This window comes from Pseudomonas sp. 2995-3 (assembly GCF_002742565.1).
Classification (GTDB): Bacteria; Pseudomonadota; Gammaproteobacteria; order Pseudomonadales; family Pseudomonadaceae; genus Aquipseudomonas; species Aquipseudomonas edaphica.
In genome coordinates, this window is sequence record NZ_LJSB01000315.1 from 1 (window position 1) to 113,057 (window position 113,057).

107 protein-coding genes and 1 pseudogene (1 of these 108 running past the window's edge) are annotated in these 113,057 nt (G+C 61.1%); 54 read left to right on the forward strand and 54 right to left on the reverse strand.

The annotated features are described in order from the left end of the window. From AOA62_RS27060 to tssA, 11 genes are all read right to left on the reverse strand, one after another. Positions 1 to 760: PAAR domain-containing protein (locus AOA62_RS27060; RefSeq protein ID WP_178075663.1), on the reverse strand; the 760-nt coding region annotated here is incomplete at its 3' end. A 12-nt stretch (positions 761 to 772) separates the two neighbouring features. Further along, positions 773 to 1,207 (reverse strand): DcrB-related protein, encoded by a 435-nt coding sequence (locus AOA62_RS27065; RefSeq protein ID WP_017135816.1) that lies wholly within the window; start codon positions 1,205 to 1,207, stop codon positions 773 to 775. A 15-nt stretch (positions 1,208 to 1,222) separates the two neighbouring features. Then, positions 1,223 to 3,163, reverse strand: a complete 1,941-nt coding sequence (locus tag AOA62_RS27070; protein ID WP_099550246.1) for a type VI secretion system tip protein VgrG — start codon at positions 3,161 to 3,163, stop codon at positions 1,223 to 1,225. A 187-nt stretch (positions 3,164 to 3,350) separates the two neighbouring features. After that, a complete protein-coding gene (gene tssH, locus AOA62_RS27075; RefSeq protein WP_017135818.1) occupies positions 3,351 to 6,005 on the reverse strand; it encodes a type VI secretion system ATPase TssH in 2,655 nt (884 codons plus the stop codon). After that, positions 5,998 to 7,041: a type VI secretion system baseplate subunit TssG gene (gene tssG / locus AOA62_RS27080; RefSeq protein ID WP_099550247.1), complete on the reverse strand. Its 1,044-nt coding sequence runs from the start codon at positions 7,039 to 7,041 to the stop codon at positions 5,998 to 6,000. The genes tssH and tssG overlap by 8 nt, the downstream gene beginning before the upstream one ends. Further along, positions 7,005 to 8,864: a type VI secretion system baseplate subunit TssF gene (gene tssF, locus AOA62_RS27085; RefSeq protein ID WP_099550248.1), complete on the reverse strand. Its 1,860-nt coding sequence runs from the start codon at positions 8,862 to 8,864 to the stop codon at positions 7,005 to 7,007. The genes tssG and tssF overlap by 37 nt, the downstream gene beginning before the upstream one ends. Next, on the reverse strand, positions 8,861 to 9,376 hold the full coding sequence (gene tssE / locus AOA62_RS27090; RefSeq protein ID WP_026013585.1) for a type VI secretion system baseplate subunit TssE: 516 nt from the start codon (positions 9,374 to 9,376) through the stop codon (positions 8,861 to 8,863). The genes tssF and tssE overlap by 4 nt, the downstream gene beginning before the upstream one ends. Before the next feature lie 78 nt (positions 9,377 to 9,454). Next, positions 9,455 to 9,943 carry a type VI secretion system tube protein Hcp gene (locus tag AOA62_RS27095; protein WP_005792512.1) on the reverse strand — a complete coding sequence of 163 codons (489 nt, stop codon included), beginning with the start codon at positions 9,941 to 9,943 and terminating at the stop codon, positions 9,455 to 9,457. A gap of 172 nt (positions 9,944 to 10,115) precedes the next feature. After that, positions 10,116 to 11,612: a type VI secretion system contractile sheath large subunit gene (gene tssC / locus AOA62_RS27100; RefSeq protein ID WP_017135822.1), complete on the reverse strand. Its 1,497-nt coding sequence runs from the start codon at positions 11,610 to 11,612 to the stop codon at positions 10,116 to 10,118. Between the two features lie 2 nt (positions 11,613 to 11,614). Continuing rightward, a complete protein-coding gene (gene tssB / locus AOA62_RS27105; protein WP_017135823.1) occupies positions 11,615 to 12,121 on the reverse strand; it encodes a type VI secretion system contractile sheath small subunit in 507 nt (168 codons plus the stop codon). Positions 12,122 to 12,175: 54 nt separating this feature from the next. Continuing rightward, entirely contained in the window at positions 12,176 to 13,195 is a 1,020-nt protein-coding gene (gene tssA / locus AOA62_RS27110) for a type VI secretion system protein TssA (protein ID WP_099550249.1), read from the reverse strand. Positions 13,196 to 13,588: 393 nt separating this feature from the next. Between tssA and tagH the strand changes: the two genes are divergently transcribed. From tagH to AOA62_RS27175, 13 genes are all read left to right on the forward strand, one after another. Next, positions 13,589 to 14,917, forward strand: coding sequence for a type VI secretion system-associated FHA domain protein TagH (tagH, locus tag AOA62_RS27115; protein ID WP_099550250.1), 1,329 nt, complete (start codon positions 13,589 to 13,591; stop codon positions 14,915 to 14,917). A 56-nt stretch (positions 14,918 to 14,973) separates the two neighbouring features. Further along, complete coding sequence (gene tssJ, locus AOA62_RS27120; RefSeq protein ID WP_099550251.1) at positions 14,974 to 15,483, forward strand: type VI secretion system lipoprotein TssJ; 510 nt, start codon at positions 14,974 to 14,976, stop codon at positions 15,481 to 15,483. A gap of 16 nt (positions 15,484 to 15,499) precedes the next feature. Continuing rightward, positions 15,500 to 16,834, forward strand: coding sequence for a type VI secretion system baseplate subunit TssK (gene tssK / locus AOA62_RS27125; protein WP_099550252.1), 1,335 nt, complete (start codon positions 15,500 to 15,502; stop codon positions 16,832 to 16,834). A 6-nt stretch (positions 16,835 to 16,840) separates the two neighbouring features. Further along, positions 16,841 to 18,130, forward strand: a complete 1,290-nt coding sequence (locus tag AOA62_RS27130; RefSeq protein WP_017135828.1) for a DotU family type VI secretion system protein — start codon at positions 16,841 to 16,843, stop codon at positions 18,128 to 18,130. After that, on the forward strand, positions 18,127 to 21,627 hold the full coding sequence (tssM, locus tag AOA62_RS27135; protein WP_017135829.1) for a type VI secretion system membrane subunit TssM: 3,501 nt from the start codon (positions 18,127 to 18,129) through the stop codon (positions 21,625 to 21,627). The genes AOA62_RS27130 and tssM overlap by 4 nt, the downstream gene beginning before the upstream one ends. Continuing rightward, entirely contained in the window at positions 21,624 to 22,277 is a 654-nt protein-coding gene (tagF, locus tag AOA62_RS27140) for a type VI secretion system-associated protein TagF (RefSeq protein ID WP_017135830.1), read from the forward strand. Before tssM ends, tagF begins: the two co-directional genes overlap by 4 nt. After that, a complete protein-coding gene (locus AOA62_RS27145; RefSeq protein ID WP_017135831.1) occupies positions 22,278 to 22,997 on the forward strand; it encodes a PP2C family serine/threonine-protein phosphatase in 720 nt (239 codons plus the stop codon). After that, positions 22,994 to 25,972, forward strand: a complete 2,979-nt coding sequence (locus AOA62_RS27150; protein WP_099550253.1) for a serine/threonine-protein kinase — start codon at positions 22,994 to 22,996, stop codon at positions 25,970 to 25,972. Before AOA62_RS27145 ends, AOA62_RS27150 begins: the two co-directional genes overlap by 4 nt. Then, a complete protein-coding gene (locus tag AOA62_RS27155) occupies positions 25,972 to 26,676 on the forward strand; it encodes an ABC transporter ATP-binding protein (RefSeq protein ID WP_099550254.1) in 705 nt (234 codons plus the stop codon). The genes AOA62_RS27150 and AOA62_RS27155 overlap by 1 nt, the downstream gene beginning before the upstream one ends. Then, positions 26,676 to 27,860 (forward strand): ABC transporter permease, encoded by a 1,185-nt coding sequence (locus AOA62_RS27160; protein WP_099550255.1) that lies wholly within the window; start codon positions 26,676 to 26,678, stop codon positions 27,858 to 27,860. The genes AOA62_RS27155 and AOA62_RS27160 overlap by 1 nt, the downstream gene beginning before the upstream one ends. Then, positions 27,853 to 29,565, forward strand: a complete 1,713-nt coding sequence (locus AOA62_RS27165) for an SUMF1/EgtB/PvdO family nonheme iron enzyme (RefSeq protein WP_099550256.1) — start codon at positions 27,853 to 27,855, stop codon at positions 29,563 to 29,565. The genes AOA62_RS27160 and AOA62_RS27165 overlap by 8 nt, the downstream gene beginning before the upstream one ends. 84 nt (positions 29,566 to 29,649) lie before the next feature. Next, entirely contained in the window at positions 29,650 to 30,576 is a 927-nt protein-coding gene (gene tagQ / locus AOA62_RS27170; protein WP_017135836.1) for a type VI secretion system-associated lipoprotein TagQ, read from the forward strand. Between the two features lie 124 nt (positions 30,577 to 30,700). Continuing rightward, positions 30,701 to 31,081 carry a hypothetical protein gene (locus AOA62_RS27175; protein ID WP_017135837.1) on the forward strand — a complete coding sequence of 127 codons (381 nt, stop codon included), beginning with the start codon at positions 30,701 to 30,703 and terminating at the stop codon, positions 31,079 to 31,081. Positions 31,082 to 31,138: 57 nt separating this feature from the next. On the opposite strand, the gene AOA62_RS27180 is transcribed toward AOA62_RS27175, so the two are convergent. From AOA62_RS27180 to exbB, 7 genes are all read right to left on the reverse strand, one after another. Then, positions 31,139 to 32,029, reverse strand: a complete 891-nt coding sequence (locus AOA62_RS27180; protein WP_099550257.1) for a hypothetical protein — start codon at positions 32,027 to 32,029, stop codon at positions 31,139 to 31,141. A 319-nt stretch (positions 32,030 to 32,348) separates the two neighbouring features. Beyond that, positions 32,349 to 33,749, reverse strand: coding sequence for an aminoacyl-tRNA deacylase and HDOD domain-containing protein (locus AOA62_RS27185; protein ID WP_099550258.1), 1,401 nt, complete (start codon positions 33,747 to 33,749; stop codon positions 32,349 to 32,351). A gap of 77 nt (positions 33,750 to 33,826) precedes the next feature. After that, positions 33,827 to 35,902 carry an ATP-dependent DNA helicase RecG gene (gene recG / locus AOA62_RS27190; protein WP_026013586.1) on the reverse strand — a complete coding sequence of 692 codons (2,076 nt, stop codon included), beginning with the start codon at positions 35,900 to 35,902 and terminating at the stop codon, positions 33,827 to 33,829. 8 nt (positions 35,903 to 35,910) lie between these two features. Further along, positions 35,911 to 36,831 carry a hydrogen peroxide-inducible genes activator gene (locus AOA62_RS27195; protein WP_017135841.1) on the reverse strand — a complete coding sequence of 307 codons (921 nt, stop codon included), beginning with the start codon at positions 36,829 to 36,831 and terminating at the stop codon, positions 35,911 to 35,913. 177 nt (positions 36,832 to 37,008) lie between these two features. After that, entirely contained in the window at positions 37,009 to 37,758 is a 750-nt protein-coding gene (locus AOA62_RS27200) for an energy transducer TonB (RefSeq protein WP_017135842.1), read from the reverse strand. Next, positions 37,755 to 38,180: a TonB system transport protein ExbD gene (gene exbD, locus AOA62_RS27205; RefSeq protein WP_003195519.1), complete on the reverse strand. Its 426-nt coding sequence runs from the start codon at positions 38,178 to 38,180 to the stop codon at positions 37,755 to 37,757. Before exbD ends, AOA62_RS27200 begins: the two co-directional genes overlap by 4 nt. Before the next feature lie 6 nt (positions 38,181 to 38,186). Beyond that, complete coding sequence (gene exbB / locus AOA62_RS27210; RefSeq protein ID WP_017135843.1) at positions 38,187 to 39,170, reverse strand: tonB-system energizer ExbB; 984 nt, start codon at positions 39,168 to 39,170, stop codon at positions 38,187 to 38,189. Positions 39,171 to 39,359: 189 nt separating this feature from the next. On the opposite strand from exbB, the gene AOA62_RS27215 reads away from it, so the two are divergent. Further along, on the forward strand, positions 39,360 to 40,211 hold the full coding sequence (locus AOA62_RS27215) for an SDR family oxidoreductase (protein ID WP_017135844.1): 852 nt from the start codon (positions 39,360 to 39,362) through the stop codon (positions 40,209 to 40,211). A gap of 126 nt (positions 40,212 to 40,337) precedes the next feature. On the opposite strand, the gene AOA62_RS27220 is transcribed toward AOA62_RS27215, so the two are convergent. The 6 genes from AOA62_RS27220 to AOA62_RS27245 form a co-directional block, all read right to left on the reverse strand. Further along, complete coding sequence (locus AOA62_RS27220) at positions 40,338 to 41,081, reverse strand: hypothetical protein (RefSeq protein WP_099550259.1); 744 nt, start codon at positions 41,079 to 41,081, stop codon at positions 40,338 to 40,340. Between the two features lie 56 nt (positions 41,082 to 41,137). Continuing rightward, positions 41,138 to 41,518, reverse strand: coding sequence for a RidA family protein (locus AOA62_RS27225; RefSeq protein ID WP_003176922.1), 381 nt, complete (start codon positions 41,516 to 41,518; stop codon positions 41,138 to 41,140). 24 nt (positions 41,519 to 41,542) lie between these two features. Further along, positions 41,543 to 43,648, reverse strand: a complete 2,106-nt coding sequence (spoT, locus tag AOA62_RS27230; RefSeq protein ID WP_016975931.1) for a bifunctional GTP diphosphokinase/guanosine-3',5'-bis pyrophosphate 3'-pyrophosphohydrolase — start codon at positions 43,646 to 43,648, stop codon at positions 41,543 to 41,545. 60 nt (positions 43,649 to 43,708) lie between these two features. After that, the gene (rpoZ, locus tag AOA62_RS27235) at positions 43,709 to 43,972 is read right to left on the reverse strand and encodes a DNA-directed RNA polymerase subunit omega (protein WP_003176920.1); all 264 of its coding nucleotides are present in this window, start codon (positions 43,970 to 43,972) and stop codon (positions 43,709 to 43,711) included. A 167-nt stretch (positions 43,973 to 44,139) separates the two neighbouring features. Further along, positions 44,140 to 44,760 carry a guanylate kinase gene (gene gmk, locus AOA62_RS27240; RefSeq protein ID WP_010168203.1) on the reverse strand — a complete coding sequence of 207 codons (621 nt, stop codon included), beginning with the start codon at positions 44,758 to 44,760 and terminating at the stop codon, positions 44,140 to 44,142. A gap of 10 nt (positions 44,761 to 44,770) precedes the next feature. Next, a complete protein-coding gene (locus tag AOA62_RS27245) occupies positions 44,771 to 45,634 on the reverse strand; it encodes a YicC/YloC family endoribonuclease (RefSeq protein WP_099550260.1) in 864 nt (287 codons plus the stop codon). Positions 45,635 to 45,853: 219 nt separating this feature from the next. On the opposite strand from AOA62_RS27245, the gene rph reads away from it, so the two are divergent. Then, positions 45,854 to 46,576, forward strand: a complete 723-nt coding sequence (gene rph, locus AOA62_RS27250) for a ribonuclease PH (protein WP_003213280.1) — start codon at positions 45,854 to 45,856, stop codon at positions 46,574 to 46,576. Between the two features lie 22 nt (positions 46,577 to 46,598). Next, the gene (locus AOA62_RS27255) at positions 46,599 to 46,967 is read left to right on the forward strand and encodes a DUF4870 domain-containing protein (RefSeq protein ID WP_017135847.1); all 369 of its coding nucleotides are present in this window, start codon (positions 46,599 to 46,601) and stop codon (positions 46,965 to 46,967) included. Positions 46,968 to 47,025: 58 nt separating this feature from the next. On the opposite strand, the gene AOA62_RS27260 is transcribed toward AOA62_RS27255, so the two are convergent. Next, on the reverse strand, positions 47,026 to 47,805 hold the full coding sequence (locus AOA62_RS27260; protein ID WP_003176915.1) for an exodeoxyribonuclease III: 780 nt from the start codon (positions 47,803 to 47,805) through the stop codon (positions 47,026 to 47,028). A gap of 82 nt (positions 47,806 to 47,887) precedes the next feature. On the opposite strand from AOA62_RS27260, the gene pyrE reads away from it, so the two are divergent. Next, positions 47,888 to 48,532 carry an orotate phosphoribosyltransferase gene (gene pyrE / locus AOA62_RS27265; RefSeq protein ID WP_017135848.1) on the forward strand — a complete coding sequence of 215 codons (645 nt, stop codon included), beginning with the start codon at positions 47,888 to 47,890 and terminating at the stop codon, positions 48,530 to 48,532. A gap of 168 nt (positions 48,533 to 48,700) precedes the next feature. Here pyrE and argB read toward each other — a convergent pair whose 3' ends face one another. From argB to coaBC, 4 genes and pseudogenes are all read right to left on the reverse strand, one after another. After that, on the reverse strand, positions 48,701 to 49,606 hold the full coding sequence (gene argB / locus AOA62_RS27270; RefSeq protein WP_015886532.1) for an acetylglutamate kinase: 906 nt from the start codon (positions 49,604 to 49,606) through the stop codon (positions 48,701 to 48,703). A gap of 20 nt (positions 49,607 to 49,626) precedes the next feature. Continuing rightward, a pseudogene (locus AOA62_RS27275) lies at positions 49,627 to 51,048 on the reverse strand (phosphomannomutase/phosphoglucomutase); the annotation flags it as partial. Positions 51,049 to 51,288: 240 nt separating this feature from the next. Continuing rightward, the gene (dut, locus tag AOA62_RS27285; RefSeq protein ID WP_099550262.1) at positions 51,289 to 51,744 is read right to left on the reverse strand and encodes a dUTP diphosphatase; all 456 of its coding nucleotides are present in this window, start codon (positions 51,742 to 51,744) and stop codon (positions 51,289 to 51,291) included. 5 nt (positions 51,745 to 51,749) lie between these two features. Further along, positions 51,750 to 52,958: a bifunctional phosphopantothenoylcysteine decarboxylase/phosphopantothenate--cysteine ligase CoaBC gene (gene coaBC, locus AOA62_RS27290; protein ID WP_015886530.1), complete on the reverse strand. Its 1,209-nt coding sequence runs from the start codon at positions 52,956 to 52,958 to the stop codon at positions 51,750 to 51,752. A 143-nt stretch (positions 52,959 to 53,101) separates the two neighbouring features. On the opposite strand from coaBC, the gene radC reads away from it, so the two are divergent. After that, complete coding sequence (gene radC, locus AOA62_RS27295) at positions 53,102 to 53,776, forward strand: DNA repair protein RadC (protein ID WP_017135851.1); 675 nt, start codon at positions 53,102 to 53,104, stop codon at positions 53,774 to 53,776. A gap of 57 nt (positions 53,777 to 53,833) precedes the next feature. Here radC and AOA62_RS27300 read toward each other — a convergent pair whose 3' ends face one another. Beyond that, positions 53,834 to 55,426, reverse strand: a complete 1,593-nt coding sequence (locus AOA62_RS27300; RefSeq protein WP_017135852.1) for an ABC transporter substrate-binding protein — start codon at positions 55,424 to 55,426, stop codon at positions 53,834 to 53,836. 458 nt (positions 55,427 to 55,884) lie between these two features. On the opposite strand from AOA62_RS27300, the gene rpmB reads away from it, so the two are divergent. Both rpmB and rpmG read left to right on the forward strand, forming a co-directional pair. Beyond that, positions 55,885 to 56,118: a 50S ribosomal protein L28 gene (gene rpmB / locus AOA62_RS27305; RefSeq protein WP_003176907.1), complete on the forward strand. Its 234-nt coding sequence runs from the start codon at positions 55,885 to 55,887 to the stop codon at positions 56,116 to 56,118. An 11-nt stretch (positions 56,119 to 56,129) separates the two neighbouring features. Further along, the gene (gene rpmG / locus AOA62_RS27310; RefSeq protein ID WP_003176906.1) at positions 56,130 to 56,285 is read left to right on the forward strand and encodes a 50S ribosomal protein L33; all 156 of its coding nucleotides are present in this window, start codon (positions 56,130 to 56,132) and stop codon (positions 56,283 to 56,285) included. A 71-nt stretch (positions 56,286 to 56,356) separates the two neighbouring features. Here the strand turns inward: rpmG and AOA62_RS27315 are convergent, their stop codons facing one another. Beyond that, positions 56,357 to 56,719 carry a cupin domain-containing protein gene (locus AOA62_RS27315; RefSeq protein WP_017135853.1) on the reverse strand — a complete coding sequence of 121 codons (363 nt, stop codon included), beginning with the start codon at positions 56,717 to 56,719 and terminating at the stop codon, positions 56,357 to 56,359. 230 nt (positions 56,720 to 56,949) lie between these two features. Between AOA62_RS27315 and AOA62_RS27320 the strand changes: the two genes are divergently transcribed. After that, positions 56,950 to 58,443 carry an aldehyde dehydrogenase gene (locus tag AOA62_RS27320; protein WP_099550263.1) on the forward strand — a complete coding sequence of 498 codons (1,494 nt, stop codon included), beginning with the start codon at positions 56,950 to 56,952 and terminating at the stop codon, positions 58,441 to 58,443. A gap of 180 nt (positions 58,444 to 58,623) precedes the next feature. Beyond that, entirely contained in the window at positions 58,624 to 59,766 is a 1,143-nt protein-coding gene (locus tag AOA62_RS27325; protein ID WP_017135855.1) for an MFS transporter, read from the forward strand. Between the two features lie 127 nt (positions 59,767 to 59,893). On the opposite strand, the gene AOA62_RS27330 is transcribed toward AOA62_RS27325, so the two are convergent. Together AOA62_RS27330 and AOA62_RS27335 are read right to left on the reverse strand one after the other, a co-directional pair. Next, positions 59,894 to 61,462, reverse strand: coding sequence for a phospholipase D family protein (locus AOA62_RS27330; RefSeq protein ID WP_032865471.1), 1,569 nt, complete (start codon positions 61,460 to 61,462; stop codon positions 59,894 to 59,896). Positions 61,463 to 61,523: 61 nt separating this feature from the next. Further along, entirely contained in the window at positions 61,524 to 62,948 is a 1,425-nt protein-coding gene (locus AOA62_RS27335) for a PLP-dependent aminotransferase family protein (RefSeq protein WP_099550264.1), read from the reverse strand. 165 nt (positions 62,949 to 63,113) lie between these two features. On the opposite strand from AOA62_RS27335, the gene AOA62_RS27340 reads away from it, so the two are divergent. Continuing rightward, a complete protein-coding gene (locus AOA62_RS27340) occupies positions 63,114 to 63,338 on the forward strand; it encodes a DUF1127 domain-containing protein (protein WP_099550265.1) in 225 nt (74 codons plus the stop codon). On the opposite strand, the gene AOA62_RS27345 is transcribed toward AOA62_RS27340, so the two are convergent. Beyond that, positions 63,339 to 64,631, reverse strand: a complete 1,293-nt coding sequence (locus AOA62_RS27345; protein WP_099550266.1) for an FAD-binding oxidoreductase — start codon at positions 64,629 to 64,631, stop codon at positions 63,339 to 63,341. It lies immediately after the preceding gene. Positions 64,632 to 64,746: 115 nt separating this feature from the next. On the opposite strand from AOA62_RS27345, the gene AOA62_RS27350 reads away from it, so the two are divergent. After that, positions 64,747 to 65,100, forward strand: a complete 354-nt coding sequence (locus AOA62_RS27350) for a YkgJ family cysteine cluster protein (protein ID WP_017135860.1) — start codon at positions 64,747 to 64,749, stop codon at positions 65,098 to 65,100. 73 nt (positions 65,101 to 65,173) lie between these two features. Here the strand turns inward: AOA62_RS27350 and AOA62_RS27355 are convergent, their stop codons facing one another. Then, complete coding sequence (locus tag AOA62_RS27355; RefSeq protein WP_003176896.1) at positions 65,174 to 65,662, reverse strand: Lrp/AsnC ligand binding domain-containing protein; 489 nt, start codon at positions 65,660 to 65,662, stop codon at positions 65,174 to 65,176. A 156-nt stretch (positions 65,663 to 65,818) separates the two neighbouring features. Between AOA62_RS27355 and dadA the strand changes: the two genes are divergently transcribed. The 6 genes from dadA to AOA62_RS27385 all read left to right on the forward strand — a co-directional run bounded on the left by dadA (position 65,819) and on the right by AOA62_RS27385 (position 71,920). After that, positions 65,819 to 67,123, forward strand: coding sequence for a D-amino acid dehydrogenase (gene dadA / locus AOA62_RS27360; protein ID WP_017135861.1), 1,305 nt, complete (start codon positions 65,819 to 65,821; stop codon positions 67,121 to 67,123). Beyond that, entirely contained in the window at positions 67,095 to 67,448 is a 354-nt protein-coding gene (locus AOA62_RS27365) for a RidA family protein (protein WP_017135862.1), read from the forward strand. The genes dadA and AOA62_RS27365 overlap by 29 nt, the downstream gene beginning before the upstream one ends. A 79-nt stretch (positions 67,449 to 67,527) precedes the next feature. Further along, positions 67,528 to 68,601, forward strand: a complete 1,074-nt coding sequence (gene alr / locus AOA62_RS27370) for an alanine racemase (RefSeq protein WP_099550267.1) — start codon at positions 67,528 to 67,530, stop codon at positions 68,599 to 68,601. 116 nt (positions 68,602 to 68,717) lie between these two features. Then, positions 68,718 to 69,266, forward strand: a complete 549-nt coding sequence (locus tag AOA62_RS27375; RefSeq protein WP_017135864.1) for a cupin domain-containing protein — start codon at positions 68,718 to 68,720, stop codon at positions 69,264 to 69,266. Between the two features lie 181 nt (positions 69,267 to 69,447). Further along, complete coding sequence (locus tag AOA62_RS27380; RefSeq protein WP_099550268.1) at positions 69,448 to 69,864, forward strand: cytochrome c5 family protein; 417 nt, start codon at positions 69,448 to 69,450, stop codon at positions 69,862 to 69,864. A 133-nt stretch (positions 69,865 to 69,997) separates the two neighbouring features. Continuing rightward, positions 69,998 to 71,920: an acetyl-CoA hydrolase/transferase C-terminal domain-containing protein gene (locus AOA62_RS27385; protein WP_017135870.1), complete on the forward strand. Its 1,923-nt coding sequence runs from the start codon at positions 69,998 to 70,000 to the stop codon at positions 71,918 to 71,920. 132 nt (positions 71,921 to 72,052) lie between these two features. Here AOA62_RS27385 and AOA62_RS27390 read toward each other — a convergent pair whose 3' ends face one another. Continuing rightward, positions 72,053 to 72,625 carry a xanthine phosphoribosyltransferase gene (locus AOA62_RS27390; protein ID WP_010207474.1) on the reverse strand — a complete coding sequence of 191 codons (573 nt, stop codon included), beginning with the start codon at positions 72,623 to 72,625 and terminating at the stop codon, positions 72,053 to 72,055. A 58-nt stretch (positions 72,626 to 72,683) separates the two neighbouring features. Further along, entirely contained in the window at positions 72,684 to 74,693 is a 2,010-nt protein-coding gene (gene rep / locus AOA62_RS27395) for a DNA helicase Rep (RefSeq protein WP_017135871.1), read from the reverse strand. Positions 74,694 to 74,948: 255 nt separating this feature from the next. On the opposite strand from rep, the gene AOA62_RS27400 reads away from it, so the two are divergent. Then, positions 74,949 to 76,613, forward strand: a complete 1,665-nt coding sequence (locus tag AOA62_RS27400; RefSeq protein ID WP_017135872.1) for a bifunctional diguanylate cyclase/phosphodiesterase — start codon at positions 74,949 to 74,951, stop codon at positions 76,611 to 76,613. Between the two features lie 129 nt (positions 76,614 to 76,742). Here the strand turns inward: AOA62_RS27400 and AOA62_RS27405 are convergent, their stop codons facing one another. Then, complete coding sequence (locus tag AOA62_RS27405; RefSeq protein ID WP_017135873.1) at positions 76,743 to 78,146, reverse strand: NorM family multidrug efflux MATE transporter; 1,404 nt, start codon at positions 78,144 to 78,146, stop codon at positions 76,743 to 76,745. 136 nt (positions 78,147 to 78,282) lie between these two features. Between AOA62_RS27405 and AOA62_RS27410 the strand changes: the two genes are divergently transcribed. Continuing rightward, entirely contained in the window at positions 78,283 to 79,203 is a 921-nt protein-coding gene (locus tag AOA62_RS27410) for a LysR substrate-binding domain-containing protein (RefSeq protein WP_099550269.1), read from the forward strand. A gap of 167 nt (positions 79,204 to 79,370) precedes the next feature. Beyond that, positions 79,371 to 81,347, forward strand: a complete 1,977-nt coding sequence (locus AOA62_RS27415) for a methyl-accepting chemotaxis protein (RefSeq protein ID WP_099550270.1) — start codon at positions 79,371 to 79,373, stop codon at positions 81,345 to 81,347. Positions 81,348 to 81,350: 3 nt separating this feature from the next. Here AOA62_RS27415 and AOA62_RS27420 read toward each other — a convergent pair whose 3' ends face one another. Continuing rightward, positions 81,351 to 82,265: an ABC transporter six-transmembrane domain-containing protein gene (locus AOA62_RS27420; protein ID WP_171045864.1), complete on the reverse strand. Its 915-nt coding sequence runs from the start codon at positions 82,263 to 82,265 to the stop codon at positions 81,351 to 81,353. A 112-nt stretch (positions 82,266 to 82,377) separates the two neighbouring features. On the opposite strand from AOA62_RS27420, the gene AOA62_RS27425 reads away from it, so the two are divergent. After that, a complete protein-coding gene (locus tag AOA62_RS27425) occupies positions 82,378 to 82,956 on the forward strand; it encodes a TetR/AcrR family transcriptional regulator (protein WP_017135877.1) in 579 nt (192 codons plus the stop codon). A 182-nt stretch (positions 82,957 to 83,138) separates the two neighbouring features. On the opposite strand, the gene AOA62_RS27435 is transcribed toward AOA62_RS27425, so the two are convergent. After that, on the reverse strand, positions 83,139 to 84,635 hold the full coding sequence (locus AOA62_RS27435) for a YifB family Mg chelatase-like AAA ATPase (RefSeq protein WP_099550272.1): 1,497 nt from the start codon (positions 84,633 to 84,635) through the stop codon (positions 83,139 to 83,141). A gap of 197 nt (positions 84,636 to 84,832) precedes the next feature. After that, the gene (locus tag AOA62_RS27440; RefSeq protein WP_058421153.1) at positions 84,833 to 85,096 is read right to left on the reverse strand and encodes an accessory factor UbiK family protein; all 264 of its coding nucleotides are present in this window, start codon (positions 85,094 to 85,096) and stop codon (positions 84,833 to 84,835) included. 421 nt (positions 85,097 to 85,517) lie between these two features. Here AOA62_RS27440 and glnK point away from each other — a divergent pair, with 421 nt between their 5' ends. The 4 genes from glnK (at position 85,518) to sutA (ending at position 88,295) form a co-directional block, all read left to right on the forward strand. Next, complete coding sequence (gene glnK / locus AOA62_RS27445) at positions 85,518 to 85,856, forward strand: P-II family nitrogen regulator (RefSeq protein WP_002555808.1); 339 nt, start codon at positions 85,518 to 85,520, stop codon at positions 85,854 to 85,856. Between the two features lie 35 nt (positions 85,857 to 85,891). Next, on the forward strand, positions 85,892 to 87,232 hold the full coding sequence (locus AOA62_RS27450; protein WP_017135897.1) for an ammonium transporter: 1,341 nt from the start codon (positions 85,892 to 85,894) through the stop codon (positions 87,230 to 87,232). Between the two features lie 209 nt (positions 87,233 to 87,441). Beyond that, a complete protein-coding gene (locus AOA62_RS27455; RefSeq protein WP_099550273.1) occupies positions 87,442 to 87,867 on the forward strand; it encodes a secondary thiamine-phosphate synthase enzyme YjbQ in 426 nt (141 codons plus the stop codon). 101 nt (positions 87,868 to 87,968) lie between these two features. Further along, complete coding sequence (gene sutA, locus AOA62_RS27460; RefSeq protein WP_017135899.1) at positions 87,969 to 88,295, forward strand: transcriptional regulator SutA; 327 nt, start codon at positions 87,969 to 87,971, stop codon at positions 88,293 to 88,295. 168 nt (positions 88,296 to 88,463) lie between these two features. Here sutA and AOA62_RS27465 read toward each other — a convergent pair whose 3' ends face one another. Genes AOA62_RS27465 through AOA62_RS27490 form a run of 6 tightly spaced genes read right to left on the reverse strand, consistent with a single transcriptional unit; the run spans position 88,464 to position 93,052 of the window. After that, complete coding sequence (locus AOA62_RS27465; protein ID WP_099550274.1) at positions 88,464 to 89,165, reverse strand: HAD family hydrolase; 702 nt, start codon at positions 89,163 to 89,165, stop codon at positions 88,464 to 88,466. Continuing rightward, positions 89,162 to 90,061 (reverse strand): tyrosine recombinase XerC, encoded by a 900-nt coding sequence (gene xerC, locus AOA62_RS27470; protein ID WP_017134991.1) that lies wholly within the window; start codon positions 90,059 to 90,061, stop codon positions 89,162 to 89,164. The genes AOA62_RS27465 and xerC overlap by 4 nt, the downstream gene beginning before the upstream one ends. A gap of 2 nt (positions 90,062 to 90,063) precedes the next feature. Further along, the gene (locus tag AOA62_RS27475; RefSeq protein WP_056860805.1) at positions 90,064 to 90,780 is read right to left on the reverse strand and encodes a DUF484 family protein; all 717 of its coding nucleotides are present in this window, start codon (positions 90,778 to 90,780) and stop codon (positions 90,064 to 90,066) included. A gap of 13 nt (positions 90,781 to 90,793) precedes the next feature. After that, positions 90,794 to 91,624: a diaminopimelate epimerase gene (dapF, locus tag AOA62_RS27480; RefSeq protein ID WP_017134993.1), complete on the reverse strand. Its 831-nt coding sequence runs from the start codon at positions 91,622 to 91,624 to the stop codon at positions 90,794 to 90,796. A gap of 3 nt (positions 91,625 to 91,627) precedes the next feature. Then, the gene (gene lysA, locus AOA62_RS27485; protein ID WP_017134994.1) at positions 91,628 to 92,875 is read right to left on the reverse strand and encodes a diaminopimelate decarboxylase; all 1,248 of its coding nucleotides are present in this window, start codon (positions 92,873 to 92,875) and stop codon (positions 91,628 to 91,630) included. Between the two features lie 9 nt (positions 92,876 to 92,884). Beyond that, on the reverse strand, positions 92,885 to 93,052 hold the full coding sequence (locus tag AOA62_RS27490; protein WP_017134995.1) for a lipoprotein: 168 nt from the start codon (positions 93,050 to 93,052) through the stop codon (positions 92,885 to 92,887). A 239-nt stretch (positions 93,053 to 93,291) separates the two neighbouring features. On the opposite strand from AOA62_RS27490, the gene cyaY reads away from it, so the two are divergent. From cyaY to rnk, 3 genes are all read left to right on the forward strand, one after another. Further along, positions 93,292 to 93,624, forward strand: coding sequence for an iron donor protein CyaY (cyaY, locus tag AOA62_RS27495; RefSeq protein ID WP_099550435.1), 333 nt, complete (start codon positions 93,292 to 93,294; stop codon positions 93,622 to 93,624). Between the two features lie 2 nt (positions 93,625 to 93,626). Then, positions 93,627 to 93,845 carry a DUF1289 domain-containing protein gene (locus AOA62_RS27500; RefSeq protein ID WP_056860802.1) on the forward strand — a complete coding sequence of 73 codons (219 nt, stop codon included), beginning with the start codon at positions 93,627 to 93,629 and terminating at the stop codon, positions 93,843 to 93,845. A gap of 131 nt (positions 93,846 to 93,976) precedes the next feature. Beyond that, a complete protein-coding gene (gene rnk, locus AOA62_RS27505; RefSeq protein WP_017134998.1) occupies positions 93,977 to 94,387 on the forward strand; it encodes a nucleoside diphosphate kinase regulator in 411 nt (136 codons plus the stop codon). On the opposite strand, the gene AOA62_RS27510 is transcribed toward rnk, so the two are convergent. The 3 genes from AOA62_RS27510 to AOA62_RS27520 form a co-directional block, all read right to left on the reverse strand. Next, positions 94,384 to 97,224 (reverse strand): class I adenylate cyclase, encoded by a 2,841-nt coding sequence (locus AOA62_RS27510; protein ID WP_099550275.1) that lies wholly within the window; start codon positions 97,222 to 97,224, stop codon positions 94,384 to 94,386. The two genes, rnk and AOA62_RS27510, sit on opposite strands and share 4 nt — an antisense overlap. Before the next feature lie 171 nt (positions 97,225 to 97,395). Then, entirely contained in the window at positions 97,396 to 97,650 is a 255-nt protein-coding gene (locus tag AOA62_RS27515) for a TIGR02647 family protein (RefSeq protein ID WP_010207442.1), read from the reverse strand. Positions 97,651 to 97,745: 95 nt separating this feature from the next. Next, complete coding sequence (locus tag AOA62_RS27520; protein ID WP_017135000.1) at positions 97,746 to 98,030, reverse strand: hypothetical protein; 285 nt, start codon at positions 98,028 to 98,030, stop codon at positions 97,746 to 97,748. 126 nt (positions 98,031 to 98,156) lie between these two features. On the opposite strand from AOA62_RS27520, the gene AOA62_RS27525 reads away from it, so the two are divergent. Further along, complete coding sequence (locus AOA62_RS27525; protein WP_099550276.1) at positions 98,157 to 98,816, forward strand: glutathione S-transferase family protein; 660 nt, start codon at positions 98,157 to 98,159, stop codon at positions 98,814 to 98,816. A 100-nt stretch (positions 98,817 to 98,916) separates the two neighbouring features. Here the strand turns inward: AOA62_RS27525 and argH are convergent, their stop codons facing one another. Beyond that, positions 98,917 to 100,311: an argininosuccinate lyase gene (gene argH / locus AOA62_RS27530; RefSeq protein WP_099550277.1), complete on the reverse strand. Its 1,395-nt coding sequence runs from the start codon at positions 100,309 to 100,311 to the stop codon at positions 98,917 to 98,919. A gap of 504 nt (positions 100,312 to 100,815) precedes the next feature. On the opposite strand from argH, the gene AOA62_RS27535 reads away from it, so the two are divergent. The 8 genes from AOA62_RS27535 (at position 100,816) to AOA62_RS27570 (ending at position 107,214) form a co-directional block, all read left to right on the forward strand. Continuing rightward, complete coding sequence (locus tag AOA62_RS27535) at positions 100,816 to 101,562, forward strand: LytTR family DNA-binding domain-containing protein (RefSeq protein ID WP_099550278.1); 747 nt, start codon at positions 100,816 to 100,818, stop codon at positions 101,560 to 101,562. A 139-nt stretch (positions 101,563 to 101,701) separates the two neighbouring features. After that, the gene (gene hemC / locus AOA62_RS27540) at positions 101,702 to 102,643 is read left to right on the forward strand and encodes a hydroxymethylbilane synthase (protein WP_017135003.1); all 942 of its coding nucleotides are present in this window, start codon (positions 101,702 to 101,704) and stop codon (positions 102,641 to 102,643) included. Continuing rightward, on the forward strand, positions 102,640 to 103,389 hold the full coding sequence (locus AOA62_RS27545; protein WP_017135004.1) for a uroporphyrinogen-III synthase: 750 nt from the start codon (positions 102,640 to 102,642) through the stop codon (positions 103,387 to 103,389). Before hemC ends, AOA62_RS27545 begins: the two co-directional genes overlap by 4 nt. 41 nt (positions 103,390 to 103,430) lie before the next feature. Further along, the gene (locus AOA62_RS27550) at positions 103,431 to 104,546 is read left to right on the forward strand and encodes a uroporphyrinogen-III C-methyltransferase (RefSeq protein WP_099550279.1); all 1,116 of its coding nucleotides are present in this window, start codon (positions 103,431 to 103,433) and stop codon (positions 104,544 to 104,546) included. A gap of 5 nt (positions 104,547 to 104,551) precedes the next feature. After that, positions 104,552 to 105,793, forward strand: a complete 1,242-nt coding sequence (locus AOA62_RS27555; RefSeq protein ID WP_017135005.1) for a heme biosynthesis protein HemY — start codon at positions 104,552 to 104,554, stop codon at positions 105,791 to 105,793. 2 nt (positions 105,794 to 105,795) lie between these two features. After that, positions 105,796 to 105,996 (forward strand): hypothetical protein, encoded by a 201-nt coding sequence (locus tag AOA62_RS27560; protein WP_032865418.1) that lies wholly within the window; start codon positions 105,796 to 105,798, stop codon positions 105,994 to 105,996. Between the two features lie 28 nt (positions 105,997 to 106,024). After that, positions 106,025 to 106,546, forward strand: a complete 522-nt coding sequence (locus AOA62_RS27565) for a disulfide bond formation protein B (RefSeq protein WP_017135006.1) — start codon at positions 106,025 to 106,027, stop codon at positions 106,544 to 106,546. A gap of 209 nt (positions 106,547 to 106,755) precedes the next feature. Next, positions 106,756 to 107,214 carry an Rsd/AlgQ family anti-sigma factor gene (locus AOA62_RS27570; protein WP_017135007.1) on the forward strand — a complete coding sequence of 153 codons (459 nt, stop codon included), beginning with the start codon at positions 106,756 to 106,758 and terminating at the stop codon, positions 107,212 to 107,214. A 52-nt stretch (positions 107,215 to 107,266) separates the two neighbouring features. Here AOA62_RS27570 and AOA62_RS27575 read toward each other — a convergent pair whose 3' ends face one another. Next, positions 107,267 to 107,944, reverse strand: a complete 678-nt coding sequence (locus tag AOA62_RS27575; protein WP_017135008.1) for an FKBP-type peptidyl-prolyl cis-trans isomerase — start codon at positions 107,942 to 107,944, stop codon at positions 107,267 to 107,269. Positions 107,945 to 108,136: 192 nt separating this feature from the next. On the opposite strand from AOA62_RS27575, the gene AOA62_RS32295 reads away from it, so the two are divergent. Further along, positions 108,137 to 109,123: an AlgP family protein gene (locus AOA62_RS32295; protein WP_099550280.1), complete on the forward strand. Its 987-nt coding sequence runs from the start codon at positions 108,137 to 108,139 to the stop codon at positions 109,121 to 109,123. Here AOA62_RS32295 and AOA62_RS27585 read toward each other — a convergent pair. Continuing rightward, positions 109,120 to 109,581 carry a TIGR02444 family protein gene (locus AOA62_RS27585; RefSeq protein WP_099550281.1) on the reverse strand — a complete coding sequence of 154 codons (462 nt, stop codon included), beginning with the start codon at positions 109,579 to 109,581 and terminating at the stop codon, positions 109,120 to 109,122. The two genes, AOA62_RS32295 and AOA62_RS27585, sit on opposite strands and share 4 nt — an antisense overlap. A 50-nt stretch (positions 109,582 to 109,631) precedes the next feature. Here AOA62_RS27585 and AOA62_RS27590 point away from each other — a divergent pair, with 50 nt between their 5' ends. The 3 genes from AOA62_RS27590 to AOA62_RS27600 all read left to right on the forward strand — a co-directional run bounded on the left by AOA62_RS27590 (position 109,632) and on the right by AOA62_RS27600 (position 112,835). Beyond that, positions 109,632 to 111,542, forward strand: coding sequence for an ATP-binding cassette domain-containing protein (locus AOA62_RS27590; protein ID WP_056860786.1), 1,911 nt, complete (start codon positions 109,632 to 109,634; stop codon positions 111,540 to 111,542). Continuing rightward, entirely contained in the window at positions 111,542 to 112,114 is a 573-nt protein-coding gene (locus AOA62_RS27595; protein WP_017135231.1) for a mechanosensitive ion channel family protein, read from the forward strand. The genes AOA62_RS27590 and AOA62_RS27595 overlap by 1 nt, the downstream gene beginning before the upstream one ends. An 88-nt stretch (positions 112,115 to 112,202) precedes the next feature. Then, the gene (locus AOA62_RS27600; protein WP_017135232.1) at positions 112,203 to 112,835 is read left to right on the forward strand and encodes a LysE family transporter; all 633 of its coding nucleotides are present in this window, start codon (positions 112,203 to 112,205) and stop codon (positions 112,833 to 112,835) included. Between the two features lie 153 nt (positions 112,836 to 112,988). Here the strand turns inward: AOA62_RS27600 and AOA62_RS27605 are convergent, their stop codons facing one another. Further along, positions 112,989 to 113,057, reverse strand: the final stretch of a protein-coding gene (locus tag AOA62_RS27605) for a penicillin-binding protein activator LpoB (protein ID WP_099550282.1). Its footprint extends 672 nt past the window's final position; the window shows 69 of its 741 coding nt (coding positions 673–741); the start codon falls outside the window, past its right edge; the stop codon is at positions 112,989 to 112,991.

Genomic DNA, 113,057 nt, shown 5'->3' on the forward strand with positions numbered 1-113,057 from the left:
GCGCTGTAACCGCCAACCCGACGCCAGGCGTCTTGCCGCTGCGAATCTCACGCACCACCACCGAACCGCCACCAATGGTCACGTTGGAGGAAATCAGCCCGGACGACACCACCGTCGCATCGCAGGTACTGCGATCACCACTGCGCACGGCGGGTTGGCCGTTGACCGTGACCTTTTCCGAGCCTTCGGCCAGAAACTGCGGCGGCATGGGCGGGTGCTTCATACACACCACCAGGTCCAGCGGCTTGGGCACAGCGCCCGGTGCAGGTGTGGCAACGGTAGGGCGCCACATCTGCGAAAAGAAACCTGCGGCCATGTCCAGATAACTGGCTTCGGGTTCCGGTTCGGGCGCTTCCAGCTCAGTACCGGCCGGTGTGACATGGGAACTGATCGCCCCGGCCGCACGAGCCGCAGGCATGTTATTGGTCAGGGTGTCGGTGGAACCGGTGAGAATGTTCGCCTGCACCGTGGGCGGAAACAGGGCGTTACTGAAGGCATCGCATATCTTGGTCAGCCCTTTGTCCGCGCCACTTTTGCTCATGGCTAGGCCAACAATCGTGCCCACCACCGCACCCAGCAGGAAACAGCCGAGGCCACCGGTGACCACGGTAATGCCGGTGGCCGCAACCGCGGCCGCCGTCGCCACCGCCGTGATCGCGATATTGGCCGCCACTTCCAGCACACCGCCGAGGATGTCCGCCATCATCGAGGTGTGGGAAAGCGCATCGCCCATCCGGGCTGCCCATAACGCGTCAGACATGCAGGCGGCTCATCAAGAAATAGCGTCGAACGACAACGAGTTTTTGATCAATGCCCAGTGCGCAGCCTCGGCATCGCCTAGCTTTTCGGCCTTCACATAACTCAAGGCGAGCATCTTGCGCGTACCCGGCAACACCAGCGCCAGCTGATACTGGAACACCTTGTCATTGCCCTTGTTGAACTGGCTGCGCAACTCGATACCTTCCACCTCTTGAGCGGCGCCCAGGCTCACGGTAACGCTGGGTTGGCAGCGCAAATCCTGCACCTGTTTTTCCAGGCGCTTGAGTTGGTCGTCGAAGTTGCTGTGCAACGTTTCGCCTTCGGCCAGCAAGCTGCGGCTGACGATCAAAGAAGTGCCCAGCTCGGGAAACTTGAGAATATTGATCGTCGCGTCCTGCAACTCTGCGGCCGGCAGCTGGAACTGAAATTCGTTGATTCGGTACGTCATGGCAAACAGGTCTCGTCAGGAGCTTTTAGGCGTGGGGAACGCGGCTTTGATATTGGCGTCGATGCTGGCTTTGACGCCTTGGCCATCGGGCGTGGCGCCAGCGCCGCCGCCGTTGTTGAGGTGCAGAAGGCCACCGGTATTAAACTCGGCATCGCCGCTGGCATAGAAGCTGATGTTCACACCCGTGAGGTTGATCTGGCCGCTGGCATTCAACTCCAGAATGCTTTCGCCGCAGACCAGCCGCAGGTTCTCGCCCACTTCAATCACGTAGCTCTGGCTGATGCTGTCGGTCTTCCTTTGGCCCACCGAGAGAATGTCCTCCTGCTTGACGATGCGCAGGCGGTTATTACCAATCATCACCGTCTCGTTATGCCCAATGCTCTTGTTGCGGTCATGCCCCACCGAGTGGCTTTCATCCACCTCCACCACGATGTCCTGATTGCGCTCGGCGTGGATATACAGCTGCTCCAGCCCCTTCTTGTCCTCCATACGGATTTCATTGAAGTTGGCCGGCGTGCCGCCTTTGCTGGAGCGGCTTTTCATGCCGCTCTGGGTGGCGTTTTCCGGCAGGTCGTAAGGCACGGTCTGTTCGGCGTTGTAGACACGGCCGGTGATGATCGGGCGGTCCGGGTCGCCTTCCAGAAAGCTCACGATCACTTCCTGGCCGATCCGTGGGATCTGCATCGAGCCCCAGTTCTTGCCGGCCCAGGACTGCGACACACGAATCCAGCATGAGCTGTTTTCGTTGGATTGGTCGTGACGGTCCCAGTAGAAGTGCACCTTCACGCGGCCGTACTGGTCGGTCCAGATTTCCTCGCCCTTGGGACCGACCACCAGCGCAGTCTGCGGGCCTTTGACGATGGGCCGATAGGTGCTGGCCAGCGGTCGGAAGCTTTGTTGGGCGTCAATACAGGTGAGGCTGCTTTCGAACTGCGCCGACCCCGAGCCGCCGCCGGTTTCCAGGCTTTCCTGGACGATGGCATAGCGGCAACCGACGATCAGGTACTCGCGGTTCTGGTCCTGGCGGCTGAAACCGGTGAGGCTGAACAAATGGCCCGAGCCCAGGCCCCGCGCATTACCGTTGAACTCGATCTGCTCATGCAGGGTTTGCAGGGCTTCGATGCGGGTGCGCGCATAGTGCTCACCGTCGGCGCTTTGCACGTAGGTGCCGGGGTAGTCGTACAGCGGGTAGTCGCCGGCGGTGTGCGGGCGCGGCATGGCCGAGCGCACGTCGATACTGGCGCTGGGGCGCTGGAAGTCGTAGTCGTTAAGCTCCAGCGACCCAGGCTGCACTTCCTGCGCCAGGTGCCAGTTGTGCATATGGTCGCGTTCGCGCTGCTGCTCGTCCTTGGGGTAGTACGGGATCGACGCATAGCCCGGCACCGTGGTGTGGGCGCCATAAGCATCGGCCAACACCAGCACATGACGGTCCTGTTCATGGCGGAAGAAGTAGTAGATACCTTCCTGTTCCATCAAGCGGCTGACGAAATCGAAGCTGGTCTCGCGGTACTGCACGCAGTATTCCCACTCGCGATAAGGGCGGCTCAGCGCGTCTTCGAAGTCGGAGAAGCCCAGGTCGCGGAACACTTGCTTGATGATCTGCGGGATGCTCAGGTTCTGGAAAATCCGGCAGTCCGAGGTGCGGCTGAGCAGCCAGAACCATGGGCGCAGGGTCACCTGATAACTGGCGAACTGGCCTTGGTCGATATTCTGGCTGCAACGCGCAACGATGCCGTGGAAGTGCCGCTCGCCACCGTCCGCCAGCTGCACGCCAACGCTCATCGGCTTGCCCAGCAACTGGTTAAGGTCGATGTTGGCGTCCAGAGAGGTCAGTCGCAGCTCATAGTTGAACAACCTGCCCAGCTCTTCGCCGCCGCCCATTTCATTGAGCAGCAGCACATCCGGCCCGAGCGGGCTGGTGATCTTGGCCAGGCGTGAGGCTTGGTTGAATAGCATCGGTAGTCCCGTAAATACCTAAATAACTGAAGAAACCGAATCCAACTGTGGGAGCTGGCTTGTGTGGGAGCCGGGCTTGCCCGCGATGCAGGCACCTCGGTGTGGCAGGCGCACTGAGGTGATGCTATCGCAGGCAAGCCAGCTCCCACACAAGCCCACTCCCACAGTTGAATTGCGTTTCGTCAGGTCAATCGCTGAAGTCGTAGTGCAATTCATTATCCCGGCTGCTGATACGCACACCCGCCAGTGCCTTGCCTTCGAGCATGCGCGTAAGAAACTCACGGCTCATGTCCGGCAGCAGGCTGTTGGTGAGAATGGTGTCGATCATGCGCCCGCCACTTTCGGTTTCGGTGCAGCGCGAGACGATCAAATCGACCACAGCGTCGTCGTAATCGAAGGCGACTTTGTGGGTGTTCTCCACGCGCTTTTTGATGCGGCCCAGTTGCAGGCGGGTAATCGCCTTGAGCATTTCGTCGCTCAGCGGGTAATACGGAATCGTCACCAAACGGCCCAGCAGTGCCGGCGGGAAAATCTCCAGCAGCGGTTGGCGCAGGGCCTTGGCGATTTCTTCCGGCTCCGGGATGTTCGCCGGGTCTTTGCACACCTGGGAAATCAGTTCAGTGCCGGCGTTGGTGGTCAGCAGGATCAGGGTGTTCTTGAAGTCGATCACCCGGCCTTCGCCGTCCTCCATCACGCCCTTGTCGAACACCTGGAAGAAGATCTCGTGCACGTCCGGGTGGGCTTTTTCCACCTCATCCAGCAGCACCACGCTGTAGGGTTTGCGCCGCACCGCTTCGGTCAGCACGCCGCCTTCGCCGTAGCCGATATAACCCGGTGGCGCGCCCTTGAGTGTGGACACGGTGTGGGCTTCCTGGAACTCGCTCATGTTGATGGTGATGACGTTCTGCTCACCGCCGTACATGGCTTCGGCCAGGGCCAGGGCGGTTTCGGTCTTGCCCACACCCGAGGTGCCGGCGAGCATGAACACGCCAATCGGCTTGCTTGGGTTATCGAGCCCGGCGCGGGAGGTCTGGATGCGCTTGGCGATCATCTGCAAGGCATGGTCCTGGCCGATGATGCGTTTCTTCAGGTGCTGGTCGAGGTTGAGCACTGTCTCCAACTCGTTGCGCGCCATGCGGCCCACCGGGATGCCGGTCCAGTCGGCGACCACCGAGGCCACGGCCTGGTAATCCACGGTCGGCAAGATCAGCGGGGTTTCGCCTTGCAGCGCAGTGAGGCGTTGTTGCAGGTCGAGCAGTTGGGCGCGCAACTCATCGTTGCCGCTGTCTACCACGCCAGCTTTTTCGCGCAAGGTCGCGCGAGTTGCCAATAGCTCATCAACCAGGGTTTTTTCTTCGGCCCAGCGGCTTTCCAGAGTCGCCAGGCGCTCACGTTCGGCGCTCAGCAAGGTTTCGCTATTGGTTTGACGCGCACCAATGGCGATACCGATGGCATGCTCGCGGGCGATGATTTGCAGCTCGGTTTCCAGCGCTTCGATGCGACGGCGGCTGTCGTCCACTTCGGCTGGTACGGCGTGCAAGCTGATGGCGACGCGTGCGCAGGCAGTGTCCAGCAAGCTGACGGACTTGTCTGGCAACTGACGTGCGGGGATGTAGCGGTGGGACAACTTCACCGAGGCTTCCAGGGCTTCATCAAGGATCTGCACCTGATGGTGTTTCTCCATGGTCGAGGCCACGCCGCGCATCATCAGCAGCGCTTTGTCTTCCGACGGCTCGGCCACCTGTACCACCTGGAAGCGGCGGGTCAGCGCGGGGTCTTTCTCGATGTGTTTTTTGTACTCGGCCCAGGTCGTGGCGGCCACGGTACGCAAGGTGCCACGGGCCAGCGCAGGCTTGAGCAGGTTGGCGGCGTCGCCAGTTCCGGCGGCGCCACCGGCACCTACCAGGGTGTGGGCTTCGTCGATAAACAGAATGATCGGCTTGGGCGAAGCCTGCACGTCTTCGATGACCTGGCGCAGGCGCTGTTCGAACTCGCCCTTCATGCTGGCACCGGCTTGCAGCAGGCCCACGTCGAGGCTGCGCAGTTCCACATCCTTGAGCGCAGGCGGCACGTCACCGGCGACGATGCGCAGGGCGAACCCTTCGACTACAGCGGTCTTGCCCACGCCGGCTTCGCCAGTGAGGATCGGATTGTTCTGACGTCGACGCATCAGGATGTCCACCAGTTGGCGGATCTCTTCATCACGCCCCACGATCGGGTCGAGTTTGCCACTGCGCGCTTGTTCGGTCAGGTCGACGGTGAAGCGCTTGAGCGCTTCCTGCTTGCCCATCGCACTCGGCGCCATGGCACCGCTGGCTTCGCCAGGTACGCCGGCGTTGAAGCCATCGCTGGCGCTCAACGCATTCTCCGGTGAGTCGCCGACGTATTCGTCAAAACGCTCGCTCAAGGCTTCGGGTTTGATCTTGTCGAACTCGGCGGACAAGCCCAGCAGCGCATGGCGCAGGCTCGGCGTCTTCAGGATACCCAGCACCAGGTAGCCGGTACGCACCTGGCTTTCGCCGAACATCAGGCTGCCGTAGACCCAGCCGCGCTCTACGGCTTCTTCCACATGCGACGACAAGTCGGTGATCGACGTCGAACCACGCGGCAAGCGGTCCAGCGCTTCGGTCAGGTCACGGGCCAGGCGCGCCGGCTCCACGTTGAACTGGCGGATGATGCGGTGCAGGTCCGAGTCCTGCAGTTGCAGCAACTGGTGAAACCAGTGGGCCAGTTCCACATACGGGTTGCCCCGCAGTTTGCAGAACACGGTGGCGGCTTCGATGGCCTTGTAGGCCACGCTGTTGAGTTTGCCGAACAGTGCGGCGCGACTGATTTCACCCATGCTCTGGATTCCTTGAGGTAGTGGCGTGATCGGCGTAATGCCGGGCCAGGATTAGGTCGTTGGCGTCATGCTCGGGTTGGCCGAGCCAAGTGTTGAAGCCCAGGCGGAAGTGGCCATTAAGTTGCAGCTTTGGGACTTCGGGTTGTTGCAAAACCAGGTTCAAGTCCCAGTCCAGTTCATGGCCCAGGTACTCGGCCACCCACGCCACCAGCTCGTTGAACGGCTGGCTGCCGGGCAGCATGCCCATGTAATCGTCCAGCTTGAGCGGGCCGAGGCGGATGCGGAATTTATGCTGGCGATCCCACACATGGCTGCCCAGGCAAAAGTCCACGCCCAACTGGTTGGCGCTGACACTCACGCGGCTGCGCTCTGGCAGTTCCAGCCACTGGCCGACGTATTCTTCAATCTCTACCGGCAGGCCGAAGTACTCGCTGAGAATGGCCTTCAAGCCGTCCGGGTAGCGGGTTTGCGCCGACAGGTGACCGCTGTAGTGCAGCTTCGCGGTATCCGGAATCAACCCCTGATTCAGCAGGCTCGGCATGCCTCGACCACACAGCGCTGCGAGGCGCGCGGACCAGTAGTCATCATCCGGGCGGTCGTGGCTGACGGTCGGTCGCGCCTCGGCCCAGGCCCGGTAAAACAGGCTGAGCAGGCGATGGTGGAACACATCCAAAAACTGTTTGCTGGTGCTGTCGGCGTTGTTGCGCTGGCGTTCGCGCACGTACTCGGTGATATGCAGCGGCAACGGGCCGTTGGGGCCGCCGAGGCCGAAAAAGAATTGCTCCAGCCGCGCTGGTTTGCCATCGCCGCCAGGGTCGACCGAGGCCAATGTGGCCGGTGCGAAGGTGCAGTCCGCCTGCTGCCCCAGGCGCAGCGGGTCATCGGCCAGGCGCAGGGAATGGCCCAGGCGCGGCAGCGCTGGCGATTCGCACTCGATACGTCGCAGCGCCTGGAAGAAATCGTATTCCCAGGGCTCCTGATGCATCGCATCCAGTGTGTTCACAGGGTCGGACGTCGACCGGGCTTGGCTTTCCATCGCATGATCTCGCCGCGTTCGGTGGTACGGATCACCGTCTCGGTAAAGCTGTTGATCGACACATAACGTGCCAGGAAGCGTTCCAGCACCGCACCGAGCAGGAACACGCCGGTGCCGCGAAACGCGTTTTCATCGAATTCCAGGGTGATTTCCAGACCGCGCCCAAACACGATCGGGCCGGGCATCGGCAGGCGCCGGGTCACCGCTTTGCTGCTGACCTCACGCAAACCTTCGATCTGTAATTGCAGCGCCGCGTCGTTGCTGTCGCCATACAAGCGCAACAGTTCGCGCAAGGCGCCGGCGCCCTGGCCCTGCTCGCTCAGCGACAGGTAGTTGAGCGACAGCTGGCTGATCAGGCGCCAGGCCTTGGCGTCATGGGCATGGCTGGCACGCGGACGACTCGGCCCGGCCACGCAGCGCACCGACAACACCGGCGCGCTGTCGGCCAAGGTGAAGTCGGTCTTGCCGTTGCCCACGCTCATGAACAGCGGCAAATCGCGGTTGGTACACAGCGCGGTCACGCCGAGCTGGCGCAAATCATGGCGGTACGGCGCTTGCTGGCTGTCGACCAGGCTGACAAAGGTTTCGCTGCCCACATAGGTAGAGCGCGGGCCGTTACGGCGTTGGTCGCTGGACAACACGCGAGGTTCACGGCGCAGGGTGTAGTACGCCTGGTCGCGGCCATAACGCGATGGATCACGCACCGCATAGAACGGCAGGAACGGCTGCTCCGGCCCAGTGCCATGGCCGGTGATGCCGCTCAACGAGTGAATTTCGAAATCCATCGGCCGCGTGCGGTCGGCGATGACATGGTGTTCGTTGACACGGTCCGACAGGTGAATGCGGTCCACGCGTTTGGGAAACAAGTTGATCGCCGGCGTGCAGAACGGCATGAACTGCGCCGCGCCGACGCTGCCTTCCAGGCTCGGCTCGTGACGGTCGAACAGCACGATCAGCTCCAACTCCTGGCCGTCGCAGCGTTTCACCGCACGGCTCAGCTGCGCGAATTCAACGAACAGGAAGCGGTGGGGCAGGGCGAAGTATTCCTGCAGTAGCCGATAACCCTGAAACGCGCGCGCCACCACCGGCATGGCCGCATCGGCATCGTCAAAACCACGGGAGCGCAGCGCGTCTTGCGGCAGGCGCTCGACCCAATCACCACCGGGTTTGCGAGCAAACACGGCGCAGGCGTTGCCGAGTAACTGTTCGTAGAGCCGAAACGGCTGCTCATCGGCACCGCTGAGGTACAGCGGCAGGTTATCGAGGTCGAGGCTGTTGAAGGGTAATTCGGCGCCGGTGCGCAGAGTCAGGCGCAGGCCGGCTTTGGCTTTGGGCTCGCTGGCGGCCAGGCGTCCCAACACAGCGGCGGGGTTGCCGAAGTACTCAGCATTACTGACTTGCAACGGCCACAGCGTCACCGGGTGCGCGGTGCGGTACTCGCAGCAGGTCTGGGTTTCGCGGCCCAAGGCGGCGCGCAACACTGTGTCGCGCGGCAATAGGAAACCACTGGCCAGCGAGCCTTCGTCGGGGTCGGTCTGCATTTGCACCACGGTCATCGACGGCGTGGGCGCGAGGTAGTGCGGGTAAGCGATTTCCAGCAGGTTATGGGTGAAGGTCGGGTACTCGGCGTCGAGCTTGAGCTGCACCCGGGCAGTCAGGTAGGCAAAGCCTTCGAGCAAGCGTTCGACGTACGGGTCGGCGCAGTCCATGCCGGACAACGTCAGCCGACTGGCGATCTTCGGGTATTCCTTGGCGAACTCGGCGGCGCTTTCGCGCACGTGGTGCAGTTCCTGGTTGTACAGCTCCAGCAGGCGCGGGTTCATGGGCGCCTCCGCTGGTCGGCATTGACCACACGCACATGCCCGGATTCCAGATCGAGGTCGGTTTGCAGCAGCAGGCGCAACGGCACCGGCTGCGCCCACAGGTCGCCTTCGATCTCGAAACTCAATGCGTTGTGGTTCATCTCGCCATGGCCCACGCGGGCTTTTACGCGCAGCGTGTGGCGCAAAATACGTGGTTCAAAAGTGGCAATCGCCTGGTAGATCAAGGCTTCCAGGGCTTTGATATCCACACTGGAAACGCTGTTGCCGGCCAGCGCAGGCAGGCCGTAATTGACCACCGATGTGCCAGCCGGGGTGTGCAACGTGGCATCGGCGTCGAGGAGCGACGTGGTGTTAAGCAACCACGCCAGGTCACGCAGCACCGAGGCTTTTAATTGGGTCAGGGACAGCACGCGTTTGTCGGCGCTTTCCTTGAGGTTGGTTGGGTCATCGTCGGTCAGCCGGTCCAGCAGGGACGGTTGCAGACGGTCGCGGGAAGCGATTTCAGTTACCACCAAAGCAGCTCCACGGACGGGCTAAGAGAGGGACAAGGTGCCAGGGGCCGCAGCGAGGTGCTGCGGCCGCCAGGGCTATCAGCGCTTGGTGTTGGAACGGATGTTCCAGCCAAACTTGATCGCGCCGCCGTCTTTGGTGCCGTCGGCTTTCTGCGGCTGGTAGTCGACCATCACCTGGGCGAAGTTCAGGGTGACGTTTTCGGTCAGGCGATCATCGGTGCCCGAGCCGCCGGTGCTCAGGGACGTGACCAGCACTTCTTCCAGGTTGATCACCATGTACTCGACCTGGCTTTCGCCGCCGGCCTTGCGCACGGTCAGCTTGACCTTGTCGATGTGCTTGCCGCTGGCGCAGTGCATCATCAGGTTGGGCGAAGCCTTGTCGACGTACTTGGTCAGCGACAGGTCCTGGATATTCACCTTGCCCGCGCCGCCACCGCCGCCCACATGCATGTTGCCGGACTGGGCCATGCCCCAGCTCCAGTTCAGCACGTCGATTTCGTCCTTGTGGGCCTTGTCCATGGACTCGCCCTTGATGTCGCCGATCTTGATGAAAATATCAACAGCCATGTTTTCTCCCTGTGTGGCACGGGCCACTGAATTTGGTGATGCCCAAAGGGGCAATGCTGTTCTGTGGGAGCTGGCTTGCCTGCGATTGCATCACCGCGGTCTGACTGAAAAACCGAGGTGCCTGCATCGCGTGCAAGCCCGACTCCCACAGAAGAGCCGGTCCTACCATTAGTTATGCGCTTTTTGCCGAAGGCAGTTTCGATACCAGGCGCAACGACACGGTCAGCCCTTCGAGCTGGTAGTGCGGGCGCAGGTAGAACTTGGAGTTGTAGTAACCCGGGTTGCCTTCGACGTCTTCCACGATCACCTCGGCGGCGGCCAACGGGTGCTGGGCCTTGGTGGTTTCGGTTGAGTGCGCAGGGTCGCCGTCGACGTAGTTGAGGATCCAGTCCTGCAACCAACGCTGCATCTCGTCCTTCTCTTTGAAGGAACCGATCTTGTCGCGCACGATGCACTTCAAGTAGTGGGCGAAGCGGCAGGTGGCGAACAGGTACGGCAGGCGCGCGGCCAGGTTGGCGTTGGCGGTGGCGTCCGGGTCGTCGTATTCGGCCGGTTTCTGCAACGACTGGGCGCCGATGAACGCGGCGAAGTCGGTGTTTTTCTTGTGCAGCAGCGGCATGAAACCGTTCTTCGCCAGCTCCGCTTCACGGCGGTCGCTGATGGCGATTTCGGTCGGGCACTTCATGTCCACGCCACCGTCATCGGTAGGGAACGTATGGGCCGGGAGGTTTTCCACTTCACCGCCGGATTCCACGCCACGGATGCGCGAGCACCAGCCGTAGTGTTTGAACGAGCGGTTGATGTTCACCGCCATCGCGTAGGCGGCGTTGGCCCAGGTGTACTTGGAGCTGTCGGCGCCGTCGGTGTTTTCTTCGAAGGCGAAGGCTTCCACCGGGTCGGTCTTGGCGCCATACGGCAGGCGCGCCAGGAAGCGCGGCATGGTCAGGCCGATGTAGCGCGAGTCTTCCGATTCACGCAGCGAGCGCCAGCCAGCGTATTCCGGGGTGGTGAAAATCTTGGTCAGGTCGCGCGGGTTCGACAGTTCCTGCCACGAACCCATGCCCATCACGGTGGGCGAAGCAGCGGCAATGAATGGCGCGTGCATGGCGGCGCAGACCTTCGACAACTCACCCAGCAGCTCGACGTCCGGTGGAGACTGGTCGAAGTAGTAATCGCCCACCAGGCAACCGTACGGTTCGCCGCCGAACTGGCCGTATTCTTCTTCGTACATCTTCTTGAAGATCGGGCTCTGGTCCCACGCCGTGCCCTTGAATTTCTTCAGGGTCTTGTGCAGTTCAGGTTTGGCGATATTGAGCACGCGAATCTTCAGTTGCTCGTCGCTTTCGGTGTTGTTGACCAGGTAGTGCAGGCCACGCCAGGCGCTTTCCAGCTGCTGGAAATCCGGGTGGTGGATGATCTGGTTGACCTGGGCGGTGAGCTTGGCGTCGATGGCGGCGATGATCGATTCGATCGACTTGATCGCGTCATTGGAGACCAGGTCCGTCTGCGCCAGGGCTTGTTCGGCCAGGGTGCGCACAGCGGTTTCCACGGCTTCGCGGGCACGCTCGGTCTTGGGTTTGAATTCTTGCAGCAGCAGGTTGGCGAACTCGCTGGCTTCTTCGGTAGCACCCAGGATCTGGCTGCCTTCGCGGGCGGTATTGTCGGTCATGATTACTGGTCCCCTGCTGGCTTAGGCGCGCTGGCAAGTGCCTGAAGCAGTGCCGGGTCCTTGATCGCCTTCATGATGATTTCTTCAGCGCCGGTCTTGCCGTCCATGTAGGTCAGCAGGTTGGCCAACTGGGTGCGGGCTTCGAGCAGTTGCTTGAGGGAATCGACTTTGCGGGCCACGGCGGCCGGGCTGAAGTCGTCCATGCTTTCGAAGGTGATGTCCAGGCTCAGGTTGCCTTCGCCGGTCAGCTCATTCGGTACGTGGAAGGCTACGCGTGGCTGCATGGCCTTGAGGCGCGAGTCGAAGTTGTCGACGTCTACTTCAAGGAACTTGCGATCAGCCACAGGCGCCAGCGGCTCGGCAGGCTTGCCGGCGAGGTCGGCCATCACGCCCATCACGAAGGGCAACTGGACCTTTTTCTCGGCGCCGTAAAGCTCGACGTCGTACTCGATCTGCACTCGAGGCGCACGGTTGCGCGCGATGAATTTCTGAGAACTTTGCTTCGCCACGTTGCTGCTCCTGGTCGCTTGAGCGACGGTGTTGTTACTGCACAGTCCGGCGGCTTATTCGCTTTCCGGGCCGCGCAGGTTTTCAAATTGGGAAATGCCGTCGGGGATCAGATTGCGCACGATGGCCGCAAAGTCGGCGTGCACCAGATGCTTCGCCCGGTTCAACAGCACCGGCAGCGGGCTCGAAGGCTCGTGCCGGGTGTAGTACGCAAGGATCTTGTCGAGGCTGCGCAGCACGTCATCGCGGGTGGCGATGTCGCCCGTTGGGCGCGGTGCTGCGGGGGCGGCGGCGAAATCGACCGAGGGGGCATTGTCTTCACTGACAGCCTCGGGTTCGCTGCTGCCTGCAGGGTCGGGTACGGCTTGATTGAGGATCTGCAGCGCCTGCTTGAGCGGTTGCTTCAGCAGGCTCAGGTCCACGCCCTGGGCCGAGCCGACCTGGTCGCTGACTTGTTGTTCGATGGCCTCGCAGGCGGCACGCGCGGCGCTCAGGGCGTCGCGCGTGGCTTGCAGCTGCTCGGGGTCGCTGTCGAGGAACGCGGCGTTGAGTTGCTGGGCGCCGAGTTGTTCATCCGGGAAGTTCGACAGGCCGCTGGCGTTGAGCGCCGCGCGCAGGCTCACTGGCCCAAACGTGCGCGAGCGCGTGAGGATGCTCTCGCGCAGCAAGCGTATGGTTGCGTCGCTGGTCAAGCCGGACAGGGCGTTGATGCGTACGGTGGGGTCGTTATCGTCGTCGGCATCCAGGCGCGGGTACAGGTCGGCCCAGTATTCGCGCAGCAGCGCGTTGATCAGCGTAAGGACTTCGGCAAGCCCGGCCACACCCTGGAGGGCGAGGGAGCTTTGCAACAGGAAATGGGTGATGCGCAGGTCTTTGCTGCGTTGCAACAAGTCGAGGCTTTGCTGCTGGATGCTACGCCACTGCGGGGGTTCGGCGGGCAGGATCGAGTCGCCCATGCTGCGCTCGGGTTGGCCCTTGGCGTCACGTTCCAATTGAAGGAATTGCGCGTCATATTCCATGTCTTCACCACAGGGCGAAGTCGCGGAAACGGCGGCGAGCAGCAACGGCACATCCACTTGATTCGATCTCCTTATCAGCCCGTTAGACGGCGGGCAATGCATGCATAAGTTACGCAATGAACTTTGCATGTTTTCTTGGTCATATATTCAGTGCGCCACTATTGCGCCATCACTTATGTTCAAGAAGTTGTGCATTTTTGGTGTAGTAGTTACGCGTTGTCAAGGTAAGCTACTCGCCCTCTGTGACAGATGTGCGGTGTTTAACACACTGCGCGACTGACGGGGCTGACGGCGGCCCAGGACAGGGTTTTTGTCACAGAAGCCGGTTAAGATCAGCAATCATGCTGACAAAAGCAGATTTTACGGTCGTTTGCACGACTTGGCAGGGCGCTTGCGGGAAGCGCCCTCCCTTGGAATAGGCCGCGCGCGATGTATCAGCAAGGAGGCAAGATGTCGCTGTGTTTGACTATCACTAGTTATCACAAGATTACCCCTGGGCAATGCCCTGAAAAGTCCATGGATCAGGGCGTGATGGCTATTGGCCGCAATTCCGACAATGACTGGGTACTGCCTGACCCAGAGCGGTTAGTCTCCTCGCAACATTGCGTTATTCAATACAAAGATGGCCGTTACTACCTAACCGATAACAGTACGAACGGCGTGGAGCTGGTTAAGGCCGGCATCCGAATGCGCAGAGGGAACAGCGAGCCGTTGCAAGATGGCGAGTTGATCCGCATCGGCGATTACGAGATCCAGGCACGTATCGACTTCAACGTGCAGGCGCTTGATAGCCAGCCGTTCAGCGGCGATTCGCCGAACAGTTTTGAAGCGCTGATGGGCGCGGTGGCGAACAAGCCTGCACCTGCACCTGCACCTGTGATCGCGCCGCAGTTCCAGGGCGCCTCGTCGATGGACACGCTGCCGGACCTGTTCGACTTCCTCACTCCGACCACCGTGCCGCCGCCAACTGTGGCGGACCACGTACCCAGCGAGCAGCACGATTTTCGTCCGCCAACGCCGGTCGCGGTGCCTGTGGTCGAGCAACCCGTGGTGTCGGGCTCGGTTATTCCTGAAGACTGGGATTTGTTCGGCGACACGCCCGCGCCCGTTGTTGCAGCGCCACAGCCGGTTGCACCACCTGAACCGCCAGCAGCGCCGGTCGTCCAGCCAACCGCCCCGGCCATCACCCAACAGCCCGACTTGCTGCAAGCCTTCCTGCGCGGCGCCGGGCTGGACCAATTGCGCCTCGACAAGGCTCAAGCCGAAGCACAAATGGAAAGCATCGGCCGCAGCTACCGCCTTATGGTCGAAGGCCTGATCGACGTGTTGCGTGCCCGCGCGAGCCTCAAGGGCGAGTTCCGCATGCAGCAGACGATGATCCAGCCGGCTGAAAACAATCCGTTGAAATTTGCGCCGAATGCTGACGAAGCCTTGCTGCTGCTGCTTCGTCATGGCAACCAAGCGTTTATGGCGCCGGACGTCGCCGTGCGCGAGAGTTTCGACGACCTGCGCGCTCACCAACTGGCAGTAATGGCCGGTGTGGAAGCGGCGATCAAACACCTGCTCACGCGTTTTGAACCGGCACAGCTGGAAGAGCGCATGGGCAAGCCCGCCGGGCTGTCGAGCCTGTTCAACGGCTCGCGCCAGGCGCAGTACTGGCAGCAGTTCACCGAGCTCTACAGCAATATTTCCCGTGAGGCCCAGGAAGATTTCCAGGACCTGTTCGGTCGCGAATTCAGCCGAGCATACGAAGAACACAGCGCACGACAGCGACGCTAAAACGCGCCGCAATAATGGATAAAACGGATAGCTAAGTACGTCATTGAGGACGCAGGATGATTCCCAGGTTTTTACTCGCAGCCGCCACCGCGCTGTTGCTGACGGCGTGTGCCAAGGACGCGGTCAAACCCGAGGTTGCCGCTGAAGCCGAAGCGGGCACTGCCGCCGTCGAGCTGCACTTTCACGCCATTGCCGGGCTCAACCCCGGCGCCAACGGCCAGGCTGCTCCGGTGCGGGTGCGCATTTTCGAACTGAAAAACGCCGCCACCTTCAGTCGCTCCGACTACTTCGCCTTGGCCGATCGCGCGCAATCCACCCTTGGCCTGGACCTGCTGGACCAGGATGAAGTGATGATCCAACCCGGCCAGCAACTGAGCATCCAGCGCGACCTTGACCCTTCCACACGCCAGATCGGCTTGTTGGTGGGCTATCGCGAGCTGGACCGCGCGCAATGGCGCACGGTGCTCACGGTTCCGGCGCGCCAATACACCGAATATCAGATCAGCCTCGATGTGCGCGCCGTACGCGCCGACGTCGTGGTTCCCCCATCCAGCCCTGCCCAATAAAACCCTCGGAGCCCCCATGTCCTGGAACAATCGCGTGGTCTGGTCGGAAGGCATGTTCATCGGAACGCAGCACTTCCAGCAGCATGACCGTTACCTGGAAAACCTCATCGACGCGCGCAGCCGACCGTTGTCCGCCGGTGCCTGGGGCTTTTCCGAGTTGCTTATTGATCAGGGCCTGCTGGCCCAGGGCAAGCTGGCGATCGTGTCGGCGCGTGGCCTGTTGCCCGACGGCACGCCGTTCAATATTCCCCAGGATGATCTGGCGCCGAGCCCGCTGAATATCGACGACAACCTGCGCGACGGCCTGGTGTACCTGGCCTTGCCGCTCAAGCGCGCCGGTGCGCGAGACACGGTGGATGAAGGCGAAGCGCTGGAAGCGGCACGGTACGTCAGCCAGGTGCGCGAAGTGCGCGACGATAACGCGCCGTTTGAAAACCGCGCGCCAGTGGCTGTGGGTTCCCGAGCGCTGCGCCTGTTGACCGCGCAGGATGGCATCAGTGACTACGCCGCCATCGGCCTGGTGCGCATCAAGGAAAAGCGTGCCGACCGTGCACTGGTGCTGGACGATACTTACATCCCACCGGTGCTGGACGTGGCCGCGAGCAAACCACTGACGGCCTTTCGCAGCGAACTGCTCGGCCTGTTGCACCAGCGCGGCGAAGCCCTGGCGGGCCGCGTGGTCGCCTCGGGCGCGGGTGGTGCTTCGGAAATTGCCGACTTCATGCTGCTGCAATTGGTCAACCGCGCGCAGCCGCTGATCCAGCATCTGAGCCAGTTAAGCCCGCTGCACCCTGAGCGGTTTTTCAGCGAGCTGGTGAGCCTGGCGGGTGAGTTCGCCACGTTTTCCACCACGGGCCGGCGCCCGCAGGAATACCCGCAATACCAGCACGATGACCTGATCCTGAGTTTCGCCCCGGTGATGGCGGCCCTGCGTGAAGCGCTGTCGATGCTGATCGACAGCAAAGCCACGCCGATCCCGATTGTGGAAAAAGCCTATGGCATCCACGTGGCCATGCTCGCCGACAAAACCCTGCTCGACAGCGCCAGTTTCATCCTCGTGGTACGCGCCGACGTGCCCGGCGAAACCCTGCGCGCCCGCTTCGGCCAGCAGAGCAAAGTCGGCTCGGTGGAGCACATCCGCGACATGGTCAACCTGCAATTGCCAGGTATCGGCCTGCTGCCGTTGCCGGTTGCGCCACGCCAGATCCCGTACCACGCAGGCAGCACCTATTACGAGCTGGACCGTGGCAGCGAGCACTGGCAGCAACTGAACAACTCCGGCGGGTTTGCCTTCCATATCGCCGGGCAGTTCCCGGGCTTGAACCTGGCCTTCTGGGCGATCCGAGGATAATTGGCGATGCATCCTAATGATGATGACCGCACCCAGTTCATGCCTCGCCCAGGTGGTCGTGCACCGGAACCTGCACGTGCCGAACCGGCGCCTTTGTCGATGCCGGCCGCGCCGATCCTCACCGGCAAAAGCCAGGGCCTGAACCCGTTGGAAAGCGCCGCCGGGCCGCTGTTGGCGCTGTTGACGCGCCTGCGCAACACCATCGCCCATCCGGCGCCGGCCAGTTTGCGTGCGCAGTTGCTGGCCTACCTGCGCCAGTTCGAAGAGCGCGCCGAAGCCGCCGGTGTGGCGCGCAACGAAGTGCTGCTGGCGCGTTACGCGCTGTGTACGGCGCTCGATGAAGCCGTACTCAGCACGCCATGGGGCAGTGCCAGCGACTGGGGCAAGCAGAGCTTGTTGATCACCGTGCACAACGAAGCCTGGGGCGGCGAAAAAGTCTTCCAGTTGCTCGACCATTGCCTGCAAAGCCCGCGTGAGCGCCTGTACCTGCTGGAGCTGTTGTACCTGTGCATGTGCCTGGGTTTTGAAGGCCGCTACCGCGTGATGAATGACGGTCGCAGCCAGTTGGAAGCCTTGCGGGAGCGCACCGCTGCTGCGATTCGCAGTGCGCGTGGTGAGCACGAACGCGAACTCTCGCCGCATTGGCGCGGCGTGACGGTGGCACGTGATCGCCTCGCGCAATTCATGCCGCCGTGGATCGCTGTGGCCATCGGCCTGGCGCTGTTGCTGGCGTTGCTGTTTGGCTTGCGCATGAAACTGGCGTCGGATGCGGAGCCGGTGTTCAAGAATATCCATGCCCTGGGCGAGATTCCGGTGCAGGCCATCGACCGCCCGGTGGCGCAGCCCAAGGTCATCGAGCGGCCGCGTCTGGCCGGCTTCCTGGTGGAAGACATCAAGGCGGGCCGCGTGGCCGTGGAAGACAAGGTCGACCGCTCCGTGGTGACGATTCGCGGCGATGAACTGTTCGCGTCTGCCAGCTCCAGCATCCGCGATGACTTCGAGCCACTGATGCTGCGCATCGCTGACGCCATCCGTAAGGTCAAGGGCCAGGTCCGCGTGACCGGGCACAGCGATAACCGCCCGATTGCCACGCTGCGCTTCCCGTCCAACTGGGCATTGTCCGAAGCGCGGGCCAAGTCGGTGCTGGACATCCTGGCGGCCAAGACCGGCCAGGCGGACCGCTTCAGCGCTGAAGGCCGCAGCGACACCGAGCCGGTGGCGACCAACGCCACCGCCGAAGGCCGTGCCCGCAATCGTCGGGTTGAAATCACCGTATTGGCGGAGGGCGTCGAGTGAAGGCGTTTTTCAGTTTCATGATTCGCTGGGTGATCCCCGTGCTGGGCCTGATTGCCCTGAGCCTGATCATCTGGTTTGTGGGGCCGTTGCTCGATGTGCTGGTGCCGGAAGGGCGGCGCTGGGTGTTGATTATCTTGGTGTTTGCGCTGTGGATCGCCTACCGCGTAGTGCGCATTATCCAGGCGCGCCGCCAGGCCGCCGAAGTGATGCGCAGCCTCGCCGCCGAAACCCCGGCCGACCCCAACAGCGTCGCCACGGCCGAAGAGTTGTCGACCTTGCGCCAGCGTATGGACGAAGCCCTGGCATTGCTGAAAAAGGCCAAGCTCGGCGGTGATGAGCGCCGCAATCTCTATGAGCTGCCGTGGTACGTGATCATCGGGCCGCCGGGTTCGGGCAAGACCACCGCGCTGGTCAATTCCGGCCTGCACTTTCCACTCGCTGCGCAGTTGGGCGCCGGTGCTGTGCGCGGCGTTGGCGGTACGCGCAATTGTGATTGGTGGTTTACCGACCAGGCCGTTTTGCTCGATACCGCTGGCCGCTACACCACCCAGGACAGCAACTCCACAGTGGATAAAGCCGCGTGGCTGGGCTTTCTCGATCTGTTGAAAAAGCAGCGTTCGCGTCGGCCCATTGATGGCGCGTTTATCGCCATCAGCCTCTCGGATCTGCTGCTCGGTACGGAGGCCGAACGCGCCGCCCATGCGGCGGCGATTCGCCTGCGGATCCAGGAGCTGTACACCCAATTGGGCGTGCGTTTCCCGATCTACCTGATGCTGACCAAGCTCGACCTGGTGCCGGGCTTCATGGAGTTCTTCGACAACCTGAGCAAGGAAGACCGCGCCCAGGTGTGGGGCATGACCTTCGCCCTGGACGACGGCAAAAACAGCGACAGCCCGCTGGCCCATCTGCAAAGCGAGTTTGCGGGTCTTGAGCAGCGCCTGAATGAACGGCTGGTGGAGCGCCTGCAACAGGAGCGTGACCCGGCGCGGCGTGACCTGATCTACGGCTTCCCGCAGCAGTTCGGTGCGTTGAAAGATTGCCTGCAAGGTTTCCTCGAAGGCGTGTTCAAACCCAACGCCTTCGAAGAGCGCGTGTTGCTGCGCGGAGTCTATTTCACCAGCGGCACCCAGGAAGGCAGCCCGATTGATCGCTTGATCGGCGCCATGGCCCAGAGCATGAACCTGGACCGCCAGCACCTGGCACGACAGAGCGGCACCGGGCGCAGTTATTTCATCGAAAAGTTGTTCACCGCCGTGGCGTTTGCCGAGCGTGGGTTGGTGGGTGTGAACCCGAAAGTCGAGCGCCGCCGCAAGTGGATTGCACGCGGTGTGCTGGCCGCTACCATCGCCCTTGTGGTGGTGGTCAGTGGCCTCTGGTGGGTGAGTTATCGTGCCAACCAGGCGTATATCGCCCAGGTTGACCAGAAGGTTGCGCCGCTGGGCCAGACCGTACAAAACCTCAGCCCGGCGCAGCGTGAAGTGCTGGCAGTGTTGCCGCTGCTCAACGCGGTGAAGAACCTCGCGGGCGATTCGCCGAGCTGGTCCGAAGGCCTGGGCCTGTATCAGGGCGATATGCTCGAAGCCGAATCTGCCAGTGTCTATCGCAAGCTCTTGATCGCCGTGTTCGCGCCGCGACTAGTGACGCGCATCGAAGAGCAACTGCATGGCGGCGGCAATTCCGACTTCCTCTACGAGGGCCTCAAGGCCTACCTGATGCTCGCCGATAACGAGCACTACGACCCGGACTTCATCAAGGCCTGGGTCGCCCTGGATTGGGACCGCAACCTGCCGCGTGACCTGCCGGCCGATCAGCGCCAGGCGTTGACCGGGCACTTGCAGGCGCTGTTCGACCGTCACCCGCCGAATGCGCGGCTGGACCCACGCCTGATCGATGACCTGCGTCGCCAACTGCAACAGCTGCCGGTGGCGCAACGCGTGTACGACCGGGTCAAGCGCCAGAAGCTGCCCGAGGGCATCCCCGACTTTCGCCTCAACGAAGCCGCCGGCCGTGATGCTGCGTTGGTGTTCAGCCGTAAAAGCGGCAAGCCATTGGGCGAACCGTTGAGTGGGTTCTTCACTGCCAAAGGCTATCGTCAGGCGTTCCTGCTCAGCAGCCTGAACCAGACTGGCACGCTCGCGGAAGAACAATGGGTGTTGGGCCGTGAGCAAGCCGATCAGCAGAACGTGGTGAGCCTGGCCGCCGACGTGCGCCGCCTGTACTTCCAGGACTACCAGCGCCAATGGGACGCCTTGCTCGCGGACATCGACTTTGTGCCGATCACCAGCGTGGCCCAGGCGGCCGATGTGCTGCGGGTGATTTCCGGCCCCACTTCGCCGCTTAAAAAGCTGCTGGTAGCCGTGGCCAAAGAGACCGATCTGCAAGCTGAAGAACGCCAATTGGCCGCCAAAGGCGTGCCGGTGGAAGGCGGTGTCGACAAGCTCAAGGAACGCCTCGGCAGCCTGCTCGGCCAGGAGCAACCAAGCGCTAATGCACCGCAAGCGGCGGACGATCCGGTGACCGCGCACTTTGCCGAACTCAATAGCATCGTCAGCAAAAACGAAGGCGAACCGGCGGCCATCGACGGCCTGTTGGCGGACATGAACGCGCTGTATGTGCAAGTCAGCGCCATGGTCGGCGCCAGTGGCGACGCCTTGCTTGGCGAGGCCAAGAACCAGGCGGCCGCTGCGGCCACGCGGGTCAGCTTGAATGCCGAGCGCCAGCCGCCGCTGGTGCAGGGCATGGTCAAGTCGGTGGTCAACTCCACCACCAGCAGCATGATGGGCGGGGTGCGTAACCAGCTGAATGCGGCGTGGGTGAGTGAAGTGGTCAACGTGTATCGCCAGTCTCTGGCGGGGCGTTATCCGATGTCGCCGGGCAGCGCGCGGGACGCCACGCTCGATGACTTCGGCCAGTTCTTCGGCGTGGGCGGGGTGATGGATAACTATTTCCGCAAATACCTGCAGCCTTACGTGGATACGTCCGCACAGACCTGGCGCTGGCAGCCGGGCGCGGCGCAGAAGCTTGGGATCGCGCCGGGCGTGCTGCAAACCTTCCAGCGTGCGGCGGCTATTCGTGACGCGTTCTTTAGATCGGGGGGCACCCAGCCGATCGTGCGTTTCGAACTCAAGCCGGTGTCGATGGACCCGACCATCACTCAGTTCCTGCTCGACCTCGACGGCCAGCAACTGAGCTACGACCACGGCCCAAGCCGGCCGGTAGCGATGCAATGGCCGAACCCCGGCAGTATCGGCGTGGTGCGTATTTCGATCACGCCGCCGTCGGCCAGTGGCCGTTCCGGCGTGACCCTGGACGGCCCATGGGCATGGTTCCGTCTGCTGGAGCAATCGGACCTGAGCGCCGGCAATTCGCCGGACCGCTTCAACCTGCGTTTGCGGGTTGATGGCGCGAGCATCGCCTACGAGTTGCGCGCCAACAGCGCCTTCAACCCGTTCAAGAGCCGCGTACTCAGTGGCTTCAGCCTGCCGGAGCGGCTATGAACACGCTGGGCTTCTACGGCAAGTTGGCCAGCCGCGGTGACTTTGTCAGCCGCGCCTTGCCCCAGAGTTTTATCGGCCCGTGGGACAGCTGGCTGGCCGCAGGTTTGCTCGCCAGCCAGAGCAGCCTGGGTGGCGATTGGCTCAACGTCTATCTGGTCAGCCCGTTGTGGCGGTTTGTGCTGGCGCCGGGCGTATGCGGGCCGGACGCGGCGGCAGGCGTGGTGATGCCAAGTATTGATCGGGTCGGGCGCTATTTCCCGTTGGCCGTGGTGGCGTTGCTTGATCACGACACTAACCCGGCGTCATTGGTGGGTGGCCCGGATACGTGGTTTGAGCAGGCTGAAGAGCTGTTGCTCAGCACCCTGGATACTGGCGCTACGTTTGAAGGCTTTAACGATGGCGTTGACAGCCTGGGCATCCCGGCCAGTGAACCGCGCGCGGTAGACAGTCGCTTCGCGGGCCTGCAGCGGGTCGCCGCCACCGTGCCCCACAGCCGCATGACCGCACTGGCCGAGCAGGCTTGTGAGGGTGCCAGCCTGTGGTGGGGCCGTGGCTCACAACGTATTTCCCCAGGTTTATTGCGGTGCCAGGGTTTGCCGGCTGCCGGCGATTTTGCGCAGTTTTTGCTCGGACAAGAAGGTGTGGTGTAGATGGGGGCGACGTTTAAATCCGCGAGCAAAAGCCATGTGGGCATGGTGCGCCAGGTCAATGAAGACGCGTGCCTGGACCTGCCGGAAAACCGCCTGTGGGTGGTAGCCGATGGCATGGGCGGGCATGCGGCCGGCGATTACGTCAGCAGCTTGATCGTCGACAGCCTGCGCAACGTGCCGGTGGGGCGTTCTCTCGATGAATACTCGGCGGCCTTGCGCAATGACCTGATCCGCATCAACGCCACGGTGCGTGAAGAAACCGCCAACCGTGGCGTGAGCATGATGGGCAGCACCGTGGTGGTGCTCGCCGCACGTGGCCTGCGTGGCGTGTGTTTATGGGCCGGCGACAGTCGCCTGTACCGCCTGCGCGAAGGGCAGTTGGACAGCATTTCGCGCGATCACAGCTACGTGCAGGACCTGCAAGACAGCGGCCTGCTCAGCGAAGCCGACGCGCGCGTGCATCCTCGCGCCAATATCGTCACCCGCGCCGTGGGCGTGGAGGCGCAGCTGGAAGTGGCGGTGACTGACCTGCTGATTTCCCCCGGCGACAGCTACCTGCTGTGCAGCGATGGCCTGAACAAGACCGTCGAAGACCATGAAATACGTGAAGTGCTGAGCCACGACGCGCCGGACGAAATCGTGCGCAGCCTGGTGCACCTGGGGCTCAACCGTGGCGCGCCGGACAATATCACTGCCATTGTCGTGAAGGTCTCGCCATGAACATTGTGATCCCTGGCTACGACATCGAAGGCGAGATCGGCGAAGGCGCCATGGCCAGCGTGTACCTGGCGACCCAGCGCTCGCTGGAGCGCAAGGTGGCCTTGAAGGTGATGGCGGCGGCGCTGGCGGCCGACCCGAGCTTCTGCGAGCGCTTCCTGCGCGAGGGCAAGACCCTGGCGCGCCTGTCGCATCCGCACACGGTGACCATCCATGACATCGGCAATGTCGGTGAGCTGTACTACATGGCCATGGAATACCTGCCCAACGGCACGCTAAAGGAGCGTATCGCCGCCGGCCTGACGCCGGAGCAGGGCGTGACGCTGATTCGCCAGATCGCTTCGGCGTTGGGCTATGCGCATGCACAGGGTTTGGTACACCGCGACGTCAAACCAGCGAACATTCTGTTTCGCGCTGACGGTACCGCCGTGCTGTCGGACTTCGGCATCGCCAAGTCCCTGGACGATCGCACCCAGTTCACCCAAGCCGGTTTTGCCGTGGGCACGCCGAGCTATATGAGCCCGGAGCAGGCGCGTGGCCAGGAAATTGATGGCCGCGCCGACCTGTATGCGTTGGGCGTGGTGCTCTACGAAATTCTCGTCGGCAAGCTGCCGTACAGCGGCACCGATGCGCTGTCCACTGCGCTGGCGCATCTGACCGAGCCGCTGCCGGAACTGCCGGTGCACCACGGGCGTTATCAGGAGGTGCTGCGCAAGCTGTTGGCCAAAGACCCGGCCGAGCGTTTTCCGGATGCGGCGGCGTTGCTGCGCGCGCTCGACCAACTGCCCGCAGATTCGCCGGAAGCCACGCTGGTGCGGCCGTTACCGATTCCGCTGAGTTTTGACTTGGCCGGAATGACGCCAGTGTCCATCGAGATTCCGACCGACAACCCCCAGCCGCAACCGGTGCGTCAACCGGTGGTAACTCCCACGCAACACCGCGCCGTGTCCGAGCAGCGCCGTGGTCCGGTGCTGGCCCTGGCCGCTGTCGCTGTGGCGGTTGCACTGGCTATTGGTGGCGTCAGTTACTGGTGGCTGAGCGGCAGCGATGAACCTGCCAAACCGCCTGTCGCCGTGGTGCCCAAGACCACGCCACCGCCGGAGGTAAAGCCGGTGGTGGCCGAGGCGGATGGCGGCCAGCGGCCGTTGCTGATGGCCGGTAAAAAGACCTTGTTCCAGCGCGTGCTCAGCAAGCCGGGCGCCAAGCTGTCCCATGATGCCGGTGGTGCAGCAGACGAAGCCCTGCCGGCGTTTTCGGTGCTCTATGTTTACCAGCGTAAAGACATCGACGGCAGCCCGTGGGTGCGTGTCGGCGCCGCAACCGATGGGCGCAGCGATGGTTGGTTGCCAGCCGCTCAAGTCAGCGACTGGAAGCAAAGCCTGGTGCTTAAGTTTACCGAGCGCTCGGGCCGGGCGCCGGTGATGTTCCTGCGCCAATCGGCGCAGGTGGAAAAGCTGTTGGCTGATCCCGCCGCCGCCAAAAACGTGTTGGCCAAGGCGCAGAAGAACCGCGAAGACAATCAACAGGTGCTGGCGCTTGAGCCGACAGCCAGTGCTGTGCCGCAAAACCAGTTTTACCTGCTGCCGATTTTTGATTCCAAAGAGAGCTTCGACGAAAACGGCCAGCCGGTGCAGTTGCTCAATGTGGCGTCCATCGACCCGGGCAGCGCGGCGGCCAAGCCGGCCACCAAAGCAATCGCCGCAGACGCTTTCCGCACGGCCGTGGTGTTGGTGGTCGACACGACGGTTTCGATGCAGCCTTACATCGACCAGGTTCGCGATGTGGTGCATGAGTTGCAAACTCGCATTGCCGAGCGCGGTGAGCTTGATAGCGTGAGCTTCGGGCTGGTGGGCTTTCGTAACAGCATCAAGAAAACCCCTGGTTTGGAATACGTCGCCAAGACGCTCATCAGCCTTGATCAGGGCCGCGACCCGCAGCGCTTCCTCGATATGGCGCGCCAGGTCAAAGCGTCCACGGTGTCCAGTCACTCGTTCAATGAGGACGCGTTTGCCGGGGTGATGCAGGCGGTCGATGGCATGGATTGGTCTGGCTACGGCGGGCGCATCATTTTGCTGGTCACCGATGCCGGCGCGCTGCGCAAGAACGACCCGTTCGCCGCCACCCAGATGAACGAAGCCGAAGTGCGCCAGGCGGCACTCGGCAAGCAGATCAAGATTTACGCCCTGCACCTGCGTACCGATGCCGGCAAGAAAACCCACGCCGGTGCCGAAACCCAGTACCGCGTGCTGACCGCAGACGCCAACCCGCAGATCGGCGACCTTTACACGCCGGTGCCCGGGGGTGATGTACACAAGCTGGGCGAGCGGGTTGATGAGATTGGCACAGTGTTCGCCAACCTGGTGCACCAGGTCCGCAGCGACACACCGCAACCGGTGCCGCTGCTGAGTAGCGCGCCGAGCCTGGCGGATAAATCCGCAGCAGTCGGCTACGCCATGCACATGGACTTCCTCGGCCGTAAAACCGCCAGCCAGGCGCCGCAACTGGTCAGCGCCTGGACCGCCGATCGTGACCTGACCAACCCGGCGCTGCCGGCGTTCCAGGTGTGCGTGATGCTCACAAAATTGCAGCTAAACGACCTGCAGCAATCGCTGAAACTGATCGTGGATGCCGCGCGTAAAACCCAGACCTCGCCCAAGGATTTCTTCCAGGAAATTGCCAGCGCTTCAGCCTATATGAGCCGTGACCCGCAGGCCCTGCGCAAGGGCGGCAACCTGGCTGACGGTGGCCTGCTCGGTGAATACCTGGAAGGCCTGCCGTACCGCAGCAAGTCGCTGAACATGACCCAGGACTTGTGGTTATCGCTGAGTGTGGCCGAGCAGGAAGACTTTATCGACGAGCTGGATTCGAAAATCCGCCTCTACGAAACCTTTCACAATGATGTGGCCAACTGGGTCCGTTTCGGCGATGCCGAGCCGGGCGATGCGTTGTACCGCGTACCGTTGTCGACGCTGCCGTAATGCTGAACTTGAGCGCGGTGCACAAAAGCCGGGGCACGGGGAGCCAGCGTTACAGCCTGGTGATTCCGGCCTTGCAGCTGCGTGCCGGTGAGCAGTTGGCGATTATCGGGCCCAGTGGCTGCGGCAAAAGCACTTTGCTGGATTTGCTCGCGCTGGTGTTGGCGCCGGATCAGGTGGGCCGGTTTGAATTCGACAACACCGATATCGGCGGGCTATGGCGTGCCGATCAGCAATCTACCCTGGCTGCGCTGCGCAGCCAGCACTTGGGTTACGTGCTGCAAACCGGCGGCCTGCTGGGTTTTCTCGATGTGCGCGGCAATATTGCCTTGTCGCGGCAATTGCTGGGTTTGAAGGATGACGGCAGCGTGGCGCGCCTGGCTGAACAGCTGGAGATCAGTGACCAGTTGGCGAAGAAACCGGCGGACCTGTCGGTGGGCCAACGCCAGCGCGTGAGTTGCGCCCGTGCCCTGGCCCATGCGCCGCAATTGGTGCTCGCGGATGAGCCGACCGCGTCGCTGGACCCACTGAATGCCGAGCGCGTGATGCAGGCGTTGCTGGCCCAGGCCCGCGAACACCGTGCCGCCTGCGTGATCGCCACCCATGACGAACCCCTGGCCCGCGCCAGCGGCTTGCAGGTACGGCGCATCGGTTGCCGCCGCGACCCTGATGGCGGCGTCACGGCCACGCTCGGGGAGGTGTGCTGATGCGCATCGGCTTGGTGGCCTCGCTGGCCTGGCAGGATTACCGCAATGACGCCTGGCTGTCGGCCTGTTCGGTGCTGGCGCTGGTGGCGGTGATCGCGCCGCTGCTGGTGTTATTCGGCCTGAAATTTGGACTGGTTGGCAGTTTGACCGAACGCTTGGAGACCGATCCGGCCACCCGTGAAATTATCCCATTGGGCGGTGGTCGATTCAGCAGCGAATTTATCCAGCAGCTAGGTCGGCGCAGCGATGTGGCCTTTGCCGTGCCGCGTACCCGACAAATTGCGGCGACCGCGCAGGTGGGCACGCTGGCATTGGAAATGCTGCCGACGGCGGCGGGTGACCCGTTGCTCAGTGGTTTGCCAATGCCCAAGGGCCTGGACCAGATCGTGCTGAGCCACACCGCAGCCGAAAAGCTTGCGGCGCGGCCTGGGGATTGGCTGGAAACCCGCTTTGCGCGGCAAGTGGCGGGGCGCGTCGAAGCCCGCAACGCGCGCCTGCAGGTGCTGGCGGTGTTGCCGTTGGAAGCCTTCGCCCGTGACGGCTTGTTTGCTGATTTGGGCTTGCTGGAAGCGGCGGAAGATTACCGCGATGGCCGTGCCGTGCCGGTGTTGGGCTGGGACGGGGATGAGGTCGGGTTGAACGAGCTGCGTGTGTACCCGGCGTTTCGTCTTTACGCACGCAACCTTACTGATGTGGAGCCGCTGCGGGTGTATTTCGCCGGGCAGAATCTGTTGGTGTCGACCCAGGCACAGACCATCGCCCAGGTGCAGTCGTTGAGCCGTAACCTGTCGTTGGTGTTCTGGATTATTGCCGGGCTGGCCTTGGTCGGGGCGTTTGCAGCGATCTTCGCCGGGGCGCTGGCGGCTGTCGCGCGCAAGCGGCGGGAATTGTCGGTGTTGCGCCTGTTGGGGTTTTCCACCGGCGCACTGTTGTTGTTTGTGGTGTTGCAGGCGCTCTACAGCGCAGGGTTTGCCGCCGTGCTAAGCGCCGGGCTGTATGGCCTGGCCGAGGCTGCTTTGAATAAACTATTTGTGCAAGGGGCGGGCGAATATGCCAGTCACCTGCTGGCGCGTCACTACGTCCTGGCCCTGGTTGCAATCCTCGGCGTCAGCGCCGTGGCGGCGGCCTGTGGCGGTTGGCGGGGGGCGCGGATCCAGGCTTCTGAAGGAATCAGAGATGTATAAGTTACTGGGCGCTTGTGTGGCGCTGAGCCTGGCCTCGTTGGCCTGGGCCGATGAAGCGAGTGACAAACTGGATAACCCCAAGCCGTTGCCGGATGACGTGAGCCTGCCGCTGCCCTGCGAAGGCAATATGGTGTTCCGCTACGCCTACGTGCTGGCCCAAGGCACGCTGGATGACCGCGAGATCAGCCTCGGTTACCCCTTTGCCGAAGGCGAGGCGGGTTATCAGCAATCGTTTATTTCCGGCTACCGCCGCGACTTTATCAACGGCCAGTTCACGCTCAAGGATCTGCCCAAGGACTGGAACAAAGTCATCGCGCCGTTGATGCCGAAAACCGACGCCAAAACTCCGCTCAAGCCGATGCTGTATTTCATCGGCAAGTACGAAGTGACTGCCCGCCAGTATGCGCAGGTGATGTCCCAGGCGCAGTCGCTGGCCAGCGGCGAACCGGCTCCAGCCTGTGATGCGCCGACCGGCATGGCCGCACGTTTGCCCAAGGTAAAACTATCGCGTTTCGAAGCTGAACGTTTCTCGGCGGTGTACAGCGCCTGGCTGATGAAATACCACCGTGAGCTGCTGCCGGTGAGCGGCCGCGGTTCTTCGGCCGACGACGGCGGCCTGGGTTTTGTGCGCCTGCCCACCGAAGTGGAATGGGAATACGCCGCACGCGGTGGCCAGGCGGTGAGCCGTCAGGAACTGGAAGGGCGACTGTTCCCGCGCCGCGTCGACGGCAGCGAGAGCGACGGCCCGCTGGGTGATTACGCGGTGTTCAACCAGGTTGCCGGCGGCACCGGTCAGGCTGCGCGCTTGATGCCCATCGGCACCAAACTGCCCAACCCGATCGGCCTGTTTGACGTGATCGGCAACGCAGCGGAAATGGTCCAGGAATCGTTCCAGCTGGTGCATGCCGGGCGCCGCCAGGGCACCTACGGGGGCTTTGTGGTCAAGGGCGGCAACTACCTGGAAGGCGAGGGCACGCTGTTTACCGGCATGCGCCGTGAGTACCCGTTGTTCGCTGCCGATGGCACTGAGCAAAGCAACGAAACCACCGGTTTTCGCGTGGCGATCGGTGCACTGTCGGCGCCGCGTTCGCGCTACAAGGAGCTGTTCGACCAGTGGCAGAAAGAAGGCCGCCTGGCGTCGCTGACTGACGCCATCGATGACGCCCAGGACCCGACCAAGCGCCTGGACAGCATCATTGCCGCCAGTGTCGACCCCAAGCTGCAAGCCGAACTCGGCCTGGTCAACGAAGAGCTGAAACGCAACGTTTCATTGATCGCCCAGCAGCGCGAAGAAGCCGCGGGCAACCTGATCCAGTCGGCCGCGTTGGTGGCCGAGACCATCAGCAATTACAACATCCGCCTGGCCAACCTGCAGAAGAGTCGCCAGCAGGCCAAAGACAACAAGGATGAGGCCAGCGCGCAGCTGTTCGACATGGCCATCACCAATGGCCGCAGCGCCCTCGACGGCGCAGTGGCGATTTACATCGACAACCTGGCCACCGGCACGCGCTACACCGATGCGGTGATCCAGGCCCAGTTTCAAAGGATCAAGGAAGAGTTGGATCGCAAGCCAGTGCTCGGCAAGAGCCTGGTGACGCGCGCGACACTGTTCGTTCGCCATGTCGGCAACTACCGCAAGCAACAGCGGGCCGACCCGGCAACGATCTTGAAGGAATTGCTCGCAGCGAGCGGTCAGCGGTCTTGACCGCTGGTTGTATGGCGAGCTTGGAAAGGACTCAGGCGGCGGTGGGCCGTGCTGGGCAAGTCAAACTTAAAAGAGAACACACCTATGCTTTTTTCCCGTAAGGCGGTTTCCAAGCGTCACCTGCTGCTGATCGCAGCTGGTTTCAGCACCGTGTTGACAGGTTGCGCCACGTCGCCGGCTTCCAAGGTCGCGTCGAGCACCAAGGTCGAGTACTACCCCAACTGCTACGAGCCGGTGCAGCACTTGCGTGCAACCGATTCGAATATGACCAAGTCGGTCGTCACCGGTGCGGCGCTTGGCGCAGCCGGCGGTGCATTGCTGGGCGCGCTGACCGGCGACTCCGACAAGCGTGGCCGTAATGCCGCCATCGGTGCAGCGGGCGGCGCCCTGGCGGGTGGCGCAGCGGGTTACTACACCGAGCGTCAGAAGCAGATCACCGATGACAACCAGCGCATCGCGTCCTACTCCACCGACTTCAATAAAAGCGCGTCCGACATCGACCGCAGCACGGCCTACGCCAAGGCGTCCCAGCAGTGCTATCAGAGCGCATTCACCAAGCTGGTGGCCGACCGCAAGGCCAAGACCGTCAACGACACTGAAGGCCGCAAGCGCCTGGCGGAAATCGTGGCTGGCTTGAAAGAGTCCAATGACCTGATCGTTGCAGTGAACGGCAAGGCCAGCGAAGACTTGAACAACTACACCCAGGCTTACGAGCAAGATCTGAAACAAGTGGGTGTGCAGCGTGCTGACGTAGTGACCGTGGCCCAGGCCGACACGACGCCGCAGGTGGTGCCGGCGAAGAAAGGCAAGACGCCTGCCAAAGTCGCCAAAAAACCGGTGCTGCCAACCGTGCCGAAAGAAGCGGTGACCACCGAGAAGAGTATTCAGACCGTGCAAACCAAGCAGGCTGAAAGCAAGCAGGTCGCCAGCGCTGGCAAGGCGCAGATCGAAGGCACCTGCCGCGATCCGAACCTGGCCGACTGGGCGCCAGTGCCGTGCCCTAACGTTTAAGCAACATGTTGCTATAAGCGTTAAACGCCTGCCGATCTCCTGCTAAAGCGCGAGATCGGTGGCGTTCTGCCGGTAAATCGTTACACTGCTGCGGCCACTTAATAAATACACTGAGGCTGTGTGCATGAAATTTCGTCTTCTGCTGTGGGTGCTGGGCCTGATGATGGGCAAAGCCAGCCGCACCAATCCTGCCTTTCAGCAACAGCTGGGTGATAAAGACCTGGCGTTCCAGTTGCAGACCCTCGACGGCAAGGTTGCCCGTCACTTCATCGTCAAAGACCAGCGCATCACCAGCCGCTCAGGTGTTCACCCGGCGCCAGCCTTTGCTATCGCCTTTAAAGATGCCGCCTACGGCTTCGCCACGATGCAGGCGAAGAACAAGCAACTGGCGTTCATGACGGGGATTCAGGACAAGTCGATCCAGATCAAGGGCAACCCGGCGTTGGTGATCTGGTTCCAGGGGCTGACCAAGTATTTGAAGCCGCGTAAAAAAACAGCTGGTTAGCTTTCTGGAGTCCTCGGGGCACTGAAAACCCCGAGGAGAGCGCCTGTAAGTAGGTCGTTAGTCCTGTTGGTTCACACGTATACGACGGTCTTTGGCTGGGTCGAATCTGCCTGAAAACCGTATGTCTCCATCGGTCACATGTTGCCGGCTCTTATATTCGTTGGTTTCGGTATTTCCGGCACTTTCATGAATGTCGACTTCGCTATCAAATTGCCGGTAAAGTTTTATAGAGGTGAATTGGGCCTTGGTCTGGATATACGTGTTGTCAGAGCGGCCAATAATAGTGTCGCTTGTACCTTCGGCGGAGATCGCCGTTCGAGATGAATCGCTGGGTGTACCACCCCTTATAGTGTTTTTTCCCGCGCCACCATTAATGAAGTTACTGCCTGTACCTCCTGCCAAGGTATCATCGCCGTTTTCACCGTATAATTCTCCGCCGCCATAGGCTAGTTCACCGGTATCATTGCCGTCGCCCAGATATACTTGAGCGTAGCCGCCTCCCGTGCTCACGGTGTCTTTGCCTGGGCCAGTGTGAATGGTTACACTGGTCTTGACGTCAGGGGCTATCTTTACACTGTCATCGCCACCGCCGCTGTCTATGAACAGTTTGCCTTGATTGCCCTCGGGGTTAGAGGCGTCGATGTCCAGCTTGACGGCGTGCCCATTGATAATGGCGACGACGCGATCATTAATAACTTTTATATCGATTTTATCATCCGCATGTCCCGTATAAATTCTTACTTCGGAGGCAGGGTGATAAGTGCGGCCATTGACGTTTTGTGGTGCGCCTGGGTCAGGCGTCGTTACAACCAGTACGGTCCCATATTGGTCTCTGCGAGGTGTAAGACTGCCGTTGATGTTTACAGAGGGTTCGGTAGCTGTAGGTGAAGGGTAGGCGCTTATTGGGTTGTTAGTTATAAAGTTGCTAACGGTGGATGAAATAGACATAGGCAGAATCCAGAGTTTTAATGGTAAGAAAACTTACCGGCATGCTCTATGTGGATTAGTTGGGCGGGACAGTTCCGTATCAGATGTTACTTTATATTTGTAAGTTGTTAGAGTGCCATGATTTCGTTGGGTAGGTATGTCACTTTCGCCTTCGCCGCTCAAAAGGCGAGGAGTAATTAACTGGCATTATGATGCGATTCAGGATCAGACCATCCAGATCAGGGCAACCCGCTCCCACATTCGACCGCGTTCTACAGTTGGAACGCAGTTAAGTGTGAGAGCTGGTTTGCCTGCGAAAGCTATGTAGCAGGCGACAGACTTATGCCTGGCTGAACTGGGACGCGAGTTCGCGTAGTAGCACCTCGGCATCCAGTACCTTGCCGACCACTTCCTCAGCCTTTTCCCGGCTCAAGCCCAAACGTTCGATCAGGGCGTCGGGTATCGCCTCATCCGGCCCGGAACCAATTCCACGACTGCGCAGCAAACGTACCGCCAAGCACACCAGGTTGGGATATTCAGCATATTGCCCGTCATAGGTCGGGTCGTGCTGAAAGCGCAGGGCGGTGGACAGTTCGTCCGGCATGTCCCAGTAGCGCATCAGCCAGGCGCCGATTTGCTCGCGGCTGATGCCCAGCAGGTGCTGCTCGACATAGCTGTGGCACAGGTGCGGGTTGACCTCCAGGTGGCGACAGATCAGCGAGAAGTGCGGCGGGAACACATGGGCCAACAGCAAGTAACCGAAGTTATGCAGCAGGCCGGCCAGGTAGGTCAGGCCGGCTTCCGGGCGCTGGGCGCGGGGCATGGCGCGGGTCAGGCCTTCGATCACAGCAGCGGTATAGATCGACTGGTGCCAGTACGGCGTGGACTGGTGCGGGTGGTCCTTGGGCAGGCTCAGGGTTTTGCCCAGGGCCAGGCCCAGCGCGAGGTTGATCACCAGGTCAAAGCCCAGCACGCGTACGATGGCGTCTTCCACTGAACGAATCTTGCCTGGCGAGGCGTAGTACGGCGACGCTGCCCAGCTCACCACTTGGGCGGCGAGGGCTGGGTCGGTTTCGACGACGCTGGTGATGTCATCGATGGTGGCGTTGGGGTCGACGCGCAGCTTGATGATTTTCTGCGCGGTGTCGGCCAGCGGCGGAATCTCGATGGTCGCTTCCAGACGCTGCTGGATTCGGCGGGCGGTGAACGCCTGCATCGCCTGGGTGATTTCCTCGCGGTCATCGTTCGGGCGATCAAGGTTGGGGCGGATGTTGCTCAGCGGTTCGCCGAAGTGCCCGGCGCTGGCCTTGGTGAGCATGGTCTTGAAATCGATGCTGGCGATTTCCAGCAGCAGCCCGGCTTCGCCGGAATGCACCAACAGGCTGGGTTCGCTGAGCAGGCTGCCTTCATACAGGCACGGCGAACTGGTCAGTACCGGCAGGCCGGGCAACAGGCTCAAGTCGTGCTTGGCCAGCATGCGCTCGATGCGGTCCGGCGACACGGCCGTGAGGCGGCGGCCGGTGAGTTCAGCCAGGCGGTTGAGGTCGAGTAACTGGCTTTGCGGGAACAGCACCATGAGTGCGCCCACGGCATCTTCCAGCAGTACTGCCTGGACTTTTTGTGCGGGATTCAGGCCGGCGTGTTCGGTCACTTCCGTGTAGGGGATGGCGAGTTTTGCGAGCAGAGCCCGAATGACCGGCGGGGCGGGCAGTGGGGCTGTGGCGAGGGCAACTTCTGACATGGCCTGATCCAATTTCGTACAGTCACCGAAGTATAACCAGCTTGATACAACTGTTGGTTGGATAAGTGAGTCAGGCGTCACACTTGGCCGTATTGCTGCCCATGCCTGAGCCAGCGATCGAGCAAGGGGCTGACATGTTCCGGCCAACGCTCCAGCAGCGCTTGCGCCGCATCACGCACAGCGGGCAGCAAGTCGGCATCGCGCATCAGGTCGGCGACCTTGAATTGCAGCAGGCCGGTCTGGCGAGTACCAAGCATTTCGCCGGGCCCGCGCAGTTCGAGGTCTTTTTCGGCGATGACAAAACCGTCGTTGGTCTCGCGCATGATGCCCAGGCGCTGACGGCCGATCTGGGACAGCGGCGGGTGGTACAGCAGCACGCAGTGGCTGGCGGCGCTGCCCCGGCCGACACGGCCGCGCAGTTGGTGCAGTTGGGCCAGGCCCAGGCGCTCGGGGTTTTCGATGATCATCAAACTGGCGTTGGGCACGTCCACGCCGACTTCAATCACCGTGGTGGCTACCAGCAGTTGCAGGTTGCCAGCTTTGAACTCGGCCATCACCGCGGCTTTTTCCACAGGCTTCATGCGCCCGTGGATCAGCCCGACCTTCAGCTCGCCCAGGGCACTGGTGAGGTCCTCAAACGTGGTCTCGGCGGCCTGGCAGGTCAGCTCTTCGGATTCTTCGATCAGCGTGCACACCCAATACGCCTGACGGCCTTCGGCGCAGGCGCCGCGCACGCGTTCGATGACCTCGACGCGGCGCGTGTCGGTGACCAGCACGGTATTGACCGGCGTGCGGCCGGGCGGCAGCTCATCGAGGATCGACGTGTCGAGGTCGGCGTAGGCGCTCATCGCCAAGGTGCGCGGGATTGGTGTGGCGGTCATGATCAACTGGTGCGGGTTCATGCGCCCGCCCACGCCTTTCTGGCGCAAGGCCAGGCGCTGTTGCACACCGAAGCGGTGCTGTTCGTCGATGATCACCAAGGCGAGGTTCTTGAACTGCACTTCGTCCTGGAACAATGCGTGAGTGCCCACCACCATCGGTGCGCCACCGGCAATCTGCTCCAGCGCCGCTGCGCGGGTCTTGCCCTTGAGCTTGCCGGCCAGCCACGCCACTTCCAGGCCCAGCGGTTCAAGCCAGCGCTTGAAGGTGATGAAGTGCTGTTCGGCGAGAATTTCGGTGGGCGCCATCAGCGCCACTTGGTAACCGGCTTCCAACGCCTGCAAGGCGGCGAGGGCGGCCACCACGGTTTTACCTGCGCCCACGTCGCCCTGGATCAGCCGCAGCATGGGTTCGTGCTGGCTGAGGTCGTAGGCGATTTCATTGCCCACGCGTTGCTGGGCCCCCGTTGGCGCAAAGCCGAGGTTGGCCAGGTATTGCGCAGGTAGTCGCGTGGCCTTGGGCATCGCCGGCGCGCGCAGGGAGCGCATACTTTCGCGCAGGCGCTGCTGGGACAGTTGGTGCGTCAGCAGCTCTTCAAAGGCCAGGCGATGCTGGGCCCAGTGATGGCCCAGTGCGAGTTCGTCGACGTCGGCGTCGGCGGGTGGGTTATGCAGGTAGCGAATCGCATCGTCCAACGGCGCCAGTTGGTAGTCGCGCGCCAGCTCCAGAGGCAACCAGTCGGGCAAGCTTTTGGGGCCGAGCATCGTCAGCGTTTGCATGCACAGCTGGCGCAGGCGTTGTTGGGTCAGGCCTTCGGTCAGCGGGTAGATCGGCGTGAGAGTGGTATCCACCGGAGGCGGCTCGTCGCCGGTGATTGCGCGGTACTCCGGGTGGTAGATTTCCAGGCCGGATGCACCGGGGCGGGCTTCGCCGTAGCAACGCACGCGGGTGCCACGCTTGAGGCCTTCCTTTTGCGCGTTGCTGAAATGGTAGAAACGCAGGCTCAGGCCGCCGGTGCCGTCCTGCAGGCGCACGACTAAACTGCGGCGCTTGCCCATCACCACATCGGCGCCGCTGACGGTGCCTTCGACCACAGCATCCTGCCCAGGGCGCAAGTGGCCGATGGGCACCACACGCGTGCGGTCCTGGTAGCGCAGGGGCAGGTGGAACAGCACGTCCTGGAGGTTCTCCAGGCCGACCTTGGCCAGCTTTTCGGCCATGGCGTCACCGACACCTTTGAGTGCGGTGACCGACACCTGCGACAGCTCTGTCATACCGTTAATCAGCTCGCAGCATTCGGCTTGGCCACCGAGCACAGACGGACCGAGTCGGCCAGGATCTCAATGGCTTTCGGGCGCGGGAAGCTCGCGCGCCAGGCAATCGCCACAGTACGGAATGGCACCGGCGGCGTGAGTGGGCGCACTTCGATCACGCCGGGGGCGTAGTGATGGCTGTCCACTGCCGACAGCGGCAGGATCGAAATACCCAGGCCGGAAGCGACCATATGGCGAATGGTTTCCAGGGAACTGGATTCCACGGTGGTATGTTTGGCGCCGTCGTTGCCCTTGGTCAGGGTCGGGCAGGCTTCCAGTACCTGATCGCGGAAGCAGTGACCTTCGCCCAGCAGCAGCAAGCTCTTGTCGTTGAGCAGGCCGGCGTCGATGGTGTCCTTTTGCGTCCACGGGTGGGAGGCCGGCATCAACACGTAGAACGGTTCGTCGTAGAGCGGCAGGGTCAGCACGTCTGCTTCGTTGAACGGCAGGGCGATGATGATCGCGTCCAACTCGCCATTGCGCAGTTTGTCGCGCAGTACATGGGTGAAGTTTTCTTCGATATACAGCGGCATCTGCGGCGCAACGCGGTGCAGTTGCGGAATCAGGTGCGGGAACAGGTACGGGCCGACGGTGTAGATGGCGCCGACTTTGAGCGGTGCAGTCAGCTGGTTCTTGCCGGCCTGGGCCAGCTCGCGGATGCTTTGGGCTTGCTCCAGTACCTTTTGGGCCTGGGCGACGATGCCTTCGCCCACCGGCGTGAGGCGCACGGCGCTCTTGCTGCGCTCAAAAATCAGCACACCGAGTTCGTCTTCAAGCTTCTTCACACCCACCGACAGCGTCGGTTGGCTGACATGGCAACGCTCGGCCGCGTGGCCGAAGTGCTGCTCTTGGGCGAGGGTCACGATGTAGCGTAATTCTGTAAGAGTCATAGCGGGCGTCCATGAGGTTGCGGGCCAAGCATACCGGCTGCAATCGATAGACGCACGTTATCAGAACTTTGATGGGGATTGAGCGGGGAATGTTGAGGATTTTGCTGAAGTGGTGAAACCAAATGTGGGAGCTGGCTTGTGTGGGAGCTCCCACACCAGCCGGCTCCCGTTTGCCGCTTACCGGCGGCGCTTCTCAATGTTGTAAACAAATGGCGCGACGATTTCGACGCTGCCGCCTTTCAACATATCGGCCGGTGGTTTGGGCAGTGGCTGGGCTCGACGGATCATGTCCAGGGTCGCACGGTCCAGATCGGCGTTGCCGGAGCGGCCCACCAACTCATAGGACAGCACGTTGCCTTCGGCATCGACCACAAAGCGCAGGCGGTTCAAGCCTTCCTTGCCTCGCTGTTGGGCACCTGGCGGATACTTCTTGTACTTCTGCAAGTGCGCCAGCAGGGCGCCTTCCCAGGACGCTTTGGCTGCGACCTGTTGTGGCGACGGGCCCGGAACCGGCTGGGCAGACTTTTCAGCTGGCGCATTGTTTTGTGGCGATTCGCTCGGCGGTTCTTCGGAAGGTTTTTCCTTGGGCGGCTCGGGCTTCTTTTCCACCGGCTTGGGCGGCTGCGGCTTCGGTTTTGGCTTGACCGGCTTGGGCACCTGGATCGTTGGTTTAGGTGCCTCAGCCAGTTTTGGCAGGGGCAGCTCTTCCACGGGGGCAGGCGGCTGCGGCGGTGTGACAACCTTGGGTGGAGCTGGCGGCGGCGGTGCAGGCATCGGCGCGAGGTCGATGACCATCGCCGCCGGTGGCAGTGTTACCGGATGCGGCGCGGACCACTGGAGCGCGATGATGATCGCGACGGCATGCACGCCCAGCACGACGGCGAGGCTGGTGCCATAACGCGTCAGTTTGTGGCGCGTCGTGATCATTTCTTGGCTGCCGTCTCAAGTCCGACCAGGCCTACCTTGAGGTAGCCGGCTGCCCGCAGGGCATCCATCACACTCATCAGGTCGCCGTAGTCCACGCCTTTGTCGGCCTGGAAGAAGATCGTCGTGTCTTTCTTGCCTTGGGTCTTGGCGTCGAGCACCGGGCCCAGGGTTTCAGCTTTGACTTCTTCTTCGCCCAGGAACAGGCGTTGGTCCGCCTTGACGCTGAGGAAAATCGGCTTCTCCGGCCGCGGCGCAGGCTTGGCGCTGGACGCGGGCAGGTCGACCTTGATATCCACGGTCGCCAGCGGCGCAGCCACCATGAAGATGATCAGCAGCACGAGCATTACGTCGATAAACGGCGTGACGTTGATCTCGTGGTTCTCGACGAGTTCGTCGTCGCCTTGATTCAAATGCAGGCCCATGGCCGATTACCCCACTTTCACCATGTGCGGTTGCGAGCTGCGCTCGGTAGGCAGGTGATCGAGGTCGCGGCTGACCAGCAGCAGGACTTCTGCCGACGCGTCCGATACCTGGGCCTTGTAGCCGGCAATCGAACGGGCGAAGACGTTGTAGATCACCACCGCAGGGATTGCTGCAACCAGGCCCAGCGCGGTTGCCAGCAGGGCTTCGGCGATGCCGGGGGCGACGACGGCGAGGTTGGTGGTCTGGGTTTTTGCGATGCCGATGAAGCTGTTCATGATGCCCCACACGGTGCCGAACAGGCCGACAAACGGTGCGGTGGAACCGATGGTGGCCAGCACGCCGGTGCCGCTGCTCATGTTACGGCCGCATGCTGCAACCAGGCGTTCGAGACGGAAGCTGACGCGTTCCTTGATGCCTTCTTTTTCGCGGGTATTGACCGACAGACGCATTTCTTCCAGAGCGTCGTGTACCAGCAGGTTGGCCAGGGTGCCCTTCTTGGTCGCGCTCTCGCTGGCTTCCTTGAGGGTGGTGGCTTTTTTCAGGTGGACGATCTCAGCGCGCAGACGGCGCTTGGCGCCCAGCAGCTCGAAGCCCTTGGCGATCCAGATGGTCCAGGTGATGATCGAGGCGATGGCCAGGCCGATCATCACGGCTTTTACCACGACGTCAGCGTTCTGGTACATGCCCCACGGCGACAGGTCATGGGCCATGCCCAGGCTGTTGTCTTCTTCCAACACTACACCGGTTTCGTCGGCAGGTGCGACGTCGCCTGCAGCCTGGGCCGGGTCTGTGGCAACCGGGGCGGCAACAGGAGCAGCTGGCGTAGCGCCGGTGTGCTCGGCAGCAGCCGGTGCGGCTGGGGCGGTGGCATCAGCGAAGGCAGCGGTCGGTGCCAGCAGTACGCTGAACAGCAGCGCAGCAATCGCACGCCAGGCGCGGGATGGGCTGTGAAGCTTGGTTGGCGAAGCGGGGTTTGTATTACGTGTCATGCTGGCCGGACCTGAGAGGAAAAATTGAGTGATCGTCCTGCCAGACCCTTGAGGGTCGAGGACAAATGGGCCGTTATTATTGCAAGTAATTCTTGTTAACAGAAGTAATACAGTAACTTTATTTGTGCTTTTTCTGGCCGCTCGTCATCTGCGAGGGCTAATCTAGACCTTTAAGAACGGAGTTTTATGATGTCTGCGCCTTCTGTTGTGATTGCCGGTTGCGGCGATGTGGGGAGCCGGCTGGCTAGCCAATTGCTCGGCGCGAATTGGGAGGTTCATGGCCTGCGCCGTGATGTTTCAAAGCTCCCCGATGGCGTGATCGGCATTGCCGGCGACCTGTTCAAAAAGGATTGTCCTGAGACCTGGCCGATCGGCGCAGTGGATTACCTGGTGTATTGCGCGGCCGCCACCGACCACGATGAGGCCGGGTATCGCGCGGCATACGTGCAAGGGTTGCAGCATGTGTTGGAGTGGCTGAGTGACTACGGCCAGGCGCCCAGGCACCTGCTGTTTGTTTCCAGCAGCAGCGTGTATGGCCAGCAGAATGGTGAGTGGGTCGACGAAACATCTGATACCAGGGCGACGGGCTATTCCGGCCAGGTCATGCTGGAGGCCGAGCAGGTCGCGCTCAACAGTGGGATCCCAGCGAGTATCGTGCGCTTGACCGGGATTTACGGCCCGGGCCGCGAATGGCTGCTGACCCAGGTACGCCAGGGCTATCGCGTGGCGATCGATCCGCCGTTGTATGGCAACCGGATTCACGCGGATGATGCGGCAGGTTTGCTGGCCTTTTTGCTGCGTCATGTAGAGCAGGGTGGCTCGCTGGAAAAAATCTACATCGGGGTCGACGATGCCCCAGCGCCATTGGCGGAGGTGGTGGGCTGGTTGCGCGAGTACCTGGGCGTGACGGAGTGGGCGGATGACGCCAGTGTAAGGCGTGCCGGCAGCAAACAATGCAGCAACGCCCGGGCTAAGGCGTTGGGCTGGGTGCCGACCTACCCGACTTATCGCGAAGGGTATGCGGCGATTCTCAAGGGCTGAAACGCAGTCAAAAAATGTGGGAGCTGGCTTGCCTGCGATAGCGAAGTATCAGTCGACCTCTATCTCGACTGAGCCACCGTCATCGCAGGCAAGCCAGCTCCCACATTTGCTTCAGGGTGATGCTGGTTATTTCTTCTCAAGCAGCCATTGGCGCGGGCCGGGCGTGAACTGCGGCACCTCGTCGGCCAGCGCGGTGTTGATCGCTTGGAATATCGCCAACTGCTTGCCTTTGCGCGTGAAGATCCAGGGGTTGCCCTGGCCGTTCAATTGCAGCCAGATGCTGTCGTAGCCGCCGCTCATAGAGGCGCAGTCGCCCGCCAGACACAGCGAGTAGCGGTCGACGCCTGGCAGGCCGGCGACCTTTCCGTCGGCCTGGAACTGCACTGTGGAACCGTCGCCGTTGCCGTCGGTAATCTTCCATTCGCCGCCCATATAGGCTGCATACAGTGCCCGTTCGAAGTTGGCGCCCAGTGGCGCACCTTCCGGGGCGGGATCCTTGGCACGGGCGAACAGTTGCTCGGGCTCGTTATCGTTGGCCACTTGCAGCAGTTGTTTGCCTTTGCGCTTGAGTTCGGTGGCGGAGCTGCCGTAGAACTCGACGTTCCAGGCGCCGGATTTATCCCCGAGCAACTTGCCTTCGGCGACTTCAAAGCCGTTGTAGTAGCGCGCCTGCAAAGCCTTGGTATTGACCTCCCATTCGAGGTTCGGGCCAAAACTCTGCAGCGCTTCGCGCAAAGGGCCGCCCTTGGCTGCCGCGTTGATGGCGGCCTGGTTGATCCAGGTGCCACTCACATCCAGGTCGGCGGGGTTGCTGGCGCAGCCGCCGAGCAACAGGGCGAGCAACGAAGTGGCTACAAGCGCTTTGCGCATCATGAAATCCTTCTGAAACGAAGTCGGCGCAGCCTGTTGAGGCTGCGCCGGGTGTTTTACTCGATGACCAGAATCGCGTCCATCTCAACCTGTGCGCCCTTTGGCAGCGCAGCAACGCCGATGGCAGCGCGGGCTGGGTACGGCTGTTCGAAGTATTTGCCCATGATCTCGTTGACCTTGGCGAAGTGGCTCAGGTCGGTGAGGAAGATGTTCAGCTTGACGATGTCCTTGAACGAACCGCCGGCGGCTTCGGCTACGGATTTCAGGTTTTCGAAGACTTGTACGGTTTGTGCTTCGAAGCCTTCAACCAGTTCCATGGTCTTTGGGTCCAGCGGAATCTGGCCGGACATGTAGACGGTGTTGCCCGCCTTGATCGCCTGGGAGTAAGTGCCGATGGCGGCCGGGGCTTTGTCGCTGGTGATAACAGTCTTGGTCATGAGTTGCTCCTTGTAAGAGAGGGGCTATGCACGCATACGGGTGATGCGGATCACTCCGGTCAGGGCGCGCAGTTTCTTGATCACGCGGGCCAGGTGCACGCGGTCGTGCACGCTGACCACCAACTGGACCACGCTGATGCGACCATCGCGTTCATCCATGCTGATTTTTTCGATATTGCCGTCGGCCGCGTTGACGCTGCTGGCAAGCAGTGCGATCAGGCCGCGCTGATGCTCCAGCTCCACACGCAGCTCGACGTTGAATTCGCCGGTGACATCCTTGGCCCAAGAGAGCTGGATGCATTTCTCCGGGTTGTGGCGGATTTCGGTGATATTGCGGCAGTTGTCCAGGTGCACCACCATGCCTTTGCCCGCCGACAAGTGGCCGACAATCGGGTCGCCCGGGATCGGCGTACAGCATTTTGCGTAGCTGAGCACCAAGCCTTCGGTGCCGCGAATCGCCAGCGGACCTTCCGGGCTTGGCAATTGTTCGCCTTCGCCGAGCAGGCGACGAGCGACTACATAGGCCATGCGGTTGCCCAGGCCGATATCTTCCAGCAGGTCTTCGATGGTTTCCTGGCGATACTCGTGGAGCATCGCTTGTACGCGCTCTGTCGGAATTTTGTCCAGGGCACTGTCGAAACCGTTGAGGACCTTGTTCAGCAGGCGTTCGCCGAGGCTGATGGATTCGGAGCGGCGTTGCAACTTCAGGGCGTGGCGGATGTGTGTCCGCGCTTTACCGGTGACCACGAAGTTGAGCCAGGCCGGGTTCGGGCGCGCGCCGGGAGCACTGACGATCTCGACCGTGGAGCCGCTTTGCAGCGGTTCGGACAGCGGCGCGAGGCGACGGTTGATCCGGCAGGCAATGCAGCTGTTACCGACGTCGGTGTGCACCGCGTAGGCAAAGTCGACCGCCGTGGAGCCTTTGGGCAGCTCCATGATTCGGCCTTTGGGCGTGAACACGTAGACCTCGTCCGGGAACAGGTCGATCTTCACGCTTTCGATGAATTCCAGGGAGTTGCCGGCACGTTGTTGCATTTCCAGCACGCCTTTGACCCACTGGCGAGCACGGGCGTGGGTGCCTTTTGGCTGTTCGTCACCGCTGGATTTGTATAGCCAGTGGGCGGCGATGCCGTTGTTGGCCATCTCTTCCATTTCTCGCGTGCGGATCTGGATCTCGATCGGCACCCCGTGCATACCGAACAGCGTGGTATGCAGCGACTGATAGCCGTTGGCCTTGGGAATGGCGATGTAGTCCTTGAAGCGCCCCGGCAGGGGTTTGTACAAATTATGTACAGCACCCAGCACGCGGTAGCAGGTGTCTACCTTGTCGACGATGATCCGGAACGCGTACACGTCCATGATCTCGTTAAAGGCCCGGCGCTTGCCGCGCATCTTCTTGTAGATGCCGTAGATGTGCTTCTGCCGGCCGCTGACTTCGCCTTCAATCTCGTCGATCGCCAGGCAGTGGCTCAGCGACTCTTCGATCTTGTTGACGATTTCCTTGCGGTTGCCCCGTGCGCGCTTGACCGCCTGGTAGATGCGCGCCGAGCGCATCGGGTGCATGGCCTTGAAGCCGAGGTCTTCGAATTCGATACGAATAGCATGCATGCCCAGCCGATTGGCGATGGGGGCGTAGATTTCCAGGGTTTCCTTGGCGATGCGCCGGCGTTTTTCGCCGGACAGCACTTCCAGCGTGCGCATGTTGTGCAGCCGGTCGGCCAGCTTGACCAGAATCACACGGATATCCCGCGCCATGGCCATGGCCATTTTCTGGAAGTTTTCTGCCTGGGCTTCGGCCTTGGTCTCGAAGTTCATCTGGGTCAGTTTGCTGACCCCGTCGACCAGTTCGGCCACGGTTTCACCAAATTGCGCGCTAAGCGCTTCCTTGGCGATGCCGGTGTCTTCGATCACGTCATGCAGCATCGCGGCCATCAGGCTCTGATGGTCCATGTGCATGTCGGCAAGAATATTTGCCACCGCAAGAGGATGGGTGACATACGCCTCGCCGCTTCGGCGGCGCTGGCCGTCGTGGGCTTGTTCGGCGTAGAAATACGCTCGGCGGACCAGGTTGACCTGGTCTGGGCCGAGGTAGGCCGATAAGCGATCGGCGAGGGCGTCTATGCTCGGCAAAGTATGAACTCCTGCCGTTGGCTGTGACCCCGCGCCGTGCTACGTCGACCAGGCATAGGCTTAGACGGCCTCGTTGGACTCGTCCTCGAACGCTGCAAACAGCGGTTCGTCTTCAACGATTTCAGCGTTGGCGATGAACTCGTAGCTCATCAGGCCTTCAGCGATTTCACGCAGGGCTACAACGGTAGGCTTGTCGTTTTCCCACTGGACCAGGGGCTCTTTGCCGCCGGTGGCCAGTTGACGGGCACGCTTGGTAGAGAGCATGACCAGCTCAAAGCGGTTATCCACGTGTTCTAGGCAGTCTTCAACGGTTACGCGGGCCATGGTATTCCTCGGAGCGAATGCAAGATGCGCGCTGCCCGGTTGGGCGAGCGGACTAAACAGTTTAAAAAATCACCAGCGTTTAGGGAAGCGCTGATTTTCCCCGCGCCCTCGCAAAACCGCTACAAGTGCCAATGTAAAGCCCTTGCAGCGGTTTTGGGAAGCGCCAATCAACCAAGCAGTTCAGCGAGTAATTTGCCAAAACGCTGCTGTTGGCGCTTTTGCTGGAGCTGATTGGTGCGAAAAATCGCCTTCAAGTCATCCAGTGCGTGGGCAAAATCGTCATTAATGATCAGGTAGTCGTAGTCGACGTAGTGGCTCATTTCGCTGACGGCTTCGCGCATGCGGCCTTCGATGATCTCGTCGCTGTCCTGGCCGCGGTTGGTCAGGCGCTGGTGCAACGCTTCCAAAGACGGCGGCAGGATGAAGATGGAACGCGCCTTGGGCATCAGTTGGCGCACTTGTTCGGCGCCCTGCCAGTCGATCTCCAGGATCAGGTCGTGGCCTTCGTCCAGCGTCTGCTGCAGGTGGCTTTGCGAGGTGCCATAGAGGTTGCCGAACACTTCCGCGCGCTCCAGAAAGTCGCCGTGTTCGATCATCTTGACGAACTCGGTGCGCTCGACGAAGTGATAGTGCACGCCGTTCACTTCACCTGGGCGCATGGCGCGGGTGGTGTGCGAGACCGAAATGCGGATTTGCTCGTCGGCGTCGGTCAAGGCTTTGACCAGGCTGCTCTTGCCCGCGCCCGATGGCGCAGAAATGATGTAAAGGGTGCCGGTGCTGTGGGTCATGGAAGTTGCCTTACTCAATATTCTGTACTTGTTCGCGCATCTGCTCGATCAACACTTTGAGGTTGACCGCAGCCGTGGTGCTGCGCGGATCAAACGCCTTGGAACCCAGTGTATTGGCTTCGCGGTTGAGTTCCTGCATCAGGAAGTCCAGGCGCCGACCGGCGGCACCCGCTGATTTGAGTACGCGGCGCACTTCGAGGATGTGGGTGCTCAGGCGGTCGAGTTCTTCGGCTACGTCGCTCTTTTGCGCCAGCAGCACCATTTCCTGTTCCAGGCGCACCGGGTCGAGGTCGGCCTTCATGTCGGTGAAGCGGTCCAGAACCTTCTGGCGCTGGGTGGCGAGCATCTGCGGCACCAGCTCACGCAGGGTGACCACGTCTTCTTCGATCGAAGTCAGGCGCTCATTGATCAGGCGGGCCAGTTCGGCGCCTTCGCGCTCGCGGCCGGCCTTGAGTTCCTTCAAGCCCTGGGTGAACAGGGCGAGGGCTTCGGCATTGAGGGCTTGCGGGTCGGTGGCGTCGGCCACCAGTACGCCGGGCCAGGCCAGCACTTCCAACGGGTTCAGCGCGGCCGGTTGCTTGATCAGGCCGGCGATGGTTTCGGCGGCGGCTACCAGTTGCGCGGCGCGATCGCGGTCGACCTGCAGCGGCTTGCCGGTGGTTTCTTCGGTAAAACGCAGGGTGCATTCCAGCTTGCCCCGCGAGATACCCTGGCGCAACGCTTCACGCACGGCGCCTTCGAGGTCGCGGAAGGATTCCGGCAGGCGCAGGTGCGGCTCCAGGTAGCGGCTGTTGACCGAGCGCAGTTCCCAGCTCAGGGTGCCCTGGGCGCCGGCTTTTTCGACGCGGGCGAAGGCGGTCATGCTGTGCACCATGGAAGTACCTCGCGATGCAGACCCGCAAATGCGGGCTGATGGGTAAATTTTGAAGCCGACAGGCTGCGAAGGCGCAGGATTGTAGCGCAGTGGGGCGAGCGCGCCCAAACAATGGGCGCCGACCAGGCCATTCGTAACCGAATTTTTTAGAAGTGCCCCGAAACGGTTCGCGGCTCTATAATGCTCGGCAGTTTTTCGTCCTTCGTACAGGTATCCCCTATGAAACGTCCAAGTGGTCGCGCTGCCGATCAGCTCCGCTCGATCCGCATTACCCGCAACTACACCAAACACGCCGAGGGATCTGTACTGGTCGAGTTTGGCGATACCAAAGTGATCTGCACCGTCAGCGTCGAAAACGGCGTGCCGCGCTTCCTTAAAGGCCAAGGTCAGGGTTGGTTGACTGCCGAGTACGGCATGCTGCCGCGCGCTACCGGCGAGCGTAACCAGCGTGAAGCCAGCCGTGGCAAGCAAGGCGGTCGCACCCTGGAAATCCAGCGCCTTATCGGCCGCTCGCTGCGCGCAGCCCTGGACATGTCCAAGCTGGGCGACGTGACCCTGTACGTCGACTGCGACGTGATCCAGGCTGACGGCGGCACCCGCACCGCCTCCATCACTGGCGCCATGGTGGCCCTGGTAGATGCGCTTAAAGTGATCAAGAAGCGCGGCGGCCTCAAAGGCGGCGACCCGCTCAAGCAGATGATCGCCGCTGTGTCGGTTGGCATGTATCAGGGCGAGCCTGTGCTGGACCTGGACTACCTGGAAGATTCGGCCGCCGAGACCGACCTGAACGTAGTGATGACCAGCACCGGTGGTTTCATCGAAGTGCAGGGCACCGCCGAAGGCGCGCCATTCCAGCCAGCCGACCTGAACGCCATGCTCGCCCTGGCCCAGAAAGGCATGACCGAAATCTTCGAACTGCAGAACGCCGCACTGGCCGACTGAGCCTGCCTCAAGGAGAAGCGCCATGAATGACAGCCAAATGCCCGTACCTACGCCTTCCTACGAAGTGCGCCAGGGAGCCATGTTGTGTCATCTCGCGGCGTTTCTGGGGTTTGTGTTCCCTTTCGGCAGTGTCGTGGGGCCGCTGATCCTGTGGCAGATGAAGAAGGAAGTGGACCCGTTCATTGATGATCAGGGCAAGGAAGCCCTGAACTTCCAGATCACCGTAGCCATCGCCTGGATGGCGTGCATTGTGCTGGCCTTCGCGGTGATCGGGTTTTTCCTGATGTTTGCCCTGGCAATCGCCACGGTGGTGCTGACGATCATCGGTAGCATTAAGGCCAACAAGGGGATTGCCTATCGCTACCCCTTGACCTGGCGAGTGGTCAAATAATGAGCAGGCACAAAAAAACCGACAGCGATGTCGGTTTTTTTGTGCCCGGAAAAAGACCTTAGATGGTCAGCGTCCAGTCGTAGTCCACGATCAGCGGCGCGTGCTGCGAAAAACGCGGCTGACGCGGCAGGCGTGCGCTGCGAACGAACCGGCGCAGACCTGGGGTCAGCAACTGGTAGTCAAAACGCCAGCCCAGGTTGAGCATCTCAGCCTGTTCGTTATCCGGCCACCAGCTGTACTGGTCGCCTTCACGGCTGACTTCGCGCAGGGCATCCACATAGCCCATGTTGCCGACAATCTCGTCCATCCAGGCCCGTTCCGGCGCCAGGAAACCCGGTGATTGCTGGCTGTCGCGCCAGTTCTTGATATCCAGCTTCTGTTGCGCCACGTACAGCGAGCCACAGTAAATGTACTCGCGACGTTTGCGTCGCTGTTTATCCAGATAACGGGCGAAATCGTCCATTAGCTTGAACTTCTGGTTCAAGTCTTCATCGCCGTTCTGCCCCGAAGGGAGCAGCAAGGTCGCGATGCTGACCTTGTCGAAATCGGCTTGCAGGTAGCGCCCGTAGCGGTCGGCTGTCTCGAAGCCGAGGCCGCTGATGACCGCCTTGGGTTGCAACCGTGAGTACAGAGCCACGCCACCTTGGGCAGGGACTTCGGCATCACAGGCATAAAGGAAGTAGCCATCCAGTTGGAAGGCTGGGTCGTCCAGTTCAAAGGCGGAGGCGCGGGTGTCCTGCAGGCAGATGACGTCGGCATTCTGTGCTTGCAGCCAACTGAGCAAACCACGCTCGACTGCAGCCTGAATACCATTGACGTTCACACTGATGATCCGCATAAATGGCCCCAAAAATCGCGTGCGTGTATGATACACGCCGTCTACCTAATTAGCTAAATCCGTGGTATCTGAGGCTTTTTTCATGCAGGCGTATCAACGCGATTTCATTCGTTTTGCCATCGATCGCGGCGTTTTACGCTTCGGTGAGTTCACTCTGAAGTCCGGGCGCACCAGCCCTTACTTCTTCAATGCAGGCCTGTTCAACTCGGGTTCGGCCCTGGCTCAGCTGGGTCGTTTCTATGCGGCAGCCATCGTCGATAGCGGTATTTCCTTCGACGTGTTGTTCGGGCCAGCCTACAAGGGCATCCCTCTGGCGGCCGCTACGGCCGTGGCCCTGGCTGAACATCATGAGCTGGATTTGCCATGGTGCTTCAACCGCAAAGAGGCCAAGGCTCATGGCGAAGGCGGCAGCCTGGTCGGTGCGCCACTCAAGGGCGACGTGCTGATCATCGACGATGTGATCACCGCCGGCACCGCCATCCGTGAAGTGATGCAGATCATCGCGTCCCAGGAAGGTGCCAAGGCCGCCGGCGTGCTGATCGCGCTGAACCGCCAGGAGCGCGGCAACGGTGAGTTGTCGGCAATCCAGGAAGTGGAGCGTGATTTCGGTATTCCGGTGGTGAGCATTGTTTCGTTGAACCAAGTGCTGCAATACCTGGAAGATGACGCGCAGCTCAAGCAGCATTTGCCTGCAGTGCGTGCGTACCGTGAGCAGTTCGGCGTCTGACACCGAACCCCTGTGGGAGCGGGCTTGCCCGCGATAGCGGTATGTCAGGCGGTGCAGTTCTTGAATGTGCCGCCGTCATCGCAGGCAAGCCAGCTCCCACATTGGAACTGTGAAAACAAAAAAGGCCCCGCTCAATTGGATTGAGCGGGGCCTTTTGGTTTTTGGCGTTTAAGGCCGCTTGCGGTTACTGATCAGCGTACCCACACCCGTATCGGTGAAGATTTCCAGCAGGATCGCATTCGGCACGCGGCCATCCAGGATCAGCGAGCTACCCACGCCGCCTTGCACGGCTTCCAGCGCGCAACGGATCTTCGGCAGCATGCCGCCGTAGATGGTGCCATCGGCAATCAGCTCGTCCACTTGTTGAGTGGTCAAACCGGTCAATACCTTGCCTTCCTTGTCCATCAGCCCGGCGATGTTGGTCAGCAGCATCAGCTTCTCGGCTTTCAGTGCTTCAGCCACTTTACCGGCGACCAGATCGGCGTTGATGTTGTAGGACTCACCGTTGGCGCCCACGCCGATGGGCGCGATCACCGGGATGAAGTCGCCCTTGACCAGCAGGTTCAACAAGTCGGTGTTGATGCCGATCACTTCGCCGACCTGGCCGATGTCGATGATTTCCGGCTGGGTCATTTCCGGCGTCTGGCGGGTCACCGTCAGCTTTTTCGCGCGGATCAGTTCCGCGTCCTTGCCGGTCAGGCCGATGGCACTGCCGCCATGGCGGTTGATCAGGTTAACGATGTCCTTGTTGACCTGGCCGCCAAGGACCATCTCCACCACGTCCATGGTCTGCGCGTCGGTGACGCGCATGCCATCGATGAAGTGACTCTCGATCGACAAGCGCTTGAGCAGGTCGCCGATTTGCGGGCCGCCACCATGGACGACCACCGGGTTGATCCCCACGGCTTTCATCAACACGATGTCGCGGGCAAAACCGGTTTTCAGCTCGTCGCTTTCCATGGCATTGCCGCCGTACTTGATCACCAGCGTCTTGCCGACGTAGCGTCGAATGTAAGGCAACGCTTCGGACAGGACCTTGGCAGTGTTGGCAGCGGCTTCGCGTTCGAGGGTCATTCAGGGCTCCGGTAAAAAAATCAGAACGGTAATTGGAGATCAGGGGCAACACGTTTCAACTGGGCGTGGAACACGTCCTTGATGCGCTGCAACTCAGCCTCGGTATCCGCCTCGAAACGCAGGACCAGCACCGGTGTGGTGTTGGACGCGCGAACCAGGCCCCAGCCTTTGGCGTAATCGACTCGCACACCATCAATGGTGGTCAGGTTGGCGCCTTCGCCCCATTGCGCATCGTGCAGTGCGTCAATGATGCTGAATTTGCTCTCCTCGGTCACATGTATATTGATCTCTGGTGTAGAAATATCATTCGGGAAGGTCTGAAACAGCTCCTGTGCCGTGGATTTTTCCTTGCTGAGGATCTCCAGCAGACGTGCGGCGCTGTAAATGCCGTCGTCAAAACCGAACCAGCGCTCTTTGAAGAACACGTGGCCGCTCATTTCACCGGCCAACAGCGCGCCGGTTTCCTTCATTTTCTTTTTGATCAACGAGTGACCGGTCTTCCACATTAGCGGGCGCCCGCCATATTCCTTGATCAGCGGCGTGAGGCGGCGGGTGCACTTCACGTCGAAGATGATTTCGGCGTTGGCGTTGCGCGCCACCACGTCACGGGCAAACAGCATCAGCAGGCGGTCGGCGAACACGTTTTCGCCGGTGTTGGTCACCACGCCAACACGGTCGCCGTCACCGTCGAAAGCCAGGCCCACGTCGGCGCCGGTTTCCTTGACCTTGGCGATCAAGTCCACCAGGTTTTCAGGCTTGCCTGGGTCCGGGTGATGGTTGGGGAAGTTGCCGTCGACGTCGCAGAACAGCGGGATCACTTCACAGTTGAGGGCTTCGAGCAGTTGCGGAGCGATCACGCCAGCCGCGCCGTTGCCGCAGTCCACCACCACTTTCAGGCGGCGGGCCAATTTGACGTCGCCGGTGATCTGGTCAGAGTAGCGCTGCAGAATGTCGACTTTGGTGACACTGCCTTTGCCGCTGGTCAGGTCGTTGGTCTTGAGGCGGTCGTGCAGGGCCTGGATCTGTTCGTTGGCCAGGGTGTCACCGGCAATCACGATCTTGAAGCCGTTGTAGTCCGAGGGATTATGGCTGCCGGTGAGCATCACCCCGGACTTACCGGCCAGTACGTTGGCCGCGTAGTACAGCGCTGGTGTCGGCACCAGGCCGACGTCGCTGACGTGGCAACCGCTGTCGGCGAGGCCCTGGATCAGTTGTTCCACCAGCTCCGGGCCGGACAAGCGGCCATCACGGCCTACCGAGACATTAGGTTCGCCCTGGGCCAGGCTCTGGGCTCCGATGGCGCGGCCGATCCAGTAGGCGGTTTCGGCGGTCAGGGTCTTGGGCACCACGCCACGAATGTCGTAGGCGCGGAAGATGCTGTCGGGGAATGTCGGGGCTACTCGGGCTGCGGTACTCATCGCGGGGGTGAACTCCATCTGAAGGGGGCAAGGCTGGTCTTAAAGTGATTGACCGGCAGGCTAAAACTGAAGGGTATGACGGTGTTTTCGGCAGAGAGTTCGTGGTGCAAAAATGCCATCGCCGTGCTGACACTTTTTGATGAATCGTATAATGCATTGATTTCATTATGTAAATATCGCTGAATAAATCCGCACATTCTTCATCCTGAATAGCCATGCGGTGGCGTCTTGCCGGACAACTGCATCCGGCAAGGTTCAGCTTAGTCAGTGGCTGCCGGAATGCCCAAAACCACCTGCGCCGCGCTGAGTTTCGTCGAACTCCTGCACCAGTTCGAAGTGTGCCTGTACCACCGGTACCAGCACCAACTGGGCGATGCGCTCGCCGACAGCGATGTTGAACGCGGTGTTGCCACGGTTCCAGCACGACACCATCAATTCGCCCTGATAGTCCGAATCGATCAGGCCTACGAGGTTGCCCAGCACGATGCCATGTTTGTGGCCCAGGCCGGAGCGCGGCAGGATCAATGCCGCCAGGCCTGGGTCGCCGACGTAGATCGACAGGCCGGTAGGAATCAGGATTGTCTGGCCTGGCTCAAGGACGGTGTCTTCCTTGAGCATGGCGCGCAGGTCCAGGCCGGCGGAGCCCGGAGTGGCATAGGCCGGCAGAGGAAATTCGTTGCCGATGCGGGGGTCGAGGATCTTGGCTTGCAAAGCGTGCATGTAAATTAAACCTGGTTCAGCCGTTGGGCGATAAATGAGATCAGTTGGCGGGCAATCTTGCCCTTGCTGGTCTGGGCGAAAAGGGTGGCGTGCAGCTCGCGGTCGATCACGCTGCAGGCGTTTTCCTCGCTGTTGAAGCCGATGCTCGGGTTGGCGACATCATTGGCAACGATCAGGTCGAGGTTTTTGTCTTTCAATTTGCGTGCGGCGTAGTCCAGCAAGTGCTCGGTTTCGGCGGCGAAACCGACACTGAACGGGCGGTCCGGGCGCGTGGCGATGGTGGCCAGGATATCCGGGTTGCGCACCATTTGCAGGAGCAGGCCGTCGCCGCTTGTAGGGTCTTTCTTAAGCTTTTGCGGGGCGACAACTTCCGGGCGGTAGTCTGCAACCGCTGCCGAGGCGATAAACAGGTCGCAGGGAATGGCCGCTTCACAGGCCGCCAGCATGTCCCGGGCGCTGACTACGTCGATTCGCGTGACGCGATCAGGGGTTGGCAAGTGCACCGGGCCGGTGATCAGGGTGACGCGTGCGCCTGCCTCGACCGCGGCTTCCGCCAAGGCAAAGCCCATTTTTCCTGAGCTATGGTTGGTGATGTAACGCACCGGGTCGATGTTTTCCTGGGTCGGGCCGGCGGTAATCAGCACATGTTTGCCCGTGAGAGCCAGGTGCTGAAAGCACTCGGCGGCGCACAGCGCGAGGTCAGTAGCCTCAAGCATGCGGCCCATGCCCACGTCGCCGCAGGCTTGGCTGCCCGAAGCCGGGCCAAATACTTTAAGGCCACGGCTTTGCAGGAGTTGGGTGTTGGCCTGGGTGGCCGGGTCGCGCCACATGGCCTGGTTCATGGCCGGTGCGATGGCGACGGTGGCGTCGGTGGCCAGTACCAGAGTGGTCAACAGGTCATCGGCGATGCCTTGGGCCAGGCGGGCGATCAGGTCGGCGGTGGCCGGGGCGATCAACACCAGGTCGGCCCATTTTGCCAGCTCGATGTGGCCCATGGCAGCTTCGGCCGCCGGGTCCAAAAGGTCCAGGTGAACCGGGTGCCCAGACAAGGCCTGCATGGTCAGCGGGGTGATGAACTCACTGCCACCACGGGTCATGACCACGCGCACTTCGGCGCCCTGGTCCAGGAGCCTGCGAACCAGTTCTGCGCTCTTGTAGGCGGCAATGCCGCCGCCGACGCCGAGAACGATGCGTTTCCGATACAGACGCTGCATTGGTTTGCCTTTCCAGTTCAGTGATGCCAGTTCAGTGACGCCTGCGATGCCCCCTCCCCAGGGGAAATCACATGCAAAAAAGAGGGCTTAAGATAACACAGCGACCGCCAGGCAACAGCGGCGCACGTGCAGAGGGAGGCGGGATGAGTATTCGCGATTGGCCTGTGGCGGAACGCCCACGGGAGAAGCTTTTGGAATGGGGCGCGGCGAGTCTGTCGGATGCCGAGTTGTTGGCGATTTTCTTGCGTACCGGGGTTTCCGGCAGAAGCGCAGTCGACCTGGCGCGCCATCTATTGGCGCAATTCGGTGGCCTGCGCCCGTTGTTGGAGGCCAGCCAGACGCTGTTCAGCCAGCACTTGGGGCTGGGGCCGGCGAAATTTGCCCAGTTGCAGGCGGTGCTGGAAATGTCTCGGCGGCATATGGCCGAACGCTTGCGTGCCGACTCGGTGCTGGAAAGCCCGCTGGCCGTACGTGAGTACCTCAAGGCCTTGCTGCGCCACGAGCCCCACGAAATATTCGGCTGCCTGTTTCTTGACTCAAAGCACCGGGTGCTGGGCTTTGAGGCGCTATTTGAGGGCACCATCGACGCGGCCATCGTTTATCCGCGACAAGTGGTCAAGCGCGCGCTCGCTTACAACGCGGCGGCTCTTATCCTGTGCCACAACCATCCGTCCGGGAGCGTCGAGCCAAGTGCGGCTGATCGAAAATTAACCAAAATATTGCAAAAGGCCTTGGAGTCAGTGGATGTGCGGGTGCTCGACCACATCATCGTGGGAGATGGCGACCCGCTGTCGATGGCGGAATACGGCTGGTTGTAGGATGGGAGCAGCTGCAAGGTTGAAGCTGCAAGCCACAAGCGGCTTGCAGCTTGCTGCTTAGGGCTTGACGCTGACCTTGGAGAAATCCTGGCGCCCAAACGGGCTCACCTGGTAGCCGTCAACATTCTTGCGCGTCAGGGCGAATGCGGTGGGGTGTGCCAATGGCAGCCACAATGCCTGCTGCTGAATCTGAGCCTGGGCCTGTTGGTACAACTTGCTGCGCACGCCTTGTTCACTGGTGGTCTTGCCGGCGCTGATCAGCTTGTCCAGGGCCGGGTCGCAGTAGCGGGCAAAGTTGGTGCCGGATTTTACCGCAGCGCATGAGAACTGCGGGGTTAGGAAGTTATCCGGGTCGCCGTTGTCGCCGGCCCAGCCCATGAACAGCAGGTCATGTTCGCCGGCTTTGGCGCGGCGGATCAGTTCGCCCCATTCAATTACGCGAATCTCGGCCTGGATGCCGACTTTGGCCAGGTCCGCTTGCAGCAACTGGGCACCGAGGTTGGGGTTGGGGTTCAGCAGGCTGCCAGTGGGGCGAGTCCAGATTGTGGTCTTGAAGCCGTTCTTGAGTCCGGCGCGCTCCAGCAGCGTCTTGGCCTTGGCGATGTTCTGTGGATAACCTGGCAAGTCCTTGGCGTAACTCCAGGTATTGGGTGGGTAAATGCCATTGGCTGCTTCGGCGGTGCCTTCAAATACGGCCTTGAGGTAGCTGTCTTTGTCGAAGGCCAGGTTGATTGCCTGGCGCACTTCGGGCTTGTCCAGCGGCGGGTGCTGGCTGTTGATCGCGACGAATGCGGTCATGAAGGCCGGGGTTTTTTCTACTTTGAGTGCAGGATCTTTCTCGGCTTCACTCACATCCAGTGGCTTGGGCGACAGGGCGATCTGGCATTCATCGCGATGCAGCTTTTGCAGGCGCACGTTGGCATCCGGGGTGATGGCGAAGATCAAGTTATCCACAGCCGGTTTGCCGGCAAAGTAATCCGGGTTGGCTTTATAGCGGACCACGGCATCCTTCTGGAACCGTACAAACACGAACGGGCCGGTGCCGATTGGCTGGCTGTTGAGTTTTTCAGGCGTGCCGGCCTTGAGCAGTTTGTCGGCGTATTCGGCCGGGTAGATCGAGGCAAAACCCATGCTCAAGGCGGCGAGGAAGGTGGAGTCGGCGTGATCCAGGGTGAAGCGTACGGTTAATGGGTCGAGAGCATCGATCTTCTTGACCAATGCGGGCAGTTGCAGCGACTGCGCATGGGGGAAGCCGCTCTGGGCGATCTTGTGCCATGGGTTGGCCGGGTCGAGCATGCGTTCAAAGCTGAAGCGCACGTCTTCGGCGGTCAGGGTGCGGCTTGGATTGAAATACTCGGTGCGGTGGAACTTCACGTTCGGGTGCAGTTTGAAGGTGTAGGTCAGACCATCGGGCGACACTTGCCAGCTGTCCGCCAGGCTCGGCACCAGCTTGCCGGCCGTGGCGTCGTAGTCCACCAGGCGGTTCATCAGCACGTCGGCCGAGGCGTTGGTGGTGGTCAGCGAGTTGTACTGCACCACATCGAACCCTTCGGGGCTGGCCTCGGTGCAAACGCTCAGATTGGTGGCGGCAGAGGCCAGCGGCGCGATAAATAGAGGGGCGAGCAATAGCGGTAGGGCAGCGAGGCGCATATTCGGTTTCCTTTGCAAATCGAAGGCCCATCTGCGAGTGCAGTCTGGAAAAAGCCTACCGTAGTGGTCTGATTGATAAATGACTAGCCCATTTTTGCCTGTGCTTTTGGCGCAAATGCTGTTTTGATGGCGCCTCAGCGCGTTTCGCCTTGTACTTTTGTGTGCCGGCGAGCGCGGTAAATCATTCTGTGCGACGAGTGGTCGGCTGTTACAGCGGCCCCTCCTGGCAACGGTTCGGGCGTCTATTGCCAAGATTTACGCCGGTAAAAACACACGGGCTGTTGTTGCATTGGGGTCTTTCTGGTATAAAGCAGCGCTCTTTTCTAGGGGCCCGGTTCCTTCACTGTAGGTGTAGCCGGTAAGACCCTTAAAGAAACGCGGCGCCTGGCGCCAAATGACTGAGAGATTAAGCGGCCAACCCATGCCGGGTTGGGCATGTGGTTTTAGAGGGCTGAGGCATGTCGAGAGTCTGTCAAGTTACCGGTAAGGGTCCGGTGACTGGGAATAACATTTCCCACGCAAATAACAAAACCCGTCGTCGTTTCCTGCCGAACCTGCAGCATCACCGCTTCTGGGTTGAAGAAGAGAAACGTTTTGTTCGCCTGCGTGTATCTGCCAAAGGCATGCGTATCATCGACAAGCGTGGCATCACTGTCGTGCTGGCCGAAATCCGCGCCGCTGGCAAGATTTAAGGAGCTTTATCATGCGTGAATTGATTCGAATGATCTCTAGCGCCGGTACTGGTCACTTCTACACTACCGACAAGAACAAGCGTACTACCCCGGACAAGCTCGAAAAGAAAATGTTCGACCCGCGCGTTCGCAAGCACGTGATCTACAAAGAAGGCAAAATCAAGTAATTGATTTTCTTCCTTGTGAAAAAAAGCCCGTCTCTCACGAGACGGGTTTTTTTTTGCCTGAAATGTGCTGATCAGGCTTTCTGCTCGAACACCACGTAGATCTTGCGGCACGGCTCCAGCACTTCCCAGGTGCCGCTGAACCCGGCAGGAATCACGAAACGGTCGCCGGCACGCAAGGTCTTGGCATTGCCATCGGCATCACGCAGTACCGAAACCCCCTGCACAATCTCGCAATACTCATGCTCGCTGTAATTGACCTTCCACTGCCCGACTTCACCTTCCCACACGCCGGCGTTCATCTGGCCGCACGGGCTGTTGTAGTGGTTATAAATCGTCTGCTCGGGGTCGCCCTTGAGGATTTTTTCGGCGGCCGGGCGGTAGCGGTCCGGGGTGGTGTTGGCTTGGCTGAAGTCGACGATATCCTGGATGCTCATGTGCGTGTCCCGTCTGGCCTGCGGTTGGAGAGCCCAAAGTCTATGTTTATTAAAATGAACATCGCAAGGGCGTTTACCGCCGTTATGTCAAATATATTGAAACACCCCCAGCCGCTGGTTTAGGGTGGCAGCTGCCTTGAGCCGAACAGCAGGCTGGCCGGGCAAGAATTCTTTGAGGCTGCCGGGGGACATCACCTGGCCCTTGTATTCAATAAGAGGAGGACACTCGCATGACCACCCTGACCCGTGCCGATTGGGAACAACGCGCCAAGGATCTGAAGATCGAAGGCCGCGCCTACATCAATGGTGAGTACACCGCTGCTGTTTCCGGTGACACGTTCGAATGCATCAGCCCGGTCGATGGCCGTTTGCTGGCTACCGTTGCCAGCTGCGACGCCGCCGACGCCCAGCGCGCTGTCGAGAACGCCCGCGCTACGTTCAATTCTGGTGTCTGGTCGCGCCTGGCGCCGGCCAAACGCAAAGCCGTCATGATCCGTTTCGCCGCGCTGCTCAACGCCAATGCCGAAGAACTGGCGCTGCTCGAAACCCTGGACATGGGCAAGCCGATTTCCGACTCCCTGGGAATTGACGTGCCTGGCGCCGCCAACGCCCTTAGCTGGAGCGGCGAGGCGATCGACAAGATCTACGACGAAGTCGCCGCCACCCCGCACAACCAGTTGGGTCTGGTGACCCGCGAGCCGGTCGGCGTAGTGGGCGCCATCGTGCCGTGGAACTTCCCACTGATGATGGCCTGCTGGAAACTCGGCCCTGCGCTGTCCACCGGTAACTCGGTGATCCTCAAGCCGTCCGAAAAATCCCCACTGACTGCCATCCGCATCGCGGCCCTGGCCGTTGAGGCCGGCATCCCTAAAGGCGTGTTGAACGTGCTGCCGGGCTACGGCCACACCGTCGGCAACGCGCTGGCGCTGCACATGGACGTCGACACCCTGGTGTTTACCGGTTCCACGAAAATCGCCAAGCAACTGTTGATCCGCTCCGGCGAGTCGAACATGAAGCGTGTATGGCTGGAAGCGGGCGGCAAGAGCCCGAATATCGTGTTTGCTGATGCGCCGGACCTGCAAGCCGCCGCCGAATCTGCCGCGGGCGCTATCGCCTTCAACCAGGGCGAGGTCTGCACCGCCGGTTCGCGCCTGCTGGTCGAGCGCTCCATCAAGGATAAATTCCTGCCGCTGGTGATCGAGGCTCTCAAGGGCTGGAAGCCAGGCAACCCGCTGGACCCGGCGACCAACGTCGGTGCCCTGGTGGACACCCAGCAGATGAATAACGTGCTGTCGTACATCGAAGCTGGCCATGCCGACGGCGCCAAGCTGGTGGCGGGCGGCAAGCGCACCCTGCAAGAAACTGGTGGCACCTATGTGGAGCCGACGATTTTCGACGGCGTGACCAACGCCATGAAGATCGCCCAGGAAGAAATCTTCGGCCCAGTGCTGTCGGTTATCACATTCGACAGCGCCGAAGAGGCGGTCGCTATTGCCAACGACACCATTTATGGCCTGGCCGCAGCCGTGTGGACCGCTGATATCTCCAAGGCACACCTGACTGCCAAGGCCTTGCGCGCCGGTAGCGTGTGGGTCAATCAATACGACGGCGGCGACATGACCGCACCCTTTGGTGGTTTCAAACAGTCGGGTAACGGTCGCGACAAGTCGCTGCACGCGTTCGACAAGTACACCGAGCTGAAATCGACCTGGATCAAGCTGTAAGCAACACCGCAGGTCAAATGTGGGAGCCGGTTTGTGTGGGAGCTGGCTTGCCTGCGATAGCATCAACTCGGTGTAACAGATAAACCGAGGTGTCTGCATCGCGGGCAAGCCCGGCTCCCACACAAGCCCGCTCCCACACTGTTTTGTGTGATCTTGATAATTATCCACAGGAGCGTGGAAATGCGTTGGGCGACTTATTTCGCCGTGCTGGCCTCTGTCCTCAGTGTCGGCCTGGCCCTGGGCGTCAGCATGCCGCTGGTGTCCCTGCGTCTCGAAGGCTGGGGTTATGGCAGCTTCGCCATTGGCGTGATGGCCGCCATGCCGGCTTTTGGCGTACTGCTCGGCGCGAAGGTCTCCAGCCGGCTGGCCTCGTGGCTGGGCACTGCCAACCTGATGCGGCTGTGCCTGTGGGCCGGTGCCATCTCCATCGGCTTGCTGGCAATACTACCCAGCTACCCGGTGTGGCTGGTGCTGCGGCTGATGATCGGGGTGATCCTGACCATTGTGTTTATCCTGGGTGAAAGCTGGATCAACCAGTTGGTGGTCGAGCAATGGCGTGGCCGCCTGGTGGCGCTGTACGGTTGCAGCTATGCCTTGAGCCAATTGTCGGGCCCGTTGCTGCTGGGCGTACTGGGCACTGACCATGACTATGGCTTCTGGGTGGGCGTTGGCTTGTTGGTGGTCGCGCCGCTGTTGCTGCTGGGGCGTTCCGGTGCCCCAACCGCCGAGTCCTTCAGCGTGACGTTCAGTGATCTGTGGCGTTTCTGCCTGACGCTGCCGGCAATTGCCTGGGCGGTCGCCTTGTTCGCCGCGTTCGAGGCGATGATTCTGACGCTGCTGCCGGTGTATTGCCTGCAGCAGGGTTTCACCGCCGAGATTGCCTTGGCCATGGTCAGCACCGTGGTGGTCGGTGATGCGCTGTTGCAATTGCCCATTGGCGCTTTGGCCGATTACTTGCCACGGCGCACCTTGTTCTTGAGCTGCGCGGTGTTGTTGCTGGCCTCAAGCCTGGCGATTCCTTTGCTATTGCATACGCAGTTGATCTGGCCGGTGTGGGTGATCTTTGGCGCGAGTGCCGGTGGGTTGTTCACCTTGTCGCTGATCCTGATCGGTGAGCGTTATCGCGACGATGCGCTGGTGCGTGCCAATGCTCACGTAGCGCAGCTGTGGGGCATCGGTTGCCTGATCGGGCCTCTGGTAGCGGGCGCGGGCAGCCAATGGATCAGCGGGCATGCGCTGCCGCTGTTGATGGCGGCCGGGGCGCTGGGGCTGGTGGTGTTGCTACTGCGCCAGGGCGCATTCGGCGCCGCACAGCCTGCCTAAGCATTTGAAATGCAATCAACTGTGGGAGCTGGCTTGCCTGCGATAGCGGTGTGTCAGCTTGCCCAAATGGCGCCTGATACTCCGCTATCGCGGGCAAGCCCGGCTCCCACAGTTGACCCTGTTGTTCTTACAGCATGCGCTCCAGGCCAACACTGGTGGCGAACCACGCATTAAACCTGCGCCACCAACTGCCCGGCTCCCGTGTCAGTGTGTGCAATTGGCCGTTATCCTCGGTCACCCACACCACCTGGCCATTCTGCAGTTTCGCCTCATAGCTCAACGCTGGCGCCATGCCTTGCAGCGCCAGGTTGCGCACGTGTTCCGCCAGTTCGGGGCTGTCTACCAGCACCCCGACTTCGGTGTTCCACAGCACCGAGCGCGGGTCGAAGTTGAACGAGCCGATAAACGACTTTTGCCGATCAAAGATCATCGCCTTGCTGTGCAGGCTGGAGTCCGAGCCGTGGAAGGCGCCTCGGCGAAACAGGTGTGGGCCACTGCCACCGCCCGCATCGCCCGGTTGGCGGCGCAGCTCATAGAGTTTCACGCCGTGTTCCAGCAACGCCTTGCGATAGGGCGCGTAGCCGCCGTGTACGGCAGGCACGTCGGTGGCTTCGAGGGAGTTGGTCAGCAGGCTGACTGACACGCCCGCATCGGCGCGCCCGGTCAGGTACACCAGCCCGGGTTGCCCCGGCACGAAATACGCCGAAATCATCATCAGCTCATGGCTGACGCCTTCCAGCTCCGGCGCCAGCTGAGTGGTTAGCAGTAAGCGTGGATCGGGGTCAGCCTTGGCCAGCACCTTGCTCGGCGCATCCCACAACGCCTGGTTCCAGGCCCAGATCAGCTCGCGGCGCCAGATGTCCATGCGCGGTTGTGTCTGGTAAGTGCGCAAGCGGTTATAGAGGGCGTGGTTCTGCTGGCGCGACTCAGCCAACGAGTCTTGCAGGCGTGCGCGTGCGGCGTTCAGGTCACCCTTGGACGGGGTGCTTGAGACGAAGTCGTCAATGGGCTTGCTCAGCGCGCTGTTCCAGTACTGATCAAAGCTGTGCCCGAGCTGCTCGGCCACCGGGCCGACGCTGAGCATGTCGATATCGGTGAAGTTGAGATTGGGCTCGGCATCGAAATACTCGTCGCCCAGGTTGCGCCCGCCGACAATGGCCACGCTGTTATCCGCCAGCCACAGCTTGTTGTGCATGCGCCGGTGTTGCAGCGACAGGTTGAACAGCCGGCCCATCGCCCGTGTCACGCCGGTGCTGCGGCCCAGGTGCAGCGGGTTGAACAGGCGAATCTGGATCTGCGGGTGGGCGGCGAGGGTGGCGATAACCTGATCGAGGCCGTCGCTGGTGGTGTCGTCCAGCAAGATACGGATGCGCACACCACGGTCGGCGGCCTTGAGCAGTTCATCCACGAGCATGCGCGTGCTGATGCCGTCGTGCACGATGTAGTACTGCAGGTCGAGGCTGCTCTGAGCATTGCGGATCAGTTCGGCACGGGCCATGAAGGCTTCGCTGCTGTTGGGCAACAGGCGAAAGCCCGAACGACCTTGGTACGGCGCCGCCTGGGCCTGGATCGAGCGCCCGAACGAGGATTGCGCCGCAGGCAGGGCGTCGCTGGGGATGCGCGGTGCATCGACCGTGGCGCAGCCACTCAGCGTCAGGGCGCCCAGCAGTAAAAACGGTAAAAGCCGTCGAATCATCAAAGGCACTGCTTCCAGGTCAGGGCGGTTGTGGGATATGACGGCAGATTGCGGGGAAAGGTCAGTCGGTCACCTCGGCAAGCATCTTCATCGCGGCGGCCCCGACCTTGCGCACTGCCTCTTCGATCTGCGGCGTTGGCTTGGCAGCGTAGTTCATGCGCAGGCAATTACGGTATTTGCCGGAGGCGGAAAAGATGCTGCCCACCGCCACCTGTACGCCTTGTTCCACCAGCACACGGTTAAGCTTCAAGGTATCAAAGCCTTCCGGCAGCTCGATCCATAGCATGAAGCTACCTTGGGGCCGGCTGGCACGGGTGCCGGCGGGGAAATAACGGCTGACCCAATCGAGCATCAAGTCGCGATTGCGCTGGTATTGGGTGCGCATCCGCCGCAAATGCGGCTCGAAGTGACCGTTTTTGAGGAACTCGGCTATGGCGATCTGCGGTTGCGTCGCTGTGGAACCGGTGCTGATGTATTTCATGTGCAACACCCGCTCAAGATAGCGCCCTGGCGCTACCCAGCCGATGCGCAGGCCGGGCGCCAGGGTTTTCGAGAACGAGCTGCACAGCAGCACACGGCCATCTTCGTCGAAAGATTTGATCGTGCGCGGACGCGGGTAGCTGTAGGCCAATTCGCCGTACACGTCGTCTTCAATAATCGCCACGTCAAAGCGCTGGGCCAGGGTCAGCAGTGCGCGTTTGCGTGCCTCGGGCATGATGTAACCCAGCGGGTTATTGCAGTTGGGGGTCAGCTGGATGACCTTGATCGGCCACTGTTCCAGTGCCAGCTCCAGTGCTTCGAGGCTGATGCCGGTGATGGGGTCGGTGGGGATTTCCAGGGCCTTCATGCCCAGACCTTTGAGGGTTTGCATCGCGCCGTGAAAGCTTGGCGAGTCGACCGCAACAATATCGCCAGGCTCGCAAATCGCGTGAATGCTGGCGGACAGCGCCTCATGGCAGCCGGTGGTGATGACGATATCTTCGGCAGTCAGCTGGCAGCCTGAATCCAGAGACAGTCGGGCGATCTGCTCACGCAATTCCATACAGCCAAGGATATTGTCGTAATACAGCCCCGGCAGGTCCTGGCGGCGGCTCACGCGGGCCAGGCTGCGCAGCAGGGGCTTCATGGTCGGCGACAATACATCGGGCATGCCACGGCCCATCTGTATGACGTCTTTGCGCGGCACGGCGCGAATCAGCTCCAGCACCTGGTCCCACTGCGAGATTTCCACCGGACGCTGTGCCGGACGGCCGATTTCCGGCAGCGCCGGCAACTCGCGTCCGACCGGCACAAAGTAGCCCGACTTGGGCTTTGGCATTGCCAGGCCGTTGTCTTCGAGCAAGCGATAGGCTTGTTGCACGGTGCTCAGGCTCACCCCGTGTTCCACACTCAAGGCCCGCACGGACGGCAAACGATCGCCGGGGCGATAGAAGCCCTGCTCGATGCGCGTGCCCAGTAATTCGGCGAGGTTGACGTAGAGGGTCATGGTGATCGCTCCGAGGGACCAGTACAGATAGGCGCAAAATACAGGATTCAGCCCTTCATGGGCAGTATCTGTATGGATTTAATAAGGATTGGTTGAATCTGTAATGGTTTTGCCCGCGCGCCCATCCTAGTCACTCATGGCAACAGGCAAATGAGGGGCAACACGATGAACGGCATGAGCGATGTGCGGCTGATGTTACACAGTCAGCAATTGCAGGCAGGGCAGGAGCGGGCGAAGGCGCCGCGCGATATCAGCCGCTGGCGTCTGTTCTGGCACCGCCGCTACACGCGCAAAGCCTTGCTGCACCTGACCGGTGAGCAACTGTGTGACGTCGGGTTGACTGCCGAACAGGCGCGCCAGGAAGGCATGAAGCCGTTCTGGCGCGACTGATCAGAGCAGCTCTTTGAAGCGGTGCCAGAGCATCCCCAGCGCCAACAGCGGCGAGCGCAGATGTTTGCCGCCGGGGAAGGTGATGTGCGGCACCTGGGCGAACAAATCAAAACGCCCCTGCTGTTGGCCGCTGATGGCTTCGGCCAGCAGCTTGCCTGCCAGGTGCGTGGCGTTGAGGCCATGGCCGGCGTAGGCCTGGGCGTAATACACGTTGGGCTGGTCGGCCAGCCGGCCAATCTGCGGCAGGCGGTTGGCGCCGATGCCGATCATGCCGCCCCATTGGTAGTCGATCTTCACGTCCGCCAGTTGCGGGAACACCTTGAGCATTTTGGGGCGCATATAGGCGCCGATGTCCTGCGGGTCGCGGCCGGAATAGTGGCAGGCTCCGCCGAACAGCAGGCGGCGGTCGGCGGACAGGCGGAAGTAATCCACGGTCACGCGTTGATCGCACACCGCCATGTTCTGCGGCAGCAGGCTGGCGGCCTGGGCTTCGTTCAAGGGTTCGGTGGCGATGATGTAGCTGCCGGCGGGCAGCACCTTACCGCTCAATTGCGGGTTCAGGCCGTTGAGGTAGGCGTTACAGGCCAGCACCAGGGTGTTGGCGCGCACGTTGCCATTGGCGGTGTGCACGTTGACCTCGGGGCCGTAGTCGATGCGCGTCACTTCGGACTGCTCAAACAGCTTCACGCCCAGCTGCTGCGCGGCGGCGGCTTCGCCGAGGGCCAGGTTCAGCGGGTGCAAATGGCCGGAACCCATGTCGATCATGCCGCCTACATAGCGCTCGGAGCCGATCACGCTGCTCATCTCGTTGGCTTGCAGCAGACGTACTTCATGGCGATAACCGAGGTTGCGCAGTTCTTCGGCGTCTTCGGCCAGGCCGATCAGATCGCGGGGTTTGTTGGCGAGGTCGCAGTAACCCCAGGTCAGGTCGCAGGGGATCTGATAGCGCTCGACCCGCTCGCGCACGATCTCGACGGCTTCCAGGCCCATCAGCTTCATCTGGCGCACGCCGTCGCTGCCGATCACGTTGCTGAACTGGTCCAGGCCGTGGCCGACACCGCGAATCAGCTGGCCGCCGTTGCGGCCGCTGGCGCCCCAGCCGAGCTTGCGCGCTTCCAGCAGCACCACGCTAAAGCCACGCTCGGCCAGCTCAAGCGCTGTGTTTAGGCCGGAATAGCCGCCGCCAATCACGCACACATCGGCGCGCACTTCGCCCATCAACGCCGGGTAGTCGGGCTGTGAAACGCTGCTGGCGGCGTAGTAGGAAGCGGTGTGCCGGGCGCTGGCGGTCATGGGGAGCATCCCTGTTTGGAAAATTTGACGCAGGATACAGCGGTCGGACGAAGCTGTCTGCGCAGCACGTTTTGCGTCAGAATCCACGCCTATTCGCCGTTCGGTAAGTGTTTCGATGAGTTGCAACAGCCAGAAAATCAGCGCGCTGCGCAGGCAGATACCTTCGTTCGAGTGCGTCCCCGGCTGCCACGACTGCTGTGGGCCGGTGACCACCTCACCCGAGGAAATGTCGCGCCTGCCACGCAAGACTGCCGCCGAGCAGGAGGCGGCCATGGACGAGCTGAACTGCGTGCACCTGGGGCCGAACGGCTGCACGGTGTATGACGAGCGGCCGCTGATCTGCCGGTTGTTTGGCACTACCAAGACGTTGCCGTGCCCGAATGGGCGGCGGCCGGTGGAATTGATTCACCCTAGGGTTGAGAAGCAAATTCACGAGTACATGGCGAGTACCCGGCAAGTACTGGTCTGACGGATGTACTGGATCAAAAAAATGTGGGAGCTGGCTTGCCAGCTCCCACATTTGACCGAATTGTGTCATTTGGTCAGTCGGGGATCGGCAGGTTCAGGCTCTCTTTCACCTCTTCCATCACGATATAGCTCTTGGACTCGCGCACATGCGGCAGCTTGAGCAAGATATCGCCGAGCAATTTGCGGTACGAGGCCATCTCGGAGATCCGCGCTTTCACCAGGTAGTCGAAGTCGCCTGACACCAAGTGGCACTCCAGCACATGGGGCAGCTTCAGCACGGCGCGGCGGAATTCCTCAAAGGTGTCGCCCGACTTGTAATCCAGGCTGATCTCGACAAATACCAGCAAACTCCCCTTCAAATGCTGCGGGTTGAGCCGCGCGTTGTAGCCCATGATGATCCCTTCACGCTCCAGGCGGCGCACCCGCTCGGTGCACGGTGTGGTCGACAGCCCGACCTTTTCCCCCAGCTCCGTAAACGAAATACGCCCATCGGTTTGCAGGATGCGCAGGATATTGCGGTCGATCTTGTCCAGCTCCCGCTTGGTCTGGGTGTTGGTACGCATAGGGGATACGCCTCTGTGAAAAGGGTTTTTGCCGAGAATTGTCGCCAAATATAGGCATTTATATAGTGAAATGCACTGGTCATTGTTTTTTACACTGCGCCCATCATTGCTCGAATAACACACGTCAGCGGCTAAGCCCGTGATGAGGATATAAAAATGCGCGTTCTGGTCTTGGGTAGCGGCGTCATTGGGGTGACCAGTGCCTACTATTTGGCGCGGGCCGGCTTTGAAGTGGTTGTGGTCGACCGTCAGCCCGCCGCTGCCATGGAAACCAGTTTCGCCAACGCAGGCCAGGTGTCGCCGGGTTATGCCTCGCCCTGGGCCGCGCCAGGCGTGCCGCTCAAGGCCATCAAGTGGTTACTGCAACGCCACGCGCCACTGGCGATCAAGGCCACTGCCGATATCGATCAGTACCTGTGGATGGCGCAGATGCTGCGCAACTGCACCCAGAGCCGTTACGCGGTGAACAAAGAGCGCATGGTGCGCCTGTCCGAATACAGCCGTGACTGCCTCGACGAACTTCGCGCTGAAACCGGCATTGCCTACGAAGGCCGCAGCCTGGGTACTACCCAGTTGTTCCGCACCCAGGCGCAATTGGATGGCGCAGCCAAAGACATCGCTGTATTGAAAGAATCCGGCGTGCCGTTCGAGCTGCTCGACCGCGCCGGCATTGCCCGTGTTGAGCCAGCCCTGGCCAGCGTCACCGATATTCTCGCCGGCGCCCTGCGCCTGCCCAATGACCAGACCGGCGACTGCCAGATGTTCACCACGCGTCTGGTGGACATGTGCAAGCAGTTGGGCGTGGAATTCCGTTTCGAACAGGACATCCAGCGCCTTGATTACGCCGGTGATCGCGTTAATGGCGTGTGGATCGATGGCAAGCTGGAAACCGCCGACCGCTACGTGCTGGCCCTGGGCAGTTACTCGCCCAAGCTGCTCAAGCCGCTGGGGATCAAGGCGCCGGTGTACCCGCTCAAGGGTTACTCACTGACCGTGCCGATCACCAACCCGGCGATGGCGCCGACCTCGACCATTCTTGATGAAACCTACAAGGTCGCGATCACCCGTTTCGACAACCGCATCCGCGTCGGCGGCATGGCTGAAATAGCCGGTTTTGACCTGTCGCTGAACCCTCGTCGACGTGAAACCCTGGAGATGATCGTCAACGACCTTTATCCTCAGGGCGGCGATTTGACCGAAGCCACTTTCTGGACCGGCCTGCGCCCGACCACACCCGACGGCACGCCGATTGTCGGTGCCACCCCGTTCAAGAACCTGTTCCTGAACACCGGCCACGGCACCCTTGGCTGGACCATGGCGTGCGGCTCTGGCCGTTTGCTGGCTGACCTGATGGCGAAAAAAACGCCGCAGATCAGCGCCGAAGGTCTCGATATTTCCCGTTACGGCAGTAACCACCAGGAGTCCGCAAAACATGTCAATCCAGCGCCAGCTCACCAATGAGCGCATGAGCCAGATCGTTGTTCACAGCGGTACCGTGTACCTGGCAGGCCAAGTCGGCGACGACATGAATGCCGGGATTGAACAGCAGACCCGCGAAACCCTGGCCAATATCGAGCGTTTGCTGGACCTGGCCGGCACCGACAAAACCAAGTTGCTGTCGGTGACGATCTACCTCAAAGACATCGATGCCGATTTCGCCGGCATGAACGCGGTGTGGGACAAGTGGCTGCCTAAAGGCGTGGCCCCGGCCCGTGCCACGGTTGAGGCCAAACTGTGCGAACCGGAAATTCTGGTAGAGCTGTCCGTGGTGGCTGCGCTGCCTTAAACGTAGCTTTTTCCCCCGGCGCCGTGGCTGATAGTCGGCGCCGGTTTTTCTTCACTTTACCGCCTAGAAGCCTGCCGCCATGCGTCCTGCCCGTGCCCTGATCGACCTCCAAGCCCTGCGCCATAACTACCAATTGGCCCGTGAACTGACGGGGGCCAAAGCCCTCGCCGTGGTCAAGGCGGATGCCTATGGCCATGGTGCCGTACGTGTGGCCCAGGCGCTGGAAGCCGAGGCGGATGGGTTTGCGGTGGCGTGCATCGAGGAGGCATTGGAGCTGCGGGCTGCCGGGATTCGTGCGCCGGTATTGCTGCTGGAAGGTTTTTTCGAAGCTGACGAACTGCCGCTGATCATCGAACATGATTTTTGGTGCGTGGTGCATTCGTTGTGGCAGTTGGAAGCCATCGAACAAGCCCGGCTGAGCAAACCGCTGACCATTTGGCTCAAGCTCGATTCGGGCATGCACCGCGTAGGCCTGCACCCCAAGGATTACCACGAGGCGTACCAGCGCCTGCTGGCCAGCGGCAAAGTGGCCAGGATCGTACTGATGAGCCACTTCGCCCGCGCCGATGAACTCGATTGCGTGCGCAGTGACGAGCAAGTGGCGGTGTTTGAAGCGGCGCGCCAAGGGTTGTCGGCCGAGGTCAGCCTGCGTAATTCGCCGTCGGTGATGGGCTGGCCGAATATGTCCAGCGACTGGGTGCGCCCAGGCATCATGCTCTACGGTGCCACGCCGTTTGGTGAGGACCAGGCCATCGCTGCGCGTTTGCAGCCGGTGATGACCCTGGAATCGAAAGTCATCTGCGTGCGTGAATTGCCGGCCGGTGAGCCGATCGGTTACGGCGCCAAGTTCATCACGCCAAAACCGATGCGCGTCGGCGTGGTTGCCATGGGCTATGCCGACGGCTACCCGCGCCATGCACCGACCGGCACGCCAGTGCTGGTGGCAGGCCAGCGCAGCCAGTTGCTGGGCCGAGTGTCCATGGACATGCTCTGCGTTGACCTCACCGACGTGCCCCAGGCCGGCCTCGGTTCCACCGTGGAGCTGTGGGGCAAAAATATCCTTGCCAGTGACGTGGCGGCGGCTGCCGAGACCATCCCCTACCAGATTTTCTGCAACCTGCGCCGCGTACCAAGGCTCTATTGCGGGGCTTAAGCAGCGCCTACGAGCAGAGCCCACCGGGATTTAGGTCCAAGTGTTGTAAATACTGAACGCTGTCGCCATGATAACGCTCAACTACAACAAAGCCTGAATCCTAGGAGGCTCCTGCATTGGACGTCGGCGAACGACTGCAATCCATCCGTAAACTCAAAGGTCTTTCCCAGCGTGAGCTCGCCAAGCGCGCGGGTGTCACCAACAGCACCATTTCGATGATCGAAAAAAACAGTGTCAGCCCCTCGATCAGTTCCTTGCGCAAGGTGCTGGGCGGCATCCCCATGTCCATGGTCGAGTTCTTTTCCGAAGAGATCCTCCAGGAAAAACCGACGCAGATCGTCTATAAAGCCAATGAGCTGATCGACATCTCGGACGGCGCCGTCACCATGAAACTCGTCGGGCGCGCGCACCCCAGCCGGGCGATTGCGTTTCTTAACGAGATCTACCCGCCGGGCGCCGACACGGGCGAAGAAATGCTCACCCACGAAGGCGAAGAAACCGGGATTCTGGTGGAAGGTCGCCTGGAGTTGGTGGTCGGTCTTGAAACTTTTGTGCTCGAAGCCGGCGATAGCTACTACTTTGAAAGCACCAAGCCGCATCGTTTTCGCAACCCGTTCGACGTGCCGGCGCGGCTAATCAGCGCAGCCACACCTGCGAACTTTTGACAGAAGAGGCGTGCTGCCAGCGTTGCAGACACACCCGTTGCTGTAACCGTGAGGCCGAATCTCCCTTTATTTAATAGGGTTGTTTCGGCATGACGGGCTAACCGTTATACTTTCGCCGCCTGCGAAACCGTGGCCGCAGGCGTGAATAGCCACCATTGAGGGTGAACGCGTGAACCTAATTATGAAAATGCTGGCTGCACCAGCAACCGTACTGGCCCTATGGGCTGTCAGCGCTCAAGCTGCGACCAATGATGAAATTGCCAAGCGCCTGGAGCCTGTCGGCCAGGTGTGTGTCCAGGGCCAGGAATGCAAAGGGATGGAAGTTGCCGTGGCTGCGGGCGGCGGCGGTGGCGCGAAGACGCCGGATGACGTGATTGCCAAGCACTGCAATGCGTGCCACGGCACGGGTTTGCTGGGCGCACCGAAGATCGGTGACAACGCGGCCTGGAAAGACCGCGCCGACCACCAGGGCGGCCTCGACGGCCTGCTGGCCAAGGCGATCACCGGCTTGAACGCCATGCCGCCAAAAGGCACATGCGCCGATTGCTCGGATGCTGAGCTGAAAGGCGCAATCGAGAAGATGTCGGGGCTGAAATAAACCGATCTTCGCCAAAAAGCCGCTGACCAGCGGCTTTTTTGTGCCTGCGATTTGTACTTCAACGCTGTTCATTGCAGCAAAGACCCGGCAAGCTCGGTCCAACCCCTAATCACGGAATGTTCAGGAGGGTCGGATGGTGCAGTTGTGTTCAATCGAGCAAGCAGTTGACGACGTACTGGCACGCTTGCCGGCGCATATCCACATGGGCATGCCGCTCGGTCTGGGCAAGCCCAACCTGTTCGTCAATGCGCTGTACCGGCGTATCGCCAAGCTGCCGGAGCGCGAGCTGACGATCTATACCGCACTGGCCCTGGGCCGCCCGACCATGGGTGACGGCTTGCAGAAGCGCTTTCTCGAACCCTTTATCGAGCGGGTATTCGGCGACTATCCCGAGCTGGATTTCCTGGCGGATTTGCACAAGGACAGCCTGCCAAAGAACATCCGTGTGCAGCAGTTCTTCATGCAGCCCGGCAGCCTGCTGCATAGCGCGTCGGCGCAGCAGGACTACGTCAGCAGCAACTACAGCCACGCTGCCCGCGATATCAACGCCGCCGGCTTGAACCTGGTGGCGCAATTGGTCGCCAGCAGCGCCGAACACCCCGACCGGCTGAGCTTGAGCTGCAACCCCGATATCACCCTCGACCTGCTGCCGATGATCGCCAAGCGCCGCGAAGCAGGCGAAACCATCCTCGTCGTCGGCCAGGTTCACAGCGATTTGCCCTATATGCCCGGCGATGCCGAACTGGGTATGGACGCCTTCGATTACCTGATCGACGAGAAGGACAGCACCACGTTGTTCTCCACACCGAATATGCCGGTCGGCTTTCAAGACCACTTTATCGGCTTGCATGCCAGCACCCTGGTGCGCGATGGCGGCACGTTGCAGATTGGCATTGGCTCTATGGGCGATGCGCTGACCGCCGCCTTACTGGCGCGCCAGGCCGATAACGAAGCCTACCGGTTGTTGCTGACGGATCTGGATGTTTACCAGTGGGCGCCTTTGATCAGCCGCGAAGGCGGTGTCGAGCCCTTTGCGCGTGGCCTTTATGGATGCAGCGAAATGTTCGTCAACGGCCTGCTGGTGCTGGCCGATGCCGGGATTATTCGGCGCAAGGTCTACCCGGATGTGACGACCCAGCAGCAGGCCAACGCCGGCACCCTGGATGACGCCGCGCAGCCCGACGGTGTTTCCATTCACGGCGGTTTCTTCCTCGGGCCGCGCAGCTTTTACCAGCGTTTGCAGGAAATGACTCACGCCAAACGCCTCGAATTCAACATGACCGCCATCAGCTACATCAACGAGCTGTACGGGCAGGAAGCACTCAAGCGTCTGCAACGCCTGGATGCGCGCTTTATCAACAGCGCGATCATGGTGACGCTGCTCGGTGCGGGCGTGGCCGACCAGCTCGAAGACGGTCGCGTACTCAGCGGCGTGGGCGGGCAGTACAACTTTGTTGCGCAAGGCCATGCGCTGGAGGGCGCGCGTTCAATCCTGATTCTGCGCAGCTGGCGCGAGTCGGCGGGTGAGGTCAGTTCCAATATAGTCTGGGAGTACGGGCACTGCACCATCCCACGGCACCTGCGGGATATCGTCATTACCGAATACGGCATTGCCGACTTGCGCGGTCAGACGGATGCCAAGGTGATCGAGGCCTTGCTCAAGGTCACCGACTCGCGCTTCCAGAACGACCTGATCGAACAGGCGCAAAAGGCTGGCAAGCTGGCCAAGGACTTCGAACTGGACCCACGTTTTACTGAGAATACGCCGGAGCGGCTCAAGGGCATTCAGGCGCGGCATCGCCGGTTGTTTCCGGAATATCCGTTGGGCACTGATTTTACCGATGAGGAACGGGACCTGTTGCGCGCCCTTAACTGGCTCAAGAGCAAATTCAAGCTGACGGAGATTCTGGAATTGGGCCGGGCGGCACTGGATGCACCGGAGCCGGAGGCGTTTCCCGAGCATTTGAAGCGCATGCGGCTGGATCAGCCGGAGGGGTTGAAAGAGGATCTGTATCAGCGCTTGCTGCTTGCTGGCCTCCAAGCCACCGCGCACTGACAGGCACCAAAAATCAAATGTGGGAGCTGGCTTGCCTGCGATAGCGGAGTGTCAGTCGACAGAGTTGTCGACTGTCAGGCCCTCATCGCAGGCAAGCCAGCTCCCACATTTTTAATCGAGTTCAGGCAGTGATTACTCGATGAAGGTGACGACGCCACCGGCCAGCGACTTCACCCGCGCCAGCGACTCAACCCGATAACCCTGCGCATCCAGCTCCGCACGGCCACCCTGGAACGACTTCTCAATCACAATCCCCAAGCCTGCAACGGTCGCGCCGGCTTGCTTGATGATCGAGATCAGCGCCTGGGACGCTTTGCCGTTGGCCAAAAAGTCGTCGATCACCAGCACGCGGTCGCTGCTGGTCAGGTGACGTGGGGAAATCGCCACGGTGCTTTCGACCTTCTTGGTGAAGGAATACACAGTGGCCGACAGCAGGTTTTCAGTCAGGGTCAGAGACTGTTGCTTGCGGGCGAAGATCACCGGTACGCCGAGGTTCAGGCCGGTCATGATCGCCGGGGCGATGCCCGAGGCTTCGATGGTGACGATCTTGGTGATGCCCGAGTCCTTGAACAGCGCGGCGAATTCGTCGCCGATCAACTTCATCAGTGCCGGGTCGATCTGGTGGTTCAGAAAGGCATCAACCTTGAGGACCTGATCGGAAAGCACGATGCCTTCTTCGCGAATTTTCTTGTGCAGTGCTTCCACGGAAAGCTTCCTCTAATGGCGCGGTGTGCGCCGAAAGTAGATTAAAAAGTAGTCGATTCTAGCGCTTTAACATCGCGCGTATGTCCGCCAAGGCGGTGTTGCCGCGAACGGCCTTCACCTCGGTCGGGGTGTCGTCATTGCCTTCCCAGGCCAGATCGTCCGGCGGCAGTTCATCCAGGAACCGGCTGGGGGCACAATCGATGATTTCGCCGTATTGCTTGCGCTTGGCGGCGAAGGTGAAGGCCAGTGTCTGACGTGCGCGGGTAATGCCCACGTAGGCCAGGCGCCGTTCTTCTTCGATGGTGTCAGCTTCAATGCTGGAGCGGTGCGGAAGGATTTCCTCTTCCATGCCCATGATGAACACGTAAGGGAATTCCAAGCCCTTGGACGCGTGCAGGGTCATCATCTGCACGCCTTCGGCGCCGTCTTCTTCTTCCTGTTGGCGCTCAAGCATGTCGCGCAACACCAGCTTGCCGATGGCGTCTTCGACGGTCATCTCGCCTTCTTCGTCCTTCTCCAGCGTGTTTTTCAACGCCTCGATCAGGAACCAGACGTTGCCCATGCGGTAATCCGCAGCCTTGTCGCTGGAACTGTTGGTGCGCAGCCAGTTTTCATAGTCGATGTCCATGACCATGCTGCGCAGGGCGCTGATCGGGTCTTCGCCGGCGCACTGCTCGCGTACCTTGTCCATGAAGCGTTTGAAGCGCGACAGGCGATCGGTGAAGCGCGTGTCCAGGTGCTCGCCCAGGCCGATTTCGTCGGTGGCGGCGTACATCGAGATCTTGCGTTCGGTGGCGTAGTTGCCGAGCTTTTCCAGGGTCGTCGAACCGATTTCCCGACGCGGCACGTTGATCACGCGCAGGAAGGCGTTGTCGTCATCCGGGTTCACGATCAGCCGGAAGTAGGCCATCAGGTCTTTTACTTCCTGGCGTCCGAAAAAGCTGTTGCCGCCCGACAGGCGATACGGCACCTGGTGGTGCTGCAACTTCAGCTCGATCAGCTTGGCCTGGTAGTTGCCGCGATACAGGATCGCGAAATCGCTGTAGGGCCGGTCGGTACGCAAGTGCAGGCTGAGGATTTCCACGGCCACGCGCTCGGCTTCGGCGTCTTCATTGCGGCAGCGGATCACGCGGATCTCGTCGCCATGGCCCATCTCACTCCACAGTTGTTTTTCAAACTCGTGGGGGTTGTTGGAGATCAGCACGTTGGCGCAGCGCAGTATACGGCTGGTGGAGCGGTAGTTCTGCTCCAGCATCACCACTTTCAGGGACGGGTAGTCGTCCTTGAGCAGCATCAGGTTTTCCGGGCGCGCGCCACGCCAGGCGTAGATCGACTGGTCGTCGTCGCCTACCACGGTGAACTGGTTGCGCGTGCCGATGAGCATTTTCACCAGCAGGTATTGGCTGGCGTTGGTGTCCTGGTATTCGTCCACCAGCAGGTAGCGCACCTTGTTCTGCCATTTTTCGAGGATGTCGGCGTGTTCCTCGAACAGCTTTACCGGCAGCAGGATCAGGTCGTCGAAGTCCACCGCGTTGAACGCCTTGAGCGTGCGCTGGTAGTGGGTGTAGACGATGGCGGCGGTCTGTTCCTTGGGGTTGCGCGCGTTTTCCAGGGCCTGGGGGGGCAGGATCAGGTCGTTTTTCCAGGCGCCGATCATGTTCTTGATCTCATCCACGCCGTCGTCGCCTGCGTATTCCTTCTGCATGATGTCAGTCATCAGCGACTTCACATCGGTCTCGTCGAAGATCGAGAAGCCCGGCTTGTAGCCCAGCCGCACGTGCTCCTTGCGGATGATGTTCAAGCCCAGGTTGTGGAACGTGCACACCGTAAGGCCACGGCCTTCGCCGCCCTTGAGCAGCGTGCCGACACGCTCCTTCATTTCGCGCGCGGCCTTGTTGGTAAAGGTCATGGCGACGATGTACTGGGCACGGATGCCGCAGTTCTGGATCAGGTGCGCGATCTTGCGGGTGATCACGCTGGTCTTGCCGGAGCCAGCACCGGCGAGCACCAATAGAGGGCCGCCGACGTAGTTCACGGCTTCTTGCTGCCGGGGATTGAGTCGGGACATACAGAAATCAGGGAGTCGTTGTTCAAAAGGGCGGGCATTTTAACAGGCTGGCAAGATTCTGCTGCTTTAGAACGACGGTGTGACGTACCACTCGATCTAAATTTGCCGGTTTTGATACTTTGCCGCAGGATGTGACGGGTAACTGCAGCGAATGTATACCGTTAGCGTATTTGATAACCCTTATCATTGGTGATTATCAGGCCGCGCGTCATAATGCCCGCCGCCAAAAAATTTTGCAGAGTCTAGGGAGCTAGCTTGTCTACGCCTGTCGAACCCTTGCGTTTGCTGCTACTGGCCGATGAGCCAGCGTGGGCAGCGTTGTTGCGCGAGTGCCTGGCGCCGATGGGCGATGGGGCTGTGCTGGTCAGCGCGCCCAACTGGGACTCGGTGAGTCGTCTGTTCGATGACGACCACAGTGCCGTGTTATTGACCACGCCCAGCCTGCAACCCGGCCCAGGCCGTTGCAGCCTGCCGTGCATATTGCTGCTGGAGCAGGAACCGCTGGTTTCACCGCTGGGTGTGAGCGATTGGCTGGTCTTTGGTGCATTGGATACCGATACCTTGCGCCGCTGCCTGCGCCACGTGCGTGAGCGCGGCGTGCTGGAAAACACCCTGCAGCGCTTGGCCGAACAGGACCCGCTGACCGGTATCGCCAACCGCCAGGGTTTCCAGACCTTGCTGGCGGCGCGCCTGGCTGAAAACGAAGGCCGTGGCCTGGCCCTCGGCCATCTGGACCTCGACAATTTTCGTCACGCCAACGACGCCTTGGGCCATCAGGCCGGCGATCGTTTGATCCTGCAAGTGGTCTCGCGGCTCAAGAGCCAACTCGAAGCCGGTGACCAACTGGCGCGCCTGGGCAGCGACGAATTCGCCCTGCTGATCGACACCCGCCGTGCGCCCCAGCGCGCCGAGTGGATGGCCGAGCGCATTACCGAAGCCATGGCCGAGCCGTATTGGGTGGATGGCGAAAGCCTGCTGATCGGCTGCAGCCTGGGCGTGGCACATGCCCGTGCCCGCGCCGGGGCCGACCCGCTGATGTGGCACGCGCACATCGCCATGCAGCAGGCCAAGAGTACCCAGGGCTGTACCTTTCACATCTTCAACGAACGCATCAACCGCAACGCCCGCAGCCTGGCCGACCTGGAAAGTGAGCTGCGCCGTGCTCTGCGCCGCGACGAACTGGAGCTGCATTACCAGCCGCGCCTGGATTTGGACGACGGGCATATCGTCGGCCTGGAAGCGCTGGTGCGCTGGCGCCACGGCGAGCGTGGCCTGTTGCCACCCAGCGAATTCGTGCCCTTGGCCGAACAGAGTGGCCTGATTGTGCCATTGGGTTACTGGGTGATCTCGCGGGCCTTGCGCGATATGCAAGACCTGCGCGAACGCGGCCTGCCGCCGCTGCATATGGCGGTCAACCTGTCGTTTCGCCAATTCCAGGACAGCCAGTTGCTTTCGACGTTGAGCCGGCTGATCGCCGAGCGTGGTGTCGAAGCCCAGTGGCTGGAATTCGAGCTGACCGAAACCGCCGTGATGCGCCGCAGTGACTTGGTCAAGCAGACCATGGACGCCCTTGGCCGTTTGGGTGTGCGGTTTTCCCTGGATGATTTCGGCACCGGTTTTTCCTCATTCGTGCACCTCAACAGCCTGCCAATTGCCTTGCTGAAGATCGACAAGAGCTTCGTCGGCGGCATGGAAGAGCGCGAAGAAAACCGCAAGCTGGTGCATGCCATGATCAACCTGGCCCACAACCTCAACCTGGAAGTGGTGGCCGAAGGGGTGGAAACCCCTGAACAGCTGGCGTTGTTGCGGCTGTTTGGGTGTGATCAGGCCCAGGGTTACCTGATCAGCAAGCCGTTGCCGTTGCCGGAGCTGGTGGAGTATTTGACGTTCGGCAAGAGCCAGCAGGCGCTGCTGGGCTGAAGGTTGTAAACCCAATCAAAAATGTGGGAGCTGGCTTGCCTGCGATAGCGGTGGGCCAGCCAGCCAATTTGGCACCTGACACACCGCCATCGCAGGCAAGCCAGCTCCCACATTGGCCGAGTACATTCTCTAGTCTGGTTGCATGGCCGGGAATTGCGTGCGCACTTCAGGCTCCTGCCGAATCATCCGCTTCATCTTCGCCTCAAACGCCCACGTCAGGCTGACGGCCGCACACGCCAGCCCAAGCGCCAAACCCCACCACACGCCCGTTGGGCCCCAGCCCAGGGTGAACGCCATCAACCAAGCAGACGGCGCGCCGATCAGCCAATAGCAACCCAAACCCACCAGGAAGGTGGTCTTGGCGTCCTTCAGCCCGCGAATACAGCCCATGGCAATGGTTTGCACGCCGTCGAACAACTCAAACCACGCCGCCACGGCCAACAGGCTGACCGCCAGCACGATGACGTCGTGGAAGGCTGGGTCGTTATGGTCCAGAAACAGCCCGATAAGCGCATCGGAAAACAGCCACAGCACAACGGCAAATCCCAACATCACCAACGCGCCAAAACCGATGCCGACCCGCCCGGCCATGCGCGCCTGCAGCAATTGCCCGGCGCCGTAATGCTGGCCGATGCGCATGGTAATCGCGTAGGACATCCCCGCCGGCACCATGAACGCCACCGAAACGATTTGCAGGGCAATCTGATGCGCTGCCAATTGCGTACTGCCCATGGTGCCCATGCACAACGCCGCGAAGGCAAACAAACCGACCTCCACTGCATAGGTGCCGCCAATCGGCAGGCCCAGGCGCCATAGCTCACGCAGATACTGAGTGTTAAGGCGCAGCAGGCCCGCGCCGAGCGGGTAGGCTGCGTAAGCCCGGTTGCTGCGGATGTACCACATCAGCGCCAGGGCCATGCTGTTGGCGACGATCGCTGTTACCAGGCCGATGCCCATCAGGCCGAGCTTCGGCAGACCGAACATGCCTTCGATCAAGGCATGGTTGAGCAAGTAGTTGAGTACCGTGCCGCCCAGGCTGATCACCATCACCGGCGTTGCCTTGCCGATGGCGCTGGTGAAACCGCGCAAGGCCATGAAGCTCAGGTAGCCGGGCAGGGCGAACGGCAGGATGGTCAAGAATTGCCCAGCCGCCTGCACGTTGGTTTCGGTCTGGCCGAACATCAGCAGCACGGGCTTGAGATTCCACAACAGCAAGCCGGCCACCAACGCCATCAACCACGCCAACCAAAGACCTGCTTGGGTCAGGCGAGTGGCGCCTTCGATGTCACCGGCGCCATGACGGATGGCGACCAGCGTGCCGACGGCGGCAATCACACCGATGCAGAAGATCGCGACGAACGAATAGCTCGCCGCGCCCAAGCCGCCACCGGCCAGGGCTTCGGGGCTCAGGCGGGCCATCATCAGCGTGTCGGTCAGCACCATCAGCATGTGCGCCAACTGTGAGGCAATCAACGGCCCCGACAGCCGCAGAATGGCCCAGAGTTCAGTACGCACCGGATGTTGCATGATCATCACACTCAAAAAGTCAGAGGGTTGGGAAAGGGCTGATTCTCGGCGCTCCCGAGGCATTACACAAAAGGATAAAAGCGATCATTCGCATGATTAAAACTCATGGTAGGGTTGGGTATTGATCTGAGGGGGTTCTTCTATGGCACGCCGTCTACCGCCGCTGTATGCCTTGCGCGCCTTTGAAGCCGCCTCCCGGCACAACTCATTTACCCGTGCGGCGGATGAGCTTTCCATCACGCAAAGTGCTGTCAGCCGGCATATCCGCACGCTCGAAGAGCACTTCGCCTGCCGCCTGTTCCAGCGCAGTGGCCGCAACCTGCAGCTCACCGAAGCGGCGCGCCTGATGTTGCCCGGCGTGCGCGAAGGCTTCGCGGCGCTGGAACGCGCCTGCCACACCCTGAACGCCGAAGACGACATCCTGCGCATGAAGGCGCCATCGACCCTGACCATGCGCTGGTTGCTGGCGCGGCTCAGTCGCTTTCGCGCCTTGCAGCCTGGCAATGAAGTGCAACTGACCAGTGCATGGATGAGCGTGGATGAAGTGGACTTCAACCAGGAACCCTTCGACTGCGCTGTATTACTGAGCTACGGGCACTTTCCGGCGGATTGGGAGGCCTGCTACCTGTTCCCCGAACTGCTGATCCCGGTGGGTGCGCCCAACCTGCTCAATGACGGGCCGTGGGACGTCCCGCGTCTGGCAAGCGCCGAGCTGCTGCACCCCACACCCGACCGCCGTGACTGGCGCAATTGGCTGGAGCACATGGGGTTGTCGTCCCAGGTGTCGCTCAAGGGTGGGCAGGTGTTCGATACCTTGGAGTTGGGCATGATCGCCGCCGCGCGGGGTTACGGCGTGTCCATGGGCGATTTGCTGATGGTGGCCGAAGATGTGGCCCAGGGCCGTTTGAGCCTGCCGTGGCCGACGGCGGTGGCCAGTGGGGAAAATTACTACCTGGTGTGGCCGAAAACCCGTCCCGGTGGCGAGCGTTTGCGGCGATTGGCGGAGTTTCTTCAAGGCGAAGTCAATGCCATGGAATTGCCCCAGGTTGAACGCCTGGCCTAGCGCTTCGGTGCAATCGTTTGCGCGGTACCCCTGTAAATCGCTCAAGTATTGTCTGCGCTTGCCGAATAAGGTGTGCTGGAACCCTTATTTTCCAGCGTTTCCCACCAGATAATTTGCCGAGCTGCGCTAAGAGATCAGGATGATCCTGGCCTCGGCCAGGAGCTGTCATGTCTCAACCTCGCGCTCGGATCGCCTCCCAGTTAGGCCTCGCCTTGGCCGTTATTTTGGCGGTCGTCATCAGCGGCAGTACTGTTTTTGCCCTGCGTTCCTTGGATTCGGCCAACCTCGACACCCGCGAGGAACACCTGGCCAGCGAGGCACGCTTGCTGGCCGACCAACTCAACACCTTTCACAGCACCTTGCGCGAGAGCACTCAGCGATTGAGCGGGCTGTTTGAAAAGCGCTTTGGCGCCGGCTTGAGTGTGCGCGCGGACCAGCAAGTCTCCGTGGCCGGTGTGCAGACCCCGAGTCTGCTGTTGGGCGATGAGGTGTTGAACAACAACTTCGCGGAGGTGGACGAGTTCAAGCAGATGTCCGGCGGCGTGGCCACGGTGTTTGTGCGCAGTGGCGAAGACTTCATTCGCATCAGTACCTCCCTGACCAAACAAGATGGCAATCGCGCCATCGGGACTGTGCTGGATCACCAGCATCCGGCCTACCAGCGCCTGTTGGCCGGGCAGAATTACATCGGGCGGGCGGTGTTGTTCGATCGCGCCTACATGACCCAGTACAGCCCCGTGCGCGATGCCGCCGGCAAGGTGATCGCCGTGTTGTTTATCGGCTTTGATTACACCGATGAGCAAAAGGCCCAGTTCGACAACCTCAAGCGCTTCCGTATCGGCCAGACTGGCTCGCTTGCCTTGCTGGACGAACAGAAGCACTGGCTGGTGCCACCGGCGGGTGTGCAGGCGTTGGATCAGGCGGTCCCGGTGATACTTGATCTGGCCAAGAACCCAGGCAAAGGCCGCTTCTGGAGCGACAAGGACGAAGATTTCTACAGTGTCGCGGTGCCGTTCGAAGGCGGCCCGTGGTCGGTGGTGGCGAGCATGCCGAAGTCCGAAATACGTGCAGTCACCTGGGCGGTGGGTATTCGACTGGTGATCGGCAGCGTACTGGCGATGTTGCTGGCAGTAGGCGCGGCGGTGTGGTTGCTGCGCAGCAAGTTGCAGCCTTTGAGCGACTTGGTGCGCCAGGCCGAAGCCTTGGGCGCTGGCGATTTGAGCGCACGCTTGAATGTGTCCAGCCATGATGAAATCGGCCAGTTGGCGAGCAGCTTCAACCAGATGGGCGAAGCACTCTCGACCATGGTCTCGCACATCCGTAAAGCGGCCGAAGAGGTCAACAGCCGGGCTCAGGCGTTGTCCGGCCTGTCGGGTGGGGCTTATGAGGGCATGGAGCAGCAGTCCGGCGAAATCACCAGCATGGCTGGCGCAGTGGAAGAGTTCAGCGCCACCTCGCTGAACATTGCCGACAACATGGGCAATACCGAGCGACTGGCCCAGGAAAACGCCCAGCAAACGCGTATTGGCCGCACCTCAATGCAAGAGGCGTCGTCGTCGCTGGAGCATATCGCCACCGCCCTCAACAGCACGGCCACGGTGATCAACACCTTGGGCCAGCGCTCCCAGGAAATTGGCGGAATCGTCGGCGTGATCACCTCGATTGCCGAGCAAACCAACCTGCTGGCGCTCAACGCCGCCATCGAGGCGGCGCGGGCCGGTGAACAAGGCCGGGGCTTTGCGGTGGTTGCCGACGAAGTACGCAACCTGGCCTCGCGCACGCGCCAGGCCACCGACGAAATCTCGGTGATGATCCAAAGCATCCAGCAGGAAACCGGCAACGCCATCAGCACCATGGAACATGGCAACGTGTTGATGCAGGAAGGCCTGTCGCGCAACGCCGACGTCGCTTCGGCCCTGGCGCGCATCGACGAGCAAAGCCGTTCGGCAGGCCAGCAGTTTGCCGCCATTACCACCGCGACCCAGGAGCAGAGCAGCACGGCCAACGTGCTGAGCAGCAACTTGCAAAGCATCGCATTGGCTAACAGCGAACAGCGCGAAGTGGTGTCGAACCTGGCCATTACCGCCAAGGAACTGGAAACCCTGGCGGCAGGCTTGCGGCAGGAGGTCGACCGTTTTCGTTAAGGCTTAATGCTCGCCCAGGCCTGGGTCCACGCGCTTGCCGATATCCTTTAGGCGCGCCAATTGGTCGACCATCCCCGGTGCCTCGTCCATGCTGGTGACGAAGGTCCACAGGTAGGTCATGACCGCGTAGATGTGGCCGGCCTTGACCGCCGGCGACAAAGCCAACTGGCTGATCGCGACCACAAACAGCAGGGCTGCCAGCGTGCCGAGAAACAGGTACGCGGCGGCCTCGCGGTCAGACAGCCAGATGCGCAGGCGTGACAGCACGTGGTAGTGGCGACGCAAGGTCGGTGCGCCGACTTTTTCGACTAACCCGATTTCTTTCTCCAGGCGATCATTCAGGCGCTCATGCAGCGCCTGGTTGCGTTGGGCAAAGCGTGGCAGCAGCGTCATGCACAGCAGCAGGGCGGCCAGGCACGCCAGGCCGACCCACGGCTCAATCACGATCAGCATCACCGCTGCGCCAATAATCGAGACCAGCGCGGTGGCGATAATCGGCACGTGTTTTTCAAAGAAGTCGACGAATTCGCGCGCAAGTACCACCCGCGCGGCGGATTTTGAGGTGCTGTGGTTCTGCTGGCGTTGGTTGAGAATCACCGGCACCGCAAGGTCGGCGTAGATCCGCGTAAAAGTGCGCGTATCCAGCGCCCGTCGCGCCGCGCCGACCACCCAGAACGCCATCACCACCAACGCATAGAACAATGCGCTGGTGGCATCGCCACGGATAATCGAGTCCACCGCAAACCCGGCAAACAGCGGGTAGGCCAGCAGCAGCGCATTTTCCAGCGCCACCAGTGACAGTGTGCAGAACAGCTTGCCGGGGTATGCCTTGGCGATCGCCTTGAGCGTTTGGCCGGCGGATTGCTGGCCGATTTTCTTGCTTTCTTCAATCAGGATTTGCGGGGTCACGGATGACATGGGTGCACCAAAGGAGTGATAGACGCTATTATTGAGCGACTGCTCAAGTATCCTTGAGCGATCGCTCAAAAAGCAAGCGCCGCTTATCTACCGGCGCCCGAAGGAATTGCCCATGTCGCGTATCGACCGTAAAGACCAGATCATCGCCGCCGCCCTGGAGCTGTTTCGCAGCAAGGGTTTTGCCGATGTGTCCACCCGCGACCTGGCCGAGCATGCCGGCTTGTCGCGCAGCCACGTCTATCACTACTTCAGCGACTGGAACGAACTGCGTCGCGAAGCCTTTGTGCGCTTTGCCAATGAGCAATTGGATGAAGTGCGCGAGCCGTTGGCGGATGCGCCGCCGCTTGAGGCGCTGGTGGGTTTTTTAGGTGATTGCCTGCCGAGCACCGCTGATGCCGGCTGGGCGTTGTGGCTGGATGCCTGGGACGAAGCCATGCACGACCCGCAAATGGCCCAGGCGTATCTGGTGATCAACGCGCAGTGGCAAGGCATGCTGGCCGAGGTGATTGAGCGAGGCGTGGCTGAGGGTGTATTTCGCTGCGACTCGCCGCAACGCGCGGCCCGGCAAATTTTCGCATTGGCGATGGGGTATGCCGATGACCTGATGCTCAAGCCGTCTGTGGAATCGGCCGAGGCGGTGCTGGATGAGGTCATGGAAGTGGCGCAGCTGCTGTTGGGTTTCTCCGCATAAGGGCTCGGTATTTACACCATTTCACTGTGGCGAGCGGGCTTGCCCCGCGTTGGGCTGCGCAGCGGCCCCGGCTCTACCGGTTGAATCGTATTGGCCGGATCAGGAGCGCTTCGCACTCCAACGCGGGGCAAGCCCGCTCGCCACAAAAGCCCACATGCCACAGAATTTGCGTTCATTAAGCGCTAGCCGACTGCCGCAGGCCGGTACTGCAAGGCCTCCTGCAAATGATGCCGGGCAATGTTTTCAACCCGCTCAAGGTCCGCCAGGGTGCGCGCTACCTTGAGCAGCCGGTGGGCTGCGCGCAGGGACAAGGTCAGTCGCTCGCAGGCGCCTTCCAGCCAGCCTTCATCGGCTTTTGCCAGTGTGCAGTGCTCGCGTAACCCCGGCAGATTCAGAAAGGCATTGGCGCAGCCCTGGCGCTTTTGCTGGCGTTCTCGAGCCTCTGCCACCTGCGCCGAAGCCGTCGCCGTATTATCGCCAGTGTGTTGGGTCGGGTTCAGCGCAGTGGTCTCCCGTGCCACGGTCAGGTGCAAGTCGATCCGGTCCAGCAACGGCCCTGAGAGCTTGTTGCGATAACGCTGAATCTGCTCCGGCGTACACCGACAGCGCCCGCTGGGTTCGCCCAAATAGCCGCAAGGGCAGGGGTTCATGGCGGCCACCAATTGAAAACGTGCCGGAAAACTCACCCGGTCGCGGGCGCGGGAGATCACGATATGCCCGGATTCGAGCGGCTCGCGCAGCACTTCCAGCACCTTGCGATCAAACTCCGGCAGCTCATCCAGAAACAGCACGCCATGATGGGCCAGGGTAATTTCCCCCGGCTGCGGTTTTGACCCGCCGCCCACCAGCGCCGGCCCCGACGCTGAATGGTGCGGTTGACGAAACGGACGGTGCGGCCAATGGCTCAACGGCGCCAGGCTGACCACTGACTGAATGGCCGCCACTTCCAGGGCTTCCTGCTCACTCAAGGGCGGCAGCAAACCAGGCAGGCGGCTGGCGAGCAAGGTCTTGCCGGTGCCGGGTGGCCCGCTGAACAGCAGGTTGTGCGCGCCCGCCGCCGCAATCAGCAGTGCGCGCTTGGCGGCAAGCTGGCCTTGCACCTCACTCAGGTCCGGGTAGGGCTTGTTCAAGTACAGCAAGCCGTCGGATTTATACGGCTCAATCGGCACAACCCCATTCAGGTGCGCCACCACTTGCAGCAGGTGGTCCACTGCAATCACCTTCAACCCCGACGCCAGGCACGCCTCCTCGGCATTTGCCCGCGGCACTATCACGGTGCGCCCGGCCTTACGCGCGGCCAGCGCGGCAGGCAGCACACCCTTGACCGCCCGCACCTCACCGGACAGGGCCAATTCCCCCAGGCATTCCACGTCATCGAGCATCAATGCCGGCACCTGCACGCTGGCGGCCAGGATGCCCAAGGCAATCGCCAGATCAAAACGCCCGCCATCCTTGGGCAGGTCGGCGGGCGCCAGGTTGAGGGTGATACGGCGGGCCGGGTATTGCAGCGCACAGTTGAGGATGGCGCTGCGCACGCGGTCCTTGCTTTCCTTGACGGCGGTTTCCGGCAGGCCCACCAAGGTAAGCGATGGAAGACCATTGGCCATATGCACTTCGACGGTAACGGCGGGGGCTTCTACGCCAATTTGGGCACGGCTGTGGACGATGGCGAGGGACATGCTCGTTCCTTGAGTGGGAGGCCGCTTCCTGCGGGTTTTTCAAGGGTAGACGAGGTGAGATGCTTTCGAGGGCGGGAGGTTTTACTGAACGTATCCAAAGAGCGACGCAGAACACCGTGGGAGCTGGCTTGCCTGCGATAGCGCCAGTGAATTCAACACCGCTATCGCAGGCAAGCCAGCTCCCACAGGGGCCGGGTTTATTCAGCAGCGGGTGGCGTCAACCGCGCTTCCAGCTCCGCTACCTTCGCTTCCAGACTCTCCAGCCGCGCACGCGTGCGGGCCAGTACGACCATCTGGCTGTCAAATTCTTCCCGGCTCACCAGGTCAAGCTTGCTGAAGCCGCTTTGCAGCAGCGCCTTGAACTGGCTTTCGATTTCGTTGCGGGGCAGCGGGGTTTCGCCGCTGAACAGGCGAGAGGCGTGGCCGCTCAGGGCGTCGAGGAGGTCTTTGGGCGCGAGCATGGGAAATATTCCGGAAAACTGTTGGCCGGCAGTGTATCACGCAGCGTCTATAGTCCTTTCACGGCCGCGAGCGCACGCTTTTCGCGCAGAGGGCTGGGCGGCTGCGCACTGTTTTTGTGCGCATTGCAGCCGCCAATACGCCCCGCAGGTGGGCATAAGTGGGCAAAGGACTGATTTCAGTGGTTTTTACGGAGCTGGCAAGGTTTCTGCTTAGACGATCATGACCCATGCACTGATGCAGTCGCTGTGACGAATGCAGTGCGCCGACGGATCAGGGGTACAGGTTTCGTCACCAGTGGTTCGCTGGCGTCGCAACGGCAAATGCCGAGGCGACGACGCGTTACAAAGCCAGGCACTGCGCTTAGACTTGAGACGGGTTTGTTTTCCTGGGGCAAGTCCACCAATTCGGGAGAGAGTTTTCATGAAGCTAGTCACTGCCATCATCAAGCCGTTCAAGTTGGACGATGTACGCGAGTCACTGTCCGAGATCGGCGTGCAGGGCATTACCGTTACTGAGGTCAAAGGCTTCGGTCGGCAGAAGGGTCACACCGAGCTGTATCGCGGCGCGGAATACGTGGTCGATTTCCTGCCAAAGGTGAAGATTGATGTCGCCATTGACGACAAGGATCTTGACCGGGTTATCGAGGCGATAACCAAGGCGGCCAACACCGGCAAGATCGGTGACGGCAAGATCTTCGTGGTCAATCTGGAACAGGCTATTCGCATCCGTACCGGCGAAACCGATACCGACGCAATCTAAGCCGCCAAACCCCCAACGCCCCAGGAGAAAACAATATGACTCTGCGTAAATTCGCGGGGCTAGGAGCCCTGTTGTCCCTCGTAATGCCGGCCCTGGCATTGGCGGCGGACCCAGCCCCTGCTCCAGTCCTCAATTCCGGCGACACGGCGTGGATGCTCACATCCACCGCGCTGGTACTGTTCATGACCATTCCGGGCCTGGCGCTGTTCTACGGCGGCATGGTGCGCTCCAAAAACATTCTTTCCGTGATGATGCAGTGCTTCGCCATCACCGGCCTGATCACCATCCTGTGGTTCGTTTACGGCTACAGCATGGCGTTCGACACCACCGGTATGGAAGCAGGCGTCGTCAACCTCAACTCGTTCGTGGGCGGCCTGTCCAAACTGTTCCTGTCGGGTGTAACCCCGGCGAGCATCACCGGCCCTGCGGCGCTGTTCCCTGAGGCGGTGTTTGTCACCTTCCAGATGACCTTTGCCATCATTACCCCTGCGCTGATCGTCGGTGCATTCGCCGAGCGTATGAAGTTCTCCGCGATGCTGATCTTCATGGGCGTCTGGTTCACCCTGGTCTATGCGCCGATTGCCCACATGGTGTGGGGCGGTCCGGGCTCGTTGCTGGGCGACTGGGGCGTGCTGGATTTCGCCGGCGGCACCGTGGTGCACATCAACGCCGGTGTGGCCGGCCTGGTGGCGTGCCTGGTACTTGGCAAGCGTAAAGGCTTCCCGACCACCCCGATGGCACCGCATAACCTGGGTTACACCCTGGTCGGTGCAGCCATGCTGTGGGTTGGCTGGTTCGGCTTCAACGCAGGCTCTGCTGCGGCGGCCAACGGTACTGCCGGTATGGCGATGCTGGTCACTCAGATCGCTACCGCTGCTGCGGCGCTGGGCTGGATGTTCGCCGAGTGGGTCACCCACGGTAAGCCAAGCGCACTGGGCATTGCCTCGGGCGTAGTCGCCGGCCTGGTTGCAATCACTCCGGCTGCCGGCACTGTTGGCCCGATGGGCGCTCTGGTCATCGGCCTGGCAGCGGGCGTGGTGTGCTTCTTCTGCGCCACCACCCTGAAACGCAAACTGGGCTACGACGACTCCCTGGACGCCTTCGGTGTGCACGGTATCGGCGGTATCCTCGGCGCGATCCTCACCGGCGTGTTCGCAGCGCCTTCGCTGGGCGGCTTCAACGCGGCCACCACTGACATCGCGGCGCAAGTCTGGATCCAGTGCAAAGGCGTGGGCTTCACCGTGATCTACACGGCCATCGTGACTTTCATCATCCTCAAGGTGCTGGACATGGTGATGGGCCTGCGGGTGACCGACGAAGAAGAGGCGGTGGGCCTCGATCTGGCGCAACACAACGAACGCGGCTACAACTTGTAAGTACGCGAAAAAAAGATGCCCGGCTTGCCGGGCATTTTTTTGTCTGGTGTTTGTCTGTGGCTAAAGGCGGATGGGTTTTTTGCCGAGTTTGTGATGGGATCCACACGGCACTTTTGAGGATGCGAAAGTCTTACATGCATGTAGGCGTATTCGACACTTTGTTTTTTCCCAGACCGCGCTAGAATGCGCGCCGATGGGCGGAGAACTGTATGTGGCAACAGACCCTGATTACCCTGCGGGCCAAGCCCCGGGGCTTTCACCTGGTAACGGATGAGTTGCTTGCCGGCATGCCTGAGTTAAAGGCTTGCCGAGTAGGCCTGTTGCATTTGTGGCTGCAGCACACCTCGGCCTCGTTGACCATCAACGAGAATGCCGACCCGGCGGTTCGCCGTGACTTCGAGCGTTTTTTCAACTCGCTGGTGCCGCAAGGGCGTGCAGGGTTCGAACACAACGACGAAGGTCCGGATGATCTGCCGGCGCACTTCAAGGCCAGTCTGCTGGGCTGCCAGTTGAGTTTGCCGGTCAAGGCCGGCCGCTTGGCGATAGGGACTTGGCAAGGTGTTTATCTGGGCGAGCACCGTGATCATGGCGGTGCTCGTAAAGTCCTCGCCACCTTGCACGGTGATGGGGCATAAGCCACTGGTTATCCAGTGGATGTGGTTTTTTTCCGGCGACCTCGACAGAGGGTGAAGCTGGGCTATAACTAATCTGCTTTTCGCAAGTCATGAGGTAGAACATGAGCGACGATGATCTGGAAAACGACGACCTTGAAGTAGGCGACGACGACGAGGCTGAAGAAGGCCTTGAAGCGGCAGCTGAAGACGTTGCTGACGACGACGGTGGCGATGATGCACCCGCCCCGGCAGCCAAAGGCAAAGCCAAGGCCGCTGTCTCGGTAGACGAACTGCCGAGCGTTGAAGCCAAGAACAAAGAGCGCGATGCGCTGGCCCGTGCGATGGAAGAATTCCTCGCTAAAGGCGGCAAAGTGCAGGAAGTCGAGGCCAACGTGGTGGCAGACCCACCGAAGAAGCCGGATAACAAGTACGGCAGCCGACCTATCTGAGGTCAGCAGACTGCTTGTAAGAAAAAGCCCGCCGTCGCTGCGGGCTTTTTCATGCCTGAAACAAATTCTTAAAATTCATTGCATAGCCCTGTGGGAGCTGGCTTGCCTGCGATAGCGGTGGGTCAGACAGACCGCTATCGCAGGCAAGCCAGCTCCCACTTTGAATCTTCAGCGTGACTGCCAGCTGCGCAGCAGCCCCGGCAACTCTGTCAGGCTACGAATCTCTGCATCCGGCTGCTTATCCGCTTCCCACGCCTTGCCCGTCGGGTTGAACCACACCGCGCGAAGCCCGGCCTGCTGCGCACCGGCGATGTCATCGCCAGGGTGATCGCCAATATGCACGGCCTGACTTGCATCCACGCCACCGCGCTGCAAGGCTTCCTGAAACAGCCGCGCATCCGGCTTGGCAATGCCGATATCCTCGGCGCGCAGGGCAAAGTGGAAGTAATCCGCCAGCCCCACGCGTTGCACATCGGCATTGCCGTTGGTGATCACGCCCAGCAGGAAGTGCTGGCGCAGCGCCTTTAGCATGGGCTCCGCTTCCGGGAACGGCGTGAGCTGGTGACGGGCGTGAATAAACGCCTCGTAGCACACATCCGCCATCTGCGTGGCCTCAGGCTGTGGGTAACCCGCCTCTTCAAACGCGTGCATCAGGACCTTGTGACGCAGGATGCTGATGCGATATTTAAGCTCTGGATGGCGCTCCAACACCTGCTGGCGAAGGCTGGCGAAATGTTCCAGAGGCAAGTCGCCAACCTTGGAGGCGTTAAGTGCCAGCCATTCGCGCATCGACGCCTCGGCGTTGATGATGACGGGTACGTTGTCCCAGAGCGTGTCGTCCAGGTCGAAGGTGATCAGCTTGATACTCATGAGTCGCCGCCCTTGATGCGTTTGGCCCGTGGATGGGCGCTGTCGTATACCGTCGCCAGGTGCTGGAAGTCGAGGTGGGTATAGATCTGCGTGGTCTTGATATCGGAGTGGCCGAGCAGCTCCTGCACGGCGCGCAGGTCCTGGGACGACTCCAGCATATGGCTGGCAAAAGAATGTCGCAGCATGTGAGGGTGCAGGTTTTGCCCCAGTTCGCGCTCGCCGGCCGCCTTGACCCGCACCTGAATCGCCCGTGGCCCCAGGCGTCGGCCTTGCTGGCTGACAAACACCGCATCGTCGGCCGGGTTGGTCAACAGGCGCAGCGGCAACCACAGCTGCAAGGCTTCGCGGGCCTTCCTGCCCACCGGCAGCACACGGGTCTTGCTGCCCTTGCCGAGCACTTGTACCAGGCCGTCCGCCAGGTCCAACTGATCCAGGTTCAGGCCGGTCAGCTCCGACAAACGCAGGCCCGAGGAATAAAACAGCTCAAGAATCGCCTGGTCACGATGGGCCAGGAAGTCATCCTCAACGGCGCCGTCCAGCAGTTGCAGGGCGCGGTCGGTGTCGAGGGTCTTGGGCAGGCGCCGTTCGCCCTTGGGCGGCGACAGGCCGTTGGCCGGGTCGTGGTCGCACAGGCCTTCACGGTTGAGGTAGTGATAGAGGCCGCGTACCGCTGAGAGCAGGCGCGACAGGCTGCGCGAAGACTGGCCCGCCTGGTGCAGGCGCGCGATCAGGCTGCGCAGGCTCTGGATATCCAGCGCCTTCCAGCTGGTGATCTGTTGTTTTTCGCAGTACGCCAGGACCTTGTTCAGGTCCCGTCGATAGGCTTCCAGGGTGTGAGGCGACACCTGGCGCTCGTTGCGCAGGTGAGCGCAATAAGCGTCCAGTTGCCGTTCCATGGCTAGCGCACCGCGCGCAGGGTGGTGGTGTGGCGGGGCAAGACGCGGCCCAGCACTTCGGCGATGTAGGTCAAGAACAGCGTGCCCACCGAGCTTTTGTAGTGCGCAGGGTCACGGCTGGCAATCGCCAGCACGCCGTGCAAGCCTTGATGGCTGAGGGCGACTACGGCGGTGGAGCCGATCTGCTTGCGCTGTTCGGCGCCAAACAGGAAATCCAGCTCGTGTTCACGCAAGGTGCCGCTGATGGTCTTGCCTTCCGAGAGCAGGCCGCCGATTGCGGTTTGCGCGTCGCTGCCGCTGACCCAGCGGCCCACCGGCATCGGGTTGTCGCTGAACAAAATCAGGCTGACAAACGGCACCTGAAAGTCTTGGCGCAGGCTGTCTTCCACGGCGATGACCGTTTCTTCCAGGCTGTTGGCGTCCATCAGGGTCAGTATCAGGCGGCGGGTCTTGTCGAACAAGCGGTCGTTGTCGCGGGCCACATCCATCAGGTGTGAAAGCCGATGGCGCATTTCGATATTGCGCTCGCGCAGGATCTTCATCTGCCGCTCCACCAGCGACACGGTATCGCCACGCTGGTGGGGGATGCGCAGGGCGGGCAGCAGTTCTTCGTGTTCGACGAAGAAGTCCGGATTAGCCTCAAGGTACGCCGCGACAGCAGCGGCCTCCAGACTTTCGCTTGGGGTTGCTTGGGCGGGTACTTGAGGCTTATCGGTCATTAGCTTGGCTCACTCATAGACGGACCTGTCCTTCGTATACACGCGAGGCCGGCCCGGTCATCATCACCGGGTGGCCAGGCCCTGCCCACTCGATGGACAAACGCCCACCCGGCAGGTCGATCAATAGGGGCGAATCCATCCACCCCTGGCTGATCGCGGCGACGGCTGCGGCGCAAGCACCGGTGCCGCACGCCTGGGTTTCGCCGGCGCCGCGTTCCCATACACGCAGTTGCGCACGGGTACGGTCGATCACCTGCAAAAAGCCCACATTGACCCGTGCCGGAAAGCGCGGGTGATGCTCGATCTTCGGCCCCAGCTCATGCACCGGGGCGTTGTTGATGTCGTTGACCCGCAGTACGGCATGGGGGTTGCCCATGGAGACGGCAGCGATGTCGACGATTTTGCCTTCTACATCCAGCGCGTAACTGGCGGCCTGCTCGGTGGCCTGAAACGGAATATCCGCTGGCACCAGGCGTGGCGCGCCCATGTTGACGCTGATCTGGCCGTCGCTGCGAATGTCCAGCTCGATTACGCCGCTTTTGGTCTCGACACGAATCTGGCGCTTGGCAGTCAGGCGTTTGTCCAGCACAAAGCGCGCAAAGCAGCGCGCACCGTTGCCGCACTGTTCCACTTCGGAGCCGTCGGAGTTGAAGATCCGGTAACGGAAATCCACCTCCGGGTTGCTCGGCGCCTCGACGATCAGCAACTGGTCGAAACCGATGCCGGTGTGCCGGTCGCCCCACTGTTTGGCGTGCTTAGGCAGGATGTGCGCGTGCTGGCTGACCAGGTCCAGGACCATGAAATCATTACCCAGCCCGTGCATCTTGGTAAAACGCAGCAGCATGGCTTACTCCGGCAGCAGGCTTTCGCCAGCAAACAACTCGGCTACCGTCTCGCGGCGACGCACTTCAAACGCTTGATCACCGTCCACCAGCACCTCGGCGGCACGGCCGCGGGTGTTGTAGTTGGAACTCATGACAAACCCGTAGGCACCGGCCGAATGCACGGCCAGCAGGTCGCCTTCCTCCAGCGCAAGCTGACGATCCTTGGCCAGGAAGTCGCCGGTTTCGCAGATCGGGCCGACGATATCGTAGGCGCGGCCTTCGCCCTCGCGCGGGGTTACGGCAGTGACGTCCATCCACGCCTGGTACAGCGCCGGGCGAATCAGGTCGTTCATTGCTGCATCGACAATGGCGAAATCCTTGTGCTCTGTGTGCTTGAGGTACTCGACCTGGGTCAGCAGCACGCTGGCGTTGGCAACGATATAACGGCCCGGCTCGAACATCAGGGTCAGGCCGAGGCCTTCGGTGCGCTCACGCACAGCCTTGATGTAATCGGCGATCAGCGGCGGCTCTTCATCGCGATAACGCACACCCACACCACCACCGAGGTCGATGTGTTGCAGGTAGATGCCGCACTCGCCAAGGCGATCGGTCAGCGCCAGCAGGCGATCAAGGGCGTCCAGGAACGGAGGCAGGGTGGTCAGTTGCGAGCCGATATGGCAGTCGACACCCAGCACTTCCAGGTTCGGCAGCTGTGCGGCACGGATGTACACGTCTTCGGCGTCGGCAATGGCGATGCCGAACTTGTTCTCTTTGAGACCGGTGGAGATATACGGGTGCGTGCCGGCATCGACGTCCGGGTTGACGCGCAGGGAGATCGGCGCGCGAACGCCCATCTCGGCGGCGACCACTTGCAGGCGCTCCAGCTCGTCGGTGGATTCGACGTTGAAGCAATGCACGCCCACTTCGAGCGCGCGGCGCATGTCTTCGCGGCTTTTGCCGACGCCCGAGAAGACGATCTTGTCAGCCTTGCCGCCGGCAGCCAGAACACGTTCCAGCTCGCCACGGGAAACGATGTCAAAACCAGCGCCAAGACGCGCCAGGACATTCAGTACACCCAGGTTGGAGTTGGCCTTGACCGCGTAGCACACCCTGTGTGGAACGCCTTCCAGTGGGTCGGTGAACGAGCGGTATTGGGCTTCGATGTGCGCACGCGAGTACACATAGGTCGGGGTGCCAAACTGCTCGGCAATCGCGGACAGCGCCACGCCTTCCGCGAACAGCTCGCCGTCCCGGTAGTTAAAAGCGTCCATGATGTTCCCTTAGTAAGTGTCGTGCTTATGCGCTTTCGCAGCTTTCTGCGACGACTGTGCCTGGTCGTTCGGGTCTTTGCTGTCATCGGGCAGGTACAGCGGGCCTTTTTGACCACAGGCACTAACGAGGCAAGCGACCGCGACGAGCGCAGCAAGGGAAGAGATCAGGCGCTTCATGGCGAAATCCTTGAATATGCATTAATTGCGCCCGAGTATACCGACCACCCGGCAGCTTGCCTATGCGCCGTAATACCCGTCCGGCGGGGGTTTGCCGAGCATGTCGCGATTCGGCCTACGCTAAATGAGGATATTTCACGCGGCTGCGGGTAATGAAATCGGTATCCTTTGCAATCATCATGGCGCGTCCGTATCGTGCGCCGCTTGAGCGTGACCAGACACTTTTCGAGGTTCCCACAATGAGTTTGACCGAAGCCCGTTTTCACGACCTGGTGGATTCGACCCAGCAGGCGCTGGAAGATATTTTCGACGACAGCGGCCTGGATGTGGACCTGGAGAACTCGGCTGGCGTGCTGACCGTTAAGTTTGAAAACGGCACCCAACTGATCTTCAGCCGTCAGGAGCCGCTGCGTCAGCTATGGCTGGCGGCGCGTTCGGGTGGTTTTCACTTCGACTACAACGAAGAAGACAAAAACTGGCAGTGCGATACCAGCGATGAGCTGTTAAGCGAAATGCTCGCACGCCTGGTCCAGGAACAAGCCGGCGCTGAGCTGGACTTCGACGAGATCTGATCGTGACCCAGCCTGCACCTGTACGCCCACCCAAGCCGCTGTTCAGCAATGTCAGCCCGGCAGTGCCGTCACCTTGTATCAGTTTGTGTCGCCTGGACGAGCAAAAAGTCTGCCTTGGCTGCTACCGGCACGTGGAAGACATCCGCGAATGGCGCTCCGCCGACGATGCCCGGCGTCGAGTGATCTGCGCCGAGGCCGAACAGCGCAGGGCGCGCGCCTGAGGCCGTCTTGTTTATTTGTGACGCTGTGGTAGTGTCCGGGTACGCCTCAACTCATCGAGGCCCGTGAGAACCCCGCCTTTTCCTGGCGGGGTTTTGCTTTTTTGTGCAGAAAAAAGGAGTCTGCCTGAATCATGACCGCACCTTCCATCATTCTTACCCGTCTTGACGTGCAGCGTCTGGAGCAATTGATCGACCGCTTGGGCGACGACTCTCCCGGCGCCGAAGCGTTGCAAGCCGAACTCGACCGCGCCGAAGACGTGGTTGGCCACGATGAAGTGCCTGCGGGTGTCGTGACCATGAACTCCAGCGTGCATTGCCGTGAGCAAGGCAGCGGCAAGGACTACCACCTGACCCTGGTGTACCCGAAGCACGCGAACGCCGATGAAGGCAAAATTTCGATCATGGCTCCGGTAGGCAGCGCCTTGCTTGGCCTGCAAGTGGGCCAGCACATCGACTGGCCGGCGCCGGGCGGCAAAACCCTCAAGCTTGAATTGCTCAGCGTCGAAGGCCAGCCCAAAGATGGCGGCGCCTTCCCTCTCTAAATCTGGCTCAGCGCCGCATTCAGCGACAACTCCAGCTCGGCCTTGTAACGCAGATACAAGTTGCTCGGGCTTTGCACATCACCGAGCAGGCCGGACAGGTCCAGGTCGGTGATGTAGCAGCGGTAAAGCTCGGTCTCCCGGCGTTGCCCGACGATTTCCTGGGCGACCACGGCAAACAGTTGGTCGCCGAACTCCAACTCCGAAAACTCCCGTTGATTGCAATACAGCGTGATGCCGACCTGGCCGGGTGCGGCCTTGCCGATAATCGCCTGCACGTCATAAAACGGCTTGTTGGCCGGGTTTTGCGGCACCGGCCGAGGCTCGATGCCGCGGGCGCGGTGGCTGCCTGACGGCAACAGTTGGTAATACAAAATCTGCACTTCACCCAGCGGCTGTTGCGTGTCCAGCGGTGCCAGCGCTTCGCGGCGATAGATGATCGACTGCAGGAAGCGCTGCAGTGGCGCCAGCAGGCTTTGCTCATCATGAAACGGCAAGCGTTGCTGCCACAGCGCATTGAACTCATCCAGCACATACAGCTCGGCGAAGCCTTCATTGACCCGGTAGAACACCTGCACACAATCAGCCACGCCCATGGGCAGCAGCAGGGCCAGGTCGTGGTCTTCCAGCGCCATGGCGTCCAGGTGCAGCGGGCTGTAGCTGGCCAGTTCTTCGCTGAGGTAGGCGATCAGCGCATCCTGGGTCAGCAGTGGCACGTGAGTGGCCTGGCCCGGCGTCAGTTCCATCACGTGATAGTGCTGCTGCACCTGCAGGAGGTAGCGGTGATTGGACTGGCTCAGCAGCAGGTTCTGCACGGTGTCGAAAATTTCTTCCACCCGCTGGGCAATGAATTGCGCACGGTTGTGGCAGAAGCAGCGCACCCGCAGGCGTGGCAGGTGGTTCGGCGGCAGTTGGTTGAGGTAGTCGCGCAGGCAGTCGAGCAGTGCATGGGGGCCGTCGTAGCGGCTGACCAATACCTCGTTCCAACTGTTGAGCGTGACCTGATCCAGGGTCAGCACCAGGTTGTCGCGCACACCGGCGTAACTCAGGGAGTCAGTGCGCTCGGTGGTCATCAGGATATTCAAGTCGCGGTGATGCTTGAGCGGGTCGACGCCGACGTTGATCAGCAACAGCACCTCTTCCGGTACCGCCGAGCGCAACAGGCGGTCTTCATCAACGCTGGCCAGGGGCAGGGCGATGGTCTGTTGCAGGCAGCCCAGCAGGTTGAACAGCTCGAATTCCGTCATGTCGCTGACGCCTGGGTGCAAGGCCAGGCGCGTGCTGCTGTCGATCACGCCGTTGCGATGGCACCAGGTGAGCATTTCCAACAGGTCGCGGCTGCGCTTGATCGGCGCGAAGTGCTCCCATTCCAGCGCCGTGAGGTTGCCGTTGTACAAGCCCCAGTGGTGCTGGCCGGGCTCTTTGCGGTTGGGCGATTGCACCAGGGTCAGGGTGTCTTCGGCCAGGTCCGGGGCGATGCCGGGGTTGATGAACTCGACCTTGCCGGCTTTACGCTCAAACGCGGCATACAGGCGCCGACCCAGCACATTGAGGTCGCGCTTGTTGATCAGGCTGACGGTCTGCTCGGTGCGAGCGAACTGGGTGAGAAAGCGGTAGCTGTAATTGAGTTCGCTGACCAATGCGCGGCGCTCGGAAGCCACCTGGCGCACTTTCCACTGGCTGCGGCTGTCCAGCAAGGCCAGTTGGCGCTGGTCCCAACCCCATTCATGGGCCAGGCGTTCCAGCAACAGCCGCTGCCAGCTGGTGCTGCGTTGGCCGGCGCTGAGCTTGCGATTGACCTTCAGGTACAGCGCGCGGCGTACCAGCTCCAGGCGATCGGGTTCATTGCGCGCCCTGAGGTATTCCTCGATGCGACGGTAGACCACGATGTACGGGTCCAGCTCATCCAGGTCCATCTGGTTGGCAAACACCGCACGTTTGAAGCGCAGGCTCAGGCAGTGCACGTTCGGGTGTTCGCTGGCGTACACCTCGGTCAGCAGCAGCTTGAGCACCGATTTGTAAGGCGACTCGATGCCCTTGAACAGTTGCCACAACCCCGCGCCGATAAATTCGCCCGGCGGGATGTGCGCCAGGTGGCCGAGGTCGAGGGTTTCATCGGCGCGGATAAAACGTTTGGAGATCAGCGCGTGGGTGAACTCGGCGTAACGGGTTTCTTCATAGACCGGCACCAGCCACCAGATGGGCGTGCGCCCGGCGAGCCAGATGGCGGTGCGGTAGAACTCATCCAACAACAGGTAATGCTGGGTGGTGCCGCAATCGTCAGAGCTCAGTTGCGTATCGCGCTCGCCTGAAACAAAGCGCGTCGGCTCGATCAGGAAGAAATGCGCCTCGGCGCCCATGGTCAAGGCCCAGGCTTCCAGCAACTGGCACTTTTTGCGCAGCTCGGCCAGTTCGTTCTCGCCAAGGTCCGGAGCGTGGCAGACCCACACGTCCATGTCGCTCTGGTCCGCCTGGGCCAGGGTGCCGAGGCTGCCCATCAGGAACAGGCCATGGATCGGCCGCGGCGGGTTGCCATGGCGCGGCTTATAGGAGAACGAGCGGGTCAGGCGCTGGGCTTCGGTGAGGGCCTGGGCGTCGGGTTCGAAATTCGACAAGCCTGCCGGCGTGCTGCTCGAGACGTAGCCGGGCAACAGCGGGTGGTTGACGTGGAAAAACAACGGCAGCAGGGTCAGCACGCTTTGTTGGCGCGGCGTCAGCCCTTCGACGGCGCGGGCCATGCGGCCTGCATTGAGGGCCATGAAGCGCGCACGCAACTGGGCCAGCACCTTGCGGTCGATGCCTTCGTCCAAGTCGGGGCGGATTTCATGGGTGCGGGTCATTTCTGGGTCGTTGGCTCGCAGAGCCCGACGTGGGCGGCCGTGTAGGAGTTTACAGCCAGAAGCGTAGGAGGTTTAGATGATATGTGGCTTTTTGGCGTCAGAATTTTGTGCGGCCCACAGCAACGCCCTCGGAATCCGCAGCAGGCGGACCCCATGGGCGACAGTAAGGTGTCAGGCAGCTTCTTTGGTAGTGGCGGTAGTCAGGATAGTCAGCAGGGTTTGCGCTTGCTCGGCAGCGTCGCGGCCGAGGCTGGTCAGGTAGCCCCCATCCGGCTGGTCGATCAGGCCTTTGGCATGAAGGCGTTTGGCAGCGGCGATGGCAGTAGGCGCGGCGGTCTGGTGGACTTTCAGACCTTCCTTGGTGCTGTCCAAGGGGAAGAGTACAAGGATTTCCAGTTCGGCAACCAACTCAGGGGTATACGACATAAGGACTCCAGACTTTCTAAAATTTATTAGAGGCTAGCAGGCCATAAGGTGAACGCACTTTGCCGAACTGTCCAGCGTGTTGCTGCGTGCCCGGATTATTCCTTTTCCGGCGGCAACTCAGGCAGCGCCCGCAGGGCTGTTTCGTACCATTCGGTATTGAATGCGCGATCCTCGTCCAGCATCGCGTCGATCTCGAAAGCCAGCACGTGAGCCATGAGATTCAGGATCTCTTCACGCTCATAACCCACCAGGGTCAGTTTGTTGAACGTAGCCTTGGCGGCAGGCGGGTTGTCGCTTTCGATTTGATTTTCGATCGCTTCGATCAGTGTATTTTCGGTGAACTCTTCTTCGTCGCTGTCGATATCGGTCGGCTCGCTCATGGCAGGCTCCTCAAGGAAAGGGCGCCAGTCTACCGCCATTCAGGCAACTGATGCTGCTGGTCAGGCGGCCTGCATGGATCTATAACTCTTGCAGCCAACCCCACACCCGGCCTGGAGGCATTCGCAATGCTCAAGCTTTACGGATTTTCGGTCAGCAACTACTACAACATGGTCAAACTGGCGCTGCTGGAGAAAGGCCTGCCGTTCGAAGAAGTGCCGTTTTACGCAGGCCAAACCCCTGAAGCCCTGGCCGTCAGCCCGCGTGGCAAGGTGCCGGTGCTGGGCGTCAAGCAAGGCTTTATCAACGAAACCAGCGTGATCCTCGAGTACATCGAGCAAACCCAGGAAGGCCCGTCATTGCTACCCGCCGACCCGTATCAGCGCGCCCAGGTGCTGGCGTTGTGCCGGGAGATCGAGCTGTATATCGAGTTGCCCGCCCGCGCGTGTTTTGCCGAGGCGTTCTTTGGTATGCCGGTGCCGGATGCGATCAAGGACAAAACCAAGGCTGAGTTGTTGCTGGGGGTTGGTTCTTTGGGCCGGCACGGCAAGTTCGCGCCGTATGTGGCGGGTGAGAGCTTCACGATTGCCGATCTGTATTTCATGTACAGCGTGAACCTCGCCTGCGCGGTGGGCGAGAAGCTGTTTGGCCTGGATTTGCTGGCGCAGTTGCCGAAGGCCAAGGCCTTGCTGGAGCGCTTGCATGAGATGCCCAACGCCAAGAGGGTGGCGGCGGACAGGGAGGCAGCGATGCCGGCGTTTATGGCGATGATTGCGGCCAAGAAGTAGATATTTGGCGGCAGGGATGACGCTATCGCAGGCAAGCCAGCTCCCACATTTTGAATTGTGAACCCATTCAAGTGTGGGAGCTGGCTTGCCTGCGATGCTTTTAGCGGTTGGCGAGCAGTGCCTGGCCGCGCACAACGGCTGCCTTGACCTGCGCCGGCGCAGTGCCGCCCACGTGGTTACGGGCATTCACCGAGCCTTCAAGGGTCAGCACGGCGAACACGTCCTGCTCGATCTGGTCGCTGAACTGGCGCAGTTCTTCCAGGCTCATTTCCGCCAGGTCCTTGCCGGTGTCCACGCCGTACTTCACAGCATGACCGACGATTTCGTGGCAGTCACGAAATGGCAGGCCACGGCGCACCAGGTAGTCCGCCAGGTCGGTGGCAGTGGAGAAACCGCGCAATGCCGCTTCACGCATGATCGCGTGCTTGGGCTTGATCGCCGGGATCATGTCTGCAAACGCACGCAACGAATCGCGCAGGGTGTCGGCAGCGTCGAACAGCGGCTCTTTGTCTTCCTGATTGTCCTTGTTGTAGGCCAGGGGTTGGCCTTTCATCAAGGTCAGCAGGCCCATCAGCGCGCCGAACACACGGCCGCTCTTGCCGCGCACCAACTCCGGTACATCGGGGTTTTTCTTTTGCGGCATGATCGAGCTGCCGGTGCAAAAGCGGTCCGGCAGGTCGATGAACTGGAATTGCGCACTGGTCCACAGCACCAGCTCTTCGGAGAAGCGCGACAGGTGCATCATCGCAATGCTGGCGGCGGCGCAGAATTCGATGGCGAAGTCGCGGTCCGACACGCCGTCCAGGGAGTTGCCGCCCACGGCGTCGAAACCCAACAGCTGCGCGGTGTATTCGCGGTCGATCGGGTAAGTGGTGCCGGCCAATGCCGCGCTGCCCAACGGCATGCGGTTGGCGCGCTTGCGGCAGTCCACCAGGCGCTCGTAGTCGCGGCTGAGCATTTCGAACCAGGCCAGCAAGTGGTGGCCGAAGGTCACAGGCTGCGCGGTTTGCAAGTGGGTGAAACCGGGCATGATGGTGCCCGACTCACGCTCGGCCTGCTCCAGCAGACCTTTTTGCAGGCGGGTGATTTCGGCCAGGATCAGGTCGATCTCGTCACGCAACCACAGGCGGATATCGGTGGCCACCTGGTCGTTACGGCTGCGACCGGTGTGCAGTTTCTTGCCGGTCACACCGATGCGGTCGGTGAGGCGCGCCTCGATATTCATGTGCACGTCTTCCAGGTCGACGCGCCAGTCGAACGTGCCGGCTTCGATCTCACCGCGGATGGTGGTCAGGCCGTCGATGATGCTGTCGCGCTCGGCGTCGGTCAGCACGCCGACCTTGGCCAGCATCGTGGCGTGGGCGATCGAGCCCATGATGTCGTGGCGGTACAGGCGCTGGTCGAAGGTGACGGAGGCGGTGAAGCGCGCGACGAAGGCGTCGACGGGTTCACTGAAGCGGCCGCCCCAGGACTGGTTGGTCTTGTCGGTGCTCATGGATTCGCTCGTGATCTGCTTAAAAAGAGGCGTGGAGGTGTGCCGCCGATAATAACAGGGTTGCCCGTTGAGGCGATGCTACGGGTGATCGGCATTTTTATTTGCGCCAAGGATGGCTAAGTGCCTTGCCGCCGAACGCATCCGGGACGAGACTGGGGGCAGGCGTTAATTGAAACGATATTTGACGATTGAGCAATATCGTCTCAGCGAGCGTCTACAGTTGCACTGATAGAGCGTGAATGCACCAAAGTCGGGTGATGCGGTCATAGCCCAGACTATCCATTAAAAAAGGGGGGTATTCGGATTGTGTATCAGCAAACCCTACGACGATGCCCAAAGGCAGCAGGTCTTGGGCGCAATTGAACAGGTCCGGGTAAATTTGGGTGCCGCTGCCGGGGCACTTTTTGCCGCTCGCGCTAGTCTTAGCGTGGATCGCTGTGACGCAAGTCACCGCACCTGTCTACGCTATCCTTGTGCGAGACTCACGCAGGAATCCAGCGCAATATGAATGTCCTGATCGTTGATGACGAACCCCAAGCCCGCGAGCGACTGAGCCGTTTGGTCAGTGAACTCGAGGGTTATACAGTCCTTGAACCGAGCGCCACCAACGGCGAAGAGGCGTTGACGCTGATCGACAGCCTCAAGCCGGACGTGGTGTTGCTCGATATCCGCTTGCCGGGCCTTGATGGCCTGCAAGTCGCCGCCCGTTTGAGTGAGCGAGAATCGCCACCTGCCGTGGTGCTGTGTGCCGCTCAAGAAGAGTTTTCCACCGAGACCCTGGAAGCCAGCGGTGTCAGCTTCATCGTCAAGCCGGTGGCGAGTGAAGCATTGCTCAAGGCCCTTAAGAAGGCCGAGCGACCAAACCGCGTGCAACTCGCTGCGCTGACCCAGCCGGCCGCCCAAAGTGGCAATGGGCCGCGCAGCCATATCAGCGCGCGGACCCGCAAGGGCATCGAACTGATCCCGTTGGACCAGGTGGTCTACTTTATTGCCGATCACAAGTACGTGACCCTGCGTCACGAGACCGGCGAAGTGTTGCTCGACGAGCCGCTCAAGGCCCTTGAAGATGAGTTTGGCGACCGCTTCGTGCGCATCCACCGCAACGCACTGGTGGCGCGCGAGCGAATAGAACGCTTGCAGCGCACGCCTTTGGGGCACTTTCAGTTGTTCCTTAAAGGGCTTAACGGTGATGCCTTGATCGTCAGCCGACGTCATGTCGCCGGCGTGCGCAAGATGATGCAGCAGCTTTAGCCCAAGGGCTGTAGCGAGGCCTGCATTCCGATATCCCGGTGCGACGTGGCCAGGGAGGCCCCGCACTTGCTGATTCAAATCAAAGCGTGTTTGCCTGAGCTGTTATTATCTGCCGTATCTATTCAGTACGGATTGATCCATGTCCTCTCGCGAAATCCGCATCGCCACTCGTAAAAGCGCCCTGGCCTTGTGGCAGGCCGAATACGTCAAAGCACGCCTTGAACAGGCTCATCCAGGCCTCAAAGTATCCCTGGTGCCCATGGTGAGTCGCGGCGACAAGCTGCTTGACTCACCCCTGTCGAAGATCGGCGGCAAGGGCTTGTTCGTCAAGGAACTGGAAACCGCGCTGCTCGAAAACCAAGCCGACATCGCCGTGCATTCGATGAAAGACGTGCCCATGGACTTCCCCGAAGGCCTGGGTCTTTTTTGCATCTGCGAGCGTGAAGACCCGCGTGATGCCTTCGTCTCCAATACCTACGTGTCCCTGGATGACCTGCCGTTGGGCAGCGTCGTCGGCACCTCCAGCCTGCGTCGTCAGGCGCAATTGCTGACCCGTCGCCCGGACCTGCAGATTCGTTTTTTGCGCGGCAACGTCAACACCCGATTGGCCAAGTTGGACGCCGGCGAATATGACGCGATCATCCTTGCGGCTGCCGGCTTGATCCGCCTGGGCTTCGAAGACCGCATCACCTCGGCCATCAGCGTCGAAGACAGCTTGCCAGCCGGCGGGCAGGGCGCAGTCGGCATTGAATGCCGCACCGCCGACAGCGAAATCCATGCCTTGCTCAAACCCCTCGACCACCACGACACCGAAGTGCGTGTCACTGCTGAACGTGCCCTCAACAAGCACCTCAACGGTGGCTGCCAAGTGCCGATTGCCTGCTACGCGGTGCTTGAAGGTGAAAACCTCTGGCTGCGTGGCTTGGTCGGTGATCCGGACGGCGGCACGTTGCTCACCGCCCAGGTGCGTGGGCCACAACGTGACGCGACCGCCTTGGGTATCCAGGTCGCAGAAGAGTTGCTGGGCAAGGGCGCCGGCGCCATTCTGCAAAAAGTCTACGGCGAGGCCGGCCCGCAGTGACCGATTGGCGCGTGCTGCTGACGCGGCCCGCTGAAGAGTCGGCGGCCGTGGCTGCGTTGTTGGCCCAAACTGGTATTTTCAGCAGCAGCCTGCCGTTGCTGGATACCGAAGCTTTGCCCGCCACGCCCGAGCAACGGGCTGTTTTTGCTGACCTGGGCCGCTATAGCGCGGTGATTGTGGTGAGCAAACCGGCTGCACGCCTGGCTGTGCAGCAATTGCAGCAGCCCTGGCCATCGTTGCCGTGGTTCAGTGTGGGCGCTGCCACTGCGCAGGTACTGGCCGATCACGGTCTCAACGTTCACTATCCGCAAACCGGCGACGACAGCGAGGCCTTGCTTCAATTGCCGGCCTTGCGCGAAGCTGCCGCGCAGCCCGGTGCCCGGGTGTTGATCCTGCGTGGCGAGGGCGGCCGGGAGTTGCTGGCTGAGCGTTTGCGTGAGCAAGGTGCTAGTGTCGATTATCTGGAGTTGTATCGTCGTTTCCTCCCGGCTTACCCCGCCGGGGCGCTGATGCAACGCATCCAGTTGGAACGCTTGAACGGCCTGGTGGTCAGCAGTGGGCAGGGTTTTTTACACCTGCAAGCCCTGGCCGGCCCCGATTGGCCGAAGGTGGCTCAGCTGCCGTTGTTCGTGCCCAGCCCTCGCGTGTCTGAAATGGCGCGGGCCGCTGGTGCAGAAAAAGTTGTGGATTGTCGCGGCGCGAGTGCCGCGGCTTTGTTAGTGGCGTTGCGCAGCGCTGCCTCATAAGGCATGCGGCGCCCACTCTCTGATACGCAAAGGACGGATACGTGAGCGAAACAACCTTGCCTAAAGATGACACCCAACCCGCACTTGATGCGCCGGTTGAGTCGCAGGTCGCCGCGCCACGCCGTGGCAATGGCCTGGCGGTTGTGGCCCTGTTGCTCGGTGCCGCAGGCGTCGCCGCCGGTGGCTGGGGGATCTGGCAGGTCCGTGCCCTGCAAGCCAGCAACCAGCAGCAGTTGGGCCAGGTACAGACCCTTGATGATCAATCCCAATCCCTCAAGCAAAGCCAGCAACAGCTGGCGGCGCGCCTGGCGCAGTTGCCTGGGGCGGACGAGCTTGAGGAGCGCCGCCGCCTGGTCGCCCAATTGCAGGGTGACCAGCAGCGTCTGAGCCAACGCCTTGAAACCGTGCTGGGCGCCAGTCGCCAGGACTGGCGCCTGGCTGAAGCCGAACACCTGATCCGCCTGGCCAGCTTGCGCCTCTCTGCCTTGCAGGACATCAACAGCGCCCAGTCACTGGTCCAGGGTGCTGACGAAATTCTGCGCGAACAGAGTGACCCAGGCGCCTACGCCGCCCGCGAGCAGTTGGCCAAGAGCCTTGCCGCGCTACGCAGTACCGAGCAACCCGACCGCACCGGTTTGTACCTGCAACTGGCGGCACTGCGCGATCAGGTCGTAGCGCTTGCGGCTATCGCACCGGAGTATCAGCTCACTGAACCTGCATCCGAAGGGCGCTCGACCACCGATACGGAAAATCGCCTGAGCCAGTGGTGGGAGCAGATCTCTCGTTACTTCCGAATCGACTTCAACCCCGATGACAACATTCGCCCGTTGCTCGCCGGCCAAGGCCTGAATCAGGTGCGCCTGGCGCTGAGCCTGGCGCTGGAGCAAGCCCAGTGGGCCGCACTTAACGGCGAAACGGCGGTGTACAGCCGCTCGCTGGGTGAAGCGCGCAGCGTGCTGCAGGACAACTTCAATCAGGACAACCCGCAGAGCAAGGCGATGCTGGCGCGCATTGCCGAGCTCGAGCCCAAGGCGGTTTCGGTGGTGACGCCGGACCTGGCCAGCAGCCTGGCCGCAGTGCAGGCCTATCTTGAGCGCCGTCATCTGTCTGCCGATGAAGCCAAGGCGTCGGCGGGCACGCCGGCGACCCAGGAGTAGAGCCGATGAAGCGTTTTTATGTGATCCTGGTGTTGGCGGTTGCGATCGCTCTGGCACTGGGCGTGGGTATTTCGAAACACACCGGCTACGTGCTGATTACCTATCCCCATCTGCTGCATTACGAATCGAGCCTGTGGGCCACGCTGGTGGCGGTGTTTGCCGTCTTTCTGGTGATCTACCTGCTGCGTGTGCTGCTCAGCTTGCTCACCACCTCCGGTGGCGTAGTCAACCCATGGTCGCGGCGTAACCGCAGCCGTCGTGTGCAGATAGCCATCGAGCAAGGCCAGATGGACCTCGCCGAGGGCCGCTGGGCCAGCGCCGAACGTCACCTGCATCGCGCTGCTGAAGCCGAGCGTCAGCCGTTGTTGTACTACCTCGGCGCCGCACGTGCTGCCAACGAACTGGGCCGGTATGCGGAGTCCGACGGTTTGCTGGAGCGTGCCTTGGAACGCCAGCCACAGGCGGAACTGGCTGTGGCCCTGAGCCATGCGCAACTGCAGATGGACCGTGGCGACACTGAAGGTGCGCTGGTGACGTTGCAAGCGATGTACGAGCGTCACCCACATAACGCGCAGGTCTTGCGCCAATTGCAGCGTCTGCATCAGCAGCGGGGCGATTGGCCGTCGGTGATTCGCTTGTTACCCGAACTGCGAAAGGACAAGGTACTTCCCGCTCCCGAGCTGGCTGAGCTTGAGCGCCGTGCCTGGGGTGAAAACCTTGGGCTGGCGGTCGAGCGTGAACAGCAGGGCGAAGCCGGGTTGCAGTCTTTGGAGAGAGCGTGGGAGCAACTGACCTCCGCCCAGCGCCAGGAACCGCAACTGGTGTTGGCTTACGCTGAGCAACTGCGTCGGCTGGGTGCTGACGCCAAGGCCGAAGAAGTGCTGCGTGGCGCAATCAAGCGCGGCTATGACAGCCATCTGATCCGGCTTTACGGTTTGTTGCGTGGCAGTGACCCGGGCCGTCAGCTGAAATTTGCCGAAGGCTGGCTCAAAGACCATCCGGGGGATGCCAGCCTGTTGTTGACACTGGGTCGCCTGTGTCTGCAAAACAGTCTGTGGGGCAAAGCACGCGACTATCTGGAAAGCAGCCTGCAAGTGCAGCGTAATCCCGAAGCCTGTGCTGAGCTGGCGCGCTTGCTGGCCCAACTGGGCGACACCGAGCGCAGCAACCAGTTGTTCCAGGAAGGTCTGGGGCTTCTGGACAGCCGCTTGCTGGCATCACCGCTGCCGGTGCCTGCGCGAGTGTAGGAATGAAGGTCAAGGTTGGCCGGACCTTTCTGAGGGCCAACCTTTCTTTATCGCGTAAAACCCGGGCGCTAAAGCTCTACGTAGCAAATTCCTACCGCCAACTGCTTGAAGTCATCCAGGTTCTGACGGCATATCCCCAGGCTGTTGCGGAATTGTCTGCTCTGGCGCGTATTGAAAGGAGTCAGGCCTTTACTCTACCGTAAGGGTCTATCTCCTGCGGTACGGATGACAATGTCTTTGGCCCCTTCACGCTCTCTGTTTCTCCTGGCGTTCTTGGCTGGTGCGCTGACGTTGGGTGCGTCTTTTTATCTTGAGTTCGGCGCGCTCTTGCGTCCTTGCTTCCTGTGTCAGGTGCAGCGCATCTTTTTGGCCGCATTCACTCTGATTAACCTGGCTGCGGCGATTCATAACCCAAAACGTTCAGGGGTCTACCTATACGGGTTGGCCAGCATGGGCTGCGCAATGCTCGGGGCCATCACTGCGGTACGCCAGGTGCTGCTACAAAATGCCGCGCCGGAGCAGGCCAGTGATTGCTGGCCCAGTCTTCACTACATGATTGAAAACCTGTCGTTATGGCAAGCACTGCAACTGACTGTAAAAGGCACCGTGGACTGCGTAGAGCTCAACTGGACACTGTTTGACCTGAGCCTGCCCGAATGGAGCCTGTTGTTCTTTTTGGCGATGCTGGTGCTCGGCATCATGCAGTTTTCACGATTGTTGCCGGGCCGTCGCTTGCACCCTGCGAGGTATTGAAAATTCGCCGTAATGTGTAGGACGGGATTAAACACTTGTATGAACTTTCTCTCCTGCGTACCTTGAAGCCATAGTCATGCGGGCATAATCTGGCCCGCACGCGTTATAGAAACCGTTTGTGACATGCGGCCTTGTCCGGCTCCCGCCTCAATGTTTGAGGTGTTGCGCGGGCACAGGCGGCAGCGCCCCTATAGGGAAGAGAGATCACCATGCTGGAAAGTTGTCAGAATGCTCAGGAACGCTGGGGTGGAGTGCACAAGCTGATCGACAGCTGGTTGAAGGCACGTCACGAACTGGTTCGAGCCTTTGATGCTCTTGGCGCCAAGCCCGAGGCACTGGCTGAGAATCGCAAACCGTTGCAAGAGTTCTGCGGCGTGCTGATGGATTACGTATCTACGGGCCACTTTGGTGTCTACGATCAACTGACCAAGGAGGCTAAAGCCTTTGGCGATGATCGAGGGTTGGAGCTGGCTGATACTATCTATCCGCGCTTGGAGGCTATCACTGAGAAGCTCGTTGCCTTTAACGACCTGTGTGATGCCGGCAAGTGTGTCATTGAGAAATTCAAAGAGCTGGGTGGGTTGCTGCATGAGCGCTTCGAGTTGGAAGACTGCCTGATCGAAGTGCTGCACAACGCTCACAAAGAAGAGTCGGCCGCCCAGGCTTGACCCTCAGAGTGAGATAAAAAAACGGTGCCATGGCGCACCGTTTTTTATTGGGTCAGTGGCGAGTGCCGAGCAATTCGATCTCGAACACCAGTGGCGTATACGGCGGGATCAACTCACCCGCACCGTCGGCACCATAGGCCTGGGCGGAGGGAATTACCAAGCGCCATTTCGCGCCTACCGGCATCTGCTGCAGCGCGCTGCTCCAACCACTGATCACACTGTCCAGGCGAAACCATTGGGGCTGAGTGCTCTTGTCGAAGACTGTCCCATCGGGCAGCCGTCCTACGTAATTTACGTGCACCTCATCACTGGCCAGCGGTTTGCTGCCGTTGCCGGGTGCCAGCTCGGTTAGCAGGATGCCATCTGCCAGTTCACGCACGCCGCTGACGGATTTTTCCTTGGCTAAAAACTGCTGTTCGGCAGCGAGGGCTTTTTCGCTTTGTGGAACCTCGGCGTCGGCAGCGTTTTGTGCTTCGTGTTGCGCAAGGATCTGTTCGATGCGTGCATCGTCCAGCGCCAATGGCTTGCCCTGATAGGCTTGCTTGAGGCCATCGAGCAGGGCTTGGATCTGCAGGTCGGGAACCTGCTGGCGCAAGCGCTCGCCGAGGCTTGCGCCCAAACTGTAGGCAAGGTCGTGTGGGTCTGGGGCGGTGGTTTTGGACGGCGATTGCTCGCCTGCATTGGCCACGCCAATCGCCAAGCCAAGCACTAAAAAAAGATAACGCGACATGCTGTTTCTCCCGCCGAAAGTGCGACGGATTATGCCAGTGTGAGTGGGCAAAAAGTGCCGCAGTTTTTTGTTATATCGATAAGAATTTACTCACGGTGCAACGCAAGGCAAACGATACTGTCAACATGCCCTAGCGGCGGTAAGAGCAGAGGGCTAGTATGAGCCGCACCCACGTCAGCCAGGAGGTAAACCATGTCGGCCAAACAGAAGCCTGTTAATACCCCGTTGCATTTACTCCAACAACTTTCGGGCAGCTTGCTCGAACATCTGGAAAGCGCATGTTCCCAAGCGTTGGCCGATGCAGAAAAACTGCTCGCCAAACTGGAAAAACAACGCGGTAAAGCGCAAGAAAAGCTGCACAAATCCCGCACCAAACTGCAAGACGCCGCGACTGCCGGCAAAGCCAAGGCACAAGCCAAAGCCAAAGACGCGGTCAAAGAACTTGAGGACCTGCTGGACGCTCTCAAGGATCGCCAAGCTGAAACCCGCACTTACATTTCCCAACTCAAAAAAGATGCTCAGGAAAGCCTGAAACTGGCCCAGGGCGTTGGTCGAGTGAAAGAAGCTGTGGCTAAAGTATTGGGCGCCCGCACACCGGCAAAAGCTGCCGCGTCGAAAGCTCCAGCCAAGGCTGCGGCCAAGCCAGCTGCAAAAACTGCTGCTGCAAAACCAGCGGCCAAGCCAGCTGCTAAAACCGCTGCTGCAAAACCAGCGGCCAAGCCAGTTGCTAAAACCGCTGCTGCAAAACCAGCGGCCAAGCCAGCTGCTAAAACCGCTGCTGCAAAGCCAGCGGCCAAGCCAGCAGCTAAAACCGCTGCTGCAAAACCAGCTGCCAAGCCAGCAGCTAAAACCGCTGCTGCAAAGCCAGCGGCCAAGCCAGCAGCTAAAACCGCTGCTGCAAAGCCAGCGGCCAAGCCAGCAGCTAAAACTGCTGCTGCGAAACCAGCCGCCAAGCCAGTGGCTAAACCCGCTGCTGTAAAACCAGCCGCTAAGCCAGCTGCCAAACCTGCTGCCGCTAAGCCAGCTGCAAAGCCAGCCGTTGCCAAGCCTGCTCCGGCCAAGCCAGCAACTCCGGCAGCCGCGCCTGCTACCCCGGCAGCGTCCAGCGCTCCAACCGCATCGGCCAGCAGCACCCCTGCACCGGTAGCGCCAAGCACCACCCCAACCAGCGCTTCCTAAGTGCGGGTGGCCACGACGCGCAGCTGCTGCAGCGCGTCGTGGTCAAGGTTGGCGGCTTCGGTCGCCAAGCCTTCCAGCCATTTCGGTTGACTCACTTCCCCAGTCGGCCATGCCTGCGCCAACGCTTCCAGGCGCGCTAACAATTCCCGTTCGGCCTCCAGCTCCAGAGCTTTGACTCGCTCGCGTAATGCCGCCAGAGGCATATCCTGTTGCGCCAGGGATCGCCATTGCATGCGCATCTGTCGTAACGGTTTGACCACCGTTTTTTGCCAAGGGCGTGCTAGCTGCTGCAGTGCCTGAATACGCGCAGGCTCAAGTGCAACGCCACGCTGCTCCAGCCAGGCGCCACACAGCAACAGGCACACATCCGCGCCGTGTTCCTGCAAGCGCAGGCAGGCGGCTTCGCACCCTGGGCGGGCGTAAATCGATAGGGCAAAGCTCCACAGGTCAGCGCACATATTCACACCCAAGCCAGCGGCCAACGAAGCTGGTAGACTCCGCCGCCATTATGATCCGACTTCAAAGCCTAACATTACAGCGTGGCCCGCAACGTCTTCTTGAAGACGCCGAGCTGACCCTGCACGCCGGTCACAAAGCCGGCCTGATCGGTGCCAACGGCGCCGGCAAATCCACGTTGTTCGCCCTGTTGCTGGGTGAGCTGACCCCGGATTCCGGGGACTGCTTGCTGCCGGCCGACTGGCGCATCGCCCATATGCGCCAGGAGATCGACACCCTCGACCGCATTGCGATCGACTACGTGCTCGATGGCGACCTGCGCCTGCGCCAGGTGCAACACGACCTGGCCGAGGCCGAGAAAGCCCAGGACGGCGCCGCTCAGGCCCGCCTGCACTCGGAGCTGGACAGTGCCGACGGTTACACCGCCGATGCCCGTGCCCGCAAGATGCTGGCCGGTCTTGGGTTTACCAACGAACAGATGGATCGCCCGGTCGCCGACTTCTCGGGTGGCTGGCGCATGCGCCTGAACCTGGCCCAGGCGCTGATGTGCCCCTCGGACTTGTTGCTGCTCGACGAACCGACCAACCACTTGGACCTCGATGCGATCCTGTGGCTGGAAGACTTCCTCAAGAACTATCAGGGCACCTTGTTGCTGATTTCCCACGACCGGGACTTCCTCGACGCCGTGGTCGATAACATTGCCCACGTCGAACAGAAGAAAATCACGCTGTACCGAGGCGGCTACACCGCGTTCGAACGCGCGCGCGCCGAGCGTCTGGCCCAGCAGCAACAGGCCTTCGAAAAGCAGCAGGCGCAACGTGCGCACATGGAAAGCTACATCGCCCGGTTCAAGGCCCAGGCCACCAAGGCCCGCCAGGCCCAGAGCCGGATCAAGGCGCTGGAGCGCATGGAAGAGCTGTCGGCGGCCCATGTCGATTCGCCGTTCGACTTTGTATTCCGTGAGTCGGTGAAAATCTCCAGCCCCTTGCTGGATCTTTCGGATGCACGCCTGGGTTATGGCGATAAAACCATCCTGGAGAAGGTCAAGCTGCAGCTCACGCCGGGTGCGCGCATCGGTTTGCTTGGCCCTAACGGTGCGGGCAAATCGACGCTGATCAAGAACCTGTCCGGCGAGCTTGAGCCTTTGGCCGGCCGCCTGACCCGTGGCGAGAACACGGTGGTGGGCTACTTCGCCCAGCATCAGTTGGATTCCCTGGATTCCAAGGCGAGCCCGTTGCTGCACTTGCAGCGTCTGGCGCCGACCGAGCGCGAGCAAACGTTGCGCGACTTCCTCGGCGGCTTCGACTTCCGTGGCGCACGCATTGATGAGCCGGTGCTGAATTTCTCCGGCGGCGAGAAGGCCCGTCTGGCCCTGGCGTTGATTGCCTGGGACAGGCCGAACCTGCTGCTGCTCGACGAACCGACCAACCACCTGGACCTGGAAATGCGCCTGGCGCTGACCATGGCCCTGCAGGAGTTCAGTGGCGCGGTGCTGGTGGTGTCTCACGATCGCCACTTGCTCAAGAGCACTACCGACAACTTCCTGCTGGTGGCTGACGGCAAGGTCGAAGAGTTCGACGGCGACCTGGACGACTATGCGCGCTGGCTGACCGATTACCGCCTGCGCAACGCGCCGGTGAGTAATACGCCGGTGAACCCTGACAAGACCGACAAGAAGGCCCAGCGCCAGGCCGCCGCTGCCCTGCGCCAGCAGTTGGCGCCGCACAAGCGCGAAGCTGACAAGCTGGAAGCCGAACTGGGCAAGGTGCATGAGCGCCTGGCCAAAATCGAAACCAGTCTGGGCGACAGCGCCGTCTACGAGGCGGCGCGCAAGGACGAGCTGCGCGACCTGCTGGCCGAACAGGCCAAGCTCAAGGTGCGCGAAGGGCAGTTGGAGGAAACCTGGATGGAAGCCCTCGAAGTGCTCGAAACCTTGCAAGCGGAGCTGGAGGCGCTGTCCTGATGGAAGCGTTGCAGTTGCCGCTGCCGGCACAATGGATCGCGCCGATCTGGGTCGGCGTGCAGATACTGCTGATCCTGCTGGCGGGTTATTTCGCCCAGCGCTTCGTGGCCAAGGGCTTGAATCGACTGGGTGAACGCTACCCGTTGCCACCGCAGTTGCTGATGCCACTGCGTGGTGGACTGCGCTGGCTGATCATGGGCAGTGCGCTGATTTTTGTGCTGGAGCGCCTGGGCGTTTCCGCCACCGTGTTGTGGACGGCGTTGTCGGGGTTTGTCGCAGTCGCGGCCGTGGCGTTTTTTGCCATGTGGTCGGTACTGTCCAACCTGCTGTGTGCGATTTTAATCTTCACTGTCGGGCCGTTTCGCCTCGGTGATATCGTCGAGCTGGTGGATACCGTCGACAAGCCGGGTGTAAAAGGCCGGGTGGTGGCGATTAACTTGCTCTACACCACATTGATCGAAGTGGAGGAGGCTGGCACTGACAGTGCGATGGTACAGGTGCCAAATAGTCTGTTCTTCCAGCGCTCGGTGCGACGTTGGCCAGGTACCCATACGTTTCCGGGTGACCGTTGACACTCAATGCGGGTAAAAATCTGTAGCCAGCCTTCACTCGGCGGAGTTAGCTTTAGGCACAACCGCTAATTCTTCTCCGAGGTGTGTAATGGCACTCGACACATGGCTTGCCTTTTTCCTGGCCAGTTGGATCATCTCTCTTTCCCCCGGCGCTGGTGCCATCGCTTCGATGTCCAGCGGCCTGCAATACGGTTTCCTGCGCGGCTACTGGAACGCCATTGGCCTGCAACTGGGCCTGGCGATGCAGATCGCCGTGGTGGCGGGCGGCCTGGGTGCCATTCTTGCGGCCTCTTCGACCGCGTTTTATGCGATCAAATGGTTTGGTGTGGCGTACCTGGTGTACCTGGCCATCAAACAGTGGCGCGCCTTGCCGATGGACATGAGCGAGGATGCGACGATACGCCCGATCGGCAAGCCAATGGCGATGATGTTCCGTGGTTTCCTGGTCAACGCCAGCAACCCCAAGGCCCTGGTGTTCATGCTGGCGGTTCTGCCGCAGTTCGTGAACCCGCAGGCGCCGCTGCTGGTCCAGTACCTGATCCTGGGCGCAACCATGATCAGCGTCGATATGATCGTAATGGCGGGTTACACGGGGCTTGCGTCGAAAGTCTTGCGGCTGCTGCGCACACCCAAGCAGCAAAAACGCATGAACCGCACGTTTGCAGGCTTGTTTGTGGGAGCTGCGGGGTTTCTCGCCAGCTTGCATCGCGCAACGGCTTGATTGACGAAAACCGGCTAAAAATGTGGGAGCTGGCTTGTCGAGTCGTCGCACCGCTGCGATAGCATCACCGAGGTGTAACTGACGCACCGCAGTGTCTGCATCGCAGGCAAGCCAGCTCCCACATTAGTTATGTGTTGGCTTTGAAACGCGTGCTCAGCGCAGAATCTTCGGCGCTTCGTCCCTTGGCAGGTTATTGCGCAATGCAGGCTTGCCCGGGTCTGC

Coding starts and splice junctions, on each gene's coding strand:
- AOA62_RS27065 (WP_017135816.1), bottom strand. CDS start 1,207: ATGACGTACCGAATCAACGAATTTCAGTTCCAGCTGCCGGCCGCAGAG.
- AOA62_RS27070 (WP_099550246.1), bottom strand. CDS start 3,163: ATGCTATTCAACCAAGCCTCACGCCTGGCCAAGATCACCAGCCCGCTC.
- tssH (WP_017135818.1), bottom strand. CDS start 6,005: ATGGGTGAAATCAGTCGCGCCGCACTGTTCGGCAAACTCAACAGCGTG.
- tssG (WP_099550247.1), bottom strand. CDS start 7,041: ATGGAAAGCCAAGCCCGGTCGACGTCCGACCCTGTGAACACACTGGAT.
- tssF (WP_099550248.1), bottom strand. CDS start 8,864: ATGAACCCGCGCCTGCTGGAGCTGTACAACCAGGAACTGCACCACGTG.
- AOA62_RS27095 (WP_005792512.1), bottom strand. CDS start 9,943: ATGGCTGTTGATATTTTCATCAAGATCGGCGACATCAAGGGCGAGTCC.
- tssC (WP_017135822.1), bottom strand. CDS start 11,612: ATGACCGACAATACCGCCCGCGAAGGCAGCCAGATCCTGGGTGCTACC.
- tagH (WP_099550250.1), top strand. CDS start 13,589: ATGTCGCTGTGTTTGACTATCACTAGTTATCACAAGATTACCCCTGGG.
- tssJ (WP_099550251.1), top strand. CDS start 14,974: ATGATTCCCAGGTTTTTACTCGCAGCCGCCACCGCGCTGTTGCTGACG.
- tssK (WP_099550252.1), top strand. CDS start 15,500: ATGTCCTGGAACAATCGCGTGGTCTGGTCGGAAGGCATGTTCATCGGA.
- AOA62_RS27130 (WP_017135828.1), top strand. CDS start 16,841: ATGCATCCTAATGATGATGACCGCACCCAGTTCATGCCTCGCCCAGGT.
- tagF (WP_017135830.1), top strand. CDS start 21,624: ATGAACACGCTGGGCTTCTACGGCAAGTTGGCCAGCCGCGGTGACTTT.
- AOA62_RS27145 (WP_017135831.1), top strand. CDS start 22,278: ATGGGGGCGACGTTTAAATCCGCGAGCAAAAGCCATGTGGGCATGGTG.
- AOA62_RS27150 (WP_099550253.1), top strand. CDS start 22,994: ATGAACATTGTGATCCCTGGCTACGACATCGAAGGCGAGATCGGCGAA.
- AOA62_RS27155 (WP_099550254.1), top strand. CDS start 25,972: ATGCTGAACTTGAGCGCGGTGCACAAAAGCCGGGGCACGGGGAGCCAG.
- AOA62_RS27160 (WP_099550255.1), top strand. CDS start 26,676: ATGCGCATCGGCTTGGTGGCCTCGCTGGCCTGGCAGGATTACCGCAAT.
- AOA62_RS27165 (WP_099550256.1), top strand. CDS start 27,853: ATGTATAAGTTACTGGGCGCTTGTGTGGCGCTGAGCCTGGCCTCGTTG.
- tagQ (WP_017135836.1), top strand. CDS start 29,650: ATGCTTTTTTCCCGTAAGGCGGTTTCCAAGCGTCACCTGCTGCTGATC.
- AOA62_RS27175 (WP_017135837.1), top strand. CDS start 30,701: ATGAAATTTCGTCTTCTGCTGTGGGTGCTGGGCCTGATGATGGGCAAA.
- AOA62_RS27180 (WP_099550257.1), bottom strand. CDS start 32,029: ATGTCTATTTCATCCACCGTTAGCAACTTTATAACTAACAACCCAATA.
- AOA62_RS27185 (WP_099550258.1), bottom strand. CDS start 33,749: ATGTCAGAAGTTGCCCTCGCCACAGCCCCACTGCCCGCCCCGCCGGTC.
- recG (WP_026013586.1), bottom strand. CDS start 35,902: ATGACAGAGCTGTCGCAGGTGTCGGTCACCGCACTCAAAGGTGTCGGT.
- AOA62_RS27195 (WP_017135841.1), bottom strand. CDS start 36,831: ATGACTCTTACAGAATTACGCTACATCGTGACCCTCGCCCAAGAGCAG.
- AOA62_RS27200 (WP_017135842.1), bottom strand. CDS start 37,758: ATGATCACGACGCGCCACAAACTGACGCGTTATGGCACCAGCCTCGCC.
- exbD (WP_003195519.1), bottom strand. CDS start 38,180: ATGGGCCTGCATTTGAATCAAGGCGACGACGAACTCGTCGAGAACCAC.
- exbB (WP_017135843.1), bottom strand. CDS start 39,170: ATGACACGTAATACAAACCCCGCTTCGCCAACCAAGCTTCACAGCCCA.
- AOA62_RS27215 (WP_017135844.1), top strand. CDS start 39,360: ATGTCTGCGCCTTCTGTTGTGATTGCCGGTTGCGGCGATGTGGGGAGC.
- AOA62_RS27220 (WP_099550259.1), bottom strand. CDS start 41,081: ATGCGCAAAGCGCTTGTAGCCACTTCGTTGCTCGCCCTGTTGCTCGGC.
- AOA62_RS27225 (WP_003176922.1), bottom strand. CDS start 41,518: ATGACCAAGACTGTTATCACCAGCGACAAAGCCCCGGCCGCCATCGGC.
- rpoZ (WP_003176920.1), bottom strand. CDS start 43,972: ATGGCCCGCGTAACCGTTGAAGACTGCCTAGAACACGTGGATAACCGC.
- gmk (WP_010168203.1), bottom strand. CDS start 44,760: ATGACCCACAGCACCGGCACCCTTTACATCATTTCTGCGCCATCGGGC.
- AOA62_RS27245 (WP_099550260.1), bottom strand. CDS start 45,634: ATGGTGCACAGCATGACCGCCTTCGCCCGCGTCGAAAAAGCCGGCGCC.
- rph (WP_003213280.1), top strand. CDS start 45,854: ATGAAACGTCCAAGTGGTCGCGCTGCCGATCAGCTCCGCTCGATCCGC.
- AOA62_RS27255 (WP_017135847.1), top strand. CDS start 46,599: ATGAATGACAGCCAAATGCCCGTACCTACGCCTTCCTACGAAGTGCGC.
- AOA62_RS27260 (WP_003176915.1), bottom strand. CDS start 47,805: ATGCGGATCATCAGTGTGAACGTCAATGGTATTCAGGCTGCAGTCGAG.
- pyrE (WP_017135848.1), top strand. CDS start 47,888: ATGCAGGCGTATCAACGCGATTTCATTCGTTTTGCCATCGATCGCGGC.
- argB (WP_015886532.1), bottom strand. CDS start 49,606: ATGACCCTCGAACGCGAAGCCGCTGCCAACACTGCCAAGGTCCTGTCC.
- dut (WP_099550262.1), bottom strand. CDS start 51,744: ATGCACGCTTTGCAAGCCAAGATCCTCGACCCCCGCATCGGCAACGAA.
- coaBC (WP_015886530.1), bottom strand. CDS start 52,958: ATGCAGCGTCTGTATCGGAAACGCATCGTTCTCGGCGTCGGCGGCGGC.
- radC (WP_017135851.1), top strand. CDS start 53,102: ATGAGTATTCGCGATTGGCCTGTGGCGGAACGCCCACGGGAGAAGCTT.
- AOA62_RS27300 (WP_017135852.1), bottom strand. CDS start 55,426: ATGCGCCTCGCTGCCCTACCGCTATTGCTCGCCCCTCTATTTATCGCG.
- rpmB (WP_003176907.1), top strand. CDS start 55,885: ATGTCGAGAGTCTGTCAAGTTACCGGTAAGGGTCCGGTGACTGGGAAT.
- rpmG (WP_003176906.1), top strand. CDS start 56,130: ATGCGTGAATTGATTCGAATGATCTCTAGCGCCGGTACTGGTCACTTC.
- AOA62_RS27315 (WP_017135853.1), bottom strand. CDS start 56,719: ATGAGCATCCAGGATATCGTCGACTTCAGCCAAGCCAACACCACCCCG.
- AOA62_RS27320 (WP_099550263.1), top strand. CDS start 56,950: ATGACCACCCTGACCCGTGCCGATTGGGAACAACGCGCCAAGGATCTG.
- AOA62_RS27325 (WP_017135855.1), top strand. CDS start 58,624: ATGCGTTGGGCGACTTATTTCGCCGTGCTGGCCTCTGTCCTCAGTGTC.
- AOA62_RS27330 (WP_032865471.1), bottom strand. CDS start 61,462: ATGATTCGACGGCTTTTACCGTTTTTACTGCTGGGCGCCCTGACGCTG.
- AOA62_RS27335 (WP_099550264.1), bottom strand. CDS start 62,948: ATGACCCTCTACGTCAACCTCGCCGAATTACTGGGCACGCGCATCGAG.
- AOA62_RS27340 (WP_099550265.1), top strand. CDS start 63,114: ATGAACGGCATGAGCGATGTGCGGCTGATGTTACACAGTCAGCAATTG.
- AOA62_RS27345 (WP_099550266.1), bottom strand. CDS start 64,631: ATGACCGCCAGCGCCCGGCACACCGCTTCCTACTACGCCGCCAGCAGC.
- AOA62_RS27350 (WP_017135860.1), top strand. CDS start 64,747: ATGAGTTGCAACAGCCAGAAAATCAGCGCGCTGCGCAGGCAGATACCT.
- AOA62_RS27355 (WP_003176896.1), bottom strand. CDS start 65,662: ATGCGTACCAACACCCAGACCAAGCGGGAGCTGGACAAGATCGACCGC.
- dadA (WP_017135861.1), top strand. CDS start 65,819: ATGCGCGTTCTGGTCTTGGGTAGCGGCGTCATTGGGGTGACCAGTGCC.
- AOA62_RS27365 (WP_017135862.1), top strand. CDS start 67,095: ATGTCAATCCAGCGCCAGCTCACCAATGAGCGCATGAGCCAGATCGTT.
- alr (WP_099550267.1), top strand. CDS start 67,528: ATGCGTCCTGCCCGTGCCCTGATCGACCTCCAAGCCCTGCGCCATAAC.
- AOA62_RS27380 (WP_099550268.1), top strand. CDS start 69,448: ATGAAAATGCTGGCTGCACCAGCAACCGTACTGGCCCTATGGGCTGTC.
- AOA62_RS27385 (WP_017135870.1), top strand. CDS start 69,998: ATGGTGCAGTTGTGTTCAATCGAGCAAGCAGTTGACGACGTACTGGCA.
- rep (WP_017135871.1), bottom strand. CDS start 74,693: ATGTCCCGACTCAATCCCCGGCAGCAAGAAGCCGTGAACTACGTCGGC.
- AOA62_RS27405 (WP_017135873.1), bottom strand. CDS start 78,146: ATGATCATGCAACATCCGGTGCGTACTGAACTCTGGGCCATTCTGCGG.
- AOA62_RS27410 (WP_099550269.1), top strand. CDS start 78,283: ATGGCACGCCGTCTACCGCCGCTGTATGCCTTGCGCGCCTTTGAAGCC.
- AOA62_RS27415 (WP_099550270.1), top strand. CDS start 79,371: ATGTCTCAACCTCGCGCTCGGATCGCCTCCCAGTTAGGCCTCGCCTTG.
- AOA62_RS27420 (WP_171045864.1), bottom strand. CDS start 82,265: ATGTCATCCGTGACCCCGCAAATCCTGATTGAAGAAAGCAAGAAAATC.
- AOA62_RS27425 (WP_017135877.1), top strand. CDS start 82,378: ATGTCGCGTATCGACCGTAAAGACCAGATCATCGCCGCCGCCCTGGAG.
- AOA62_RS27435 (WP_099550272.1), bottom strand. CDS start 84,635: ATGTCCCTCGCCATCGTCCACAGCCGTGCCCAAATTGGCGTAGAAGCC.
- AOA62_RS27440 (WP_058421153.1), bottom strand. CDS start 85,096: ATGCTCGCGCCCAAAGACCTCCTCGACGCCCTGAGCGGCCACGCCTCT.
- glnK (WP_002555808.1), top strand. CDS start 85,518: ATGAAGCTAGTCACTGCCATCATCAAGCCGTTCAAGTTGGACGATGTA.
- AOA62_RS27450 (WP_017135897.1), top strand. CDS start 85,892: ATGACTCTGCGTAAATTCGCGGGGCTAGGAGCCCTGTTGTCCCTCGTA.
- AOA62_RS27455 (WP_099550273.1), top strand. CDS start 87,442: ATGTGGCAACAGACCCTGATTACCCTGCGGGCCAAGCCCCGGGGCTTT.
- sutA (WP_017135899.1), top strand. CDS start 87,969: ATGAGCGACGATGATCTGGAAAACGACGACCTTGAAGTAGGCGACGAC.
- AOA62_RS27465 (WP_099550274.1), bottom strand. CDS start 89,165: ATGAGTATCAAGCTGATCACCTTCGACCTGGACGACACGCTCTGGGAC.
- xerC (WP_017134991.1), bottom strand. CDS start 90,061: ATGGAACGGCAACTGGACGCTTATTGCGCTCACCTGCGCAACGAGCGC.
- AOA62_RS27475 (WP_056860805.1), bottom strand. CDS start 90,780: ATGACCGATAAGCCTCAAGTACCCGCCCAAGCAACCCCAAGCGAAAGT.
- dapF (WP_017134993.1), bottom strand. CDS start 91,624: ATGCTGCTGCGTTTTACCAAGATGCACGGGCTGGGTAATGATTTCATG.
- lysA (WP_017134994.1), bottom strand. CDS start 92,875: ATGGACGCTTTTAACTACCGGGACGGCGAGCTGTTCGCGGAAGGCGTG.
- AOA62_RS27490 (WP_017134995.1), bottom strand. CDS start 93,052: ATGAAGCGCCTGATCTCTTCCCTTGCTGCGCTCGTCGCGGTCGCTTGC.
- cyaY (WP_099550435.1), top strand. CDS start 93,292: ATGAGTTTGACCGAAGCCCGTTTTCACGACCTGGTGGATTCGACCCAG.
- rnk (WP_017134998.1), top strand. CDS start 93,977: ATGACCGCACCTTCCATCATTCTTACCCGTCTTGACGTGCAGCGTCTG.
- AOA62_RS27510 (WP_099550275.1), bottom strand. CDS start 97,224: ATGACCCGCACCCATGAAATCCGCCCCGACTTGGACGAAGGCATCGAC.
- AOA62_RS27515 (WP_010207442.1), bottom strand. CDS start 97,650: ATGTCGTATACCCCTGAGTTGGTTGCCGAACTGGAAATCCTTGTACTC.
- AOA62_RS27520 (WP_017135000.1), bottom strand. CDS start 98,030: ATGAGCGAGCCGACCGATATCGACAGCGACGAAGAAGAGTTCACCGAA.
- AOA62_RS27525 (WP_099550276.1), top strand. CDS start 98,157: ATGCTCAAGCTTTACGGATTTTCGGTCAGCAACTACTACAACATGGTC.
- argH (WP_099550277.1), bottom strand. CDS start 100,311: ATGAGCACCGACAAGACCAACCAGTCCTGGGGCGGCCGCTTCAGTGAA.
- AOA62_RS27535 (WP_099550278.1), top strand. CDS start 100,816: ATGAATGTCCTGATCGTTGATGACGAACCCCAAGCCCGCGAGCGACTG.
- hemC (WP_017135003.1), top strand. CDS start 101,702: ATGTCCTCTCGCGAAATCCGCATCGCCACTCGTAAAAGCGCCCTGGCC.
- AOA62_RS27555 (WP_017135005.1), top strand. CDS start 104,552: ATGAAGCGTTTTTATGTGATCCTGGTGTTGGCGGTTGCGATCGCTCTG.
- AOA62_RS27560 (WP_032865418.1), top strand. CDS start 105,796: ATGAAGGTCAAGGTTGGCCGGACCTTTCTGAGGGCCAACCTTTCTTTA.
- AOA62_RS27565 (WP_017135006.1), top strand. CDS start 106,025: ATGTCTTTGGCCCCTTCACGCTCTCTGTTTCTCCTGGCGTTCTTGGCT.
- AOA62_RS27570 (WP_017135007.1), top strand. CDS start 106,756: ATGCTGGAAAGTTGTCAGAATGCTCAGGAACGCTGGGGTGGAGTGCAC.
- AOA62_RS27575 (WP_017135008.1), bottom strand. CDS start 107,944: ATGTCGCGTTATCTTTTTTTAGTGCTTGGCTTGGCGATTGGCGTGGCC.
- AOA62_RS32295 (WP_099550280.1), top strand. CDS start 108,137: ATGTCGGCCAAACAGAAGCCTGTTAATACCCCGTTGCATTTACTCCAA.
- AOA62_RS27585 (WP_099550281.1), bottom strand. CDS start 109,581: ATGTGCGCTGACCTGTGGAGCTTTGCCCTATCGATTTACGCCCGCCCA.
- AOA62_RS27590 (WP_056860786.1), top strand. CDS start 109,632: ATGATCCGACTTCAAAGCCTAACATTACAGCGTGGCCCGCAACGTCTT.
- AOA62_RS27595 (WP_017135231.1), top strand. CDS start 111,542: ATGGAAGCGTTGCAGTTGCCGCTGCCGGCACAATGGATCGCGCCGATC.
- AOA62_RS27600 (WP_017135232.1), top strand. CDS start 112,203: ATGGCACTCGACACATGGCTTGCCTTTTTCCTGGCCAGTTGGATCATC.